This is a genomic window from Curtobacterium flaccumfaciens, from assembly GCF_018598405.1.
GTDB lineage: Bacteria > Actinomycetota > Actinomycetes > Actinomycetales > Microbacteriaceae > Curtobacterium > Curtobacterium aurantiacum.
Genome location: NZ_JAHEWS010000010.1, coordinates 1 through 113,113 on the forward strand (window position 1 = coordinate 1; position 113,113 = coordinate 113,113).

General features: G+C 71.8%; 109 protein-coding genes and 5 tRNA genes (1 of these 114 cut by a window edge). 50 read left to right on the plus strand and 64 right to left on the minus strand.

The annotated features are described in order from the left end of the window. Positions 1-220: 220 nt before the first annotated feature. Positions 221-1,276 (minus strand): anthranilate phosphoribosyltransferase, encoded by a 1,056-nt coding sequence (trpD, locus tag KK097_RS08020; RefSeq protein ID WP_214544288.1) that lies wholly within the window; start codon positions 1,274-1,276, stop codon positions 221-223. 70 nt (positions 1,277-1,346) lie between these two features. Between trpD and ctaE the strand changes: the two genes are divergently transcribed. The 5 genes from ctaE (at position 1,347) to KK097_RS08045 (ending at position 6,746) form a co-directional block, all read left to right on the plus strand. After that, the gene (gene ctaE / locus KK097_RS08025) at positions 1,347-1,985 is read left to right on the plus strand and encodes an aa3-type cytochrome oxidase subunit III (protein WP_214530312.1); all 639 of its coding nucleotides are present in this window, start codon (positions 1,347-1,349) and stop codon (positions 1,983-1,985) included. Between the two features lie 21 nt (positions 1,986-2,006). Beyond that, entirely contained in the window at positions 2,007-2,816 is an 810-nt protein-coding gene (gene qcrC / locus KK097_RS08030; protein WP_214530313.1) for a cytochrome bc1 complex diheme cytochrome c subunit, read from the plus strand. A gap of 33 nt (positions 2,817-2,849) precedes the next feature. After that, entirely contained in the window at positions 2,850-3,914 is a 1,065-nt protein-coding gene (gene qcrA, locus KK097_RS08035) for a cytochrome bc1 complex Rieske iron-sulfur subunit (protein ID WP_214530314.1), read from the plus strand. Next, on the plus strand, positions 3,914-5,602 hold the full coding sequence (gene qcrB, locus KK097_RS08040) for a cytochrome bc1 complex cytochrome b subunit (RefSeq protein ID WP_214544289.1): 1,689 nt from the start codon (positions 3,914-3,916) through the stop codon (positions 5,600-5,602). The genes qcrA and qcrB overlap by 1 nt, the downstream gene beginning before the upstream one ends. Before the next feature lie 184 nt (positions 5,603-5,786). Then, positions 5,787-6,746: a phosphodiesterase gene (locus KK097_RS08045; RefSeq protein WP_214530316.1), complete on the plus strand. Its 960-nt coding sequence runs from the start codon at positions 5,787-5,789 to the stop codon at positions 6,744-6,746. A gap of 424 nt (positions 6,747-7,170) precedes the next feature. Here KK097_RS08045 and KK097_RS08050 read toward each other — a convergent pair whose 3' ends face one another. The 4 genes from KK097_RS08050 to KK097_RS08065 form a co-directional block, all read right to left on the minus strand. After that, positions 7,171-8,724: a stealth family protein gene (locus tag KK097_RS08050; protein ID WP_214530317.1), complete on the minus strand. Its 1,554-nt coding sequence runs from the start codon at positions 8,722-8,724 to the stop codon at positions 7,171-7,173. A 118-nt stretch (positions 8,725-8,842) separates the two neighbouring features. Beyond that, positions 8,843-9,283, minus strand: a complete 441-nt coding sequence (locus tag KK097_RS08055) for a DUF6804 family protein (protein ID WP_214544290.1) — start codon at positions 9,281-9,283, stop codon at positions 8,843-8,845. Then, complete coding sequence (locus tag KK097_RS08060; RefSeq protein ID WP_214530319.1) at positions 9,283-9,867, minus strand: GDSL-type esterase/lipase family protein; 585 nt, start codon at positions 9,865-9,867, stop codon at positions 9,283-9,285. The genes KK097_RS08055 and KK097_RS08060 overlap by 1 nt, the downstream gene beginning before the upstream one ends. Next, the gene (locus KK097_RS08065) at positions 9,864-11,396 is read right to left on the minus strand and encodes an SDR family oxidoreductase (protein ID WP_250896567.1); all 1,533 of its coding nucleotides are present in this window, start codon (positions 11,394-11,396) and stop codon (positions 9,864-9,866) included. The genes KK097_RS08060 and KK097_RS08065 overlap by 4 nt, the downstream gene beginning before the upstream one ends. Positions 11,397-11,439: 43 nt before the next feature. Here KK097_RS08065 and deoC point away from each other — a divergent pair, with 43 nt between their 5' ends. From deoC to KK097_RS08080, 3 genes are all read left to right on the plus strand, one after another. Then, positions 11,440-12,171 (plus strand): deoxyribose-phosphate aldolase, encoded by a 732-nt coding sequence (deoC, locus tag KK097_RS08070; RefSeq protein WP_214530320.1) that lies wholly within the window; start codon positions 11,440-11,442, stop codon positions 12,169-12,171. Positions 12,172-12,368: 197 nt separating this feature from the next. Then, a complete protein-coding gene (locus KK097_RS08075; protein ID WP_214544291.1) occupies positions 12,369-13,322 on the plus strand; it encodes an ROK family protein in 954 nt (317 codons plus the stop codon). A 202-nt stretch (positions 13,323-13,524) separates the two neighbouring features. Further along, a complete protein-coding gene (locus tag KK097_RS08080; RefSeq protein WP_214544292.1) occupies positions 13,525-14,115 on the plus strand; it encodes a type IV toxin-antitoxin system AbiEi family antitoxin in 591 nt (196 codons plus the stop codon). A 479-nt stretch (positions 14,116-14,594) separates the two neighbouring features. Here the strand turns inward: KK097_RS08080 and KK097_RS08085 are convergent, their stop codons facing one another. The 17 genes from KK097_RS08085 to ybaK all read right to left on the minus strand — a co-directional run bounded on the left by KK097_RS08085 (position 14,595) and on the right by ybaK (position 33,306). Next, positions 14,595-16,919 (minus strand): RelA/SpoT family protein, encoded by a 2,325-nt coding sequence (locus KK097_RS08085; protein ID WP_228513657.1) that lies wholly within the window; start codon positions 16,917-16,919, stop codon positions 14,595-14,597. A gap of 69 nt (positions 16,920-16,988) precedes the next feature. After that, positions 16,989-17,336: a rhodanese-like domain-containing protein gene (locus KK097_RS08090; protein WP_214544293.1), complete on the minus strand. Its 348-nt coding sequence runs from the start codon at positions 17,334-17,336 to the stop codon at positions 16,989-16,991. After that, complete coding sequence (gene secF / locus KK097_RS08095; RefSeq protein WP_214530324.1) at positions 17,336-18,340, minus strand: protein translocase subunit SecF; 1,005 nt, start codon at positions 18,338-18,340, stop codon at positions 17,336-17,338. Before secF ends, KK097_RS08090 begins: the two co-directional genes overlap by 1 nt. Then, positions 18,340-20,091, minus strand: coding sequence for a protein translocase subunit SecD (gene secD, locus KK097_RS08100; RefSeq protein ID WP_214544294.1), 1,752 nt, complete (start codon positions 20,089-20,091; stop codon positions 18,340-18,342). Before secD ends, secF begins: the two co-directional genes overlap by 1 nt. Before the next feature lie 91 nt (positions 20,092-20,182). Next, a complete protein-coding gene (locus KK097_RS08105) occupies positions 20,183-20,584 on the minus strand; it encodes a preprotein translocase subunit YajC (RefSeq protein ID WP_051596726.1) in 402 nt (133 codons plus the stop codon). 89 nt (positions 20,585-20,673) lie between these two features. Continuing rightward, entirely contained in the window at positions 20,674-21,717 is a 1,044-nt protein-coding gene (ruvB, locus tag KK097_RS08110) for a Holliday junction branch migration DNA helicase RuvB (protein ID WP_214530326.1), read from the minus strand. Continuing rightward, positions 21,714-22,334 carry a Holliday junction branch migration protein RuvA gene (gene ruvA / locus KK097_RS08115; protein ID WP_214530327.1) on the minus strand — a complete coding sequence of 207 codons (621 nt, stop codon included), beginning with the start codon at positions 22,332-22,334 and terminating at the stop codon, positions 21,714-21,716. Before ruvA ends, ruvB begins: the two co-directional genes overlap by 4 nt. Beyond that, positions 22,331-22,978, minus strand: coding sequence for a crossover junction endodeoxyribonuclease RuvC (gene ruvC / locus KK097_RS08120; protein WP_214544295.1), 648 nt, complete (start codon positions 22,976-22,978; stop codon positions 22,331-22,333). Before ruvC ends, ruvA begins: the two co-directional genes overlap by 4 nt. 2 nt (positions 22,979-22,980) lie before the next feature. After that, complete coding sequence (locus KK097_RS08125) at positions 22,981-23,748, minus strand: YebC/PmpR family DNA-binding transcriptional regulator (RefSeq protein ID WP_214544296.1); 768 nt, start codon at positions 23,746-23,748, stop codon at positions 22,981-22,983. A 119-nt stretch (positions 23,749-23,867) separates the two neighbouring features. After that, positions 23,868-24,479, minus strand: coding sequence for a pyridoxal 5'-phosphate synthase glutaminase subunit PdxT (pdxT, locus tag KK097_RS08130; RefSeq protein ID WP_214544297.1), 612 nt, complete (start codon positions 24,477-24,479; stop codon positions 23,868-23,870). Beyond that, positions 24,469-25,389 (minus strand): pyridoxal 5'-phosphate synthase lyase subunit PdxS, encoded by a 921-nt coding sequence (gene pdxS / locus KK097_RS08135; protein ID WP_214530331.1) that lies wholly within the window; start codon positions 25,387-25,389, stop codon positions 24,469-24,471. The genes pdxT and pdxS overlap by 11 nt, the downstream gene beginning before the upstream one ends. 13 nt (positions 25,390-25,402) lie before the next feature. Further along, a complete protein-coding gene (locus KK097_RS08140; protein ID WP_250896568.1) occupies positions 25,403-26,098 on the minus strand; it encodes an HIT family protein in 696 nt (231 codons plus the stop codon). A 17-nt stretch (positions 26,099-26,115) separates the two neighbouring features. After that, complete coding sequence (thrS, locus tag KK097_RS08145; RefSeq protein WP_214544298.1) at positions 26,116-28,137, minus strand: threonine--tRNA ligase; 2,022 nt, start codon at positions 28,135-28,137, stop codon at positions 26,116-26,118. Positions 28,138-28,261: 124 nt separating this feature from the next. Beyond that, positions 28,262-28,804, minus strand: a complete 543-nt coding sequence (locus KK097_RS08150) for an adenine phosphoribosyltransferase (protein ID WP_017887364.1) — start codon at positions 28,802-28,804, stop codon at positions 28,262-28,264. Between the two features lie 253 nt (positions 28,805-29,057). Further along, positions 29,058-29,291: a hypothetical protein gene (locus KK097_RS08155; protein WP_214530332.1), complete on the minus strand. Its 234-nt coding sequence runs from the start codon at positions 29,289-29,291 to the stop codon at positions 29,058-29,060. An 823-nt stretch (positions 29,292-30,114) separates the two neighbouring features. Then, on the minus strand, positions 30,115-32,724 hold the full coding sequence (locus KK097_RS08160; RefSeq protein ID WP_214544299.1) for an ATP-dependent Clp protease ATP-binding subunit: 2,610 nt from the start codon (positions 32,722-32,724) through the stop codon (positions 30,115-30,117). 96 nt (positions 32,725-32,820) lie between these two features. Continuing rightward, the gene (gene ybaK / locus KK097_RS08165) at positions 32,821-33,306 is read right to left on the minus strand and encodes a Cys-tRNA(Pro) deacylase (protein WP_214544300.1); all 486 of its coding nucleotides are present in this window, start codon (positions 33,304-33,306) and stop codon (positions 32,821-32,823) included. Between the two features lie 66 nt (positions 33,307-33,372). Here ybaK and KK097_RS08170 point away from each other — a divergent pair, with 66 nt between their 5' ends. Together KK097_RS08170 and KK097_RS08175 are read left to right on the plus strand one after the other, a co-directional pair. Continuing rightward, positions 33,373-33,666 carry a DUF6412 domain-containing protein gene (locus tag KK097_RS08170; protein ID WP_214544301.1) on the plus strand — a complete coding sequence of 98 codons (294 nt, stop codon included), beginning with the start codon at positions 33,373-33,375 and terminating at the stop codon, positions 33,664-33,666. 61 nt (positions 33,667-33,727) lie between these two features. Then, positions 33,728-34,465, plus strand: a complete 738-nt coding sequence (locus tag KK097_RS08175) for a YidC/Oxa1 family membrane protein insertase (RefSeq protein ID WP_214544302.1) — start codon at positions 33,728-33,730, stop codon at positions 34,463-34,465. On the opposite strand, the gene KK097_RS08180 is transcribed toward KK097_RS08175, so the two are convergent. Continuing rightward, complete coding sequence (locus KK097_RS08180; protein WP_214530337.1) at positions 34,462-34,677, minus strand: hypothetical protein; 216 nt, start codon at positions 34,675-34,677, stop codon at positions 34,462-34,464. The genes KK097_RS08175 and KK097_RS08180 overlap by 4 nt on opposite strands. A gap of 93 nt (positions 34,678-34,770) precedes the next feature. Here KK097_RS08180 and KK097_RS08185 point away from each other — a divergent pair, with 93 nt between their 5' ends. After that, positions 34,771-35,694 carry a hypothetical protein gene (locus KK097_RS08185; RefSeq protein WP_214544303.1) on the plus strand — a complete coding sequence of 308 codons (924 nt, stop codon included), beginning with the start codon at positions 34,771-34,773 and terminating at the stop codon, positions 35,692-35,694. Positions 35,695-35,924: 230 nt separating this feature from the next. After that, positions 35,925-37,286, plus strand: a complete 1,362-nt coding sequence (locus KK097_RS08190) for an MFS transporter (RefSeq protein WP_214544304.1) — start codon at positions 35,925-35,927, stop codon at positions 37,284-37,286. Between the two features lie 151 nt (positions 37,287-37,437). On the opposite strand, the gene KK097_RS08195 is transcribed toward KK097_RS08190, so the two are convergent. After that, the gene (locus KK097_RS08195) at positions 37,438-37,917 is read right to left on the minus strand and encodes an NUDIX hydrolase (protein WP_307858355.1); all 480 of its coding nucleotides are present in this window, start codon (positions 37,915-37,917) and stop codon (positions 37,438-37,440) included. 176 nt (positions 37,918-38,093) lie between these two features. Between KK097_RS08195 and KK097_RS08200 the strand changes: the two genes are divergently transcribed. After that, on the plus strand, positions 38,094-38,963 hold the full coding sequence (locus KK097_RS08200) for a universal stress protein (protein ID WP_214544305.1): 870 nt from the start codon (positions 38,094-38,096) through the stop codon (positions 38,961-38,963). On the opposite strand, the gene KK097_RS08205 is transcribed toward KK097_RS08200, so the two are convergent. The 3 genes from KK097_RS08205 to KK097_RS08215 form a co-directional block, all read right to left on the minus strand. Continuing rightward, positions 38,920-39,876, minus strand: a complete 957-nt coding sequence (locus KK097_RS08205) for an SGNH/GDSL hydrolase family protein (protein WP_214544306.1) — start codon at positions 39,874-39,876, stop codon at positions 38,920-38,922. The two genes, KK097_RS08200 and KK097_RS08205, sit on opposite strands and share 44 nt — an antisense overlap. Positions 39,877-40,051: 175 nt before the next feature. Then, on the minus strand, positions 40,052-40,408 hold the full coding sequence (locus KK097_RS08210; RefSeq protein ID WP_214544307.1) for a PRC-barrel domain-containing protein: 357 nt from the start codon (positions 40,406-40,408) through the stop codon (positions 40,052-40,054). A 50-nt stretch (positions 40,409-40,458) separates the two neighbouring features. After that, positions 40,459-41,442: a glycosyltransferase family 9 protein gene (locus tag KK097_RS08215; RefSeq protein ID WP_214544308.1), complete on the minus strand. Its 984-nt coding sequence runs from the start codon at positions 41,440-41,442 to the stop codon at positions 40,459-40,461. A 100-nt stretch (positions 41,443-41,542) separates the two neighbouring features. Between KK097_RS08215 and KK097_RS08220 the strand changes: the two genes are divergently transcribed. From KK097_RS08220 to KK097_RS08250, 7 genes are all read left to right on the plus strand, one after another. After that, the gene (locus tag KK097_RS08220) at positions 41,543-42,100 is read left to right on the plus strand and encodes a D-glycero-alpha-D-manno-heptose-1,7-bisphosphate 7-phosphatase (RefSeq protein WP_214544309.1); all 558 of its coding nucleotides are present in this window, start codon (positions 41,543-41,545) and stop codon (positions 42,098-42,100) included. Continuing rightward, on the plus strand, positions 42,097-43,176 hold the full coding sequence (locus tag KK097_RS08225; protein WP_214544310.1) for a glycosyltransferase family 9 protein: 1,080 nt from the start codon (positions 42,097-42,099) through the stop codon (positions 43,174-43,176). The genes KK097_RS08220 and KK097_RS08225 overlap by 4 nt, the downstream gene beginning before the upstream one ends. A gap of 87 nt (positions 43,177-43,263) precedes the next feature. Then, entirely contained in the window at positions 43,264-44,265 is a 1,002-nt protein-coding gene (locus tag KK097_RS08230) for a glycosyltransferase (protein ID WP_214544311.1), read from the plus strand. After that, a complete protein-coding gene (locus KK097_RS08235; RefSeq protein ID WP_214544312.1) occupies positions 44,262-45,590 on the plus strand; it encodes a glycosyltransferase in 1,329 nt (442 codons plus the stop codon). Before KK097_RS08230 ends, KK097_RS08235 begins: the two co-directional genes overlap by 4 nt. Further along, positions 45,587-46,210, plus strand: coding sequence for a D-sedoheptulose-7-phosphate isomerase (locus tag KK097_RS08240; RefSeq protein WP_214544313.1), 624 nt, complete (start codon positions 45,587-45,589; stop codon positions 46,208-46,210). Before KK097_RS08235 ends, KK097_RS08240 begins: the two co-directional genes overlap by 4 nt. Then, a complete protein-coding gene (locus tag KK097_RS08245; protein ID WP_250896569.1) occupies positions 46,207-47,661 on the plus strand; it encodes a PfkB family carbohydrate kinase in 1,455 nt (484 codons plus the stop codon). Before KK097_RS08240 ends, KK097_RS08245 begins: the two co-directional genes overlap by 4 nt. 62 nt (positions 47,662-47,723) lie before the next feature. Beyond that, a complete protein-coding gene (locus KK097_RS08250) occupies positions 47,724-48,428 on the plus strand; it encodes an SDR family oxidoreductase (protein ID WP_214544314.1) in 705 nt (234 codons plus the stop codon). 373 nt (positions 48,429-48,801) lie between these two features. Here KK097_RS08250 and KK097_RS08255 read toward each other — a convergent pair whose 3' ends face one another. Next, entirely contained in the window at positions 48,802-49,890 is a 1,089-nt protein-coding gene (locus KK097_RS08255; RefSeq protein ID WP_214544315.1) for a glycosyltransferase family 9 protein, read from the minus strand. Positions 49,891-50,024: 134 nt separating this feature from the next. On the opposite strand from KK097_RS08255, the gene KK097_RS08260 reads away from it, so the two are divergent. The 6 genes from KK097_RS08260 to KK097_RS08285 all read left to right on the plus strand — a co-directional run bounded on the left by KK097_RS08260 (position 50,025) and on the right by KK097_RS08285 (position 56,638). Continuing rightward, on the plus strand, positions 50,025-51,554 hold the full coding sequence (locus KK097_RS08260) for an aldehyde dehydrogenase family protein (RefSeq protein ID WP_214544316.1): 1,530 nt from the start codon (positions 50,025-50,027) through the stop codon (positions 51,552-51,554). Then, on the plus strand, positions 51,551-53,044 hold the full coding sequence (rfaE2, locus tag KK097_RS08265; protein WP_214530351.1) for a D-glycero-beta-D-manno-heptose 1-phosphate adenylyltransferase: 1,494 nt from the start codon (positions 51,551-51,553) through the stop codon (positions 53,042-53,044). Before KK097_RS08260 ends, rfaE2 begins: the two co-directional genes overlap by 4 nt. Continuing rightward, positions 53,041-53,925 (plus strand): glycosyltransferase family 2 protein, encoded by an 885-nt coding sequence (locus KK097_RS08270; protein WP_214544317.1) that lies wholly within the window; start codon positions 53,041-53,043, stop codon positions 53,923-53,925. The genes rfaE2 and KK097_RS08270 overlap by 4 nt, the downstream gene beginning before the upstream one ends. Before the next feature lie 93 nt (positions 53,926-54,018). After that, on the plus strand, positions 54,019-54,735 hold the full coding sequence (locus KK097_RS08275; protein ID WP_214544318.1) for a DedA family protein: 717 nt from the start codon (positions 54,019-54,021) through the stop codon (positions 54,733-54,735). Further along, complete coding sequence (locus tag KK097_RS18425) at positions 54,732-55,979, plus strand: sensor histidine kinase (protein WP_214544319.1); 1,248 nt, start codon at positions 54,732-54,734, stop codon at positions 55,977-55,979. The genes KK097_RS08275 and KK097_RS18425 overlap by 4 nt, the downstream gene beginning before the upstream one ends. Continuing rightward, positions 55,976-56,638 (plus strand): response regulator, encoded by a 663-nt coding sequence (locus KK097_RS08285; protein ID WP_214530355.1) that lies wholly within the window; start codon positions 55,976-55,978, stop codon positions 56,636-56,638. The genes KK097_RS18425 and KK097_RS08285 overlap by 4 nt, the downstream gene beginning before the upstream one ends. Before the next feature lie 89 nt (positions 56,639-56,727). On the opposite strand, the gene KK097_RS08290 is transcribed toward KK097_RS08285, so the two are convergent. From KK097_RS08290 to KK097_RS08325, 8 genes are all read right to left on the minus strand, one after another. Beyond that, positions 56,728-57,228 (minus strand): Dps family protein, encoded by a 501-nt coding sequence (locus tag KK097_RS08290; protein WP_214530356.1) that lies wholly within the window; start codon positions 57,226-57,228, stop codon positions 56,728-56,730. 121 nt (positions 57,229-57,349) lie between these two features. Next, positions 57,350-57,772 (minus strand): SIP domain-containing protein, encoded by a 423-nt coding sequence (locus KK097_RS08295; RefSeq protein WP_214530357.1) that lies wholly within the window; start codon positions 57,770-57,772, stop codon positions 57,350-57,352. Positions 57,773-57,801: 29 nt separating this feature from the next. Next, entirely contained in the window at positions 57,802-58,449 is a 648-nt protein-coding gene (locus KK097_RS08300) for a TetR/AcrR family transcriptional regulator (protein WP_214530358.1), read from the minus strand. Next, complete coding sequence (locus tag KK097_RS08305) at positions 58,446-60,542, minus strand: CocE/NonD family hydrolase (protein ID WP_214544320.1); 2,097 nt, start codon at positions 60,540-60,542, stop codon at positions 58,446-58,448. The genes KK097_RS08300 and KK097_RS08305 overlap by 4 nt, the downstream gene beginning before the upstream one ends. Further along, complete coding sequence (locus tag KK097_RS08310) at positions 60,539-62,326, minus strand: dipeptide ABC transporter ATP-binding protein (RefSeq protein WP_214544321.1); 1,788 nt, start codon at positions 62,324-62,326, stop codon at positions 60,539-60,541. Before KK097_RS08310 ends, KK097_RS08305 begins: the two co-directional genes overlap by 4 nt. Then, entirely contained in the window at positions 62,323-63,207 is an 885-nt protein-coding gene (locus tag KK097_RS08315; protein WP_214530361.1) for an ABC transporter permease, read from the minus strand. Before KK097_RS08315 ends, KK097_RS08310 begins: the two co-directional genes overlap by 4 nt. Continuing rightward, positions 63,204-64,232 carry an ABC transporter permease gene (locus KK097_RS08320; protein WP_214544322.1) on the minus strand — a complete coding sequence of 343 codons (1,029 nt, stop codon included), beginning with the start codon at positions 64,230-64,232 and terminating at the stop codon, positions 63,204-63,206. Before KK097_RS08320 ends, KK097_RS08315 begins: the two co-directional genes overlap by 4 nt. Continuing rightward, a complete protein-coding gene (locus KK097_RS08325; RefSeq protein WP_214544323.1) occupies positions 64,229-65,830 on the minus strand; it encodes an ABC transporter substrate-binding protein in 1,602 nt (533 codons plus the stop codon). Before KK097_RS08325 ends, KK097_RS08320 begins: the two co-directional genes overlap by 4 nt. A 235-nt stretch (positions 65,831-66,065) precedes the next feature. On the opposite strand from KK097_RS08325, the gene KK097_RS08330 reads away from it, so the two are divergent. From KK097_RS08330 to KK097_RS08340, 3 genes are read left to right on the plus strand one after another with little or no spacing between them, the layout of a single operon-like run. Continuing rightward, positions 66,066-66,659, plus strand: coding sequence for a molybdopterin-dependent oxidoreductase (locus KK097_RS08330; protein WP_214544324.1), 594 nt, complete (start codon positions 66,066-66,068; stop codon positions 66,657-66,659). Beyond that, complete coding sequence (locus KK097_RS08335) at positions 66,656-67,447, plus strand: ferredoxin reductase (protein WP_214544325.1); 792 nt, start codon at positions 66,656-66,658, stop codon at positions 67,445-67,447. The genes KK097_RS08330 and KK097_RS08335 overlap by 4 nt, the downstream gene beginning before the upstream one ends. After that, positions 67,447-67,716, plus strand: coding sequence for a DUF6510 family protein (locus tag KK097_RS08340; protein WP_214544326.1), 270 nt, complete (start codon positions 67,447-67,449; stop codon positions 67,714-67,716). Before KK097_RS08335 ends, KK097_RS08340 begins: the two co-directional genes overlap by 1 nt. A 285-nt stretch (positions 67,717-68,001) precedes the next feature. Here the strand turns inward: KK097_RS08340 and KK097_RS08345 are convergent. Beyond that, positions 68,002-68,073 (minus strand) — tRNA-Gly (locus tag KK097_RS08345). Positions 68,074-68,206: 133 nt separating this feature from the next. Here KK097_RS08345 and KK097_RS08350 point away from each other — a divergent pair. Further along, positions 68,207-68,413, plus strand: coding sequence for a hypothetical protein (locus KK097_RS08350; RefSeq protein ID WP_027465565.1), 207 nt, complete (start codon positions 68,207-68,209; stop codon positions 68,411-68,413). 21 nt (positions 68,414-68,434) lie between these two features. Here KK097_RS08350 and KK097_RS08355 read toward each other — a convergent pair whose 3' ends face one another. Continuing rightward, on the minus strand, positions 68,435-69,814 hold the full coding sequence (locus KK097_RS08355; RefSeq protein ID WP_214544327.1) for a hypothetical protein: 1,380 nt from the start codon (positions 69,812-69,814) through the stop codon (positions 68,435-68,437). A gap of 137 nt (positions 69,815-69,951) precedes the next feature. Between KK097_RS08355 and KK097_RS08360 the strand changes: the two genes are divergently transcribed. Continuing rightward, the gene (locus KK097_RS08360) at positions 69,952-70,356 is read left to right on the plus strand and encodes a hypothetical protein (protein WP_214530368.1); all 405 of its coding nucleotides are present in this window, start codon (positions 69,952-69,954) and stop codon (positions 70,354-70,356) included. A 52-nt stretch (positions 70,357-70,408) separates the two neighbouring features. On the opposite strand, the gene KK097_RS08365 is transcribed toward KK097_RS08360, so the two are convergent. Beyond that, positions 70,409-70,699, minus strand: coding sequence for a hypothetical protein (locus KK097_RS08365; RefSeq protein ID WP_214530369.1), 291 nt, complete (start codon positions 70,697-70,699; stop codon positions 70,409-70,411). A 284-nt stretch (positions 70,700-70,983) separates the two neighbouring features. Between KK097_RS08365 and KK097_RS08370 the strand changes: the two genes are divergently transcribed. The 3 genes from KK097_RS08370 (at position 70,984) to KK097_RS08380 (ending at position 74,245) form a co-directional block, all read left to right on the plus strand. Further along, on the plus strand, positions 70,984-71,736 hold the full coding sequence (locus KK097_RS08370) for an HpcH/HpaI aldolase family protein (protein WP_214544328.1): 753 nt from the start codon (positions 70,984-70,986) through the stop codon (positions 71,734-71,736). 161 nt (positions 71,737-71,897) lie between these two features. Then, positions 71,898-73,553 (plus strand): catalase, encoded by a 1,656-nt coding sequence (locus KK097_RS08375; RefSeq protein WP_214544329.1) that lies wholly within the window; start codon positions 71,898-71,900, stop codon positions 73,551-73,553. A 230-nt stretch (positions 73,554-73,783) separates the two neighbouring features. Next, the gene (locus KK097_RS08380) at positions 73,784-74,245 is read left to right on the plus strand and encodes a hypothetical protein (protein WP_307858354.1); all 462 of its coding nucleotides are present in this window, start codon (positions 73,784-73,786) and stop codon (positions 74,243-74,245) included. Positions 74,246-74,283: 38 nt separating this feature from the next. Here KK097_RS08380 and KK097_RS08385 read toward each other — a convergent pair whose 3' ends face one another. Then, entirely contained in the window at positions 74,284-75,426 is a 1,143-nt protein-coding gene (locus tag KK097_RS08385; protein ID WP_214544330.1) for an epoxide hydrolase family protein, read from the minus strand. Positions 75,427-75,577: 151 nt separating this feature from the next. Between KK097_RS08385 and KK097_RS08390 the strand changes: the two genes are divergently transcribed. Continuing rightward, a complete protein-coding gene (locus tag KK097_RS08390; RefSeq protein WP_214544331.1) occupies positions 75,578-75,868 on the plus strand; it encodes a DUF4190 domain-containing protein in 291 nt (96 codons plus the stop codon). Between the two features lie 90 nt (positions 75,869-75,958). Here the strand turns inward: KK097_RS08390 and KK097_RS08395 are convergent, their stop codons facing one another. The 8 genes from KK097_RS08395 to KK097_RS08430 form a co-directional block, all read right to left on the minus strand. Continuing rightward, complete coding sequence (locus tag KK097_RS08395) at positions 75,959-77,011, minus strand: BLUF domain-containing protein (protein ID WP_214544332.1); 1,053 nt, start codon at positions 77,009-77,011, stop codon at positions 75,959-75,961. A gap of 256 nt (positions 77,012-77,267) precedes the next feature. After that, the gene (locus KK097_RS08400; RefSeq protein ID WP_214544333.1) at positions 77,268-77,762 is read right to left on the minus strand and encodes a hypothetical protein; all 495 of its coding nucleotides are present in this window, start codon (positions 77,760-77,762) and stop codon (positions 77,268-77,270) included. 41 nt (positions 77,763-77,803) lie between these two features. Then, positions 77,804-78,067, minus strand: coding sequence for a hypothetical protein (locus KK097_RS08405; protein ID WP_214530378.1), 264 nt, complete (start codon positions 78,065-78,067; stop codon positions 77,804-77,806). Positions 78,068-78,327: 260 nt separating this feature from the next. Next, entirely contained in the window at positions 78,328-79,512 is a 1,185-nt protein-coding gene (locus KK097_RS08410; protein ID WP_214544334.1) for an MFS transporter, read from the minus strand. Between the two features lie 41 nt (positions 79,513-79,553). Then, positions 79,554-80,036: a hypothetical protein gene (locus KK097_RS08415; RefSeq protein WP_214544335.1), complete on the minus strand. Its 483-nt coding sequence runs from the start codon at positions 80,034-80,036 to the stop codon at positions 79,554-79,556. Between the two features lie 173 nt (positions 80,037-80,209). Further along, positions 80,210-80,284, minus strand: a tRNA-Val gene (locus KK097_RS08420). 47 nt (positions 80,285-80,331) lie between these two features. Next, positions 80,332-80,405 (minus strand) — tRNA-Cys (locus tag KK097_RS08425). 82 nt (positions 80,406-80,487) lie between these two features. Next, positions 80,488-80,559: transfer RNA gene (locus KK097_RS08430), tRNA-Gly, on the minus strand. Between the two features lie 215 nt (positions 80,560-80,774). Between KK097_RS08430 and KK097_RS08435 the strand changes: the two genes are divergently transcribed. The 5 genes from KK097_RS08435 (at position 80,775) to KK097_RS08455 (ending at position 87,325) form a co-directional block, all read left to right on the plus strand. Then, a tRNA-Val gene (locus KK097_RS08435) sits at positions 80,775-80,847 on the plus strand. Positions 80,848-80,962: 115 nt separating this feature from the next. Next, positions 80,963-82,489, plus strand: a complete 1,527-nt coding sequence (locus KK097_RS08440) for a DUF3375 family protein (protein ID WP_214544336.1) — start codon at positions 80,963-80,965, stop codon at positions 82,487-82,489. Then, on the plus strand, positions 82,486-83,265 hold the full coding sequence (locus KK097_RS08445) for a DUF4194 domain-containing protein (RefSeq protein ID WP_214544337.1): 780 nt from the start codon (positions 82,486-82,488) through the stop codon (positions 83,263-83,265). Before KK097_RS08440 ends, KK097_RS08445 begins: the two co-directional genes overlap by 4 nt. Then, positions 83,262-86,633 carry an ATP-binding protein gene (locus KK097_RS08450; protein WP_214544338.1) on the plus strand — a complete coding sequence of 1,124 codons (3,372 nt, stop codon included), beginning with the start codon at positions 83,262-83,264 and terminating at the stop codon, positions 86,631-86,633. Before KK097_RS08445 ends, KK097_RS08450 begins: the two co-directional genes overlap by 4 nt. Positions 86,634-87,010: 377 nt before the next feature. Continuing rightward, a complete protein-coding gene (locus tag KK097_RS08455; protein WP_214544339.1) occupies positions 87,011-87,325 on the plus strand; it encodes a hypothetical protein in 315 nt (104 codons plus the stop codon). Between the two features lie 167 nt (positions 87,326-87,492). Here the strand turns inward: KK097_RS08455 and KK097_RS08460 are convergent, their stop codons facing one another. After that, a complete protein-coding gene (locus tag KK097_RS08460) occupies positions 87,493-88,959 on the minus strand; it encodes a peptide MFS transporter (protein WP_214544340.1) in 1,467 nt (488 codons plus the stop codon). 198 nt (positions 88,960-89,157) lie between these two features. Here KK097_RS08460 and KK097_RS08465 point away from each other — a divergent pair, with 198 nt between their 5' ends. Next, entirely contained in the window at positions 89,158-91,284 is a 2,127-nt protein-coding gene (locus KK097_RS08465; RefSeq protein WP_214544341.1) for an acyl-CoA dehydrogenase family protein, read from the plus strand. Positions 91,285-91,352: 68 nt separating this feature from the next. On the opposite strand, the gene csrA is transcribed toward KK097_RS08465, so the two are convergent. From csrA to KK097_RS08530, 13 genes are all read right to left on the minus strand, one after another. After that, positions 91,353-91,628 carry a carbon storage regulator CsrA gene (gene csrA / locus KK097_RS08470; protein WP_214531331.1) on the minus strand — a complete coding sequence of 92 codons (276 nt, stop codon included), beginning with the start codon at positions 91,626-91,628 and terminating at the stop codon, positions 91,353-91,355. Positions 91,629-91,632: 4 nt separating this feature from the next. After that, positions 91,633-92,580 carry a hypothetical protein gene (locus KK097_RS08475; RefSeq protein WP_214544342.1) on the minus strand — a complete coding sequence of 316 codons (948 nt, stop codon included), beginning with the start codon at positions 92,578-92,580 and terminating at the stop codon, positions 91,633-91,635. Then, entirely contained in the window at positions 92,555-94,609 is a 2,055-nt protein-coding gene (locus tag KK097_RS08480) for a flagellar biosynthesis protein FlhA (RefSeq protein ID WP_214531333.1), read from the minus strand. Before KK097_RS08480 ends, KK097_RS08475 begins: the two co-directional genes overlap by 26 nt. Then, complete coding sequence (locus tag KK097_RS08485; protein WP_214531334.1) at positions 94,606-95,799, minus strand: EscU/YscU/HrcU family type III secretion system export apparatus switch protein; 1,194 nt, start codon at positions 95,797-95,799, stop codon at positions 94,606-94,608. The genes KK097_RS08480 and KK097_RS08485 overlap by 4 nt, the downstream gene beginning before the upstream one ends. A gap of 4 nt (positions 95,800-95,803) precedes the next feature. Then, on the minus strand, positions 95,804-96,562 hold the full coding sequence (locus tag KK097_RS08490; protein ID WP_214531335.1) for a flagellar biosynthetic protein FliR: 759 nt from the start codon (positions 96,560-96,562) through the stop codon (positions 95,804-95,806). After that, positions 96,562-96,837 carry a flagellar biosynthesis protein FliQ gene (fliQ, locus tag KK097_RS08495; protein ID WP_214531336.1) on the minus strand — a complete coding sequence of 92 codons (276 nt, stop codon included), beginning with the start codon at positions 96,835-96,837 and terminating at the stop codon, positions 96,562-96,564. The genes KK097_RS08490 and fliQ overlap by 1 nt, the downstream gene beginning before the upstream one ends. 9 nt (positions 96,838-96,846) lie before the next feature. Next, on the minus strand, positions 96,847-97,683 hold the full coding sequence (gene fliP, locus KK097_RS08500; RefSeq protein ID WP_214544343.1) for a flagellar type III secretion system pore protein FliP: 837 nt from the start codon (positions 97,681-97,683) through the stop codon (positions 96,847-96,849). Then, entirely contained in the window at positions 97,680-98,231 is a 552-nt protein-coding gene (locus KK097_RS08505; protein WP_214531338.1) for a FliO/MopB family protein, read from the minus strand. The genes fliP and KK097_RS08505 overlap by 4 nt, the downstream gene beginning before the upstream one ends. Positions 98,232-98,238: 7 nt before the next feature. Then, a complete protein-coding gene (gene fliN / locus KK097_RS08510; protein ID WP_214531339.1) occupies positions 98,239-98,943 on the minus strand; it encodes a flagellar motor switch protein FliN in 705 nt (234 codons plus the stop codon). Then, complete coding sequence (locus KK097_RS08515; RefSeq protein ID WP_214531340.1) at positions 98,943-99,821, minus strand: flagellar motor switch protein FliM; 879 nt, start codon at positions 99,819-99,821, stop codon at positions 98,943-98,945. Before KK097_RS08515 ends, fliN begins: the two co-directional genes overlap by 1 nt. 141 nt (positions 99,822-99,962) lie before the next feature. After that, positions 99,963-100,892 carry an OmpA/MotB family protein gene (locus tag KK097_RS08520; protein ID WP_214531341.1) on the minus strand — a complete coding sequence of 310 codons (930 nt, stop codon included), beginning with the start codon at positions 100,890-100,892 and terminating at the stop codon, positions 99,963-99,965. Between the two features lie 2 nt (positions 100,893-100,894). Next, on the minus strand, positions 100,895-101,740 hold the full coding sequence (locus KK097_RS08525) for a motility protein A (protein ID WP_214544344.1): 846 nt from the start codon (positions 101,738-101,740) through the stop codon (positions 100,895-100,897). A gap of 1 nt (position 101,741) precedes the next feature. Then, positions 101,742-102,005, minus strand: a complete 264-nt coding sequence (locus KK097_RS08530) for a flagellar FlbD family protein (RefSeq protein ID WP_439647649.1) — start codon at positions 102,003-102,005, stop codon at positions 101,742-101,744. A gap of 167 nt (positions 102,006-102,172) precedes the next feature. On the opposite strand from KK097_RS08530, the gene KK097_RS08535 reads away from it, so the two are divergent. The 8 genes from KK097_RS08535 to KK097_RS08570 all read left to right on the plus strand — a co-directional run bounded on the left by KK097_RS08535 (position 102,173) and on the right by KK097_RS08570 (position 111,017). Continuing rightward, positions 102,173-103,252 (plus strand): hypothetical protein, encoded by a 1,080-nt coding sequence (locus tag KK097_RS08535; RefSeq protein WP_214544346.1) that lies wholly within the window; start codon positions 102,173-102,175, stop codon positions 103,250-103,252. A gap of 109 nt (positions 103,253-103,361) precedes the next feature. Continuing rightward, positions 103,362-104,201, plus strand: coding sequence for a DUF4397 domain-containing protein (locus KK097_RS08540; protein WP_214531345.1), 840 nt, complete (start codon positions 103,362-103,364; stop codon positions 104,199-104,201). Between the two features lie 14 nt (positions 104,202-104,215). Continuing rightward, positions 104,216-104,854 (plus strand): class F sortase, encoded by a 639-nt coding sequence (locus tag KK097_RS08545; RefSeq protein WP_214544347.1) that lies wholly within the window; start codon positions 104,216-104,218, stop codon positions 104,852-104,854. A gap of 68 nt (positions 104,855-104,922) precedes the next feature. Beyond that, on the plus strand, positions 104,923-105,468 hold the full coding sequence (locus KK097_RS08550) for an RNA polymerase sigma factor (RefSeq protein ID WP_214544348.1): 546 nt from the start codon (positions 104,923-104,925) through the stop codon (positions 105,466-105,468). Next, complete coding sequence (locus KK097_RS08555; RefSeq protein WP_214544349.1) at positions 105,465-106,304, plus strand: anti-sigma factor; 840 nt, start codon at positions 105,465-105,467, stop codon at positions 106,302-106,304. The genes KK097_RS08550 and KK097_RS08555 overlap by 4 nt, the downstream gene beginning before the upstream one ends. Before the next feature lie 110 nt (positions 106,305-106,414). Next, positions 106,415-107,983, plus strand: coding sequence for a type II toxin-antitoxin system RelB family anti-toxin (locus KK097_RS08560; protein WP_214531349.1), 1,569 nt, complete (start codon positions 106,415-106,417; stop codon positions 107,981-107,983). A gap of 204 nt (positions 107,984-108,187) precedes the next feature. Further along, positions 108,188-109,321 carry a DUF475 domain-containing protein gene (locus KK097_RS08565; RefSeq protein ID WP_214531350.1) on the plus strand — a complete coding sequence of 378 codons (1,134 nt, stop codon included), beginning with the start codon at positions 108,188-108,190 and terminating at the stop codon, positions 109,319-109,321. Positions 109,322-109,415: 94 nt separating this feature from the next. Then, complete coding sequence (locus KK097_RS08570; RefSeq protein ID WP_307858353.1) at positions 109,416-111,017, plus strand: Na+/H+ antiporter; 1,602 nt, start codon at positions 109,416-109,418, stop codon at positions 111,015-111,017. Between the two features lie 168 nt (positions 111,018-111,185). On the opposite strand, the gene KK097_RS08575 is transcribed toward KK097_RS08570, so the two are convergent. Next, a complete protein-coding gene (locus KK097_RS08575; protein ID WP_214544351.1) occupies positions 111,186-111,647 on the minus strand; it encodes a hypothetical protein in 462 nt (153 codons plus the stop codon). 192 nt (positions 111,648-111,839) lie between these two features. Between KK097_RS08575 and KK097_RS08580 the strand changes: the two genes are divergently transcribed. Further along, entirely contained in the window at positions 111,840-112,706 is an 867-nt protein-coding gene (locus KK097_RS08580; RefSeq protein WP_214544352.1) for a pentapeptide repeat-containing protein, read from the plus strand. Between the two features lie 17 nt (positions 112,707-112,723). Here KK097_RS08580 and KK097_RS18430 read toward each other — a convergent pair whose 3' ends face one another. Continuing rightward, positions 112,724-113,113, minus strand: the 3' portion of a protein-coding gene (locus KK097_RS18430) for a GlxA family transcriptional regulator (RefSeq protein ID WP_307858352.1). 132 nt of this gene lie beyond the right edge of the window; only the last 390 of its 522 coding nucleotides appear in the window; its start codon lies beyond the right edge, outside the window; the stop codon is at positions 112,724-112,726.

Genomic DNA, 113,113 nt, shown 5'->3' on the forward strand with positions numbered 1-113,113 from the left:
GAAGGCGGCGCGGGATCGCAGACCGCGCACGGTGCGGACTGGAGGCACGGGGCGGGGCCTGCCACGGGCCTCCAGTCCGGCACAGGGTTGCGGGCACGGCACGGTGCGGTGTTGGTCACCGGGTGCAGCGGTGACCGCCTGGGGTGCGCTGGCAGCGCAGCACCGGGCCGTGAGGCTCGCACCGAGTGGCGCACCGCGCGCGGTGCGCGGGCCGCGTGGACTACGCGGCGGGAGCTGCGCCGACCCAATCAGCCAGTTTGCGCGCACCGGCGCCGGAGTCGATCGCCTCGGCGGCGACGGCGAGCTGTTCGCGGAAGCGCTGCAGGATCGGCCGGTCGGACTCGTTCGGGTCCTGCGCGAGCCGGAACGAGACGAGGCCGGCCGCGGCGTTCAGCAGGACGATGTCGCGGACGGGTCCGGTCTCCCCCGCGAGCACCCGGTGCACGACGGCGGCGTTGTGCTCGGGGTCGCCGCCGAGCAGGTCCTCGGTCCGCGCTCGGGCGATGCCGAGGTCCCGCGGGTCGAGGTCGTGTTCGGTCACGCTACCCCCGGTGACCTCCCAGATGTGGCTGTGCCCGGTGGTGGTCAGCTCGTCCAGGCCGTCGTCCCCGCGGAACACGAGCGCCGTCGCGCCGCGCGTCTGGAACACGCCCGTGATGATCGGCACGAGGTCGAGCTGGGCGACGCCGACGGCGTTGGCCTCGCACCGTGCGGGGTTGACCAGCGGCCCGAGGAAGTTGAACACCGTCGGCACCCCGATCTCCCGGCGGACCGGGCCTGCGTGGGCGAAACCGGGGTGGAACGCGTTGGCGAACGCGAAGGTCAGCCCGACACGCCGGAAGGTGTCCGCGACACGCGCGGCGTCCATCGTGAGATCGAGTCCGAGGGCGGCGAGCACGTCGCTCGACCCGGACTTCGACGAGCTGGCCTTGTTGCCGTGCTTGACGACGGGGACCCCGGCTGCGGCGATCACGATGGCCGCCATCGTGGAGACGTTCACCGTGCCGACGACGTCACCACCCGTCCCGACGATGTCGAGCGCCATCGGGTCGACGTCGAGCGGGACGGCGGCGTCCAGGATCGCGTCGCGGAATCCGACGACCTCGTCGACGGTCTCGCCCTTCGCGCGGAGGGTCACGGCGAAGGCGGCGATCTGCGCCTGGGTGGCTCGCCCGTGGACGATCTCCTCCATGGCCCATGTGGATTGCCTGATCGTCAGGTCCTCGCGCGCCATGAGCGCGCTGATCACCGCTGGCCAAGAAAGTGCATCAGGCATGGCTCGATCGTAGTGAATTCGAGAGACCCGCCAGTCTCCTGCGAAAACACTGTCGGGGGTTTCGGCCATAATGGTGGACGTGACTAGCACCTCTCTCTCCAGATCAGCCAGCGGTCCGGCCCTCAACAGGCCGAACGCCGTGGCCGTGGGGACGATCGTGTGGCTGGGCAGCGAGGTCATGTTCTTCGCCGGCCTGTTCGCGATCTACTTCACGCTCCGCAGCACGTCCCCTGAGCTCTGGGCGACCGAGACCGCGAAGCTCGAGGTGCCCTTCGCCTCCGTGAACACGATCATCCTGGTGCTGTCCAGCTTCGCCTGCCAGTTCGCGGTGTTCGCAGCGGAGCGCTTCCAGGTGCACCGGACGAGCTGGAACCCGCGCCACTGGGGCATGACGGAGTGGTTCTTCGTCACCTACGCGATGGGCGCGATCTTCGTGTGCGGCCAGATCTTCGAGTACGCCAACCTCTGGCACGAGGGCGTGACGCTCTCCTCCAGCGCGTACGGCTCGGCGTTCTACATGACCACCGGGTTCCACGGCCTGCACGTGACCGGCGGCCTCATCGCCTTCCTGCTGACGCTCGGCCGCGGTTTCGCCGCCAAGAACTTCGGCCACAAGGAAGCGACCACCGCCATCGTGGTGTCGTACTACTGGCACTTCGTCGACGTCGTGTGGATCTTCCTCTTCGCCGTCATCTACCTTCTCAAGTAGGAACTGGACACCCCCCAGCACATGTTCAACAGAACCAAGTCCAAGAAGGGCCGCCGTTCACCGATGGCGACCGTGTCGCTCATCGTCGTGGGTCTCATGACCACCGGTGGCGCGTACGCACTGTTCAGCTCCACGGCGAACGCCGACGACAGCACGAGCACCGTCGCCGCCTCGAGCCAGTCGCAGGTGAACGAGGGCGAGAAACTCTTCGCATCGAACTGCGCCACCTGCCACGGTCTCTCCGCGCAGGGCACGAGCGAGGGCCCGTCCCTCATCGGTGTCGGCGCCGCGTCGGTCGACTTCCAGGTCGGCACCGGCCGCATGCCGATGGCGGCGCAGGGCCCGCAGGCCGAAGAGAAGCCCGCGCAGTTCACGGACGAGCAGGTCGACGCCCTGGCCCAGTACGTCGCCTCCCTCGGCCCCGGCCCGTCGGTCCCGTCCGCCGAGCTCACCAACGGTGAAGAAGGCGACGCCGCCGAAGGCGCCGAGCTGTTCCGCATCAACTGCGCCATGTGCCACAACGTGGCCGGCGCCGGCGGTGCGCTGACGGAGGGCAAGTACGCCCCGAACCTCGAGACGGTCTCCGGCAAGCACATCTACGAGGCCATGCTCACCGGCCCGCAGAACATGCCGGTCTTCAACGACCTGAACCTGACGCCGGAGCAGAAGGCCGACATCATCACGTACCTGAAGTACGTGCAGGACAACAAGTCCCCCGGCGGCTTCGCACTCGGCTCCCTGGGGCCGGTCGCCGAGGGTCTGTTCATCTGGATCTTCGGACTCGGCGCGGTCGTCGCGATGACCGTCTGGCTGACCGCGAAGTCCAACTGATCGTCCGTGTCGAACGACACTGAAGGGAACACCATGGCAGAGCACGACGACGAGACGCTGAACTCGTCCTCGGCTGTCGAGAAGCACGGCACGACCACCTCCCCCGGGATCGCGGTCCTCCCCGCCGACCCGTTCGAGAACCCGGGCGAGCCGCCGCACCGCCCGCGTCGCACCGACGTCGACCCCAAGAAGCAGCGTCTGGCCGAGCGCCAGGTCGCCGCCTACTTCTACCTGTCGATCGTCGGCAGCGTCCTGTCGATCGCGGCGTACGTCGCCTTCCCGATCGACCCGAGCGACTTCGGGACGGTCCGCACCGCGAACCTCTTCCTGGGCCTGTCGATCGCCCTCGCGCTCCTCGCCCTCGGCCTCGGCGCCGTCTACTGGTCGAAGTCGCTCGTCGTCGATCGTGAGATCACCGAGCTCCGTCACGGCACCCGCGGCACCGACGAGACCCGCGCCAAGGCGGTCGAGGCGTTCCAGCTCGCCGACAAGGAGTCCGGCTTCAGCCGTCGCAAGCTGATCCGCAACTCGATGATCGGTGCCCTGGCCGCGTTCCCGCTCCCCGGCATCGTCCTGGTCCGTGACCTCGCTCCGGCCGAGGACCCCAACGAGCTGCTCCGTCACACCTTCTGGAAGCAGGGCCTGCGCCTGACGAAGGACCCGACGGGTCTGCCGATCAAGGCCTCCGACGTCACCATCGGGTCGGTGTTCCACGTCATCCCCGAGGGCATGCTCGAGTCCGAGCACATGCTGGAAGAGAAGGCGAAGGCCTCCGTCCTCCTGATGCGCCTGGACCCGAAGGACCTCAACCCGTCCAAGGGCCACGAGAACTGGGGCTACGACGGCATCGTCGCGTACTCCAAGATCTGCACCCACGTCGGCTGCCCCGTCGCGCTCTACGAACAGCAGACGCACCACCTGCTGTGCCCGTGCCACCAGTCCACCTTCGATGTCTCGAACAACTGCGAGGTCATCTTCGGTCCGGCAGCACGCCCCCTCCCCCAACTTCCGATCGCGATCGACGACGACGGCTACCTGGTTGCCCAGAGCGACTTCCACGAGCCGGTCGGACCGTCCTTCTGGGAGCGTGAACGCTGATGAGCAGCACCACCACCACCGCACCGAACACGTCGACGAACAAGCCGGCGCCGGAGCGCGGATCCCGCATCATAGGCGGGGTTGCCAACTACATCGACGAGCGCACCAGCATCTCGGGTCTCGTCAAGGAAGTCGGCCGCAAGATCTTCCCGGACCACTGGAGCTTCATGCTCGGCGAGGTGGCGCTGTACAGCTTCGTCGTCGTGCTGCTCTCCGGGACCTTCCTGACGTTCTTCTTCCAGGCGTCGATGACCGAGGTCGTCTACAACGGCTCGTACGTGCCACTCAAGGGCGTCGCGATGTCGACGGCCCTGCAGTCCACGCTCGACATCTCGTTCGACATCCGTGGCGGGCTCTTCGTCCGACAGATCCACCACTGGGCAGCCCTGCTGTTCGTGGCGTCGGTGATGCTGCACATGGCCCGCGTGTTCTTCACCGGTGCCTTCCGCAAGCCGCGTGAGCTCAACTGGGTCTTCGGATTCCTGCTCTGGGTCCTCGCCATGGCCGAGGGCTTCACCGGCTACTCGCTCCCCGACGACCTGCTCTCCGGCAACGGTCTCCGGATCATCGTCGGCATGATCGAGGGCGTCCCGGTCATCGGCGTCTGGATCGCCTACCTGCTCTTCGGTGGCGAGTTCCCCGGTACCGACATCGTCGGCCGCCTGTACACGCTGCACATCCTGCTGCTGCCGGCGATCCTCGTCGCTGTCCTGGGTGTCCACCTCGTCCTCGTCGTGATCAACAAGCACACGCAGTTCGCGGGTCCGGGCAAGACGAACGAGAACGTGGTCGGTGTCCCGATCCTCCCGGCGTTCGCCGCGAAGGCCGGTGGCTTCTTCTTCATCGTCGCGGGCATCCTCGCCCTCATCGCGTCGCTGTTCACGATCAACCCGATCTGGAACTACGGCCCGTACGACCCGTCCCCGGTGTCCGCCGGTACCCAGCCCGACTGGTACATCGGCTTCGCCGACGGTGCGCTCCGTCTGGTGCCGCCGCACTGGGAGGTCGTGTGGTTCGGCTACACGGTGTCGTTCAACATCCTCGTGCCGATCGCCGTCCTGGTCGGTCTCATCGTCGCCATCCTCATGTACCCGTTCCTCGAGTCGTGGGTGACCGGAGACAAGCGTGAGCACCACATCCTCGACCGCCCGCGCAACGCTCCGACGCGCACCGCGATCGGCGCCGCCGGCATCACGCTCTACCTGAGCCTGATGTTCGCCGCCTCGTCCGACATCATCGCGACGCACTTCATGGTGTCGATCGAACACGTGATCCACGTGATCCAGGCGACGACGGTCCTCGGCCCGTTCATCGCCTTCTGGATCACGAAGCGTGTCTGCCTCGCCCTCCAGAAGAAGGACCGCGAGATCGTCCTGCACGGCTACGAGTCGGGCCGTATCGTCCGACTCCCCCACGGCGAGTACATCGAGGTGCACGAGCAGCTCGACGAGTACGAGCGGTGGAAGCTGCTGCAGTTCAACGAGTACAAGCCGCTGATGATCCGCCCGAACGCCAAGGGCAAGATCACCGGTCTGCAGAAGGTCCGCGCCGGCGTCTCCCGCTTCTTCTTCGAGGACCGCATCGAGCCGGTCTCGAAGGCCGAGCTCGAGGCAGCGCACGCGGCGCACCACGGCCCGGACCTCGAGGGTGGCCACCAGGCACCCCAGGTCGGCCCTGGCGATCACTGACACTGCGACATTCCTCGGCAAGAAACAGGGAAACCCCTCGTCCACTTCGTGAGCGGGGGGTTTCCCCGTTTCGCCTCAACACGCCGCCCCCAGTTCACGGCTGGTTCACTCCGGCGTGCTGGACTCGTCCAGGACGGTGTGGCAACGTGTTGCACCACGCATCCGCCAACGGAATGAGACCCCGATGGACAGCCGGACGGCCGAACACCCCAGGCCGAACCACTTCCTCCTCCACCTCAGCGACACGCACCTCGTCTCCGGGGACCGCAACCTGTACGGCGACGTCGACTCCGCCGCTCGGCTGACGGAGATCGTCGCCGACATCGAAGCCTCGGGCACGCGCCCGGAAGCGATCGTCGTCACCGGCGACGTCGCCGACAAGGGCGAGCCGGGTGCGTACGCCCGGGTGCGCGAGATCCTCGAGCCGGCCGCCGAGCGCATCGGTGCACAGGTGATCTGGGCGATGGGCAACCACGACGAGCGCGGCGCCTTCCGCCAGGAGCTCTTCGGCCTGCAGCCCACCGATCGCCCGGTGGACTTCGTCTACGACGTCAACGGCCTGCGCGTGATCACCCTGGACACCAGCGTGCCCGGCCACCACCACGGTGAGGTCTCCCCCGAGCAGCTCGACTGGCTCGCCGAGGTCCTGTCCGAGGCTGCCCCGCACGGCACGATCCTCGCGATGCACCACCCGCCCGTGCCGAGCGTGCAGGACCTCACCGTCCTCGTCGAACTGCGCGACCAGCAGGCCCTGGCCGAGGTCGTCGAGGGCAGCGACGTCCTCGCCATCATCGCCGGGCACCTGCACTACTCGACCAGTGCGGTGTTCGCCGGCGTCCCGGTGTCCGTCGCCAGCGCCACCTGCTATACCCAGGACCTCACGGAGTACCAGGGCGGAACGCGTGGGCGGGACGGCGCGCAGTCGTTCAACCTCGTGCACGTCTACGGCCGCAACGTCGTCCACTCGGTGGTGCCGATCGGGCACTACGCCACCGTCGGGCAGCCGGTCTCGGCCGCCGAGACCGAGGCGAAGCTCGCGGCGCACGGTGTGACGATCCCCGCGGCGGTCGAGCCTGCTCCGGTCACCTCGAGCATCCCCGTGTTCACGCTCGACTCGGTGCCCGTCTCCCCCATCCACCGCTAGCGCCGCGCACTTCGAGTGCAGAAGAGGTCGGGTCCGTCATCCGGACCCGACCTCTTCTGCGCACCAAGCGGGACGGGTGTGTCCGGGGCGCGCACCGGGGCGGTGGACTACCCGCCGGACGGTCGGGAGGCCCGTGGTAGGGCCGACTCGCGCCGCCCGGCCGTCGAGGTGGTCGCGACACACCGCGGGTGCTGCGTCGCGTGGTCACGTTGTGTCTCTTGCGGGCAGTGGGGCCGACGGTCTGCGACCGCTCGGCGTACGGGCCGCGGGGGTCGTGACCGGTCGTCAGCGGTCGAGGCCGGCGGAGCGTCCGAACCTCGTGGCTGGGTTCCGGCGCCGGGCTCGCAAGCTCGCCCGGAGCGCCCCAGCAGGCCGCTGGCGCGTCCTGAGCGCTGGGACGCTCCCAGCAGGCCGCTGGCGCGTCCTAGACGCTGGGGCGCTCCCACGGCGCGGGGAACGGGAAGTAGCGCTCGAGAAAGTCGGTGACGCGCTGCGTGCGTTCCTCGTCGCTGACCTCCGGGAAGCTGCCGTCGTTGAGGCAGAAGAAGTCGGCGTTCCGTTTCTTCAGCAGCTCGTCGAGGGAGCGGAGCCCGGACTGCATCGTGGTGTCGATGTAGCGGACGTCGGCGGTCTCCTGCACGATCGCCCGACCGGTGAGGAGCGAGTAGTAGTGGTACAGCGAGTTCGTCACGGAGATGTTGTCCGCAGCACGGAAGCGCGAGGCTGCCGTCGACGCGAACTCGGCGGCGAACTCGTGCTCCATCTCGGTCATGATCGAGGCACGCAGTGGGGTCGGAGCGTGCTCGAGGTGCCGCGTCGTCACCGCGCCGAACCGCTGCTGCAGCAGGCGACGGTTGACCCGGGCGGAGTTCTCGAAACCGCTGCGCGCCGGGTTGTTCGAACCGAGCCCGATGCGGGTGGTGGCGAGGATGAACTTCGTCACCGACCCCGGGCTGAAGAACATCGACGGGTCGGTCAGGCGCCCGAAGAACATGTCGTCGTTCGAGTAGATGAAGTGCTCGCTGATGCCCGGGATGTGGTGCAGCTGCGACTCGACGGCCTGCGAGTTGTGCGTCGGCAGGACGGACGGGTCGGCGAAGAACTCTTCGCTGCGGACGATCCGGACCTTCGGGTGCTCGGCGAGCCAGTGCGGCGCCGGGGAGTCCGTTGCGATGTAGATCTGACGGATCCACGGCGCGAAGGTGTGCACCGAACGGAGCGCGTACTTCAGTTCGTCGATCTGCCGGAACCGGGCGGGAGCGTCGTCGCCCTCACCCAGGACGGCGTTCGACTGCGCAGCCTGACGGGCCCGCTGGTACTCGACGGCGTTGCCGTCGACCCACGAGAATACGATGTCGATCGGGAAGCGGATGTCCGAGACGTGGTCGTCGAACATGTGCTCGACGGTGCGCCAGGTTCGGCCGTACCGTTCGATGTCGACGAGCACGAACTCGTCGATCGGGAGGCTGCGGCGCATGAGGGCGTTCTCGACGGGAGCGAGGACCTCGGTGTCGGTGACCCGCCAGAACTCGAGCTGGACGCTCGTCTCAGCGCCGTAGCGCAGGCGTCCGAGGGGCTCGAGGCGGGGACGGAACACGCGCAGCACGGGTTCTTCGACGGAGCCGAGCCCGTCGTCCTGCACGAGCACGGCCGGCTTGCCCGGCGGCTTCGCGTAGAACGGCTCGTTGACGGCCGCGGACATCACGGCGCTCTCCGCACGCTGGCGGTCCCGCTCGTCGAGGGCGATCACCGGACGCTGGTCGTTGCCCCGGATGAGCAGGTGGTCGACATCAGCCGCGGTGAGCGCGTCGTCGAGGAACAGCAGGTCCTCGATCATCGACTGCTGCGGCGTGAGGTGTCCGTTGATCAAGGTCAGCCGCCCCTTGCGGACGACGACGTCGGATCGGTCGAGACCGCCGGAGGACGGTCGAGGGTTCAGCAGAGGACTCTCGGTCACCGGCTCGGTCTCGTCGTTCATCCATGCCCTTCGGGTCGTGCGGCCGGGTCCTGTACCCGACCTCCCGATCCTACCGTCCGCCCGCGCCCGACGGTGCTCGCAGGCGCGACGGCCGTGCGGGAGCGCTGCAGCAGGCCGCTCAGGAGGCCCGGGGTGCGTCCGTCTCGCGGGGCACCTTCACGACGATGCCCACCACGATGAACAGCGCGGCGGCCACCAGCTGCAGTCCCGCCCACACCTGGCCCGGGATCGGGACGGTGACGAGGGGATTCCAGCAGACCGCCACGGCCGCCATCAGGAGTGCGGCCCACCAGGTCCGGCCGCGGATCGCGAACACGAGCACGATCAGCGCGAGCACGGTGACACCCCAGCGCGCGAAGACGAAGCCCGATGAGTCGACGATGGCGACGCACGACAGCAGCACGATCGCCGCGATCAGCGACGGCGCCAGTGCCGGACGGGTGAACGGCGGTGTCTCGCGGGCACGGTCGGCCGGTGCGGCGGCGGCCGGTCGTGGCGACCCCGCGGGCACGCCGTGCTGGGACGACCCCACCGGGGGCCGTCCCTTGCGTGCGGCCATCAGTCTGCGGAGCCGTCGAGGTCGATCGCCTGGATCGACCGCGACATCGGCGGCAGGTCGCGGACACGCTCGAGCGCCGGGACCAGTTCACCGACCAGTGCGCGGTAGCCCTCTTCGGTCAGGTGCAGGCCGTCCTCGGTGAAGCGGTCGTCCAGGTGGTCGCCGTCGGCCAGGGCGGGCCAGGCGTCGAGGTACTGCGCGTGGCAGGTGGCGACGAACTGGCGGAGGTGCCGGTTGGCCTGCTCGATCTTCGCGGCGTACTCGGCCTGCCGCGGCAGGATCGAGACGAGCAGCAGGCGGACGCCCGGCAGCTCACGGCGGAGCGTCACCAGGATGGTCTCCACGTTCCGGACGACGTGCTCGGCGCTCGCCCGGTGGTTGCCGAAGTCGTTCGTGCCGATGAGCAACACGATCACCTCGGGCTGCTCGGCGACCACGGCGTCGAGGCGCGTCAGCACACCGTCGGTCGTGTCGCCGCCGATGCCCTGGTTCAGGGTCTGCTCGTCGGGGAGCCAGGTGTCCCAGTCGCCCTGTTCGGTGATGCTGTCCCCCAGGAAGAGGACGGGGCTGCGGTCGTCGGTCATGCTGCCTCCTCGTGCGCCGGCTGGGGGGTCCCGGTCTGTTGCGTGCGGTTGCGCTGCGTGGACTCGGTGTGGTCGGACTCCCGCTCGGCGGCGGCGGTGATGCGCTCGACCATACCGGGGAAGATGATCCCGTGGAACGGCAGGATGCCGTACCAGTACAGCCGACCGGCGAGTCCCTGCGGGAAGTAGATCGCCCGCTGGTGGTAGTCGCTGCCGCCGTCGGGGTTCGGTGTGACCGTCATCTCGAGCCAGGCGCGACCGGGTGACTTGAACTCGGCGCGGAGCCGCAGGTAGCGACCGCGCTCCAGGCGTTCGACGCGCCACCAGTCGAGGGCGTCGCCCTGCTCGAGCCGCTGCTGGTCACGGCGACCGCGGTTCAGGCCGACACCGCCGGCGATCTTGTCCATCCAGCCGCGGGCGACCCAGGCGAGCGGGAACGAGTACCAGCCGTTCTCGCCGCCGATCGACTCGACGACACGCCAGACGTCCTCGGCGGAGGCGTTGGAGTGCCGCTTCCGGTCGTCGACGTAGACGGTGTGGCCCGCCCAGTCCGGATCGTTCGGCATCGGGTCCGCCGAGGCGCTCGAGAGCGTCGCGCTGCGCCAGCTCGTCTGCACCTGCCCGCTCCGCATCTTGTTCAGGGCGAGCCGGACGGCCCGGCGGTACGAGGTGAGCCCGCCCTCGGGCTGCGGTACCACGTCGTCGATGTCGTGCTCGCGCTGGACGCACTCGAACTGCAGCGACTCGATGATCGGGGTCGCGAGCTTGCGCGGGATCGGCGTGACGGCGTTGAACCAGTGCGCGGCGAGGCGCGGGGTGAGCACGGGCAGGACCGTGATCGGGCGCTGCGGGAGCTTCGCCTCGACCGCGTACCCGTTCAGCATCTGGCCGTAGCGCAGGACGTCGGGGCCGCCGATGTCGAAGGTGCGGTTGACGTCGGCGGGGACGTCGAGCGCGGCCACCAGGTAGTACAGGACGTCGCGGACCGCGATCGGCTGGATGCGGTTGCGGACCCAGCGGGGAGCGGGCATCCACGGCAGGACGTCGGTGAGGTGCCGGATCATCTCGAAGGACGTGCTGCCCGAGCCGATGACGACCCCGGCCTGGTACGCCACGGTCGGCACACCGGAACCGATCAGGATGTCCCCCACCTCCTTGCGGCTGCGGAGGTGCTTGGAGAGGTCGCCGTCCGGGTGCAGCCCGCCCAGGTAGACGAACCGGCTCACACCCGCCGCCTTCGCCTCCCGTGCGATGGTCTGCGCGGCCTCGCGCTCGGCCGACTCGAAGTCGCCGTCGGCGCCCATCGCGTGCGCCAGGTAGTAGACCGCCTCGACCCCGTCGACGGCGGCGCGCACCGCGTCGGCGTCCTGGAGGTCGCCTTCCGCGACGTCGACGTCGCTGCTCCAGGGGACGTCCTGGAGCTTCCGGGGGTTGCGGACCAACACGCGCACTGAGTGGCCGGCTTCGAGGAGACGAGGGACGAGACGACCACCGATGTAGCCGGTGGCGCCGGTGACGAGGACCTGCATGCCCTGCACGCTACGCGGCACGCCTGACGGGTAGGCTTGCCGGGTGGACAACGCAGCCTTCCCCGTCACCGCCGATGCCGTCCGCGGCCTCATCGACCACGCGATCCTGAAGCCCGAACTCACCCGCGCGGACGTCGACGCCCAGCTCGACGAAGCCGCCGCGTACCGCGTCTTCAGCGTCTGCGTCCGTCCGAGTGACGTCGCCCACGCCGTCGAGCGTCTCCACGGCACCGGCGTCGGCGTCGGGACCGTGATCGGCTTCCCGCACGGCACCACCTCGACCGCGGCCAAGGTCGCCGAGTCGCTGCAGGCCCTGGCCGACGGTGCGTTCGAGCTCGACATGGTGCAGAACATCGGCGCCGCGAAGTCCGGCGACTGGGAGCGCGTCGAGCAGGACGTCCGTGCGGTCGTCGACGCCGCCGGCGACACGGTGGTCAAGGTGATCCTCGAGACCGCGTTCCTGACCGACGACGAGATCGTCGCCGCATCGCGCGCGGCACAGACCGCCGGTGCCGCGTTCGTGAAGACGTCGACCGGGTTCGCCGGCGGCGGTGCGACGGCCGAGCACATCGCCCTGATGCGTCGCACGGTCGGCGCCGACACCGGCGTGAAGGCCTCCGGCGGCGTCCGCGGCCTCGACACCCTGCTCGAGATGGTCGAGGCGGGCGCGGACCGCATCGGCACGAGTGCCTCGGCTCGCATCCTCGACGACGTCGCGCACCGCGCCGAGACCGGCGCCGCGTCGACGCTCGGTGACGACACCTCGTCCTACTGAACCGCCGCGACCGGGTCGACCCGGCCGGTCGAGACGACCGGACGACCGGGCCGACCCGGTCCGGCGAACCCGACCCGGCTGCACCACAGCCACCAGCCCACCCAGCAGCACCCACCACGACCAGGCCGGCGCCCACCGGACGCGACGACGCGTCGGTGACCCGCACCGGGCCTCCAGACCGCCGCATCGGAGCGCGCATGTCCAGCACCGCACCCCAGTCCCCCGCCCTCGCCCTGGCCGTCGACCTCGGCGGCACCAAGGTCGAGGCCGCACTCGTCACCGACCAGGGTGTCGTGCTCCCCGCGACCCGCTTCCGCAGTCCCACCGGACCGCAGCGCACGTCCGACGAGCTGCAGGCAGCCGTCGACGAGGTCGTGACGGCCGCGCTCGGCGCGCTGCCGGCCGACGCGACGCTCGTCGGTGTGGGGGTCGGCTCGGCCGGACCGGTCGACGAGGAGCACGGCCTGGTCTCCCCGCTCAACATGCCGGTGTGGCGCGGCCACCCGCTGCGCGATCGGGTCGCGGCACTCGTGCCCGAGGGTGTCCCGGTGACGCTCCGCATGGACGGCCTGGCGATCACGCTCGCCGAGCACTGGGTCGGCGCGGCCCAGGGGTACGACCACGTGATGGGCATGATCGTCTCGACCGGTGTCGGTGGCGGGCTCATCCTGCACGGCCGCACCGTCAGCGGACCGACGGGCAACGCCGGGCACATCGGCCACGTCGAGTGCGGTGGCTACGACGACCCCTGCGCCTGCGGCGGCACCGGTTGCCTCGAGGCGATCGCCAGCGGCCCGAAGACCGTCGCCTGGGCGCGTCGCCAGGGCTTCGCCGGTACGACCGGCGAGGAGCTCTCGGCTGCGTACGCCGCCGGCGACGAGATCGCGGTCGCCGCTGTCCAGCGGAGCGGCCGTGCCCTCGGGCAGGCCATCGCCGCCGCCACGAGCCTGGTCGACCTCGAGATCGTCGCCATCGGCGGCGGGTTCTCGCACGTCACGCCGGACCTGTTCGAGTACGCCCGGCAGGCCGTGGCGGAGCGGGTCGAGTTCGGGTTCGTCACGAAGGTGCAGATCGTCCCGACCGGGCTGTCGCAGGACGGTCCGCTCATCGGTGCCGCGGCGCTCGTGCACCGCGCTGACGTCCTGCGCTGAGCTTCCTGCGCTGAGCGCGCTGCGCTCCGTCTGGTCATCCGCCCCGCCCGCGGGTCCGTGCGTTGTCGACGCGGCCCATGCCGTGGTGGCGACCGGTGGACGGCCTGGAGGCGCGGTGCGGGCCCGCCACGAGCCTCCCGGCCCGTCCGTGGCTTGTCCACAGGCCTGTCGATGGCGTCCGCAGGTCGGGCAGGATGTGCGGGTGCCCCGCCCGCGACTGCTGACCAGTGACGACTGGCCGGAGCCCGAGTTGCGTGCGGCGGCCCTGGCCGGCGAGCTGGTCGCGGTCGGTCCCTGCTGGGCCTCCCCTGCCGAACCGCAGACGCCGTCGTTGCGCGCCGCCGCCGCAGCGTGGGTCCTCCGGGACGCGCGCCTGATCGCCTGCACGCTGACCGCCGCGTGGATCTGGGGTGCGGTGTCCCGGCCGCCTGCGCCGCTCGAGGCGTGCATCCCGCCGCAGGTCCGGGTCCACGTCGGGCTGGACGTCCGCCTGCGGGAGGTCCGGATCGACGCCGACGACGCCGTCGAGCTCTCGCGGCTGCGGGTCACACTGCCGGCGCGGACCGCGGTCGACCTGCTGCGGACGCCGGGCCCCTCGGCCGGTGCGTTCGGGGAGGCCGAGGCGACGGCCGTACACGGGCTGCTCGCGATCGGGGCGGTCACGGCTGCCGAGCTGCAGGCGCGCCTGACGTCCCTCGGGACGATCCCCATGGTGCGGCAGGCCGAGCGGCGGTTGTGGGGGCTGTCGGGGCTGCAGGGGCTGCAGAACGCGGCTGGGGGCGCTGCCCGCTAGTGCGTCGCGCGGGCGTTCGCCGAGTGGTCACAACACCTCGCTCGCGTTCACCGAGTGGTCGCGGACCGTCGGTTCGCAGGGCCGCAGCCGACGGTCCGTGACCGGTCGACGGTGCCCGTGCGACGTGTCGTGACCGGTCGACGGGCGGGAGGCGCGGGGCGGGGCTGCCACGGGCCTCCGGTCCGGCACGTGCGCGCGGTCAGGACATCCCGCTCGCGTCCGCCGAGTGGTCACGGACTGTCGGTTGGCAGGGCCGCGGCCGACGGTTCGTGACAGGTCGACGGCGCCCGTGCGACAAGTTGTGACCGGTCGACGGGCGGGAGGCGCGGGGCGGGGCCGCCGCGGGCCTCCGGTCCGGCGCGTGCGCGCGGTCAGGACATCCCGCTCGCGTCCGCCGAGTGGTCACGGACTGTCGGTTGCCAGGGCCGCGGCCGACGGTTCCTGACCGGTCGACGGACGGGCCGCGCGGGGCCCTGCCGCTAGCCGGCGCTGACGCGGTAGACGTCGTAGACGGCGTCGATGCGTCGCACCGCGTTCAGCACGCGGTCGAGGTGGATGGTGTCGCCCATCTCGAACACGAACCGGCTGAGCGCGAGACGGTCGGACGAGGTCGACACCGTCGCGGACAGGATGTTGACGTGGTGATCGGTCAGCACCCGGGTGACGTCGCTGAGCAGACCCGACCGATCGAGCGCCTCGATCTGGATCTGCACCAGGAACACCGACTTCGACGACGGGGCCCACTCGACCTCGATCATCCGGTCGGGCTCGTTCATGAGCGACTTCACGTTGGTGCACGACGATTGGTGCACCGACACGCCCTGGCCGCGGGTGATGAAGCCCACGATCTGGTCGCCAGGCACCGGCGTGCAGCACTTCGCGAGCTTCACGAGGATGTCGGGCGCACCGCGGACCAGCACGCCGCTGTCGCTCGTGCGCAGCTGACGACTGGTGACCTGGCGCGGGAACGCGAGCTCGGGCTCGTCCGTCTCGGTCTCGGTCTGGACGTTGCCGAGGACCTTCTCGATCACGGACTGCGTCGAGACGTGGCCCTCGCCGATCGCGGCGTACAGGGCGGAGACGTCCTCGTACCGCATCGAGGAGGCGACCTCGGCGATGCTGTCCTGGCTCATGATGCGCTGGAGCGGCAGGTTCTGCTTGCGCATCGCGCGGGCGATGGCGTCACGGCCCTGCTCGATCGCCTCTTCGCGGCGCTCCTTGGTGAACCACTGCTTGATCTTGTTGCGCGCACGAGGACTGCGGACGAACTGCAGCCAGTCCTGCGAGGGGCCGGAGTCGGGGTTCTTCGACGTGAAGATCTCGACGACGTCGCCGCTGGACAGCTGGCTCTCGAGCGGGACCAGGCGACCGTTGACCTTCGCACCCATCGTGCGGTGCCCGATCTCGGTGTGCACGGCGTAGGCGAAGTCGACCGGGGTGGCGCCGGCGGGGAGACCGATGACCTTGCCCTGCGGCGTGAAGACGTAGGTCTCCTTGGCGCCGATCTCGTAGCGCAGGGAGTCGAGGAACTCACCAGGGTCGCTGGTCTCGGCCTGCCAGTCGGTGATGTGGGCGAGCCACGCCATGTCCTGGTCGTCCGTGGTCGACGAGGTGCCGGCGTCACGACCGGCAGCGCGCTGCTTGTACTTCCAGTGCGCCGCGACACCGAACTCGGCGCGCTGGTGCATCTCGTGCGTGCGGATCTGGATCTCGACCGCACGGCCCTGCGGCCCGAGCACGGTGGTGTGCAGCGACTGGTACAGGTTGAACTTCGGGGTCGCGATGTAGTCCTTGAAGCGACCGGGCAGCGGCGTCCACCGGGCGTGCACCGAGCCGAGCATGGCGTAGCAGTCGCGAACGGTCGGCACGAGCACGCGGATGCCGACGAGGTCGTAGATCTCGTCGAACTCGCGGCCCCGCACGATCATCTTCTGGTAGATCGAGTAGTACTGCTTCGGCCGCCCCATGACGTCGCCCCGGACCTTGGCGGCCTTGAGGTCCTTCTTCAGGGTGCCGATGACGTTCTGCACGAACTGCTCGCGCTTCGGCTGCCGTTCCTTGACGAGACTGTCGATCTCGACGTAGAGCTTCGGGTGCAGGACCGCGAAGGACAGGTCCTCGAGCTCGAGCTTGATCATCTGGATGCCGAGCCGGTGCGCGAGGGGCGCGTAGATCTCGAGCGTCTCCTTCGCCTTGCGCGTGGCGGAGGTGGACTCCACAAAGCCCCAGGTGCGGGCGTTGTGCAGACGGTCGGCGAGCTTGATGACGAGGACGCGGATGTCCTTCGACATCGCGATGACCATCTTGCGGACCGTCTCGGCCTGCGCGCTGTCGCCGTACTTGACCTTGTCGAGCTTGGTGACGCCGTCGACGAGCATCGCGATCTCGTCGCCGAAGTCGGCCCGCAGCTGGTCGAGCTGGTAGTCGGTGTCCTCCACCGTGTCGTGCAGCAGCGCCGCCGCGATGGTGATCGTGCCGATGCCGAGGTCGGCGAGGATCTGTGCGACCGCCACCGGGTGCGTGATGTACGGCTCACCGGACTTGCGCTTCTGGCCGTCGTGCGCCCGCTCGGCGACCGAGTACGCGCGCTCGATGAGCGTCACGTCGGCCTTGGGGTGGTGCGAACGGACCGTGCGGATCAGCGTGTCCACCGCGCCGGCCGGCTGTGCGCGCGAGAACAACCGCGGCAGCAGGGACCGGAGGGAACCGAGGTTGCCGGTGGTGTTCGGACCGATCGGGCTCGAGGGCCGCGGGGCGGAGCCCGGGCGGCTCGGCGCGGACGGCTCTTCGCGGGTGTCCGTCATCGTGCGCCTCCCAGGACTCGGTCCGAGAGCTCGATCCGAGCTCGATCCGACAAGACTACGCGTCCCCGGTCAGTGCCCGGGACGCGGTTCGCCCTGGGCGTCGCGCTCCACCGGTGCCCCCGCCTGCTCCCAGGCGAGCATCCCGCCGGAGAGGTTGACGGCCGGGACACCCGACTGCTCGAGGGCTGCGACGATGCGCGAGGACCGGCCGCCGGAGTGGCAGACGATGATGGCCGGCTGGTCGCCGCCGTCGATCTCCTGCCAGCGGTCGACGAACTCGGACATCGGCACGAGCGTGGCCTGCGGAGCGTGGACCTCGTCCCACTCCCCCTGCTCGCGGACGTCGAACAGGCGGGCTCCGGCGTCGATGCGGCGGCGGGCCTCGGCGACGTCGATCTCCTGGATCTCGATGGGCATCAGACGCTCGCCTCTGCTGCGTCGACCTCACGCCGGCGCTTCTCGGCCGCCTGGGTCTTCTTGGCGTCCGACTCCTTGATCTTCGGCTCGCTCTCGCGCAGGTGTGCGTACATCGGCGATGCGATGAAGATCGTCGAGTAGGTGCCGACGATGATGCCGATGAACAGGGCGAGGGAGATGTCGCGCAGCGTGCCGGCACCGAGCACGTACGACCCGATGAAGAGGATCGCCGCGACCGGCAGCAGGGCGACGACCGAGGTGTTGATCGAACGGACGAGCGTCTGGTTCACCGCGAGGTTGACCGACTGCTTGAACGTGCGGATGGATTCCTGCGCGGTGTTCTCACGCACCTTGTCGAAGACCACCACGGTGTCGTAGAGCGAGTACCCGAGGATCGTCAGGAAGCCGATGACCGCCGCCGGCGTGACCTCGAGCCCGACGATGCCGTACACACCGGCGGTGATGAGCAGGTCGTGCAGCAGCGCCGCCATCGCGGACAGCGACATCTTCCAGGTGCGGAAGTACAGCGTCATGAACACCGCGGCGAGGGCGAGGAAGATCACGAGGCCCCGGATGGCCTGCGCGAGGACGTCGGCGCCCCACGTGGCCCCGATGAAGGTGCCGGCGACCTGGCTCTCGGGGACGTCGTAGGCCTTCGCCAGGGCGTCCTGCACCTCGCTCGTCTGCCGGTCGGTCAGCTGGCCGGTCTGCACCCGGATGCCGTGCGTGCCGAGCTGCGAGACGCGCGGGAACGACTCCGGGACGACGCCCTCGACGGTCTCGGTCGCGATGTTCTGGTCGAGCGTCTTGACGTCGGAGATCGTGAACTCCGAGCCGCCGGTGAACTCGATGCCGAGCTGGTACCCGCCCCGTAGCCACGGCGTGACGAGCGAGATGACGATCATCACGAGCGCGATGAGGTACCAGGTCTTCCGGCGCCCGATGATGTCGTACGACCGCTTCCCCGTGTAGAGGTCGCTGCCGAACTGGCTGAAGCTGGCCATCAGTCGTCCTTCCCGTCCGGCGTCGAGCCGTTGTCGCCGGAGGCCTGCTGGGCCTTCCGCTCAGCGATCGTCTGTCGGCGCTGCGCCTCGCCGGCACTGCGCTGGCGCTTGCCGTCCACGACGGGTGCGCGGAACTGCGCACGCCCCCGGTAGACGGCGCCGAGTGCTGCCGGGTCGAGACCGCTGAACCGGTGCCCCTCGCCGAAGAACCGGCTGCGGGCGATGAGCTGCATCATCGGGTGGGTGAAGAGTGCGACCACCACGATGTCGATGAGGGTCGTGAGGAGCAGCGTGAACGCGAAGCCCTTCACGTCGGCGACCGCGAGCACGTAGAGCGTCACTGCGGCGAGGAAGTTCACCGCGTCGGACGCCAGGATCGTGCGGAGGGCACGCTTCCAGCCGGACTCGACCGCGCTCTCGAGGGCACGGCCGTCACGGAGTTCGTCACGGATGCGCTCGAAGTAGACGATGAACGAGTCCGCCGTGATGCCGATGGCGACGATCAGACCCGCCACACCGGCCAACGAGAGACGGTAGTCGACGCGCCACGACATGATCGCGATCACCAGGTAGGTCAGGATCGCGGCGATCCCGAGCGACAGCACCGTGACGAACGCCAGGGCCCGGTACTGGATGACCGAGTAGATGATCACCAGGATCAGCCCGATCAGACCGGCGACGAGGCCGCCGATGAGCTGCGCGGTGCCGAGCGTCGCCGAGATGTTCTCGTTCGACTGCACCTGGAAGTTGATCGGCAGCGCACCGTACTTGAGCTGGTCCGCCAGGGTCTTCGACGACTCGGCCGTGAACGACCCGGTGATCTGCGCCTTGCCGTTCGTGATCGCGGAGTTCGTCGTCGGTGCGGTGATGACCGAACCGTCGAGCACGATGGCGAACTGGTTCTGCGGCTGCTGGAGCGAGACGAGACGGTTCGTGACGGAGCGGAAGTCCTTCGAGCCCTCGCCGTTGAACGTCAGGTTGACGGCCCACTGACCGGTCGAGGTGCCCTGCGAGTCGGTGGCGAGACCCGAGGTGGCGTTGCTGATGTCGGCACCGGAGACCTCCACGGGGCCGAGGATGTACTTCCCCGCGCCGTCCTGGTCACAGGTGACCAGGGGCTCGTCGTCCGGCGCCGTCGTGACGTCGTCCGGAGCCGCGCAGTTGTAGTTGGTGTACAGGTCCTGCAGCTTCGGCGTCACCCAGTTCAGGTCGCTCGCGTTCGAGGGCTTCGCGCTGGGCGTCGCCGCGAGCGAGGCCGGCGGCGAGTACGGCGTGGCCGATGCGGTTCCCTTGCCGTCGTCACCGACGGCGGAGTTCGTCGCGGCCTCGGTGAAGAGCACCGGCCGGAAGGTCAGCTTGGCCGCGGCCTCGATGCGGTCGATCGTGGCCTTGTCGGGGCGGCCCGGGATCGAGACGACGATGTTGTTCGCGCCCTGCGTGTTGATCTCCGACTCGGAGACACCGGTGGCGTCGATGCGCTGGCGGATGATGTTCACCGCCTGCTGCAGCTGCTGCGAGGTGACCGAGTCACCCTCGGTGTTCTGCGCCGCGAGGGTCAGCTGCGTGCCGCCCTGCAGGTCCAGAGCCAGCTCCGGCACCCAGCTCGCGCCCTGGTACCACTTGTCGGTGTCGTCCTTCGAAGAGCCGGCGAGGATCGACGCGGCGGTGTTCAGGCCGGCGAGGATCGCCATCAGGATCACCAACCAGGTGAGCGAGCGCAGCGCCTTCTTGACGGGTGTCGATCGTGCCACCGGTCGTCTCGTCTTTCTGTTCAGGACCGTCGGCACACCGTGCGACGGCAGAGGGAAGCCGCCGGGTCAGACGACCCGGCGGCCGAGGGCGTCAGTCGTCGGACTTGCGCTTCGTGGCGTCGGTCTCGTCGACGCGGTCGGTGTCGACCCGCTCGCCGTAGACCGGCTCGCCGTTGAGCTCGGCCACCGGCTTCGGCTCGTCCTCGGTGGTCGTGGTGGTCTCGACGTCGGACGCGTTGTCGTCGACGACTCGCGAGAGGGTCTGACGGTGCACGGTGACGATGGTCCCCGGTGCGATCTCGACGTCAGCGGTGACCTTCTCCTCGTTCACGGAGAGGAGTGTGCCGTAGAGGCCGAAGGACAGCATGACCTTGGCGCCCGGGACCATCTTGTCCACGAGTTCGGCCTGCTGCTTCTTGCGCTTGCGGCTGTTGTAGAACATGAAGGCCGCGAACGCCACGACGATGACGATGAGGATGACTTCTTGACCCATGATGCGTTGCCTTCTCTGGTTGCTCGGTTTCGGGCCGTAGCAGTCTAGGGCACGCCGGTGTCCGTGGCATGTCACCCGACTGATCGGCTTCAGTCTGTGGTCTCGGTGTCGTCGAAGAGCCCGGGCTGCCCGCCGTCGCCCTGCCCCGGGGTGAGGCCGAGGTGCCGCCAGGCCCGTGGTGTCGCGATGCGCCCGCGCGGGGTGCGGGTGACGAGCCCGACGCGGACGAGGAAGGGTTCGACGACGGACTCGATCGTCTCGGACTCTTCGCCGACGGACACCGCGAGGGTGTTCAGGCCCACCGGTCCGCCGTCGAAGCGGGTCAGCATGGTCTCGACGACGGCGCGGTCGAGTCGGTCGAGCCCGAGTTCGTCGACGTCGTACAGGTCGAGGGCACCCTGGACCGCCGCCATGCCGTCGGTGGTGCGGTGCACGAGCGCGTAGTCGCGCACCCGGCGCAGCAGACGGTTCGCGATGCGCGGGGTTCCCCGCGAGCGACCGGCGATCTCGCGCAGCGCGGTCCGATCGATGTCGAGTTCGAGCAGGTGCGCCGCACGGATCAGGACCTGCTCGAGCTCGTCCTTCTCGTAGAACTCGAGGTGGGCGGTGAACCCGAAGCGGTCGCGCAGCGGGTTCGGCAGCAGCCCGGCCCGAGTGGTGGCACCGACGAGCGTGAACGGCGCGAGGTCGAGCGGGATGCTCGTGGCACCGGCGCCCTTGCCCACCATCACGTCGATGCGGAAGTCCTCCATCGCCAGGTAGAGCATCTCTTCCGCCGAGCGGGCCATCCGGTGGATCTCGTCGATGAACAGGACCTCACCGGGGACCAGGGACGAGAGCACGGCGGCGAGGTCGCCGGCGTGCTGGATCGCCGGACCGCTCGACATGCGCAGCGGTCGACCGGTCTCGTGCGCGACGATCATCGCGAGCGTGGTCTTGCCGAGGCCGGGAGGACCCGCCATCAGGATGTGGTCGGGCGTCCGGTCCTGCATGCCGGCGGCCTTGAGGAGCAGGTCCAGCTGCCCGCGCACCTTGCGCTGGCCGACGAACTCGTCGAGCGAGCGGGGACGGAGCGCGCCTTCGAACGCGAGTTCCTCCGGCGACTCGGCGCCGGCGGACGTGATCCCGCTCACCGGCCGGCAGCCGCGGGTCGGAGCGCGCCGAGGGCAGCGCGCAGCAGGGCCTGGGTGCCCATCGCCGCAGCGCCCGGCTCGTTCGCGACGGCGTCGTCGACGGCGGTCTGTGCCGCATCCTCACGCCAACCGAGGCCGATGAGTGCCGAAACGACGTCGACCGCAGCGGGGTGCGCTGCGGTCCCCCGTGCGGCGGCGACCACGGCGGCCTGTTCGAATGCCACGAGCTTGCCGGAGAGCGCGACGATGATGAGCTTGGCGGTCTTCGGGCCGATGCCGGAGACCTTGCGGAAGGCGCCGTCGTCCTCGTGCGCGACGGCGTTCGCGATCTGGGCCGGGTCCATGTGGGCGAGCACGCCCATCGCGGACTTCGGGCCGACGCCGGAGACCCCGCGGAGCAGGTCGAACACCTGCAGCGCGTCGGTCGACTCGAAGCCGAAGAGCAGGTGCTCGTCCTCGCGCACGATCATGGCCGTCCGCACGAACACCTCGGACCCGTGACGCATCGTCAGCGCGTGCGCGGGTGTGACGGTGACGGCGTAGCCGACTCCCCCGACCTCGATCACCACGGCCGAGCCGGCGATGTCGATGCAGGTGCCCCGGAGACTCGCGATCATGCTCCGAGCCTAGGGCCGGCCACCGACGGCGCCGACCTGCCACGCTGCGGGCGGGCCGCCGCGGCGGCCGCGCGCGCCAGCGGCGAGTCGACGGTGCCGCCCTGGGCGTCCCGCCATGCGCGCTGTGCCGGGGTGAGGTTCGTGGCACGTGAGCCGGCGGCGTCGGGTGATCCGAGCCTCCAGGCATGGCACACGGCCAACGCGAGCGCGTCGGCGGCGTCGGCCGGTTTCGGGGCCTCGTCGAGACCGAGCACGCGCGCGATCATCGTCTGCACCTGGCGCTTGTCGGCGTTGCCGTAGCCGGTGACGGCGGCCTTGACCTCGGACGGGGTGTGCAGCCCGACGGGCAGGCCGCGCGCCGCCGCCGCGTGCAACGCCAGGCCGGCCGCCTGGGCCGTGCCCATCACGGTGCGGACGTTCGCCTGCGCGAACACGCGCTCGACGGCGACCGCGTCCGGGTGGTGCTCGTCGATCTCGGCGGCGATGCCGTCGGCGATGCGGAGCAGCCGCTGTTCGAGCGGCATGTCCGGCGGGGTGCGCACGACCGTCACGTGGACGAGCCGTGCGCGCCGGTTCGGTGCGACCTCGACGACGCCGACGCCGCACCGGGTGAGCCCGGGGTCCACCCCGAGCACACGGAGCACGGCTACTCGCCCTCGTCCTCGTCGAGCTCGGCCTGGACGTCCGCGGGGACCTCGAAGTTCGAGTAGACGTTCTGCACGTCGTCCGAGTCCTCGAGCGCGTCGATCAGGCGGAACACCTTGCGCGCGGTCTCGGCGTCGACCGGGACCTTGAGGCCGGGGACGAACTCGGCGTCGGCCGAGTCGTAGTCAATGCCGGCCTCCTGCAGGGCCGTGCGGGCGGCGACCAGGTCGCTCGCCTCGGTGATGATCTCGAAGCCGCCGCCCTGGTCGATGACGTCCTCGACGCCGGCGTCCAGTACCGCGGTCATCACGGTGTCCTCGTCGAGGCCGTCGGTCTTCGTGACCGAGATGACGCCCTTGCGCGAGAAGTTGTAGGCGACGCTGCCCGGGTCGGCCATGGTGCCGCCGTTGCGCGACATCGCGGTCCGGACCTCGGCCGCCGCACGGTTCTTGTTGTCCGTGAGGCACTCGATGAGCATCGCGACGCCGTTGGGGCCGTAGCCCTCGTACATGATCGTCGTGTACTCGATGGTCTCGCCCGTGAGACCCGCACCGCGCTTGACGGCGCGGTCGATGTTGTCGTTGGGGACCGAGGTCTTCTTCGCCTTCTGCACGGCGTCGACCAGGGTCGGGTTGCCGGACATGTCGGCACCGCCCATCTTCGCGGCGACCTCGATGTTCTTGATCAGCTTGGCGAACGACTTGGCACGGCGCTGGTCGATGACCGCCTTCTTGTGCTTGGTCGTTGCCCACTTGGAATGCCCGGACACGGTTCTCCTTGCGTATTGCGGAAAGTCCCGCTCAGTTTAGCGGCCCCGTGGGCCGAACACCGGCCTGGAGGCGCGGCGCGGCTTCCGTCCCGCCGGTGCGGCGGGTGGGCGGTCACGCCTCAGGCGTTGCGCACCAGGTCGAGGAACCGGCGGTGGAAGCGGTCCTCCCCCGCGACCTCGGGGTGGAACGCGCTGGCGATGACGTTGCCCTGCTGCACCGCCACGACCTGGCCGTCGGGCAGGGCGCCGAGGACGTGGACGTCGTCGCCTCGCTGCTCCACGACGGGGGCGCGGATGAACACCGCGTGCACCGGGGCCTCGCCGAGGTCGGGCATCGGGATGTCGATCTCGAACGAGTCGTTCTGCGCGCCGAACGCGTTGCGGCGCACGGTGGTGTCGAGCACGTCGAGGGTCTGCTGGCCGCTGATGCCGTCGGTGATGCGCGACGACAGCATGATCATCCCGGCGCACGTGCCGTAGGTGGGCAGGCCACCGCGGATCGCGTCGGCGAGGGGCTCGGCGACGCCGAACGCGCGGGACAGCTTGTCCATCACGCTCGACTCTCCGCCCGGGATCACGACACCGTCGACGGTCTCGATCTCCTCCGGGCGACGGAGCGGCACCACGTCCGCGCCGAGCTCGGTCAGCGAGGCGATGTGCTCGCGGAAGTCTCCCTGCAGCGCCAGGACCCCGATGCGGGGCCGGGCGCCGATCGTCGGACTACCAGCCACGCTCGGCGAGGCGGTGCGGTGCGGGGACGTCGGCGACGTTGATGCCGACCATCGCCTCGCCCAGACCACGCGAGACCTCGGCGATGACCTTGGGGTCGTCGTGGAAGGTCGTCGCCTTGACGATCGCGGCGGCGCGCTTGGCCGGGTCGCCGGACTTGAAGATGCCGGAACCGACGAAGACACCGTCGGCGCCGAGCTGCATCATCATCGCGGCGTCGGCCGGGGTGGCCACTCCACCGGCGGTGAAGAGGACGACCGGGAGCTTGCCGGTGCGGGCGACTTCCTGCACGACGTCGATCGGGGCCTGGAGCTCCTTGGCGGCGACGTAGAGCTCGTCGTCGCGCAGGTTCCGGAGTGCCGCGATCTCCTGGCTGATGGTGCGGATGTGCTTGGTGGCCTCGGACACGTCACCCGTACCGGCTTCACCCTTGGAACGGATCATCGCCGCGCCCTCGGTGATGCGACGGAGCGCCTCGCCCAGGTTCGTGGCACCGCAGACGAATGGGGTGGTGAACTTCCACTTGTCGATGTGGTTGACGTAGTCGGCGGGCGACAGCACTTCGGACTCGTCGATGTAGTCGACGCCGAGCTCCTGCAGCACCTGCGCCTCGACGAAGTGGCCGATGCGGGCCTTCGCCATGACGGGGATCGACACCGCGGCGATGATCTCCTCGATCATCGAGGGGTCGGACATGCGGGCGACGCCGCCCTGGGCACGGATGTCGGCGGGGACGCGCTCGAGGGCCATGACGGCGGTCGCGCCGGCTTCTTCCGCGATGCGGGCCTGCTCGGCGTCGACGACGTCCATGATCACGCCGCCCTTGAGCATCTCGGCGAGGCCGCGCTTGACGCGGTCGGAGCCGGTGATCGAGGTGCCAGGGGTGCCGGAGGTGCTGGTGCTGTCGCTCATGATGCCGACCAGTCTAGTCCGCCTGGGGCCACCCGTCGGCGACGAGTCGACGCGTCTCGCCGAGCAGCTGCGACATCGACTTCGTCCGCGCGATGATCGGGAAGAAGTTCGCGTCGGACTGCCACCGCGGCACGATGTGCTGGTGCAGGTGCGCTGCCACCCCGGCGCCGGCGACCTCGCCCTGGTTCATGCCGATGTTGAACCCGTCGCAGTGCGAGACCTCGCGGAGCACCCGCATCGCCGTCTGGGTCAGCTCACCGATCTCACGCAGTTCGTCCGCTGTGGCCTCGTCGTAGAGCGGGACGTGCCGGTACGGGCAGACGAGCAGGTGCCCGTTGTTGTACGGGAACAGGTTGAGCAGCACGTAGGCGTGCTCACCCCGGGCCACGATCAGACCGTCCTCGTCGGACATCCCGGGTGCCGCGCAGAACGGGCAGTCGTCGTCGTGCCCGCGACCCCGGCCTTCGCGGCCGGCGTCGATGTAGGCCATCCGGTGCGGGTTCCAGAGTCGCTGGAACGCGTCCGGGACGGCTGCGCCCGTGGCCGCGTCGCGGATCACCAGCGGGTCGGTGTCCGCGCCTTCGGAGCCCGCGGCGGCGGTGGGACCGGCCACGTCGTCGACGTCACCGGTCCCCGGGGCCTGCTCCGGGCCTCTCCCCACCGGCACGGCCGTCCCGCCGCTGGCGCGTCGGCCCGGAACCGGCGGCATGGGCCCAGACTGTGCCATCAGACCTGCGCGCGCTCGCGGATCGCGGTGAGGATGCGGTCCACGGCCTCGTCGACGGGCACCGCATTGTCCTGGCGGCCGTCGCGGAAGCGGAAGCTGACCGCACCGGCGTCGCGGTCGTCGCCACCGGCGATGAGCTGGAACGGCACCTTCGCCTTGGTGTGCGTGCGGATCTTCTTCTGCATGCGGTCGTCGGAGTGGTCGACCTCGGCGCGGACGCCGTGGGTGCGGAGCTTCGCGATGACCTCGTCGAGGTAGTCGCCGTACTCGGCCGCGACCGGGATGCCGACGACCTGCACCGGCGACAGCCACGCCGGGAAGGCACCCGCGTAGTGCTCGGTGAGGACACCGAAGAAGCGCTCGATCGAGCCGAACAGCGCGCGGTGGATCATCACCGGACGCTGGCGCGAGCCGTCGGCCGCGGTGTAGTCGATGCCGAAGCGCTCGGGCAGGTTGAAGTCGAGCTGCACGGTCGACATCTGCCAGGTGCGGCCGATCGCGTCGCGGGCCTGCACCGAGATCTTCGGGCCGTAGAACGCCGCACCGGCCGGGTCCGGCACCAGCTCGAGACCCGATTCCTCGGCGACCTGGCGCAGGGTCTCCGTCGCGACGTCCCAGATCTCGTCGTCGCCGACGTACTTCTCCGGGTCCTTCGTCGACAGCTCGAGGTAGAAGTCGTCGAGGCCGTAGTCGCGCAGGAGCGAGAGCACGAACGCGAGGGTCGTGGTCAGCTCCTCCTTCATCTTCTCCTGGGTGGTGAAGATGTGCGCGTCGTCCTGGGTCAGGCCGCGCACGCGGGTCAGGCCGTGGATGACTCCGGACTTCTCGTTGCGGTACACGGTGCCGAACTCGAACATCCGGAGCGGCAGGTCGCGGTAGGAGCGGGGCTGCGATCGGTACGCCAGGATGTGCATCGGGCAGTTCATCGGCTTGAGGTAGTAGTCGGCACCCTGCCGCGTGACGTTGCCGTCCTCGTCCTTCGCCTCGTCCATGTGCATGGCCGGGAACATGCCGTCCTTGTACCAGCCGAGGTGCCCGGAGGTCTCGAACAGGTCGCCCTTGGTGATGTGGGGCGTGTAGACGAACGAGTAGCCGTTCTCCTCGTGCCGACGGCGGGAGTAGTCCTCCATCTCACGGCGGATGATGCCGCCCTTCGGGTGGAAGATCGCCAGACCGGAACCGATCTCGTCGGGGAACGAGAACAGGTCGAGTTCGGCGCCGAGCTTGCGGTGGTCGCGCTTGGCGGCTTCCTCGAGGCGCACCAGGTACGCCTTGAGCTGGTCCTTGTCGGCCCAGGCGGTGCCGTAGATGCGCTGCAGCTGCGGGTTCTTCTCGGAGCCGCGCCAGTACGCAGCGGCGACGCGCATGAGCTTCGCGGCGTTGCCGATCCAGCGGGTGTGCGGGACGTGCGGGCCCCGGCAGAGGTCCTGCCAGAGCACCTCGCCCGACTTCGGGTCGACGTTCTCGTAGACGGTCAGTTCGCCGGCGCCGACCTCGACGCTCTCGCCGGAGTCGCCGTCGGTCGCGGCACCCTTCAGGCCGATGAGCTCCTGCTTGTAGGGCTCCCCCGCCATCAGCTCGCGTGCCTGCTCGTCGGTGACGACCACGCGACGGAAGCGCTGGGCCTGCTTGACGATGCGGTCCATGCCCTTCTCGATCGCCTTGAGGTCTTCGGGGGTGAAGGGCTCGGCGACGTCGAAGTCGTAGTAGAAGCCGTCGGTGACGGGCGGCCCGATGCCGAGCTTGGCGTCCGGGTTGATCTGCTGCACGGCCTGCGCCAGCACGTGGGCGGCCGAGTGGCGGAGGATGTCGAGCCCGTCCTGCTCCTGCAGGGTGACGGCCTCGGCGGTCTCGCCGGCCTGCACGTCCGCCGCGAGGTCCTTCAGGACACCGTCGACACGGATCGCGACGACGCCGCGCTCACCGTCGAAGAGCTCGGTGCCGGTCGTGGTCGTCGTCGCGGTCCGGGGCTCGGGTGCCTGGGGAAGCTCGGCGGGCGCGGGTGCGACTGACTCGGTCACGATGATGGGACTCCTCGATCGAAATGGTGCGTCAAGACTAGTGCGAGACGTGCTCGCGCGCGGACGCCGGGAAGGCGCCTGTGGAGAGAACGGATGCGCGGCGCGACAGCGCGGTTGCCCGCGCTCAGGCCGGGACGGCGCCGAGCGTCGCGACGGGCAGCCGCGGCTCGAGACGCTCGCGCCCGTTCAGACCGTCGAGCTCGAGCAGGGCGGCGAAGCCGATGGCCTGGTACCCGGCACGTTCGAGCAGCGTGATGGTCGCAGCGCCGGTCCCCCCGGTGGCCAGGACGTCGTCGACGACGAGGACACGGGTCCCGGCGGGCAGCTGGCCCGGGCGGAGCTCGAGCTCGGCCTCGCCGTACTCGAGCGCGTACTGCTCGCTGAGCACCTCGCCGGGGAGCTTGCCGGCCTTGCGGACGGTGAGCACGCCGACCTGGTGCTGCGCGGCGATGCCCCCGGCCAGCGCGAAGCCCCGGGCTTCGATGCCGGCGACGGCGTCGAACCCGGCCCCGACCGCGAACGGCGCGGCGAGTGCTTCGCACACGCGGCCGAACGCGACGGCGTCGGAGAACACCGGCGTCACGTCACGGAACAGCACCCCCGGCTTCGGGAAGTCCGGCACGAGGGCGGTGAGGCGTTCGACGAGTGCAGCTGCGGTTTCGGTCACCCGCCAACGGTACGGGAGGCCCGGGGTGCGTCCGACACGTCGGCGCACGGTGCGAGGGTGGTCGCCTCGTGCGGGGTCGGCCGTTCGCTGCACGGTGCGGGTTACGTCGGCCGGTCTGCCGAAGGTGGCTCGGTGCGAGGTTGTTTCCTCGCACCGAGCCGTTCAGGGCGCACGGGCTTCTGAACGACGCACCGTGCGTGCGCCGCCGACGCGCAGTGCCGACGCGCAGTGCCGGAGCGCCGGAGCGTGCGGATCAGCGCCACATCCGCATGGCGGCCCCCTGGGTGATCCAGTCGAGCTCGCGCTGTTGGCGCTCCCGCTCGAGGCGGGCCAGGGTGGCGAGGTCGATCTCGGGCCGCTCCTTGCGGGTGCGTCGGCTCCAGATGATGAGCGACATCCCGACACGGAGTGCGATGCGGTCGGCGAGGGAGACCCGGCGGCGCACCGCGCGGGTATCGGGTGGACGGGTGGTGGTCTTCGTGGACACGGTGTTCCCCTTCAGGGCATGGCGGAACTGCCCGGGTGTCGGGCAGGGCGAATCCGCCCGGGTTGCGGGCAGCAGGAATTGAATGCGTGAGAATGCACTCCGGGACGGTCCGGAAATGTTCGGACAACGATCGCGGAATGCTCGTCGACACCGAGAACGTCGCACTGTCCACCGACATTCTTCCGGCGTCGTCCGCGCAGATCGGACGGCACGCATCAACGAGCCGTCGAGTCGTTCAGCAGACGAACGAACCGGTGCTGCGCGAGCCTGGTCGGCTCAGCGCACGGTGCCCGGAGGCACAGGTGTCAGGAGAGTGGGACGCCCCGGGTCAGCGGACGCGGAACGGGGTACCGACGAGTCCACGGATTCCACGGAACGGAGTGGTTGCGGAGATGATCATGGTCGGCCCCCTTTCGGTCTCGAGCTGGCGGAGTCGTCCGGGCCGATTGTTCGACCGTTCGCGACGAGTGAACACTATCGGCACCGCAATTCGGAGCGCAACCCCTTTCTCGCAAAAGGTTCGGAATTGCATTCCCGAACAGGGTGATCACGGTGCGACGTTCGTGGTCTCGCGTCGACGTGCCGGCTGCGTGCCGAGTTCCCGTCGTGCACCGGCGTCGGGCTTCCCGGCCGCACCGTGCGCCGTTGGCGAACCGGTGGCAGCTTGCGCGCTCGGTGCGGGGCGGCAGGCGTGCACGGTGCGGGCAACCTCGCACCGTGTGACGGAACACGCACCGGGTGACGGAACACGCACCGTGCGCCGCGCACGGCGAAGGCCCGGTACCGAATCGGTACCGGGCCTTCGTGTGTGCGTGCGACCGGACTAGACCGCCGCGTGCTCCGCGACGGTCGCCGTCAGGGAGTCACCCTCGACGTCGATCCGCACGGTGTCCCCCGCGCCGACGCCGCCCTCGACCACCAGGGTCGCGATGCGGTCGTCGACCTCGCGCTGGATGAGCCGGCGCAGCGGGCGTGCGCCGTACTCCGGCTCGTACCCGTGCTCGGCGAGCCAGTCGACCGCCGCGTCGGACACCGACAGGAGCATGTCCTGCGCGACGAGCCGGAGCGCCGTGTCCTGCAGCAGCAGCGAGACGATCGCGTGCAGCTGCGCGGGCTCGAGCTTGCGGAACAGCACGATCTCGTCGATGCGGTTGATGAACTCAGGCCGCATCGCCTCGCGCAGCTTGCCCATCACGCGGGCCCGCAGGTCGTCCTCGGCGTACCCACCGGCGGCACCGACGGGCGCGAACCCGAGCGCTCCCGAGCGGGAGGCCAGGAACTCCGAGCCGATGTTCGACGTCATGATGACGACCGTGTTCCGGAAGTCGACCGTGCGTCCCTGCCCATCGGTGAGCCGGCCGTCGTCGAGCACCTGCAGCAGCAGGTTGAAGACGTCCGGGTGGGCCTTCTCGACCTCGTCGAGCAGGATCACCGAGTACGGGTTGCGACGGACACGCTCGGTGAGCTGGCCGGCCTCGTCGTAGCCGACGTACCCGGGAGGGGCACCGACCAGGCGGGACACGGTGTGGCGTTCGCCGAACTCGCTCATGTCGAAGCGGAGCATGGCGGACTCGTCACCGAACAGCGACGACGCCAGGGCCTTCGCGAGTTCGGTCTTGCCGACGCCCGTCGGGCCGAGGAACAGGAAGCTGCCCACCGGACGACGCGGGTCGCCCATGCCGGTCCGGCTGCGCCGAACCGCCTTGGCGATCGCCCGAACCGCGTCGTCCTGGCCGACGACGCGGTCGTGCAGCTCGGACTCGAGCGCGGCGAGCCGCGTCTTGTCGGCCGAGCCGAGGCGCGTCACCGGGATCCCGGTGGCGCGTGACACCACCGCGGCGATGTCGGCTTCCGTGATCGACGTGTCCGCGGATTCCGGACGGGAGGCGCGGGTCTCGTCCGCCGACGAGGCGGCGGTGATCCGGGCCTCCAGCCCGACGATCTCGTCGCGCAGGTCGGACGCTTCCTCGTAGTGCTCCTCGGCGACCGCTCGGTCCTTGCGGGCCGTCAGGTCGGTGACCTGGGCACGCAGTGCCTCGACGTCGACGTCGCCCGAGAGGGCGAGACGACGGCGTGCACCGGCCTGGTCGATGAGGTCGATGGCCTTGTCCGGCAGGTGCCGGTCGGTCACGTAGCGGTGCGAGAGTTCGACGGCGGCGCGGAGTGCCTCGGGCGTGTAGTCGACGCCGTGGTGCTCGGCGTAGCGCGGGGCAAGGCCGGTCAGGATCGCGACGGCGTCCTCGACGTTGGGCTCCCCCACCGTGACGGGCTGGAAACGGCGCTCGAGCGCGGCGTCCTTCTCGATCCGGCGGTACTCGTTGAGCGTCGTCGCGCCGACCAGGTGCAGGTCGCCGCGGGCCAGTCGGGGCTTGAGGATGTTGCCGGCGTCCATCGAGCCGCCCTCGCCGCCGCCACCGGCGCCGACGACGGTGTGGAGCTCGTCGACGAAGACGATGAGCTCGTCGGCGTGCGCCGCGATCTCGTCCATCGCCTTGGTGAGGCGCTCCTCGAAGTCGCCGCGGTAGCGGGTGCCGGAGAGCATGCCGGGCAGGTCGAGCGCGACGACCCGCTTGCCCTGCAACTGGGCGGGGACGTCACCGTCGACGATGCGCTGGGCGAGGCCCTCGACGATCGCGGTCTTGCCGACGCCGGGCTCACCGATCAGCACCGGGTTGTTCTTGGTGCGGCGGAGCAGGATCTCGACGGTCTGCTCGATCTCGTCGGCGCGGCCGATCACCGGGTCGACGTGCCCGTCACGGGCGCGCTCGGTCAGGTCGGTGCCGAACTGGTCGAGCGTCGGCGTGTCGCTGTCGGAACCGGACTCGGCCGTTCCGGTCGTCGCACCGGTTCCTGGCATGGGGCGTCCCTCTCGTGCTGCTGCCGCGGCCTGCTGGGCGTAGTCCTGCATGACCTGCGGGGTGATGCCGGCGCTGGCGAGCAGCTGGCCGGTCACGGTCTCCTGGTCCATCACGAGCGCGAAGAAGACGTGCTCGGGGTCGGTGTAGGTGCTGCCGAAGCCCCGCGCGGCCTCCGTCGCCTCGACGAGGATGCGCTGAGCGGTGCCGGTCAGTGCCGGGCGGCCGGTCTGCTCGGTCTGCGGCTCGTGCGCCATCGGCAGGCGCTGCTCGATCTCCTCGGCGAGGCGCTCGGGGTCGACCCCCGCGGATCGCACGACGGCGTCGAACGGTTCGGTGCGGACGAGCACGTGCAGGATGTGCAGTGCGTCGATCTCGCGCTGCCCCTGCGCGACCGCGTACTCGGCGGTGTGCTGGAGCAGCTCGTGGGTCCGGCGGCTGAGCAGCCGGGTGATGTCGACCGGTCGACCGAACGCGCGGACGCGCTGCTGGTCACCGGTGCGCTGTGCCGCGAGCAGGCGGGCGAGGAACTCGTCGAACGAGTCGTTGCTGCCGGTCGGGCCGAACGTCTCTGGCAAAGGGACCTCCTGGGGAACTTGAGTGCCTTCGACTCAATGCAACGCAGGAGGGCCCGGGTCATTCCCGGGTGCCGAAAAAACTTGCGGCGACTCGACTCAGGTCCGCGCGATCGGCGCCGCGACCGCCTCGGTGATCCGGGCCAGGTCCGTCGGCGCCACCTCGACGTCGAAGCCGCGACGCCCGCCGGACACGAAGATGCTCGCGTACGACAGTGCCGACTCGTCGAGCACGGTGCGGATCCGCGTCTTCTGACCGACCGGGCTGATGCCGCCGACGACGTAGCCGGTCCGCTTCTCGGCGAGGGTCGGGTCCGCCAGGGTCGCCTTCTTGCCCCCGACCGCGGCGGCGATGGCCTTGAGGTCGAGCCGGTTCGCCACCGGCACGATGGCCACGGCGAGGGCACCGTCCACGGACACGACGAGGGTCTTGAAGACCTGCTCCTCGCGCAGCCCGAGGGCGGCGGCGGCCTCTTCTCCGAAGTTGGTGGCGCTCTCGTGGTGCTCGTACACGTGCGGCGTGTACGCAACCCCGGCCGCCTCGAGCGCGACGGTCGCTGGGGTGCTCGGCGAACCTGCGGTCATGCGGCGATCCTCCCCCGTCGCACCTTCCGGTCCTCGACGGCACGCGGGCGTTACGCTGAACGGACCATGACCGCCGTCCTGCTCGTGCTCCGCGCCACCGCCGCGCTGGTGCTCGGCGACCCCGGCGCCGGCGTGCTGCCCCTGCTGGCCATGGCGGCGGTCGGGCTGACCGCGGTCGCCGTGACCGTCGTCGTCGCCCGGCTGCTCGTCGCCGTGCTGGCGGCCGTCCTCGGGGTCGGATCGGCATCGGTGTCGGAGCGGTCGGCGGTGCCCGACCTGGTCACCCGGATCGGGTGGAGCCACCCCGACGCCGACGGACACGTCCGCTCACGGGCACCGGGGGTCGCGACCTCGGCCTGACCACCGTCCGGTGGCCGGGCCGCTCGCGCACCCCGCTGACCCACCACCGATCGGAACCGTCATGGACCTGTCCACCCTGCCCCTCGTCGGCCCGCTGCTGCACGGCGGCGCGGACCTCGTCGCCGCCCTCACCGCGGCGCTCTCCCCCGTCGCCGGCTCGTTCGCCGCGGCGATCGCCGTCGTGTTCCTCACCCTGGCTGTCCGCCTGGTGCTCGTCCCGCTGTCCGTGCTGCAGGTGCGGGCCGAGCGCGACCGTCGGCGCCTCGCACCACAGCTCGCGGCGCTGCGGAAGCGGTACGGCCGCGACACCCAGCGCCTGCAGCGGGCGATGCAGCAGCTCTACACCGACGAGAAGGTCTCGCCGCTGGCCGGCTGCCTGCCCGTCCTGGCGCAGGCACCCGTCGTGTCGCTCGTCTACGCCCTGTTCACGCAGGCCTCGATCGGCGGCGCCGCGAACGCGCTGCTCGAGGCGACGCTCGTCGGCGTGCCGCTCGGCCACTCGCTGTTCGTCACGCTCACGTCACCGCTGTGGGTCCACGCCTGGGTGGTGCTGCTCCTGCTGGCGGTGCTCGCCGTCGTCGTCGAGCTCAGCCGCCGGTCGAACGCACGCTGGAACCCGGTGCCGCCCCCGGGGCCGGACGTTCCCGGGGCCGCAGCGACCGCAGCCGTCGGTCGGTACGTGCCGTTCGTCACGGTCGTGTTCGCGGCGATCGCGCCGCTCGCCGCCGCACTGTACGTCGTGACGAGTGCGGCCTGGACGTACGGCGAACGCGCCGTGCTGCGCCGCGTGGTCCGCTAGCCGCCCTGGCCCTCCTGCTGCGGGCCCTGGTCGACCGGGTCGTACTCGGTACCGCGACCCTGCTCTTCGTCGGCGGTCGGCACGTGGCGTTCGGTCCCGGCGCCGCCGGGGCTCGTCGCGACGTAGTCGGCCTCGCCGGACTGGGTGTCGTGGCTCAGCGGCTCGAGGGTGTCGGCGTCGGGGTCGTGCTGCGGCATGGGGTCGGTGCTCATGCACCACGCCTACTCCCCCGTTCTGGGTGCGCGCGCACGGGTGCGCCGGTGCACGATGGACGGGTCCACGCGACCGGCAGAGCGGGAGTGCGCATGGCCCACGACGACGTGGCAGCGGAACGGGCGCGGCTCGAGGCCGTCGCCTGGGGAGCAGGATCGAGCCCGGCGGACGCGGCGCGCGCCCGGATCGCGCTGCAGGACCTGGAACGCGGGCGGCGGTCGCGCGTGCGTGCGGTCGCGACGGCGCGGGATCCACTGCCGGGAGGCCCGGGTCCGGTCCGCACGTCCGTCCCGTCCGCGACGCGATCGGGTCCACGGCCGGTGTCGGTGTCGGTGCCCGTGTCCTCGCCGGCTGACGCGGCGGTCGTGTCCTTGCCCGCCAGCGCGGCGGCGGTGCCTGCCGGAGCCGACGTGCCGGAGGGGACCGACGGCGGTGGGGGCGACCACGTGGACGACGCGCGCGGCGACGGCGGGGATGCGCCGGGCCTCCAGGCCGTGCCGACCGGACGGTCCCGGTGGCGACAGTGGCTGTGGACGGAGCGGCCACGCGCCTGGATCGCCGGCGGTGCCGCCGCAGCGGTGGGTGTGGCGTTCGCGGCCGGGACGCTCGTCGGCACCGCGCAGCCCGACGTCGCCGCAGCGCCGAGTGTCACGCCGACGGCGGGGACCGTGACGCTCGAGCAGCTGCTCGACGTCCCGCAGACGTACGCCGACCAGCTGCCGGGGCCGGTCGCGGCACCGGTGAGCCTGCACACGACGCGATTGGTCTTCACGAACCGGGCACTCGACGGTGGGACCGCCGAGACGCCGTGGAACGTCTGGGCCGGCGTCGGGACGGACCGGTCGACGATCTGCCTGGTGGCGACGGCGGACCGGATCGAGTCGTCGACGGCGTGCTTCCCGCGGCAGGACGCCCTGCACGGATCGGTGTCGATGTCGGCGCAGTCCAGGAGCGGCACGCTCACGATCGAGCTGCGCGGCGGCGGGGTACAGGGCCGGGTGACGAACGAGTACTGAGTGGCGGTCCAGCACCTGAGTGTTTCGTTGGAGCGCTCCGATGATTTCGCTCGATGCCCTCGCGGTCGGCGTTCCATCGTGCAACACTGGAGGAGCGCACTCGTCGTGGAGTCGTGTCCCACATCATCCACATCCGCCAGCGAGCGCGCCCCGCAGACCCTCCCGGTCACCGCCGTCAGAACGATCGGCATCGTCGCGCGCTCCACCGTGCCTCGGAGGAGGTCAGCAGCGTGTCCACCAACACCACCACCTCGGCCGTGTCGACCCACACGCGGCCGATCACCGTCACCACCCAGTCGATCGTCGGCATCGCCGTGCTCGGACTGGCCACGTTCTTCGCCATCACCACCGAGCTCATGCCCGTCGGGCTGCTCGGCACGATGAGCGCCGACCTCGGCGTGACCGAGGCCACCATGGGCATCGTCATCACCGTGTACGCGGCGGCCGTCGCGCTCCTCGCGCTGCCGCTCACCGCGTTCACCGCGAAGCTGCCGCGCAAGACCGTGCTCGTCGCCACGCTCGTCGGGTACACCGTGTCGAACCTGATGGTCGCGCTCGCACCGTCCTTCGCCGTCGTCTGCGCGGGCCGTGTCGTCGGTGGCATCGCGCACGCACTCTTCTTCTCGGTCGCCTCGGCGTACGCCACCCGGATCGTGCCGCCGCGGCTCGCCGGCCGGGCGATCGCGTTCGTGTACTCGGGCAGCTCGCTCGGGTTCGTGCTCGGCGTGCCCGTCGCGACCTGGGTGGCGCAGCACATCGGCTGGCGCCAGGCGGTCTTCTCGGTCGGTGTCGCCGCAGCCGCACTCGCGGTCGTCGCCCTGGTGTTCCTGCCCGCCGTCCGCGGAGCGTCGTCGCCGCACATCGGGTCGCCCAAGGCCTGGGCGCGCACCGGACTGCTGTCCGTCGTGATCGCCGACATGCTGCTGTTCGGCGGCCACTACGTCGTCTACACCTACATCGGGCCGTACGCGATCGACGCGGGGCTCGACGCCGGCATGGTGAGCGGGGCGCTGCTCGTGCTCGGTGGCACCGGTGTCGTCGGGCTCTGGCTCGCCGGCATGTTCGTCGACCGTGCGCCCCGGCAGACACTGATCGCCTCGGTCGCCGTGATGGCCGTGGCCTTCGCGACGATGCCGTTCGTGCACGGCTCCCTGATGGGGACGATGGTGGTCGCGGGGGTCTGGATGGCCGCCAACGGCACGACCGGCACGCTCTTCATGGCCGCGGCGATCCGAGCCGGAGGCGTCTCCCCCGACATCGCCGGCGCGCTCGTCAACGGGGCGTCGAACATCGGCATCGCCGGTGGTGCGGCATTCGGCGGGCAGGCCCTCGGGATCGTCGGACTGCAGTACCTGCCGTTCGCCGGAGCCGCGGTGCTGGTCGGGGCACTCGGGGTCGTCGTGCTGGCGCGTCGTGGGTTCCCGGTGCACTCGCACACGCAGGAGCACCTGTCGACGTCGTCCATCGAGGCGATCACGTCGTCGCTCGCCGTCGTCACCACGTCGGTGCCGGTGGTCGGGCGGGCGATCCAGACGATGACCGGGTCGATCGGCGTCGTGACCGGTTCGGTGCGGCGGTCGCGGACGCGGTAGGGGCGGGCGCGGGCGGGGGCGCGCTTCGGCCTGGGCTCGGTCGCCGGGCGGTCACGACATGCCGTTGGCGTGGTGTCGGGGTCGCACGAAGTGTCGACTGGAGGCCCGTCGGACGACAGTTCGTGCCCCCTCGACGAACACGAGCGGCGCGTCAGGACCCGCCAGCACCGCAGCCGAGCGCGACGAGGGCGTCGATCGCCGCGACCTGCCCGGCCACCACGAGCTCCCGCGCCTCGTCGAGGCCGAACCACCGTGCGTCGTCCACCTCGGGCACCTCGACGAACCGCGCCGACCCACGCGGCAGCTCGAGGCGAACGGTGTTGCTCCGCACCGTGTCGACCGAGAACCCCGACGCCTCGGCCGCGAAGACCCGCACGCGCTTGCCTGACGCCTGACGGAACTCCCCCAGGTCGGTCAGGTCCGCGGCGGTCACCGGGGCGGGCACGCCGATCTCCTCGGCGAACTCGCGCAGCGCGGTGCCGAGCGGCTCCTCGCCCGCCTCGACCAGCCCCTTCGGGATCGACCAGGCACGCGGTCTGTTCCGCCAGAACGGTCCGCCCATGTGCGCGAGGAAGACCTCCGGCCCGGACGGACCGGCCCGGTGCAGCAACAGTCCGGCGCTCACGACCACGCCCCGAGACTACGCAGGACCGGCCGGGAGGCCCGGATCACCACAGACGCACCGCGCACCACCCGACGTGCCCGGTTCCACCGCCGGTTCCCCACACCCACCCCGGGAGTACCGTGTGGCGCACGGAGCGCCGTGTGACGCCCCCGGAGGACCTGCGATGGAGGAGGCCGATCGGGATGGACGAACGATGGACGACGGTGACGCTTGCCGCGGACGCCGCGATGCCGCACGACGAGGCGCTGCGATGGATCGCCGCCCGCGCGGGCAGCGGGATCGAGCGGATCCGGATCATCGGTGCCGACCCGGCGATCGAGGGTCCCGGGCCGGTGGCCGACCGCCTGGCCGAAGCCGCTCGCGCCGCCCTGCCCGCAGCCACCATCGAGGTGTACCGGCATGCCGGGCCGTTCGCCAGCGCCCTGGTCGAGGAGTCGGACGGCGGCGACGTCCTGGTCATCGGGACCTTCCGCAGCCGACGGGGCTCCACCGCCGGTGGGGATCCCGCACGGGTGGCGGTCCGCGCCGCCGTGCCGACCGTGATCGTGCCGGAGGGACCGCACCCGATCGACGGCGACGTCGTGCTGGCCGTCGAGGAGCCGGTCGACGAACGGGCCGTGTCGATCGCCGTCGCCGAGGCTGTCCGGATGCGCCGACGTCTCACGCTCCTCCGGGCGTGGGAGATGCCGGTGCTGACCCGGACCGGGCTCACCGACTTCGCCGAGGACCCCCTGCGGTGGCGTACCCGGAACGCCGAGCTGCTGCAGCGCGTCACCGACGACTTGACGGCGCGGTACCCGACGCTGCGGATCCGGCCGCTGCTCGTCGAGGGGCACCCCGGGCACGCCATCGCGTCGCGCACCCGTCGGGCCTCGCTCGTCGTGCTCGGGCGCGGGCACGTGCGGGTGCTGTCCGGCGCACTGCTGCACGACGTCGTGCGGGAGACCGCGGCGCCGGTCTGCGTCGTCCCGCCGGCGGCCCACACGGACAGCGCGGGGTCCGAACGGGTCAGCCGGCGAGTTCCCGGATCGCGTCGGCCATCTGGTCGGTGAGGTACGCGACGCCGCGGCCGTTCGGGTGCAGGGCGCCGGCCTCCAGGTCGATGCGTCGCAGGTCGCTCGAGCCGGAGAGACTCACCCCGGCGACGTAGCGCTCGTCGGCATCGGCGCAGGCGGAGTGGGCCTCGGTGCGTTCGAGCACGTCGACGAACCGCACCCCGGCGGCGTCCGCGGCGGAGGCGGACACGGCGTCGAGCTCCTCCTGCACACCGTGCAGGTACTCGACGTCGTCGTCGGTGAAGGGGAAGGTGTCCTTCGGGAACGAGCCGGCGAGCGTGCCGAGGTCGAGCGCCGAGCGGAAGCAGCCCTCCGCCGGCGTGTGGTCGGCGTCCGGGAAGATCGCCGGGTACCCGAGGAACACCACGACGGCGTTCGGTGCGGCGCGCTGCACGGCTGCGAGGGTGTCGGCGATCCCGAGCGCGACCCGCGACTGGATCTTCGCGCTGAGCTGATCTTCACCGTCCTGCACGAGTGTGCTCTCGCACGACGGCGCGTCACGGCCCGAGAACACCGGACCGTCCGCCGAGATCGCGAGGCACGAGGCGGCCGTGCCGAACAGGTCCGCGTCGTTGCCACCGATCGTCAGGGTCACGAGCCGGGTGCGCGAGGACAGCGACTGGATCTGCGGTGGGACACCCGTGAACTGGTGTCCGGTCGTGACGTCCGCGCTGGTGGCGCCCGCGCACGTGACGTCGGTCAGGTCGAGGCCGAACCGGGCGGCGAGGCGGTGCGGGTAGTCGCGGGCCGACTGCACGCACGCGCTCGTGGGCAGCCGGGTCCGGTCGCCGAGGCCGTAGCCGGCGGAGTAGGAGTCGCCGAGGGCGACGTACTCGCTGCCCGGCGGGACGTCGGCGAGTGACTCGATCGGGTCGTCCGGCACCGGGTAGGGCTGCGGGACGGGCCACATCGGAGCAGCCGAAGCGGACGGCACCGGACCGGGGACCGCGACACCCGCCACCATCAGCCCGGCGACGGCGACCGCTGCCAGGGCGGCGAGCAGCGTCGTACGTGCGGTGCGGAGCAGTTGCGGCCTCCGGGCTGGTGTGGCGGGTCTGTCGGGTCGTTCGATGTGTCGGACGGGCTCAGCGGCGCCCGAGTCGGCGTTCGCCGCCGCTGCCGGTGCGGTACTCCAGGCCGTAGTGCTGGAACAGCACCGGCTCGGTGGCGGCGTCGAGCTCGCCGTCGGTCGGGATCGAGGGGGCGTCCTTCACGAGCTTCTTCGGGAACGCCACACGGAGGTGCTTCGGGGCCACGGTCGCGCCGAACAGCGGCACGAAGACGAGCTTCTGGAACCCGACCATCCCGGTCGTGAGGGCACCGAAGGCGGGCTCGGACGTGGCGGTGTCGTAGTAGATGCTCTCGAGCGTGCCGACCTTGTCGTCGGCCTCGTCGACGACCGGCAGACCGATCCAGTCACGGATGTTCGCGGCTTCGAACACGAAGGACTCCCTCCGAGCGTCCGGCAGGTCCGGGTGGCTCTCGGTCGACGCTACCGCCCGGCCGCCTGAGCGGTCACCCGGAGCTGGTCCACCGCGCCGAGCACGTCGTCCGCGGTCACGGCCAGGATCGCCGGGTCCGGGTCCTCGGCGAACACGTCGCCGCGACGGACCGAGGCGTCGGTGAGCACGATGTGCGGGCCGGTCGCCGGCGGGCCCCACGCCTCGGGCGGTGCCGGGCCGAACAGCACGACCGAGGGCACCCCGTAGGCGGTCGCCAGGTGCGCAGCGCCGGTGTCGACCGTGACGACGAGCCGCGCCGCGGCGATCACCGCGGCGAAGGCCTGCAGGTCCAGGGTGCCGGCCAGGACCGCCTCCGGCGCAAGACCGGCCGCGTCGGCGACGGCACGGGCGCGCACGACGTCGTCCGAGCCTCCTGTCAGGACCACGTCGGCGCCGCGCGCCCGGAGCCCGCGCACCACGTCGGCGAAGCGGTCCGTCGGCCAGTGCCGCGCACCGTGGAAGGCACCCACGTGCACGACGGCCGCGTCGGCGACCACCGGGGGCGCGGCGGGGCGGTCGATGTGGACCTCGGTCGCATCCGCCGGGATGCCGTGCCACGTCAGCAGGTCCGCCCAGCGATCGCGCTCGTGCACGTCGTCCGGCCACTCCGGGCCCTCGTAGCCGTGGGTCGGGTCGGCGTGGCCGATGACCCGGCGCGGGGCGAGCGCGGCGACGAGGTCCGAGGACTCCGGGCCCGCGCCGTGCAGGTTGACGGCGACGTCGACGGCACCGTGCGGCACCGCGATCGGGTGGTCGAGACCGTGCTGGGCCAGGTGGACGTCCACCGACGGCACGAGTTCGACGACCGGCGCCAGCCACGCCGTGGTGGCCAGGGTGATGCGGTGGTCGGGGAACGCGCGGCGCAGCGCGTGCAGTGCGGGGACGGCGACGAGCAGGTCACCGAGCTTGATGGCACGGAGGACGAGCAGTTCCGGGCGTCCGTCGGAGTCGGGCAGGTTCTCGAGGGCGGTCACCGCCGCGACGGTAGACCCGACACGCTGGTGGCCCTGTCGGGACCGCGCTCCGCGGCTCTTCCTGGGGCGGTGCCCGGCGGCCGACCGGTAGTCACGGAGCATGGCCCTCGCTCCGGACCGCGTCATCCGCGGCCTGCTCCTCGACCGCGACGACACCCTCGTGGTGGACGTCCCCTACAACGCCGACCCGCACCTGGTCGTCCCCGTCCCCGGCGCCCGCCGCGCCGTGGAGCGTGCCCGGGCCGCCGGGCTCCGGCTCGGCGTCGTGACGAACCAGTCGGTGATCGCGAAGGGCATGGCCACACGGGAGCAGGTCGACGCCACGAACGCCCGGGTCGACGAACTCGTCGGCCCGTTCGACGTCTGGTGCGTCTGCCCGCACGACGCGGGCGACGACTGCGCCTGCCGGAAGCCGCGGCCCGGGATGGTGCTCGACGCCGCCGAGCGGCTCGGCATCCCGCCGGAGTCGATCGTCGTCGTCGGCGACATCGGGGCCGACGTGCAGGCCGCACGGAACGCCGGCGCCCAGGGCATCCTGGTGCCCACACCCCGCACGCGCACCGAGGAGGTCGACGCCGCGGAGACCGTCGCCGCCGACCTCGACGAGGCCGTCGCCCTCGTGCTCGAGCACGTCGGCAGCGTGGCGGGCCGGGCGTGAGCGCCGGACGCCGCGTCCTCGTCGCCCGGCTCGACTCGTTCGGCGACGTCCTGGTCGCCGGACCCGCCGTGCGCGCGGTCGCCGCCGGCGCCGCGCACGTCACGATGCTGTGCGGGCCGCAGGGCGCGCCGGCTGCCGACCTGCTGCCCGGCATCGACCGGGTCCGGGTGTGGGCGGCGCCCTGGGTCACCGAGACCGCTCGCCCGATCGACGACGCCCTGCTCGCCGAGTTCCGTGCCCTGGTCGCCGAGGAGCGCCCCGACGAGGCCGTCGTCCTGACCTCCTTCCACCAGTCCCCCCTGCCCCTCGCGCTGCTCCTGCGCCTGGCCGGCGTCGCCCGCGTCTCCGGTGCCTCCGTCGACCACCCCGGGTCCCTGCTCGACGTGCGCCTACGCCCCGGCGAGGACCTGCCGGAGGACCTCCCCGAGCCCGAGCGGGCGCTGCGGATCGCCGAGGCGGCCGGGTTCCGGCTGCCGCCGGACGACGACGGGAGGCTCGTGGTGCGCCACGACGCCGCCCTGCCCCCGTCCGTGGCCGCGCTCGACCGCTACGTGGTCGTGCACCCCGGAGCCAGCGTCCCGGCACGCTCGTGGCCGGAGTCGCTCCACCGCGCGCTCGTCGCCGCCTACGCCGGACGCGGCGTCCCCGTCGTCGTCACGGGCTCCCCTGGCGAACGCACGCTCACCGCCGCCGTCGCCGGCGACACCGGCATCGACCTCGGCGGCCGGACCAGCCCCGCCGAGCTCGCCGCGGTGCTCGCCGGGGCCGAGGTCGTCGTGGTCGGCAACACCGGCCCGGCACACCTCGCCGCCGCCGTCGGGGCACCCGTCGTCAGCCTGTTCTCGCCCGTCGTCCCCGCCGTCAAGTGGGCGCCGTACGCTCCGCTCGTCGAACTGCTCGGCGACCAGTCCGCCCCGTGCCGTCTGAGCCGCGCCAGGGAGTGCCCCGTGCCCGGCCACCCGTGCCTGTCCGGAGTGCGCATCGAGGACGTCCTGGCCGCCCACGAACGGCTCCTCGACCGCGTTTCGCGGATGGACCGGAGAAGTCTGCGGGGAGGCCCAGAAGGCGCTGCGTAGCGTGCGCCACTGCTTCTCCTGCTCCTTCTCCTGCTGCTCCGGCAGCGGCGGGGAGCGACCCCATCGACACCGACCGGAAGGCCCTGCATGCGGATCCTCGTGTGGCACGTGCACGGCGGCTGGATGGACGCCTTCGTCCGCGGCCCGCACGAGTACCTCATCCCGACCACCCCGGCGCGCGACGCCTGGGGACTCGGCCGCGGCGGGCGCGACTGGCCCGACCGAGCGATCGAGATCGACCCGGCGGACGTCGCCGAGGCCGAGGTCGACGTGGTCGTCCTGCAGCGCACCGAGGAGCTCGAGGAAGCCCGCAGACTGCTCGGCGGCCGCGACGTCCCGATCGTCTTCGTCGAGCACAACGCACCCCGGGTCGACGTACCGAACAGCCTGCACCCGATGCGCGACCGCGACGACCTGACGATCGCGCACGTGACGCACTGGAACGCCCTCATGTGGGACTGCGGCACCACCCGCACCACCGTCGTCGAACACGGCGTCGTCGACCCCGGCCCGCTGTACACGGGTGCGCTCGAGCGCCTCGGCGTCGTCATCAACGAACCCGTCCGACGGAACCGCGTCGTCGGCACCGACCTGCTCCCCCGCTTCGCCGAGGTCGCCCCGGTCGACGTCTGGGGCATCGGCACCGAACGCCTGCCGGAGCTCGGGTTCGGCGACCGCGTCGTCGCCCAGGGTGACGTCAAGGCCGACCCGATGCACGCGGCGCTCGCCGAACGGCGGGCCTACGTGCACCCGAACCGCTGGACCTCGCTCGGGCTGTCGCTCATCGAGTCGATGCACATGGCCATGCCGGTGCTCGTGCTCGCGACGACGGACGCGGCCCGCACGGTGCCCGGTGAGGCCGGCGCCATCGCGACCGACGTCGAGGACCTGGTCCGGGCCTCCAGGACCCTGATCGAGGACCCGGAGGAGGCGCGCCGACGGGGCCTCGTGGCACGCGAAGCCGTGCTCGCACGGCACGCGCTCGGCCGGTTCCTCGCCGACTGGGACGACCTGCTCGACGACGCCGTCGCGCGCGGTGCGCGACGGAACCGTGCGGCGGGAGCCGCGCTCGAAGGGAGCCTGCGATGAAGATCGCCATGGTGTCCGAACACGCGAGCCCGCTCGCGGTGCTCGGCGGGGTCGACGCCGGTGGACAGAACGTCCACGTCGCCGAACTGTCCGGTGCGTTGGCCGACCGCGGCCACCACGTGACCGTCTACACGCGGCGCGACGACGCGTCGCAGCCGGTGCGGGTGCCCCTGCGACCCGGTGTGGACGTCGTGCACGTCGACGCCGGTCCCGCACGCTCCGTGCCGAAGGACGAACTGTTCCCGTTCATGGGGACGTTCGCCTCGGTGCTCGCCGCCGAGTGGTTCCTCGACCGCCCCGACGTGGTGCACGCGCACTTCTGGATGTCCGGCCACGCCGCGCTCGACGCCGTGAGCCAGGTGCAGGCCCGGACCGGCGGCGTCCGGATCCCGGTCGTGCAGACCTTCCACGCCCTCGGCGTCGTGAAGCGCCGGCACCAGGGGGCCGCGGACACCAGCCCGGCCGAGCGCGAGTGGGTCGAACCCGCCGTCGGTCGGAGCGTCGACCAGGTCGTCGCCACGTGCTCCGACGAGGCGTTCGAGCTCAAGGCGCTGGGCGTCCCGCTGCACCGCATCTCCGTGGTGCCGTGCGGTGTCGACGTCTCGCTCTTCCGACCGGACGGCCCCGTCGAACAGCGCGACCGCCCGCTCCGGGTGCTCACCGCGTCACGACTCGTGCAGCGGAAGGGCGTCGGGACGACGATCGCCGCACTCGCCGCGCTGGTCGAACAGGGCCGAGACGTCGAGCTCGTCGTCGTGGGCGGTGCCGGTGTCGCCGGTGCCGACCTGGTGGACGACCCCGAGTACCAGCGGCTCGACGCCCTGGCGCGGTCCCTCGGGGTGCGCGACCACGTGACCTTCCGCGGGCAGCTCGGCCAGCACGACATGCCGGCGGTCTACCGCAGCGCCGACGTCGTCGTCTGCGCCCCCTGGTACGAGCCGTTCGGCATCGTGCCGCTCGAGGCGATGGCGTGCGGTCGACCGGTGGTCGCGTCGAGTGTCGGCGGGCTCATCGACACCGTCGTCGAGGACGCCACCGGCCTGCACGTGCCGCCGCGCGACGAGACCGCGGTCGCCGATGCCGTCGGCGCCCTGCTCGACGACCCGGAGCGCCGCGAGGCGTACGGCCGGGCCGGGCGGAAGCGCGCCGAGTCCCGCTACACGTGGCAGAAGGTCGCCGCCGACAGCGAGCGCGTCTACGAGCGGCTGCTCGCCGGCGCGACGTCGTCCGCCAGCACGACCGGGCCCGCCGCCGGCCGCTCGCGCACCACCCACGCCGGCCGGGTCGCCCGCGCCGCACAGTCGACGGAGAGGACCGCACGATGACCATCGACCAGCACACCGGACTCGAGGAACGCGCCGTCACCGACAGTGCCCGCGTCGTCGTCGACCACGTCGCGGCGTCGGTCCCCGTGATCGCCTCCCTCGTCGACCACCGGGACCACATCGCCGCGTGGGCGGACGACATCGCGGCGCGGCTCGTCGCGGGGCGTCGTCTGCTCGCCGCGGGCAACGGCGGATCGGCTGCCGAGGCCCAGCACCTGACGTCGGAGCTCACCGGGCGCTTCGAGGGCGACCGCCCCGCGTACTCGGCGATCGCGCTGCACGCGGAGACCTCGGCCGTGACCGCGATCGGGAACGACTACGGCTACGACCAGGTGTTCGCGCGCCAGGTCTCGGCACACGCCCGCGCCGGGGACGTCGTCGTGCTGCTGTCGACGAGCGGCAAGAGCCCGAACCTGCTCCGTGCAGCCGAGGCCGCGCGGGCCGTCGGTGCCCGTTCGCTCGCCTTGACCGGATCCGGCCCGAACCCGCTCGCCGACCTGGTCGACGACGCGATCTGCATCGAGGGGCCGTCCGCCAACGTGCAGGAGGCGCAGCTCGTCCTGGTGCACGCCCTGTGCAAGGCGATGGAGCCGACGCTGCGTCGCGGAGGGCGTCGATGAGCGGGGCCGCCGCGGGTCCGCGTCCCGGCGCCGCTACCGCTCCGCGTTCCGGTGCTGCCGCCGGCCGCGTCACTGCTCCGCGCTTCCGCATCGCCGTCGTCGGGGACACCCTGCTCGACGTCGACGTGTCCGGGACGAGCGAGCGCCTGAGCCCGGACGCACCCGTGCCCGTGGTCGACGTGGCCACCGACGACCGCCGTGCCGGCGGTGCCGGTCTCGTCGCGACGATGCTCTCCCGTGACGGTCACGACGTCACCCTGGTCACCGTCCTGAGCGACGACGGCCGTGCGCAGGAGATCCGCGACCTGCTCCCCGGCGTCACGGTCGTCGCCGGGCCCTCGGGCGTGCCCACCCCCGTGAAGACCCGGGTGCGCGTCGTCGACCACGCCCTCGTCCGCATCGACGAGGGCTGCGCGACCCCACCCGTGCCCGATGCCACCGAGGCGATGACCGCTGCTCTCGACGAGGTCGACGCGATCGTCGTCGCCGACTACGGCCGCGGGGTCGCCGCAGCCCCCGCCCTCCGCGACGCGATCGCGCGCGCTGCCGAGCGCCTGCCGGTCGTGTGGGACCCGCACCCCAAGGGCGCCGCCCCGGTGCCGGGCATCACCGTCGCCACCCCGAACGCGGCCGAGGCCCGGCGCTTCACCGACGTCGAGGGCCACGGTGTGCCCTTCGCCACCGTCGCCGCAGCACAGCTCGTCGAGCAGTGGCAGGCCGGCGCGGTCGCCGTGACCATGGGTGACCGCGGAGCGCTCCTCGCCGACGCGCAGGGCGACAGCCGCTTCGTGCCGGCACCGTCCGTCAGCGCCGGGGACCCCTGCGGAGCCGGCGACCGGCTCGCAGCCGGAGTCGCCGTGGCGCTGGCCTCGGGGGCGGACGTCCCGGATGCCGTCTCCGCCGGGGTGGTCGCCGCGTCCGAGTACCTGGCCGCCGGTGGCGTCACCGCGCTCTTCGCCGACGACGGTCCCGCGCCGCTCGCCGTGCCCGGGGCCGACCGCGACGCCATGCGCCTGGTGCACGACGTCCGGAGCGCCGGCGGCACCGTCGTCGCGACCGGAGGCTGCTTCGACCTGCTGCACGCCGGGCACGCCCGCACCCTGTCCGCCGCCCGTGCGCTCGGCGACTGCCTGGTCGTTTGCCTCAACTCGGACTCGTCCGTCCGCGGGCTCAAGGGCCCCGACCGGCCGATCATGACCCAGGACGACCGGATCGAGCTGCTGCTCGCCCTGGACTGCGTCGACGCCGTCGTGGTGTTCGACGAGTCCACCCCCGACGAGGCCCTGCGCCGCTTCCGCCCGGACGTCTGGGCCAAGGGCGGCGACTACACCGCGAGCGAGCTGCCCGAGACGGCGACGCTCGCCGAGTGGGGTGGCCGCGTCGTCACCGTGCCGTTCCACCCGGGTCGGTCCACCACCCGGCTCGCCGCCGCGATCGCACGCGTCGGCTGAGCGTCCGCTCGCCTGCCCACACCTGCTCGACCACTTCCCGCACCACTACGCAAAGGACATCCATGCCCGTCCCCACCACCCCCATCGGCCGCGTCCTCGTCACCGGCGGCGCCTCCGGACTCGGCGCAGCCGTCGTCGCTGCCGTCACCGAGGCAGGCGGTACCCCGATCGTCCTCGACCTGCGGATCGACGCCGTCCCCGAGGGCGTCGACGCCGTCGCCGTGGACGTCTCGGACACCGACGCCGTCGAGCAGGCTGTCCGTGACGCCGCCGAGCGTCACGGTGGCCTCGACGCCGTCGTCACCGCCGCGGGCATCGACACCCCCGCCCCCATCGACGCGATCTCCTCCGGCAAGTGGGAGCAGATCGTCGGCGTCAACCTGATCGGCACCGCCTCGACCGTGCGCGCCGCCCTGCCCGCCCTCGAGGCCGCGCACGGCCGCGTGGTCACCATCTCCTCGTCGCTCGCGCTGCGCGGCGTCGGCGACGGCACCGCGTACTCGGCGTCGAAGTTCGGCGTCCGCGGGTTCTCGCAGGCACTGGCCGCCGAGACCGCCGGTCGCATCGGCGTGACCAACATCATCCCCGCCGGCATGCGCACCAACTTCTTCGCGGACCGCACCGAGCAGTACAAGCCGGGCCCGGACGCCCAGCTGATCGAGCCGGAGTACGTCGCGAACTCGATCATCTTCGCGCTCTCGCAGCCGTCCGGCTGCGAGATCCGCGAGCTGTCGATCATGCCGGCGACGGAGCCGAGCTGGCCGTAGCCGCTCGCCGCTGACGGACGGGAGGCGCGGTGCCGGCTGGCACCGCGCCTCCCGTGTGTGCGTGTGCCGTGCACGGTGCGAGGTGCGTCGCCTGGTGCAGCGTTGACGGCTGGGTGCGCGCTTGCAGCGCCGCACGCAGCGGTGAACCGCGCACGGGGCGACGGCGTGCGCACGGGGCGGCCGGGAGGCGCGTTGCGGGCTGGCAGCGGGCCTCCCGTCCGGCGTCCGGTCGCGTTCCGTGCACGGTGCGCGGTGCGTCGCCTGGTGCAGCGTCGACTGCTGGGTGCGCGCTTGCAGCGCCGCACGCAGCAGGCAACCGCGCACGGGGTGACGGCGCGCGCACGAGACCGAAGCTCGCACGGTGCGAGGCTCGTCAGGTCGTGCGGAGCAGGTCCTCGACGTCGGCGAGGACGGCCTCGGGCTCGACCTGGTCCACGTAGGAGGGGTCGTGCTCGCAGCGCTCCGCGGTCCAGCCGACCTGGGTGACGTCCGCACCGCAGACCGGGCACCGCGTCACGAAGGACAGGTGCACCCGGTGCCGGCCGCGGTCGAAGGGGCCGGCGTTGATGACGTTGCCGAACCAGAACACGCCCACGGTCGGGGTGCCGACGGCCACGGCGAGGTGCCGCGGGCCGGAGTCGTCGCCGACCATGACGTCGGCCGCGGCGAGGACCTCGGGGAGTTCACGGAGCGGCAGCGCCGCGGTCAGGTCGTGGACCCGGTCGCGCAGCGCCGTCGGCAGCGCCGCGACGATGGCGGACGATGCCGGGACGTCCGTCGCGTCCCCCACGAGCACGACGTCGTCGCCGGCCTCGAGCCGGGCACGGGCGACCGAGGCGAAGCGCGAGGGGCTCCAGCGTCGACGGGGGTCGGTGGCGCCGGGGTGGATCGCGACGAGTCGACCCTCGACACCGAGGCGCTGTCGGACCCCGGCCCGAGCGGCCTCGGAGACGTGCAGTCGCGGGTCGAGGGTGACCGGTTCGGCGCCGGCGAGCGAGGCCACCTCGAGCGCCCGGACGACCTCGTGCTGGTAGTAGACGTAGCGGACCCAGCGCTCCAGGACCTCGGCGTCCTCGGTCGCGGTCCCGACGGTGTGGCGGGCGCCGAGCCGGAGCAGGAAGGGGTTGGAGTTCCGGCCGCCGCCGTGCACCTGCACCGCGAGGTCGAAGCGGCCGTGCAGCCGCTCGAAGAAGTCGTGTTCGCTCGGTGCACCGTCGCCCGACTCCCGAACGCCGGGCACGACGGGGAGCTCCTCGAAGGCGTGGACGGCATCGGTCCGGCCCTCGAGCACCGGGCGTGCCGACGGTGGGCCGAGCAGCGTGATCCGGGCGTCGGGGTACGCGGCGGCGAGGGCCTCGAACGCCGGGAGGGCGAACATCAGGTCGCCCAGTCCTCCGCCGCGGAGCACCGCGATCTCTCGGACATCGTCGAACCGTTCTCCGCCCACACCGATCTGTTGCACAGCTCCACGTCTACCGGTCGTACCCGGTCGGACGCCCAGCAGCGGCCCCGGATGGACGAGAAGCGCGATGCCGTGACCGCACACAGCGAAGGTCGAGCAACGTGTGAGGCCCCGCCCGCCTCCGGAAGGACCCCATGACGATCGCACCCCCCGCCGCCGACGACCTCGTGGTGACCGACCCGGTCAACGGATCGATCGCGTCGACCGTGCAGCGCTCGACCGAGGACGACGTGCGCAACGCCGTCGCCCGTGCTCGTGCCGCTGCCGGAGCCTGGGCCCGGACGGCACCCGCCGAGCGCGGCGCCCTGCTGCACGCCGCGGCCGAGCACCTCCGTGCACACGCGCAGGAGCTGGCGGACCTGAACACCCGCGAGACCGGCAAGGTGCCCGGCGACGCGCTCGGTGGGGTCGAAGCCGGCATCGGGACGCTCGTGCAGTACGCCGAGCTCGGCCCGGTGCACCGCGGTGAGGCGCTCCGTGGGCAGTTCGGTGCCGCCGACTGGTCGGTGCCGCACCCCCGCGGCGTGGTGCTCGCCCTGACGCCGTGGAACGACCCGGTCGCCGTGGCCTGCGGGATCCTCGGTGCCGCGATCGTCACCGGCAACACCGTCGTGCACAAGGGCAGCGAGCGGTGCCCCGCGACGTTCGCCCGACTGAACGCCCTGCTCGCCGAGGTCCTGCCCGACGGCGTCCTGATCGGCGTCGACGGCGACGCGACCACGGGCGAGCAGCTCCTGGCCCAGGAGGGCATCGACGTCTACGCCCACGTCGGCTCCACCGCGACCGGTGACCGGCTGAGCGAGGTGGCCGCGACCACCCGTGCCCACGTCATCCGCGAGAACGGCGGCAACGACCCCGTCATCGTCGACGCCGACGTCGACCCCGAGTGGGCCGCCGCACAGGTCGCCCTCGGTGCCTTCGCCAACACCGGCCAGATCTGCACCAGCGTGGAGCGGGTCTACGTGCACCAGGACGTCGCCGAGTCCTTCGTCGCCGCGCTCGTCGCCGAGGCGGAGCGCCGCACCGCAGCACCCGCCGCCGAGTTCGGCCCGCTGGTCGACGACCGTCTGCGCGACCTCGTGCAGGCCCACGTCGACGACGCGATCGCCCGCGGTGCCTCCGCCCGGACCGGCGGCGTCACGCCGGGCGGTCTCGGGTCGTTCTACCCCGCCACCGTCCTGACCGGCTGCACCGACGACATGCTCGTGCTGACCGAGGAGACCTTCGGCCCCGTCGCCCCGGTCCGCGTCGTGTCGGACTTCGAGGAGGGCCTCCGGCTCGCCGCTGCCGACCGCTACGGCCTCGCCGCCACCGTGTTGACGAACGACACCGCACACGCCCTGCGTGCGGCGGCCGAGCTGCCCGTCGGCACCGTCAAGGTGAACGCGGTGTTCGGCGGTGCCCCGGGTGGCAGCGCCCAGCCCCGCGGTGCCTCGGGCGCCGGCTTCGGGTACGGCCCGCACCTGCTCGACGAGATGACGACGACGACCGTGGTGCACCTCGAGGCAGCCCCGCCGCGCCGCACCGTCGAGCCGTCGACCGCAGCAGCCAGCAGCCCCGCAGCAGCCAGCAGCACCGCGGCAGCCAGCAGCCCCGCCACCAGTCCCGCTGCCGCTGCCGGTGCCACCGCTGGCAGCGCCGACACCGTGGGAGGCACCCGATGACCGCCGACGTCCGACTGGTCCGCGACCTCGTCGCGACCGTCGACGACCGCGAGCCGCTCGTCGTCGTCATCGGCGACTGCATCCTCGACCGCTGGACGGTCGGCGAGGCCGAGCGGGTCTCCCGCGAGGCCCCGGCCCCCGTCGTCCGCGTCACCGAGACGATCGCGGTGCCCGGCGGCGCCGCCAACACCGCCGTGAACGCCCGTGCTCTCGGCGCCCGGGTCCGCATGGTCGGGCTCATCGGCGACGACGAGGCCGGCGACGTGCTGCGCCAGCGACTCGAGGCAGCCGGCGTCGACACGTCGTTCCTGGTCGAGATCCCCGGCGCCCGCACCACCACGAAGTCCCGTGTGGTCGGCGGTGACCGCGTCGTCGTCCGGGTCGACGAGCTCGCCGCGACCCCGACCGCTGAGCACGGCGAACGCCTCGCCCGCTCGGTCGCCCGCGCCGTCCGGTGCGCCGACGCCGCCGTCGTGTGCGACTACGGCCTGGGTGTCCGCGCCGAGGACGTCGTGCCCATGCTCGACCGTGACCGCCCCGGCGCCGTCGTGGTCGACGCCCACGACCTGACCCGCTGGGCAGCACTGCACCCCGACCTCGTCACGCCGAACGCCGGTGAGACCGCCGCGCTGCTCGGCACGGAACTCGGCACCGGTTCGGACCGTGTCACCACCGTCGTCGCTGCCCGTGCCGAGGTGCTCGCCCGCAGCGGTGCCCGCGCCGCGGTGGTCACACTCGACCGCGACGGCACGGTGCTGCTCGAGCCCGGTTCCGACCAGGGCTACCGCACGCGTGCGACGCCCGCCTCGGAGCAGCAGGCCTCCGGTGCCGGTGACACCTTCTGCGCCGCGGCGACCGTCGCCCTCGCCGTGCAGGCGCCCCTGCGCGACGCCGTCTCGGTCGCCCAGGCGGCCGCCGACGTCGTCGTCCGCGAGGCCGGCACCTCGGTCTGCACCGCCGCTGCCCTGCTCGACTCGGTCACCGCACCGGCCGCCACCGTGGTCGACCACGACGAACTCGCCACCGCGGTCGAGGCCGCACGCCAGGCCGGTCGTCGCGTGGTCTTCACGAACGGCTGCTTCGACGTCGTGCACCGCGGCCACACCACGTACCTGCGGCAGGCCCGCGACCTCGGTGACCTGCTCGTCGTCGCCCTGAACGACGACGACTCGGTGCGCCGGTTGAAGGGTCCGGAACGGCCGATCAACCCCGCCGAGGACCGCGCTGGCGTGCTCGCGGCGCTCGCCTGTGTCGACCTGGTCACGGTGTTCGCCACGGACACCCCGATCCCGCTCATCGAACGGCTGCGGCCCGAGGTCTACGTCAAGGGCGGCGACTACTCCCCCGAGATGCTGACCGAGACCGAGGTCGTCCGCGGCTACGGCGGCGAGGTCGTCATGGTCGACTACGTGCCCGAGCACTCCACGAGCGCCGTCGTCCGCCGCATCCGCGAGGCCGCCGCCCGCACCGAACCGGACCCGGCACCATGACCGCCCGCTGGTCCGGGTCCTGGGCGAAGGCCCCCGATCCAGCGGACACGAGCACGGTCGACGTCGACGTGCTCATCCCCACCGTCGGCAGGCCGGCGGAGCTCGCCACGACGCTCGCCGGCCTCGCCGCCCAGACCGAGGTCGACCTGCGCGTCGTGCTGAGCGACCAGTCGGCGGACGGAGACGCCGCCAGCGCGCCGGCGGTCGCCGCCATGCTCCGCGTCCTGGAGGCCCAGGGCCGCCCCGTCGTGCTCCTCACGCACCCGGAACGGCGTGGCCTGGCAGAGCACCGGCAGTTCCTGCTCGACCACGCCGAGGCAGCCGCGGTGCTGTTCCTCGACGACGACGTCTGGCTCGAGCCGGGGTCGATCGCGCGGATGCTCGACGCGCTGCGCACCCTGGGCTGCGGGTTCGTCGGCAGCGCGGTGCAGGGGTTGTCGTACCTGCAGGACCGCCGCCCCCACGAGACCTCGGTGTTCGAGCGGTGGGACGGTCCCGTCGTGCCCGAGGTGGTGCGCCGCGGCACCCCCGGCTTCGACCGCTGGTCGCTGCACAACGCCGCGAACCCGACGCACGTCGCCGCCGACCTCGACCTGCGCCCCGGCGAGTGGGTGCCCTACCGCGTCGCGTGGGTCGGTGCCTGCGCGCTGTACGACCGTCGTGCGCTCGAGGAGGTCGGGGGCTTCCGGTTCTGGGACACCCTGCCGCCCGAGCACGCCGGTGAGGACGTCGTCGCGCAGTGGCGGGTGATGGAACGGTTCGGCGGTGCGGGCATCATGCCCTCGGGTGCCGTGCACCTGGAGGCCCCGACCACCGTCGTCGACCGCCGGGTGGACGCACCCGACGTGGTGTTCGCGGACGGGAACGTCATACCGCGGTAGGGGGTGGTCGAGACCGCCGCGGGATGGCCAGCGCGCGCCGGCTCCGTAGCGTCGTCCTCGTCGACGAGTTCCGTCGGCGGGAGGGAGCACCCCGTGTTCGACCAGATCACCCCGCTCGTCGTCGAGCTGGCCGCGAGTCCGCTCGTCTACGTCGTCCTCTTCGCCCTGTGCCTGGTGGACGGCTTCTTCCCGCCGGTGCCGAGCGAGTCCGCCCTCGTCGCGATCGCCGCCATCGCCGCGACGTCCGGACAACCCGTCCTCGCCATGGTGCTCGTCGCCGCCGCCCTCGGAGCGATCGCCGGCGACTCGATCGCGTACTGGATCGGGCGCCGGATCGGGTTCGCCCGGCTGGCCCGGTCGAAGCGACCACGGATCGCGGCGGCCTTCGCGTTCGCGGAGCGGCAGATGCAGCGCCGCTCCGCCAGCCTCATCCTGACCGGGCGCTTCATCCCGGTCGGCCGGGTCGCGGTCAACATGACCGCCGGCGCGACCGGCCTGCCCTACCGCCGGTTCCTCGCGATCAGTGCGATCGCGGGGCTGGCGTGGTCGGCGGTGTCGATCGGCATCGCCCTGGCCGCGTCGAGCGTGCTGCACGAACCGATCGTCGCGGCCCTGGTGTCGATGGTGGTCGCCGCCGGGCTCGGGATCGCGGTCGACCGGGTGCTCGGTACCATCAGCCGCAGGCGCGAAGCCCGTGAAGCCCGCGCTGCAGCCGCAGCCACAGCCGGGGCCGCAGCCACACACGCCCACGCCCTCGCCCCCACCCCCGAACCCTGCCTCGCCCGAACCGGAGAGACCGCCCGCCCGTGACCGTCGTCCCGAAGCCCCGACCCACCTGGGTCCGGCCTGCCGTGCAGATCGGCTTCGTCGTCGTCGCGGTGTCCCTGTTCGCCGTCGCCGCACCCGTGACCGCGGTGTTCTACGGCGTCCCCGTGCCGCTCGCGATGCTCGCGACCGCCGTGCTGTCGGCGAGCATCGGGCTCGCACCGCTCGTCCCCCGCACGGCGTCGGTCGCGCACCTCGTCGCCCTCGCCGGCCTCGGCATCCTGACGGCACCCGGCACCGTCGGGCCCTGGCCGGTCTCGGTCACGAGCATCATCGGCCTGAGCGTGCTGCTCGTGGTCTTGGGCGTCCGCACCACCTGGCGGCTCACCGCGGTGGTCTGGGTCGCGGCGACGCTGCTCACCCTGCTGCTCATCGGCGTGACCCCCGACCGGTGGGGGCAGGTCGACGTCTGGGCGACGAGCTTCGTGGTGAGCGCCGGCGACACCCTCGTCGTGGCCGCCGCTGCGGTCGTGATCGGGCAGCGCCGGAGCGTGCGCGAGGAGCTCGCCGCCGCCCGCCGCGACACCGAGCTCGAGCAGGCCCGACGCCGGACGGTCGAGGAGCGCTCCCGGATCGCCCGTGAGCTCCACGACGTCGTCGCCCACAGCATGTCCGTCGTGCACATGCAGGCCGAGTCCGCCCCGTACCGCGTCTCGGACCTGCCGCCGGAGGCCCGCACCGAGTTCGCCGCGATCGCCGAGACCTCGCGCACGGCCCTGCGGGAGATGCGGCAGCTGCTCGGCACCCTGCGTGGCGACGCCGACGCCGAGCGCGCACCGCAGCCGCGGCTCGCCGACCTGCACGCGCTCGTGCAGGCCACCCGCGCGGCCGGGATCCCCGTCGAGCTCCGGCTCGACGAGGGGCTCGACCCAGACCTCGACGACGTCGACCGGCTCGCACAGCTCACCGTGTACCGGGTCGTGCAGGAAGCGCTCGGCAACGTGGTCCGGCACGCGCCCGGTGCGACCACCGTCGTGACGGTCGGGAGGCACGGGCCGGCCCTCACGGTCGAGGTCGCGAACACAGCGCCACCGGTCGGCAGCGTGCCCGGTGCGCCGCCGGACGACGGCGGCTTCGGCCTGGCGGGGATGCGCGAGCGCGTCGCCGCGCTCCGCGGCACGATCGACCACGGGCCGGACCCGGACGGCGGCTTCCGCGTCGCCGTGCGCCTGCCCACCCGGCCCGCCGCGACCACGTCGCAGCCGACGGCCGACGGGGCAAGCCGATGACGCGGGTGATGGTGGTCGACGACCAGCAGATGTTCCGTGTCGGACTGCGGGCGATCCTCCAGGCCCAGGACGACGTCGAGGTCGTCGGGGAGGCCGTGAACGGGGCCGAGGCGGTCGTGATGGCGATCCGGCTCCGGCCGGACGTGATCCTGATGGACGTCCGGATGCCGGAGCTCGACGGGATCGAGGCGACCCGGCGGATCACCGCGGCGCCCGCGGAGTCGCCCGTCCGCGTGGTGATGCTCACGACGTTCGACATCGACGACTACGTGTTCGACGCGCTCCGTGCCGGGGCGAGCGGGTTCCTGCTCAAGGACGCGAGCGCCGAGGAGCTCGTGCAGGCCGTGCGGACCGTCGCAGCCGGCGACTCCCTGCTCGCACCGAGGGTGACCCGGCACCTCGTCGAGGCCTTCGTCGCCGGTCCGCAGCCGACGGCCCCGCGGACCGAGGTGCTCGACGTGCTGACCGACCGGGAGCGTGACGTATTCCTGCTGATGGCGCGGGGCCGGTCGAACGGCGAGATCGCGGCGGAGCTGTTCATCGCCGAGCAGACCGTGAAGACCCACGTCGGCCGGGTCCTGGCGAAGCTGCAGCTGCGGGACCGGGTGCACGCCGTCGTGCTCGCCTACGAGAGCGGGCTGGTCACGCCCTCCGGGTGAGGTGCGGGCCCGAGACGTGACCCCAGACGGACGGGAGGCCCGGTGCCAGCTGGCACCGGGCCTCCGTCCGTCTGCGGGGTGGTCGCGACTCAGGCGGCGAGGTGCGCCTGCAGGAACCAGCGGTCCTTCGTCAGCGCGCGCTCGATCTCGATCGCGACGTCCTGGCTGTTGAGGTCGACCTCGTCGAGGCCGTCGACCGCGCGGCGGACCTGCAGCAGGACGGCGTCGATCTGGGCGATCACCTCGGTGATGGTGACGTCGGAGTTCTGGAAGCCCTGCGACAGCGGCGGCAGCGTGGTGTTCGCGGCGACCGTTGCGATGCGGGAGTCGACGGGCAGCCCGAGGGCGACGATGCGCTCCGCGGCGTTGTCCGCGTAGTCCTGCGCGTGCTCGACGATCTCGTCGAGGAGCTCGTGCACGCCGACGAAGTTGCGGCCACGGACGTGCCAGTGCGCCTGCTTGCCGTTGACGACGAGCGCCTCGAGGTCGATGACGACGGGGGCGAGGAACTGGGCGACCCCGGCTGCGAGCTCCGGCGTGGTCGAGAACGGGGACGTGGTGCTGGTGGTGGTGGTGCTCTGCGTGGTCATGGCGTTTCCTCCTCCTTCGTGGCTCCTCCGCGTCCTGGCCCGGTCCGGACCGGCGCGGTGCTGCCGTTGGTCACAACCATGCCCGCTGCTCGTGTATGCCACAAGGAAGAGCAGGCTCCCCTTACCCGCCGTACTCGACCTGGACCTGCTGGCCGGCGTCGGTGAGTTCGAGCTGCACCATCGACCGCGCGCGCTCGATCCAGGGGCTGTCGGCACACCCGATCCAGACCGAGGTGCGGGGTTCGCAGTCCGTCACACACCACTCGGCGGCCCACCCGGTCAGGGCGTGCGCCAGGGCCTCACCGTGGTCGGCGAAGACGAGCGGTGCGACGGCCGAGCTGCGGGCGCTCCGGACCAGCCAGGTCACGGTGACGCGTGGCGGTGCGGGGAGGACGCGGATCTGCTCGTCGAGGGCGATCTCGACGAAGACCTGCCCGTAGGCGTTCTCCGGGAGGTCCTCGAGCTGGCGGTGGATCTCGACGAGGTCCTCGGCACCGCCCGCGATGAGGATGCGTTCGCTGGGCTGTCGCCGGGTCCGTGCCATGTGCCCACGGTAAGGGAAGCCTTACCTCATCACAAGGGGGAACGACCGGTTCCGGCGATGTCCACAGCGGGCACGCCGAGTTCGTGCGACAGGAAGCGCCACATCCACGACAGGGCGACCGTGTTCGTCAGACCCGGGACGCCCTGGGCGATCTGGGTGGCCACGCCGTCGCTGTACGCGGCGAGCTGCAGCGCGACGGTGTCGGGCTCGACCGCGTGGCGGAACACCCCGCTGTGCACCCCGCGCCGGATGACCCGCACCAGGCAGGCCTCCCACACGCGGATCCGTTCCGCGTACTCGGCCGCGACCTCCGGCCGCCGCACCACGGCCGTCCAGTAGTCCGACCAGATCCGCCAGTGCTGCCGGACCTGCTCGGTGTCGCCGAACAGCGGGGCCACGAGCATCCGGAGCCCCGCCAGCACGTCCGGCTCGGCATCGACGGCAGCCACGATCGCGCCGTAGAACCGCTCCGTCTCGAGCACCACGACCTCGTTGAGGATCTCCGCGACGCTGCCGAAGTGGTACGTCACGGTGCCGACGGAGACGCCGGCCTCGGCCGCGATGTCCCGCAGTCCGGTGGCGCCGACGCCGTTCCGGACGATCACCGCGCGGGCCGCCTCGACGATCATCGCGCGTCGGACCTCCGGCCGCTGCCGGACCCGAGCCGCCGCGGTCACGCCGAGGTCCTCGGCACGTCGTCGACGAAGGTCCGCTCGGTGACGAGCACCTCGGGTTCGTCGGGTCCGCCGTCGCGGGCCCAGGCACGCACGGTGTTGACGACGTGGAAGGCCTCGGCGTCGGCGGTGATGTCGGACGCGGTCTCCAGACGAGCGGCCCACTCCGGCTTGGTCAGACCGATCGACCATCGGGACGTGGCCCGCGCGCTCGTCGGGTCGTCGGAACGGATCCGGTACGTCTCGCGGGCGTCCTCGGTGAACACCAGGCCGTCCGGGTAGACCCGCCCGCCGCCGTACCCGGGGTCGACGTCGAGCGTCCACTCCCCCGTCTCGACGTCGTGCGTCACGGTGCGCTGCGGCAGCGGCTCGGCCGGGGCGACGCGCTCGATCACGAGGGGCTCGGACCGCTCGGGCTCGCCGAAGGCCACCCCGTCGTCGGTCGACCGGGTCCAGGTGGGCAGGGTCACGCTCGACCCCGCCGGGTCGATCGTCACCGTGGCCTCGGTGCCGTGCGGCCACACCCACGGCCAGTACGACGACGAGACCGCGATGCGCAGGCGGTGTCCGGCCTCGAACCGGTGGCCCGTCGACACGAGACGCACGGGCAGCTCGGCCGGTGTGCCCGGGACCAGCGGCTCGTCGCGGTCCATGCCGTCGCGCTTCGCCGCGTTGAGCACCCCGCGGGTCACGAGCGTCGACGCCCCGTCCGGCGCGACGTCGCACAGGCGGACGGTCAGCGTGGCGCGGGGCTGGTCGCTCGTGACCGACAACCGGACGAGCACGTTGCCGAGCAGGTCGAACGCCTTGCCGACGGGCAGGTCGAACGTGACCGACCGGCCGTCCTCGGCGCGCTGGTCCGGCGGCAGGTCGGTCGCGTTGCCGAACGGGAAGAACCTGCCGGCGTCCACGCCGGTGTGCTGCGGCGACCGCACGACGACCGGCCCGAGGTCGCCGCCGCGCAGTGCGGCGAGTGGCAGCACGCGCTCGTGGGTCGCGGCGGACGGCCACGCCTCGGCACCGACCCAGCGGCCACGGCGGCCGGCGTAGTACGGCGCGGGGGCTTCGCCCTCGTTGATCCAGGCGCGCAGTGCGGGGTCGTCCTCGACGCCCGTGTCGACCCCGCGCAGCCAGCGGTCCCACCACCGCAGGGTCTCCTGCAGGAACCCGATCGACGGTCCCGGCGCGAGCCCCCGGTCCGGGTACTGGTGCGACCACGGCCCGACGATGCCCTTCACCGGGGCGTCGACGTTGGCCACGAGGCGGAGCACGGCGTCACGGTAGGGGTCCGCCCAGCCGCCGACCGCGAGCACCGCCGCGCGGATGCCGTCGTAGTCCTCGGCGGCACTGCCGTGCCGCCAGTAGTCGTCGCGCTCCTGGTGTGCCAACCAGACCGGCGTCATCGGGCGGTTCGCCTCGAGGCGCTCCCGCCACCGGTCGACCCAGTCCGCACCGACGACCTCGGGCCGGGGCGGGCGGGAGTTGAAGGCGAACATCGTCGCGCCCCACGCGGCCATGTCGATGCCGAGCACCGCGCCGCCGACGTAGTGCACGTCGTTGTCGTACCGGTCGTCCGTCGAGCAGACCGTCACGATCGCCTTGAGCGCAGCGGGTGCCCGGGCCGCGAGCTGCAGTGCGTTGAAGCCGCCCCAGGAGATGCCGAACATGCCGACGGCGCCCGTCGACCAGGGCTGCTCGGCGAGCCAGGCGATCACGGCCTCACCGTCGCGGAGCTCCTGCTCGCTGTACTCGTCGTCGAAGAACCCGTCGGACGAACCGGTGCCGCGGATGTCGACCCGCACCGAGGCGTACCCGTGCTGGGCGTACCAGGGGTGCCGCTCCGAGTCACGCGGCGCCGTCCAGTCGTCGAGCCGGTACGGCAGGTACTCGAGCAGCACCGGCGTCGGACCGATCGGCTCACCCGGCTGCGTCGGCGACTGCGACGGCGCCCAGATCCGGGCGTGCAGCCGGACGCCGTCGGGCATCGGGATCCACTCGTCGCGGACGGTCACGCCCGCCGGCACCGAACCGGGGTCACCGATTGCGGTGAAGGTTGCGGCGGCGGTGCCGTGGTCGGTGCCGTCGTCGGTCGTCATGCGTCCTCCCAGTTGCGGGTGCGGTGTCCGTCGCCGTGGTCCGTCCAGCCGTCGGTGTGCCGCCAGCGCGGCACCCCGTCGCCGACGTCGGGCAGGGTCGTGCTGCCGGGTTCGAGCGTCGCGGCGAGCAGCGTCGAGGTGTACGGGTGGTTCGGGCCGGTGAACACGCGCTCGGTCGGCCCGATCTCGACGATCCGGCCGCCGGTCATCACCGCCACCCGGTCGGCCACGCCCCGCACCACGGCGAGGTCGTGGCTGATGAACAGGCAGGCGAGCCCCCGCTCGCGCTGCAGGTCGGCCAGCAGCGCGAGGATCCCGGCCTGCACCTGCACGTCGAGCGCCGTGGTGATCTCGTCCGCGATGACGAGCGATGGTTTGGCCGCCAGCGCCCGTGCGATCCCGACGCGCTGCCGCTGCCCACCGGACAGCTGCGCGGGCAGTCGGTCGGCGAACTCCGGGCCGAGCCCGACCTGCGTCAGGAGGGCCGCGACGCGTTCTCGGGAGGACGAGCCGCTGAACAGCCGGAGCGGCCGTGCGATCGCGGCTCCGACGGTGCGCCGCGGGTTGAGCGAGGTGTCCGCGTTCTGGAACACGAGCTGCACGGCGCGGCGCAGGTCCGCCGACCGCGCGGCGATCGGCTCGCGCAGGTCGCCGCGGGTCGCGCCGTCGTCGTAGGTGAACGTCCCCGACTCGGCCGGCACCAGGCCGGCCAGCGCCGTGGCGAGCGTCGACTTGCCGCTGCCGGACTCGCCGACGACGGCGAGCGTCTCGTGCGCGGCGATCGTGAACGAGACGCCGTCGACGGCGGCCGGCAGGCCGCGGCCGTACCGGATCACCAGGTCGTCCGCGGTCACCACGGGGCGGGCTGCGCGCTCGGGAGGCACGGTGCGGGTGGCCGTGGAGGCGACCGTCCCGGGGACGGTCGGGTCCAGGACGACGTGATCCGCGCCTCCGATCCGTCGCCCGTCCGGCACCGCGGCCAGCAGGGCACGCGTGTACTCGTGCTGCGGAGCGGCGAAGAGCGCCGCCGTGGCGGCATGCTCGACGACCTCGCCGTCGCGCATCACGGCGATCTCGTCCGCCATGGCGGACACCACCCCGAGGTCGTGGCTGACGAGCAGGACGGCCATGCCGAGCTGTCGGCCGAGGTCGGCGACGAGGTCGAGGACCGCGGCCTGCGTGACGACGTCGAGGGCGGTGGTCGGTTCGTCGAGGACGAGCACCCGCGGCCGGGCGGCGACGGCCATCGCGATGGCGATGCGCTGCTGCTGTCCGCCGGACAGCTGGTGCGGGTACCGGCGGACGATCGCGTCGGGGTCCGGCAGCCGGACCAACCGGACCAGCTCGGCGACGCGTTCGGGGCCGTCGGGCTCGCCGTGGGCGCGGAGGGCCTCGCGGATCTGCTCGCCCACGCGCATCGACGGGGTCAGGGCCTGCCCGGCGTTCTGGGCGACGACCGAGGCGGTACCGCCACGGAGTTCCCGACGGCCGGCCGGTGACAGCGCGAAGACGTCGGCGCCGTCGACCCGGACCGTGCCGTTGTCGATCGACGATCCGGCGCGGAGGTGCGCGAGCAGGGTCCGCGCGACGGTGGACTTGCCGCTGCCGGACTCGCCGACCAGGCCGAGCGTGCGACCGGCCTCGATCGCGAACGAGACACCCCGGACGACAGGGACGCGCCGTTTGCCGGCGGCGTACGAGATGGACAGGTCGTCGACGCGCACGATCGCGTCGGGCGTGGTCGTCGTCGCTGCGGACGTGGTGGCGGTGTCGGTGCGGGTCATGCGCTGACTCCCTGCTTGGCACGGTCGACGCCGAGCGACTTGCTCAGGCCGTCGGCCGCGAGGTTCAGTCCGATCACCAGCGTGGCGAGCGCCACGATCGGGGCGAGCGTGCCGAGCGGCACCACGGTGAGCGCGGTGCGGTTCTCCTGCACCATGAGGCCCCAGTCCGGCGTCGGCGGGTTCGCGCCGAAGCCCAGGAAGGACAGCGACGCGACGAGCAGGACGATCCACGAGGCCCGCATCGCGTACTCGACGAGCACGACGTCGAGCACGTTCGGCAGGATCTCGCGGAACACGATCGACAGCGGCCGCTCGCCCCGGGCGCGGGCGGCGGTGACGTAGTCCTGGGTGATCACGGTGCGGGCGGCACCCCGGACGACCCGGGTCACCGCGGGCGCGTAGACGACCGTGACGGCGAGGACGATGACCCAGAGGCCGGCGTCGAAGACCGTCACGACGACCAGGAGCGCCAGGATCGAGGGCACGCTGAGCAGGGCGTCGACGACGCGCATGACGACCTCGTCGAACCAGTTGTCGGCGTAGGCCGTGACGCAGCCGAGCACGGTGCCGACCGCGACCGCGATCGTGGTCGCGAGGAACGTCACGGACAGGGCGTACCGGCCGCCGTTCAGCGTGCGGGAGAGCACGTCACGCCCGTACTGGTCGGTGCCGAGCCAGTGCGTCCACGTCGGACCGGCGAGCACGTCACCGGCGTTCGTGGCCACCGGGTCGTGCCCGGCGATGACGGGCGCGAGCAGGGCGAGGACGACGTGCACGGCGATGAGGCCGAGGCCGATGCTCAGTGCCGTCGATCCGCGGAGCGGTGCGAGGGCTCCGGCGAGCACGGCGCGTCCCCGGCGGCTGGGTGCGGTGGCGGTCATGCTGCGGCCTTCCTGGTGCTGCGCGTGCTGCGGATGCGCGTGCGGGGTCGTCGCTGACGGGTCCGGAGCTTCGGGTCGAGTGCGAGCGCGACGAGGTCGGCGGCGAGGTTGCACACGACGTAGATCAGTGCGCTCAGCAGCGCGATCGCCTCGATCGTGGGCAGGTCGCGGTTGAACACCGACTCGAGCATGAGCTTGCCCATGCCCGGGTAGTTGAAGACGTTCTCGACCACCACGACGCCGCCGAGCAGCCACGCGACGTTGAGCGCGACGACGTTGAGCGTCGGCAGCAGGGCGCTCGGCACCGCGTGCTTCCAGACCACCCGGCGCATCGTCAGGCCCTTGAGCTCGGCCGTCGTGACGAACTCCGACGCCATCACGTCGATCGTCGAGGAGCGGGCCGTCCGCACGATGTAGGCGGCCATCGCGAGGGTCAGCACGATGATCGGCAGCCAGATGGTGGGCAGCAGCTCGGCGACGGTGGCGTCGCTCCCCCGCAGCACGACGGCGGGGAAGACCGGCAGGCCGATGGCGAACAGCAGGACCAGGACGGTGGCGACCATGAACTCCGGCACGCTCATCACGACGAGGCTGACGATCGAGATGACCTTGTCGGTCGGGTGGCCGCGGCGGACACCGGCGACCACGCCGAGCGTCAGGGACACGGTGACGCCGACGAGCATCGCGGGCACGGCGATGAGCATGCTGTTCCGGAAGGCCGTGAACAGCGTCGGGGCGACCGGTTCGCCGCTGACGAGCGAGGTGCCGAAGTCACCGTGCACCGCTCCGCCGAGCCACTGCAGGTAGCGGAGCCAGACGTTCTGGTCGAGACCGAGGGTCTCGCGCAGCTGCTTGACGGCGTCGGGGGTGGCGTTCTGCCCGAGCAGCTGCTGGGCGACGTCGCCGGGGAGCGCCTGCACCGCGAGGAACACGAAGAGCGAGACGAGCACCACCGTGAGCACGGCGATGCCGACCCGGCGGAGGACGGGGACGAGGACGTCCGACGGTGTGTTCGTGGTCGTCATCGGCGCAGTCCGATCCGCAGGTAGTCGAACTCGAAGCCGTACTCCGAGTAGTTCACGACGTCGCGGGACAGTCCCACGAGCCGGTCGCCGAACATGGGCGTCATGTCTGCGCCGTCCTCGACGACGAGCCGCTGCGCGTCCTGGTACAGGGTCAGGCGCTTGGCGTCGTCCATCTCGGCACGGGCGTCGTCGAGCAGCCCGTCGAAGGTCTCGTTCGACCACGCGCTCTCGTTGTACGACGACCCGGAGCGGAAGATCTGGTTGAGCAGCTGGTCGATCGGCCGTCCGGTGAACCAGTAGCTCACCATGAGCGGCTTCTGCATCCAGATCTGCGTGTAGTACGAGTCGGAGCTCGCGTTGCGGACGGTCAGCCGGATGCCCGCGTCGGCGACGGCGTCCCGGTAGGCCACGGCCATCGGGGTGAACACCGACTCGTAGGACGACGTGTAGATCGCGGCGCGGCAGTCCTCGCGCCCGGCCTGCTTGAGCAGCGCCCGGGCCTTGTCCGGGTCGTACTCGCGGTGGTCGTCCACGAAGGCGGCGAGCTGCGGCGGCACGGGGTTGTCCCACCCGGCCGACCCGGTGCCCTGCAGCGCGGTGTCGACGATCTTCCGTGGGTCGTAGGCGAGCTTCATCGCCTGACGGACCCGTGGGTCGCTGAACTCGTCGCTCGTGGCGAGCATCGGGATCGTGTACCACTGGGCGTTCTTCGAGCGGGCGACGGTGGCGCGGTCGGAGGCCGACACCACCCGGGCCGTCGCGAAGTCGAGGTTCGTCTGCGAGATGAGGTCGATCTGCCCGGCGAGCAGGGCGTTCACCCGCGCGGTGGTGTCCTGGATCGAGTAGAAGTCGATGCCGTCGAGCGCGGGGCGTCCGGCGAAGTGGTCGGGGAAGGCCTCGACGCTCCCGGTGCCCGCCGGGGTGAACGACGACAGCCGGAACGGCCCCGTCCCGATCCCGGTGCGGCCGATGTCCGCGATGGCGTCCGCCGGCACGATGTAGCACTGGTACGCGGTGAGCAGCGACGGGAACTCGGCGTTCGGCTTCGTCAGCGAGAAGCGGAGCGTGTACGGGTCGACCGCCCGCATCGAGCTCGCGTCCATGACCTCGCCGAGCACCCCGGCCTGCGGGCTGCCGGTCTTCTCGTCGAGGATGTGCCGGATGCTCGCGATGGCGTCGTCGGCGGTGAACCGGGAGCCGTCGTGGAAGACCACACCTCGACGGAGCGAGAAGGTCCACTCGGTGCCGTCGGCGTTCGCGGACCAGTCCTCGGCCAGGTCCGGCACCGGGGTGCCCTGCTGGTCGAGCTTGACGAGCCGGTTGTAGAGCGCGCCGAGGTACTCGTAGGCCGACAGTGAGCTGGCGGAGTCGAGGGTCTCGGCGGCCGACGCCGCGGGTCGGGCGATGCGGAGGCGTCCGCCACGACGGGCGACGCCGGTGGCCGCGGCCTCGGGGATGGTGGGGGTGCCTGCGGAGGATCCGGAGCTGCACCCGGCCAGCGTGAGCAGGCCGAGACCGGCGAGACCGGCGGCACCGGTGATGAGCGCGCGACGGCTCGGACCGTGCGTGTTCCGGGGTTCGGGGACGATGGGCTGCATTCGGGGTGACCCCTCCTGTAATCGTTCCGGTGAACGATAGAGGTCCGGAGCCGATCCCCCAAGCCCGACCCCCGCGCCCGGATCGGCACCGAGAGCGACGGAATCCCCGACCCCGTGCCGATCCGTCGCCGCGCACGAGGGTTCCGTCCCCGGGTGGAACGTTTACCAACCCGTTACACGACACCACCCGGTACACGGCATGATCGGGAACGCACCGACGTCCACGAGGAGGACCATGGCCACGTTCACCCGCGGGTTCGGCGGCCGCCGCGACGACCGCGACGACACCCGCATCCCGCCCGGCCAGACCCTGGTCCGCGACTGGCCCGTGCTGTCCGCCGGGGCGACGCCGGACATCGAGCCGACGGACTGGGCCTTCTCGATCCGCACCGAGTCCGGCCTGCACCAGTGGACCTGGGACGAGGTGCACGCGCTCGGCGTCGAGGACGTCACGGTCGACATCCACTGCGTGACGCACTGGACCAAGCTCGACATGCCGTGGCGGGGCGTCCCGCTCGACCGCCTGTTCGAGGACGTCGAGACCTCGCTCGACTACTGCATGGTGCACAGCTACGGCGGGTACACGACGAACGTCCCGCTCGACGAGCTGCTCGACGGCAAGTCCTGGATAGCCTTCGAAGCGGACGGTGAGCCCCTCACGCCCGAGCACGGCGGACCGGCCCGCCTCCTGGTCCCCCACCTCTACTTCTGGAAGAGCGCCAAGTGGGTGCGCGGCATCGTCATGCAGTCCGACGACGAGCCCGGCTTCTGGGAGAACGCGGGCTACAGCCTGCACGGCGACCCGTGGAAGGAAGAGCGGTACTGGTGACGCTCCCCGACACCGGCCTGGAGGCACGGATCACCCCCGTCGTTCGTCCCGCTCCGCGCCGGCGGCCGGCCTGGCACCCCGCGACCGTCGCCTCCGTCGGCCGCGAGACGACGAACGCGCGCCGGATCGTCCTCGACGTCCCGACCTGGCCGGGCAACGACCCCGGGCAGCACCTGGACCTGCGGCTGACCGCCGAGGACGGCTACCAAGCGCAGCGCTCGTACTCCATCGCGTCGGCCGGCGACGCGACCGACGTCGTGCTCGCCGTCGACCGGGTGGACGGCGGCGAGGTCTCCCCGTTCCTCGTCGACGCCGTCGAGGTCGGTGACGCGCTCGAGGTCCACGGGCCCCTCGGCGGCTGGTTCGTCTGGCGGCCGGGCGAGTCCGACCGCCCCGTGCAGCTCATCGCCGGCGGTTCCGGCATCGTGCCGCTCGTCGCGATGGTGACCGCCCACGCCGAGGCGGACGACCCGGCGCCCTTCCGGCTCCTCGCGGCCGTCCGCACGCCGGACGACGTGTTCTTCCGTGCGGAACTCGACCAGGCGCTCGCGAGCCGGGCACCGCTCGAGGTGACCCACGTGTACAGCCGCACCGCGCCTCCAGGGTCCACCGTGCCCGCAGGACGGCTGACGCGGGACGCGCTCGCTGCCGCGGTGTTCCCGCCGGACGCGGGCGCCCTGGTCTACGTGTGCGGGTCGACGCCGTTCGTCGAGCAGGTGCTGCGCTGGCTCACCGAGCTCGGACACGACACGAGTGACGTGCGCGCCGAACGGTTCGGGGGCAACTGATGGTCGTCGTGGACGGCAACGCGCTGGCGGGGACGCTGGCCGACAGTCTGGGACCCGAGCCGACCGTGGTCGCCCTGCGCTGCGCCGGGTGCGGTTCGCTCGGGGTGCTCGGGCAGACCACCGTCTACCGCACCGCGATGGGGTCGGTGGCGCGCTGCCGCGGGTGCGACACGGTGCTCGTCACGGTCGTCGAGTCCGGAGCCCTGCGCTGGGTCGGGCTGCCGGGAGCACGCGCGATGGCGACCTCGATACCGGACGGAATCAATTAGCACAAGGCTCGATCGGCGGGTCGTTCGACATTCTTGCGGGTTCCCGCATCGTCGAATCCGAGGCCCACCCGAACCGGGGACGGCTCCGGATACATCCTCGGAACTGCGCCGGGCCACCCACCCGGCGCTTACCAGTGGGGGCACGGTCGCCCTCGCGCCGGTGGGCGCGGGAACCCGAACCCTGCGCCCGCCGGGTCCCCGAACGACGAAACCCCCGTCGCTCTGGTGAGCGATCGGGGGTTCCGGTGGTGCTTCGTTCGTGTGTGCTCGGTCGTGATCGACCCGAGCGGATGACGAGATTCGAACTCGCGACCCTCACCTTGGCAAGGTGATGCGCTACCACTGCGCCACATCCGCATTCCACACGCCGTGCTGGCCGTGCGGACATGACTCTACCTGATCACGGACGTCCGGACCGGTTCCGCGCTGGTTCCGGGCGTGTCCGGCGCGGCGCGGGCCGTCCGCCAGGCGGACGGAGTTCGATCAGTCCATGAGCTACGTGCACGACAATCCCGGCGGGACCGAGGCCCACGGCGTCGACCTGGTCGACGGCGACGCCCCCGCGATCCGGATCCTGGTGCACGGCGACCTGCCGACCACCATCGAGCACGAGGGCCGCACCTGGCTCGCGACGGGCGACGCACACGACGCGGGCGACGACGACACCCCGCCGATCGCGATCTACCGCCCGGTCTGAACCGGCCCCGGGGCGACCCGGTCAGTGTCCGCGGACGTCACCCGTCAGGATCGCGTGCTCGACGCCCGCCGACAGCTCGTCGTGCAGGGCGTCCGCGAAGAACTCCCCCGCACCCAGGCTGATGAGGTGCGCGACCGCGGCCTCCGCGGCCGGGAACCCGGGCTCCCACTCGTCGTGCAGGAACGCGCGGACGTGTCCGGACTCGTGCACGACGACCACGCCGATGTGCTCGTGCCGGGTGCCGTCCTCGAGCACGGCGTCGAAGACGATGGGCTCGGTGTCCTCGCCGAGTTCCTCGAGCAGGACGGTGCCGGTGCCCGGCCACTCCGTCCGGTACGGCGGCAGGTCGGGTGCGTGCAGGTGCCCGGCGAGCTCGTCCGACGCCGACTCGATGTGTCCGGTGGACAGGTACTCGTCGACGACGTCGTGGATGCGGGCGTGCAGGTCCGGCTCGTACTGCCACCAGCGCTGGTGCACGGTGCGGAGCCACTCCTGGGTCGCCGCGTCGGCCGAGGCCGAGATCCCCACGAGCTGCGGGGCGGTCCCCGGCGAGCCGACGACCTCGAGCTGTTCGTCGTGCGTCTCGACCGTGATCGACCCGGTCGTCTCGTCCGGGTGCACGCCGTGGACGTCCTCGGGCGCCGCGGCCCAGATGCTGGCGGGGAGCTTCGGCGGCAGGTCGAACGGCACCGCGATCGCGGGCTGCGTCATCGCGTGGTCGATCGCGTCGCCGAGGTGCACCTCGTCCGAGCGCGACCCCATCACGATGCCACCGGCCGGCGGCACGAGGGACAGGCGTTCCAGGTCGTCGGGTGCAGCGTTCATCGAGGTGACGACCGCGGTGTCGGCCCACTGCACGAAGCCACCGGCTGACCGGTCGTCCTCGCCGAACGGCACGTCCCACACCGTCGGGTCGGCGAGGACCCACGATGCGGTGCGCCCGGCCGGTCCGTGGCGGACGGCATCGACGAGCGCCGGCACCAGGCCGGGCAGCCCCCGGTACGCCGGACGGACCGTGAGCCGGTCGACCGCGAGCAGGTCGGGCTTGCCGAGCATCTCGGCGGCGTGGGACTGCAACGAGAAGAACGTCTCCCCCGTCGCGTCCTGCGCGGCGACGGCGGACGCGAAGGACCCGGCGACGTCGGACACCTGGTACCCGAGCACCAGGGCCTCGAGCGACTCGGGCGCACGGCTCGTGAACGCCGTGACCTCGGCCACGGAGACCGCTTCGGTCTCGTCGTCGGTGATGGGGACGCGCACGTCGATCACCCACCGGTCGACGTCCTGCCCGGGGTAGGCGTCCCCGTCCTCGTCCGAGATGGTGATGTGGACGAGGCGCAGGGAACCGTCCCAGGCGTCGTGGACGTGCTGGGCGATGGCGGCATCGGAGTCGTCGGTCACGGACGCAACGGTACCGGTGCGCGCACCGGGACACCGCGCCACCGGGAGGCGCAGTACCCCCGGACGTGCTGGACTGTCCCTGACGGGGTTCCCCACGCCGGGCGGCGTGTCGCCCAGCTCATCGAGAGGACGTTGACGTGGACACGGACGCAGGGCGCGTTGCGGTGGTCGGCGGCGTGGTCGCGGCGATCGCGTTCGGCACGTCCCTGGCGCTCTACGGCTTCGGCCCGTTCGGGAACCTCCTGCTGGCGGCGTTCGCTGGCGCCCTCCTGGCGCTCATCGCCTTCATCGCCGCGCTCGTCGCCGGGGTGCTCACCCTCGCCGGTCTGCGGTGGGGACGACGGCCCGCCCGGTGGTGGGCCTCCCTGCTCGGAGCCGCGGGAGCCGGGGCGGTGACGGCGGTGCTCGCCGACGCAGCAGCCCTGGTCGACCCGTGGCTGATCAGCCTCATCGCGACGCTGGTGATCGGCGTGCCGAACTGGTTCGTCGTGGCCCGCCGTGCACGCCGTCAGCCGTCCGGAGCCAGCCCGTCAGGACGCTGAGGAACTGAGCACGAACAGCGCGCCGGTGCGCCTTCCGGCGGACGATCGCCGCTCAGATCAGGGCGCGGGCGGCGAGCACGACGGCCGCTCCCCCGACGGTCAGTGCCGCGAGCACCGACAGCACCACCGCGACGGTGTCCCGACGGGCCGGGGCACTCGAGCGGACGGCACCGGCGACGAGCTGCTGAGCCGCCGCCAGGGACGCTGCGCTCCCGAGCGGCCGGTCGTCCTGGTCGAACGCCAGGAACCGCTCACGGACGTGCAGCACGAGCCCGACGCAGGACCCGTGGTCGCGCGCCACCCACGACTTCGGCCCCTGCTGCTCCCAGCGGACGGCGAGCATCAGGGGCCCGTGACCGGGACGCCGACCACCCGGACCGTCCTGAACCGGCTGACGTCACCTTCGTCACGCATGTCCGCCCGACCTTCCTGCAGGTCTCGACTGGTGCTGTGGTGCTGGCTGGTGCTGGCGGCCCGTGACCGCCCGTGCAGTGCGTCCTCGGCACAGGACTACACCCGAAGGTGAGCACTTGTCCATGTCCGATGCATGCGCATGAGGACGGTAGCGTGACCCGCCGGACGCCGAACCATCGGCGCTCGCGATCGCAGACCAGACGGAGGACCACGGTGCCAGCACTCGGAGACGGCCCCGCCGACGGTGTGTGGTGCACCCTCGGCGAATGCCGCACCACCGCGCAGATTGCGCAGAACGGGTTCGCCTGGCTCGGCCTCGACGCCCAGCACGGCGCCTTCGGCGACGCCACGCTCCTGGCGACGATGCCGGCCCTCGCCGCGGTCGCACCGCAGGTCCCCGTCGCCATCCGGGTCGCCGAGGGCTCGGACGCCGCGATCGGCAGGGCGCTCGACCTCGGCGCCGACATCGTGATCGTCCCGATGATCGAGACCGTCGAGCAGGCCGAGCACGCCGTCCGCGCCGCGCACTACCCACCGCGGGGTCGACGGAGCTGGGGGCCGATGGCGGGACTCTGGGGCGGCGCGGCACCGTCCGCCGCCGCTGCCGACCCCGAGGTGTGGGTGATGCTCGAGACACTCGAGGGGCTCCGTGCCGCCGAGCAGATCCTGGCGGTCCCGGGCGTCTCGGCGGTGTTCGTCGGTCCCTTCGACCTGTCGATCGGGCTCGGCATGGAACTGCCCGAGCTGCTCGAGGCCGACCGCGCCACGGACCCCCTCCCCGCGATCGTCGCCGCAGCCCGCCGCGCCGGCAAACACACCGGTGCCTTCGCCGGCGACCTGGCCCGCGCCGAACGGCTCCGCGCACTCGGGTTCGACCGCGTCGCCGTCGTCACCGACGGGACCCTGCTCGCCCACGGTGCGGCCGCGGTGCTCGGTGCCGCAGCCACGGGTCGCACCTCGTACTGACCGGTCGTCAGCGGCGAAGTACTGACGGGCCGTCAGCGGCGATCGCACCGGCGAGCGGTCGACGTCCGCGTCCTCGACGCCGCTGAGAGGGCGTGCCCGCGCCCCGGTCCAGACTCGGTCGGGAACCCCAGCCGACCGCGACCGCAGAGAGGACGAGACACATGACCGACGTCTCCAGCCAACCGCCCGCCGAGGGCGACGACCGCCGCATCCTGACGAACCGCCAGGGCCACCCCGTCTACGACAACCAGAACCAGCGCACCGTCGGGGCGCGTGGCCCGGCGACGCTCGAGAACTACCAGTTCCTCGAGAAGATCAGCCACTTCGACCGCGAGCGCATCCCGGAACGGGTCGTGCACGCCCGCGGTGCCGTCGCCTTCGGGTACTTCGAGGCCACCGGCACGTGGGGTGACGAGCCCATCGCGCAGTACACCCGCGCGAAGCTGTTCCAGGAGCCTGGCAAGCGCACCGACCTGGCGATCCGGTTCTCCACCGTGATCGGCGGCCGTGATTCCTCGGAGGCTGCCCGCGACCCGCGCGGCTTCGCCGTGAAGTTCTACACCGAGGACGGCAACTGGGACCTCGTCGGCAACAACCTCGGCGTCTTCTTCATCCGCGACGCCATCAAGTTCCCCGACGTCATCCACTCCCTCAAGCCCGACCCCGTGACCTTCCGACAGGAACCGGCGCGCATCTTCGACTTCATGTCGCAGACCCCCGAGTCGATGCACATGCTGATGAACCTCTTCAGCCCTCGCGGGATCCCGGCGAACTACCGGACACAGCAGGGCTTCGGCGTGAACACCTACAAGTGGGTGAACGCCGACGGGGACACCAAGCTCGTCAAGTACCACTGGATCCCGTCGGTGGGCGTGTCCTCGATGACGGAGGCCGACGCCGCCGCGGTGCAGGCCGGTGACCTCGGGCACGCGTCGAAGGACCTGTACGAGGCGATCGAGCGCGGCGAGTACCCCGAGTGGGAGCTCCGCGTGCAGCTCATGGACGACCACGACCACCCGGAGCTCGACTTCGACCCGCTCGACGACACGAAGGTCTGGCCGGAGAACGAGTTCCCGCCGAAGCCCGTCGGCAAGATGGTCCTGAACCGCAACGTCACGAACCACTTCGCCGAGAACGAGCAGCTCTCGTTCGGCACCGGCGTGCTCGTCGACGGACTGGACTTCTCCGACGACAAGATGCTCGTCGGCCGCACGTTCTCGTACTCGGACACGCAGCGGTACCGCGTCGGGCCGAACTACCTGCAGCTGCCGGTGAACGCCCCGAAGAACGGCAACGTCGCGACGAACCAGCGCGACGGGCAGATGGCGTACCACCAGGACCACGGCGGCGAGAACCCGCACGTCAACTACGAGCCGTCGATCACCGGCGGCCTGCGCGAGGCGGAGTACCCCACCCACGACGACCAGGGGCCGGAGATCGTCGGACGCCTCACCCGCAAGCGCATCCCCCGGACGAACGACTACACGCAAGCGGGTCAGCGGTACCTGCTGCTGGAGGACTGGGAGCGCGACGACCTGGTCGCGAACTTCGTCGACCTCATCTCGCAGGCCGCCCGCCCCGTGCAGGAGCGCATGCTCTGGCACTTCTACATGGTCGAGGACGACCTGGGTCGTCGCGTCGGCGAGGGCCTCGGCATCACCCTCGACGAGGTCAAGGACCTGCCTCCGCTGCAGTCCCAGACACTCAGTGACGACGAACTCGCCCGCCTGGCGAACCTCGGGAACAACGGTCCCCGCGACGTCGAGGGGCTGATGATGACGCACTGTGTCCCCGACGAGCGCGCCGTGCGCGTCTGAGACGCGACCCCGTGACGGACGGGAGGCCCGGTGCCAGCTGGCACCGGGCCTCCCGTCCGTCTCCTCCGCACACCCGAGCGCCGGGCACGACGCGTGGATCAGGCCGGCTCGGGCGCGTCGAGGTCGCGCACGTCGAGCACGAAGCGGTAGCGCACGTCTCCGCGCGCGAGGCGCGCGAGTGCCGTGTCGGCCTGGGTTGCGGGCAGGACCTCGACGTCGGCGACGATGCCGTGCTCGCCGCAGAAGTCGAGCAGGTCCTGCGTCCAGCGGTGGCCGCCGCTGCCTGCCGACGCGAGGCGCTTGCGCCCGATCGGGGACCGGTGCCGTTCGACGCCGCCGACCTGCCCGGGTACGCGGCACGGCTGTACGACGGCGACCTGGCCGATCCGGCGCTCGTCCGCCTGCTCATGTGGAAGCGTCTCGAGCAGGACGGAGCGGGGTACCTGTACCCGGGGTTCGAAGAGCACGACGAGCAGCACCTCCGCGACATAGCAGCGGAGCAGGGCGCAGGACGGGTGCGCGACGACCTCGAGCCCGCGGACGTCTGGGCGCTGCTCGTCGCCAGCGCGGCGACCTGGGCCCAGGGGTCCATCACCGTGGTCGCGACGGCGGAGGACTCCCCCGTCGAGCACGACCGTCGGCGGCACGCGCTCGTGCGGTACGTCGAGGGCGCGCTGCGGCCACCCGGCTGAGCAGGGGCGATCTGATGCGTCGGAGTCGATCCGGACCGTCAGAGCTCGGTCGGCGCGTCCGCGTCGATCACGACGGCGAAGGCGGCGATCTCGTCGGCGACCGTGCCGGGTGCCTGCCACGCGGTGAAGTGCCCGCCGCGGTCGAGGTCGTGCCAGCTCCGGATGTCCCGGTACGTCCGTGCGCCGTACGACCGGGGCAGCCCGCGTTCACCGGTCTGCACGGCGACCGCGACCGGCACGTCGACGACCGGGAGCTCCGGTTGCCGGGGATGGTCGAGGTACGGGCGGAACGACGAGCCGATGCTCCGCGTGAACCAGTAGAGCGACACCGTGCGCAGGAGCTCGTCGTCGGTCCACCACGACCCTTCGCCCGTCCAGGCCAGCAGCTTCTCGGTGATCCACGCGGCCAGCCCGAGCGGCGAGTCCGTGAGGGCCGCCGCCAGGATCTCGGGGCGGGTCGCCTGCACCTTCGCGTAGCCGAGGCCACGCGCCCACTCGGCGTCGTGCTGACGGAGCCAAGCGGCCTCCTCGTCCGTGAGGTCCTGCGCGCGGGAGGGCGGCGGGAACGCGGCGTGCGTGGCGAACAACCCGAGGGTCGACTCCGGGTGCAGCGCCGCGAGCCAGTCGCTCGTCGTCGAGCCGACGTCCTCGCCGTACGTCAGGAAACGGTCGTAGCCGAGGGCCTCGGTCATGAGCCCGTGCATCAACTCGGCGACCACGGGCCCCGTGAACGGACGGTCAGCCAGCGGTGCCGAGGCGCCGAAACCGGGCAGTGACGGGACGACGACGTCGAACCCCGCGGTCCGGCCTTCGGCGAGGTCGACCGTGCGTCCGGCGAGCTCACGGGCGAACGGGAGCATCTCGACGAAGGAGTACGGCCACCCGTGGATCGCGATGACGGGGATGCGCACCGTCGGACTCCCCGTCGCGGTCAGCCGGGCGAAGTGCAGTCGTTGGCCGTCGACCTCGGCCTGGAACTGCGGCACCGCGCCGAGCTCGTCCTCGACGCGGCGCCAGTCGAACGCGGACCGCCAGTGGTCGAGCAGGCCGTCCAGCCGTTCCATCGACAGCGCGCTGCCGGCGGCCGCGTCGCCGATGGGTTCGGGGACGCGCGCCCGCCGCAGACGGGACCGCAGGTCGGCGAGGTCGTCGTCGGACACCTGGAGGCGGATCGAACGCATGCGTCGGACGCTAGCGGTGTCGACCGACACTGCCGGGAACGCCACCAGAACGCGGGTGCTGCCCGTCGGTTGTTCGCCCCTACGCTGGGCTGCGGCCACCCAGCCACCCCGGCCTCTGGCCTTCCTCGTTTCTGGCGAACGGACGATCGACGTGACCGACACCGCACCAGCCGCAGCGCCCGTGATCGCACCGGCGGCCCCTGCACCCGTCCCGCCCCTGAGCCTGCTCGCGGTGGTGGCGATCGTCCTCGCGTTCCTCGCGCCGATCGGCGGCGTCGTCGTCGGGTTCATCGCCCGGCGCGACGTGCGGCTGACCGGCGACAGGGGCGACGGCATCGCGTTCGCAGCGATCCTGATCGGGGCGACGCTGACCGTGTTCGGGATCATCGTGCCGCTGTTCCTCGGCGGCGCCGGCCTCCTCGACCTGGACCTCCAGCTCTGAGGTCGAGCGGAGCGACCCCGGAGTCGATCGGGCTCGGCCGCCCCGCAGGCATCGGTCGAGCCGTGGTCATCGGGCTGGTGCGCTGACGCGTCAGTCCGCCACGGGCGCGGAGATGTCCCAGACCGTGGTCTCCTCGTACTGCTCGGACCAGCCGCGGCGCATCCGGGCGACCGCACGGTCGAACGCGTCGACGACGTCGGTGTCCGGGGTCAGGAGCGCCTGCAGACGGATGCCGTCGTAGAGGGCGAGGAGCTGCTGCGCCCCGCGGATCGGGTCCATCGTCGCGGGCTCCCGGCCGGCCCGGACGTCCTCCTGCAGCGCGGTGCGGACGGTCTCGCGGAACTGCAGGTACGCCGACCGGTAGTAGTCGGCACCGTTCGTCGACGGGTCGGTCGAGATCGCGAGCGTCGCGGCGATCAGCCGCATGAGGGACGGGTCCTCGGCGTGGGCAGAGAGCAGCGCGTGCAGGAACGCCACCGTGCCCTTCTCGCCGGCGAGCGGCAGCAGCGGTGCCGACACCGCGCGGGTCCACCGCATCACGGCGGCGGCCAGCAGCGCGTGTTCGGAGGGGAACAGCTCGAGGATCTCGGCAGGGCGCATCCCCGACCGCGACGCGACACCGTCGAGTGAGAAGCGCGACAGGCCCCCGTCGTGGATGACCGCGATCGCACCGTTGATCGCCCGGGTGCGCGGGACCTCCTCGTCCGCGGCGTTCTGGTTCGTCAGCGGGGCCAGCGGGTGTTTCCGGAACCAGTCCAGCAGTGCGCGGGCCCGGGATGCGCCGAACGCCGGATCGGTCGGGCGACCTGCGCTGAACAGGTCGCTGAACCCCGGCACGTCGTGCATCAGCGGGTCGAGCGACTGGAACGCCATCGACCAGTCCGGGAACGAGCGCTGAGTGATCGGTTCGTCGAGCAACACCCGCACGTTCGTGTGCCGCGGATCGGCGCGGACCTGCTCGAAGCGCTGCCGGACGACGTCGTCCTCACCCTCGATGATCCCGATGCAGTTGTCGTCACGGTGCGCGAGCATGCCCGTGACGCCGAGCCGTGTGTTCTTCTCGCGGCCGACCGCCAGGATCTGGGCGAGCTCGGAATCCGTGATCGGACGGGTCTGGGTACTGGTGTAGACGAGCGATCGCATCGTTCTGCTTCCTGGTCGGACGGTCCACCGGTGGGAGGGAGGCGCCGCCGTGTCGAACCCGAATCGACGCGACGGCACCTCGTGATCACCGTAACCAGCGGCGACCACCTTCACTGCGACGCGAGACGGTCCGTGGCTGCTCGGCACCCGGAGGATGCCGATCACTGAATGCAACCATCCCGGGCATGATGTGCGGTACCCCCACAACGGGGAACGATCGTTCTCCGACGGTTGAGCGCGACGCGGGATCGGTACGTCAGCTCGTGCGATCGCCCGTCGACGGCATCTCGACGATGCGCTCACCCGTCGTCGGGTCCCAACCGACCGTGCGCGGTTCCGCCGCCCGTGCCCGTCGCTCCTCGCGCGGGAAGAACGGTCGAGCGCTCGGCAGGTAGCTGAGCACCGCCGCGACGATGACGCACACGGCGGGGAGGAGACGCCAGTCCACCCCGACGGCAGGGACGTCGACCCCCGAGTTGCAGGCGGCGATGCCGGCCACGATCGCGAGCCACAGTCGTGCCGTCCCGGATCCACGGCCCATCCGCGACGCCAGCCACACGAGCAGGGCCGACCAGGCGAGGACGACGACGAGTCCGACGGACGCCCCGAGGATCGCGCCGCCGGCACTGCGCACGGACTCGACGATGCCGGGGGCGGCGACCACGAGACTGACGGCCACGGACACCCACCAGAGCGTGACGGCGATCGTGACGACCCTCGGACGTGTGCGCTGCGTCGTGTCGTGTTCCATCCGTGTTCCCCCGTCGTCCCGCCGGTTGCGGCCCGACGATCCTACGGTGACCGACGCGGTGCTCCGGTGCCGCGGGACCGACGGAGGATCACCAGTCCGACGGTCAGCCCGACTGCCGCCAGCGCAGGGGTTGCGAACCACCCGAGGAGGATCGGGATCACGCGGTCGGTCGGAGCCTCGATGCCGAGGAGCAGGCGGAGCACCAGGAGCGGGAGCACGACGGTCGCCACCCAGGAGACGGTCACCAGGACGGTGAGCAGGATGACGGCTCCCCGATGCGGAGCCGTCCCGGGAGCGTTGACCATGCAGCCATCCAACCAGTGGGCCGGTGCCGACGGACTACGGCCGGTAGTCCTCGGGGCGGGGCCGGTGCTCCGCTGCGTGGGAGTCGGTGAACGGCCTCGCGCCCCGCATCCCGCCGATCGTCCACGCGACCGTCGTGAGCAACGCGCCCAGCCCTCGTGCCACTGCGCCCAGGATCCTCATGGTGCCCCCTCGTGGAACGGACCCGGTGGTCCGTCCCGTAGCGGAGAGCGTACGCGTTCTGGCCGGTCGGCCCCACGGGCTACTCGTCCTGGTGGTCGGCAGCCTTCGACGGCAGCCGCGACGCCACGAGCGTCCCGACCAGCGCCACCACCGCGAACGCCGCGAACCCGAACGGCAGCCCGATCGCGCTGCCGACACCGCCGACGACGAGCGGCCCGACGGCGTCCCCGGTCTCACGGCCGAGCTCCGCTGAGCCCATCGTGCGTCCGAGCCGTTCCGGCGGTGTCGTCCCGGCGAGGTGGGCGAACGCGACCGGCGTCAACGTGGCGACGCCAGCACCGGCCAGCAGCGCCGCGATGAAGACCGCGACCGCGGACGGTGCCACGGCGACGACCAGGAACGCTGTGGCGACCGCGGCCGTCCCGGCGACACCGGCCACCCCGGTGCCGAGGCGCCCGGCGTCGTGCAGTCGACCGGCGACGGGCTGCACGAGCGACGACGTCACCGCGAGGACCGCGACGGCGAGCGTCGACACGAGGAGCGGGATGCCGACCTCGCTGCCGAGCGCCGGGAGCATGCCGGTCAGGGCACCGATCGCCGCGCTGCCCACGGCCAGGACCACGACCGGGATGAGGAACTGCCGGTCGGTGGCTGCCCGGACCATCACCGCGAACGTGGCCCGCTGACGAGGCAGCGGCACGATCGGCTCGACGGCGACCAGCACCGCGACCGCCGTCACGAGGGCCATCACCACCAGGATCCCGAACAGCCACTGGGTGCTGCCGACCTGCACCACGAGGGCCCCGATCACCGGTCCACCGGCGTATCCGAGTCCCTTCCAGGAGCCGTACCGGCCGAAGTACGTCCCCCGGCGGTGCACCGGCACGAGCCGAGCGACCGCTGCGGACGACGCCGGCGAGAACGCGGAGGCACCGGCACCCTGCAGCAGACGCGCGAGCCCGAGCCAGAACGGTCCCGCGCCGAAGACCCCGATGAGCGAGGCCGCGGCGAAGACGACCAGACCGCCGACGATCACCGGACGCGGCCCGATCCGGTCGGACAGTGCGCCGAAGACCGGCTTCAGGACGAGTTCGGCGACGTCGTACAGCGCGAGGAACGCCCCGAGCCAGGCCAGCGTCAGACCGAGCTCGAGGTGCTCGCCACCGACGGCCGCGGCGATGCCGTTCGCCCCGAAGGCCGTCACGAACCCGGCGGCGTACAGGGGCGCGAGGCGCGGGGTCGAGGTCGTCGTCTCGGCGGTCACGTGACAACCCTGGCCGACCGCCCGCCGGACCACCAGCGACCTCAGTGCGTGTCGGTCACCCCGCCGCGCACGAAGGTCGAGTGCACCGTGTCGTCCGTGAGCGTGCACGTGTAGATCGCCCACTCGTCAGTGTGCCCGTCGACGAACCGTGCGATCGGGTAGACCAGCTGGTAGTCATCGGCGGCCGCGTACCCCGAGGGCTCCGCCGTGAACTCCAGGACGACTCCGGCATCGGCGGCCCCCTTGTTGCACTCGTCGAAGATGTGCTGCGCGAGCGCGGAACGTGTCGGCGTGGCAGTCGGCCGCTCGGTCGGCTCGGTCGCCGCGGTCGTCGGTGCGGTCGTGGGTGCCGGCGCGCTGGTCGTCGTCGGGGCCGTCGTCGGCGCAGCGGCGGTGGTGGTCGCCGCCTGCGTCGGGCTCGGCGATCCCGACCCTTCCGCCGGGGAGGCCGTGCATCCGGCGAGGGCCGCGAGGACGGTGCCGGCCGCGGCGGCAGCGATGACGAAACGGGTGCTGTTGCGCATGATGGGACTCCTTCGGGGTGGTGGTGCTCTCCCTGAGGAGTGTCGTGAACAGCCCCGATCCTGACGGCCCGGGTACTCATCGCCGAACCGGACGGCCGACCCGGGACGACGGAAGCCCCGGGAACGACGAAAGCCCCCGACCGGACCGTGTGGTCCTGCCGGGGGCTTCGTGGTGGTGGGCGATACTGGGATCGAACCAGTGACCTCTTCCGTGTCAGGGAAGCGCGCTACCGCTGCGCCAATCGCCCAAGTCCCTGCGTGGACCGGAGTCCATCAAGGTCTTGGAGGGTGGATCTGGAGGTGGGGACGGGATTCGAACCCGCGTGGACGGCTTTGCAGGCCGCTGCCTAGCCTCTCGGCCACCCCACCATCGAGGTTCACGTCTCCGTGAGTACCCGAACGGTGGGATACCCTCTGGTGAGTCGCGGGCCTTCGAGAAGACCCACACTCGAGCGGATGACGAGATTCGAACTCGCGACCCTCACCTTGGCAAGGTGATGCGCTACCACTGCGCCACATCCGCACTTGTCGTTCCGCTGTCGCGGCGACGACGTAAACTCTATACGCACCGGGGTGCTTCCACCAAAATCCTCCCCGTTCACCGGGCGTGTCCCCCGAGTTCATGCGGATCGGGGCGGTTCGACACCCCCTGCGGACAGCTCGCCACACCCGGGCAGCGCGACGTGTTCGATGCACCGCCGGACTTCCGCTAGTATCGATCCGCACGAACAGTGCAGGGGGCGATTGGCGCAGTTGGTAGCGCGCTTCGTTCACACCGAAGAGGTCATCAGTTCGAGTCTGGTATCGCCCACACAGCAACACGCACACCACCGACAAGAGCCCGACGCAGCAGCGTCGGGCTCTTGTCATCTCATCAGGCCGCAGCACGCGGGCCACACCACCAGCACGATCGGACGAAGGGGCGCATGACCGACGTCGACCTCGAGTTCGCCCGGGTCCGAGCGGTCCTCGACCGTCCGACCCTGCGGCTCATGTCCCGGCCGACCAGCGCCACGGTCCTCGCCGTGTTCCGCACGGTCTTCGACCGCGACGTGCAGTACGTCCCCGCCGACCGCATGCACCTGCAGGTCGAGGAGCACGTCGCGCGCCTGCAGGCCGCCGGCGCACGCGTCCCCGCGAGTGAGCAGACCGACGGCGACCAGGACGCCCGACCGAACGGCCGCGCCCTGTGCCGCGAGTGGGTCGGCGCCCAGTGGCTCGTCCGCTCGAACTCCCCCGACGGCGACGAACAGTACTCCCTGACCAGCCACGCCCTCGAGGCCCTGAGCCTCGTCGACGCCCTGTCGGCCGACCGCGCCCTGATCAGCGAGAGCCGGCTGGCGATGATCGTGGACGCCGTGCACCGGTGGGCGGCCCGCGCCGAGCCCGACCCCGACGTGCAGATCCGCCGGATCGACGCCCAGATCGCCGAGCTGCAGGCCGAGCGGGACCGCCTGGAGCACGGCGACGACGTCGTGGCCGTCGACGACGACCGGATGCGCGACGGGTACACGAACATCTCCGACCTGATCCGACAGCTGCCGAGCGACTTCAAGCGGGTGGAAGAAGCGGTCGCGACGATGCACCGCTCGATCGTCGAGGACTTCCGGCAGGAGGTCCGCCCCATCGGCGAGATCCTCGACGACTACCTCGCGCGCACGGACAACCTGATGGAGGCGACGCCCGAGGGCCGTGCCTTCGAGGGCGCCTTCGAGCTCCTCCGTGACGACGCCCTGCTCCTCCGGCTCCGTGACGACATCGCCACGATCCTGGCGCACCCGTTCGCACAGGGCCTCGGGGCCGGCGAACGTCGGGCGTTCCGCAACACCGTGACGATCCTGCGCCAGGGCATCGAGGACGTCCTCGCCCAGCGCCGCCAGCTCACCGCCACGCTCCGCGACCAGATCGTCGCGCACGACGTCGTCCGCGACCGCGAGCTCGATGCCGTGCTCCGGTCGATCAACCGTGGCCTCGCCACCCTGATGGACCAGGGCGGTGCACGCGACCGGATCCCGCTGCCGCTCCTGCCGGCGGCGGCCGAGGTCGGCACCCTGCGCGAGCGCTTCTACGACCCGGACGCCGAGTCCGTGCCGCCGCCCATCGAAGAACCCGACGACGACGTCTTCGAGGACCTCGACGTCGAGATGCTCCGCAAGCACGGCGGACCGCTCCTGACCGAGCTGCGGGCGGCGCTCCGGTTCGCCGAGGCCGACTCCAGCGTCGACGCGTTCCACGGGCTGCCGCCCGAGCAGCGCCGACCGGTCGAGCTCTTCGGGCTCGCGCACCTGTTGACCGGACGCGACGACTTCGAGTCCGCCGCCCGCGTCGCCGAGCACCGCACGGTCCGGCCCGACGGCACCCCCATCACCTTCCACATGCCCACCGCTGCGCTCGACGACGAGCGCGCACCGGTCGGCGACGCACACGACGAGAACGCACAGGAGGCACGGTGAGCGACACGACGCCGGCACCGGTCGACGAGACGGTCCCCTACGACGACCCCGCATCCGTGATGCAGGACGACGAGCGCGACGAGTCCAGTTTCGCCCTCTTCGAGGGCGACGAGGGCCGGCTGGACGAGCACCAGCGACGCGCCCTGGTGGCGCTGCTGCGGCACTCGTACGTCAGCTCCCGCACGCACCCCGACGAGTGGCGTGCCGTCCTCGACGCCGAGCACCAGCTGCGCTCGCGTCTGAACGACCTGTTCCTCGAGCTGCACGTCGACCGCGACCGCGAGGTCGCCTGGAAGCGCCAGGCCCGTTCGGAGAGCCAGCGCCGCACGTTCCCGACGCTGCTCCGCGACCTCCCGTACACCCGCGAGGAGACGATCGTGCTCGTCTACCTGCGGATGCGCCTGCGCGCCGACGCCCGACCGGGCCCGGACCAGGTCGTCGTCGACCGCTCCGAGATCCTCGGGCACGTGGCGGGCTTCCGTCCGGCGACCGCGACCGACCGCACCCGCGACGAGGGCCGGGTCGCGAAGGCCATCGAGCGCCTCGTGACGGCACGCATCCTGATCCGGACCTCCGACCCGGACCGCTTCCGGGTGGCGAGCGTCGTCGAGGTGCTGCTCCCCCTGGAGCGCCTGCTCGAACTGGACGCCTGGTTGCGGACCACCACCGCGCAGGGTGACGCGACCGCCCCGGGCGGCGAGCCGTCCGACGGAGACGACCCGGGCCTCCCGACTGACGACACCGACACCGACGACGAAGGCGAGACGGAAGCGTGACCGACACGTTCGAGATCCCGGCGCTCTTCGACACGGTCGCGCAGTGGCGCGCCGAGTCGATGCAGGTCGTCAACTGGGGCGGGTTCCACGGCCACCGGCAGGTCGAGCTCTCCGGCACGGCGACCCTCATCTCGGGCGCATCGGGCACGGGCAAGTCCACGCTGATGGACGCCTACCTGGCCGTGATGATGCCGTCCGACGTGCCGTTCAACGGCGCCTCGAACGACGCCACCACCGGCCGTGCCCGCAGCGCCGACCAGCGCAACCTGCTCACGTACCTGCGCGGCAAGGTCGACACCCGGCGCGACCCCGAGACCGGCAGCCTGCGCGACGTGAACCTGCGCGGCGACGACCAGACCACCTGGGGCGCTGCGGCGGTCACGTTCCGGAACGACGACGAACGGCGCTTCACGGTGCTGCGGGCGTACATCGTGCCGAAGCGCGCCCGCGGGGTCGGCGACATCCAGATGACCATGGCGACGGTCGACGACACCTTCGACCTGCGCCGGCTCGAGGAGTTCGTCCCCGCGCGGTTCCACCATCTCGAGCTGACCGGCCGCGTTCCGGGGCTCGTCATCCGCGACACCTACCAGGAGCTCGCGTACACGCTGCAGACCCGGCTCGGGATCGGTGACTCCGGCGGCGGCAACCGGGCGATGCGCCTGCTCGCCCGGATCCAGGCCGGCCAGCACCTGCCCACCGTCGACGCGCTCTACAAGTCGCTCGTGCTCGAGACCCCGGGCACGTACGAGGCGGCCGACCGGGCGCTCGCGCACTTCTCCGCCCTCGACGAGGCGTACGAGGCGATGGACACCGAGGAGCGCAAGGTCCGCATCCTCTCCCCCATCACCGACCTGCACACCGAGATCGCGCGCGCCACCGAGGCCGCAGCGGCCCTGGACGGCATCGCGACCGGCGCCGAGGTCTCCCCGTTCGCGCACTGGACGGCCTCGCGGAAGCGTGACCTGCTCGACGCCGAGGTGTCCCGCAACGCCCGGGAGCGCACGGCATCGCGCGCCGAGGTCGCCGCGGCCGAGGCCCGGCACGCCGCCGTCGAGATCGAGCTGCGGGACGCCGAGGCCCGGCTCCGCGACCAGGGCGGCAACGCGCTCGCCCAGCTCGAGGACCGCATCGAGCGGCTGACCCGCGAGCGCGACGGGGTCGTCCGCACCCGCGCCACGTTCGACGAGCGCACCGCGGTGCTCGGGACGTCCGTCACGACCGAGGCCGACTTCACCGCGGCGCAGCGCAGCTCGCACGAGTTCCTCGGGTCGTACGCCGACGCGCGCACCGCCCTCGACGAGCGCCGCGACGCCCTGACCCGCGAGGAGTACCCGCTCCTGGACCGCGAACGGTCCCTGCGCCAGGAGCGCCAGTCGCTCGAGCACCGGCAGGGCGCCATGCCGCTACCGATGCACGAGGCCCGGCTCGCGATGGCCCGCGCCGCCGGCATCGACCCGGCCGAACTGCCCTTCGTGGCGGAACTGCTCGACGTGCTGCCCGGTGAGGAGCGCTGGCGCACGGCGATCGAGTCGGTCCTGGCACCCGTCGCCCGCACGCTGCTCGTCGACCAGGACCGCCTGGCCGACTTCAGCGAGGCGATCGACGCACTCCGCCTGCCGGTCCGCGTGCAGTTCGAGGGTGTGCCGACCGGCCCGCACCTGGACCTCGACGGCGACCCGGCGATGGTGTCCGGCAAGCTCGCGATCAAGCCGTCGCCCTTCAGCACCTGGGTGCGCGAGCGGATCGAGTCCGACCGCACCGACGCACGCTGTGTCGCCTCGGCATCGGACCTCGGCGGTGGTGGCCGCCGGGTCACCGAGTCCGGGCAGCTGCGCGACGGTCGTCGTGGCGCGCACGGCGACCGCCGCCAGTCGAACGTCATCGGCTTCACGAACGAGGCCCGGGTCGCCGCGGTCGAGCAGGAGCTCGCCTCGATCGCGCAGGACCTCGCCACGCTCGAGGCCCGCCGCACCGACGTCGCGCAGGACCTCACCGCACTCGACGTCCTCCGCGCCGCGCACCAGCACGTGGTCGACGTCACGTGGGCCGCGATCGACGTCGACGGGCTGGGGACGTCCCTCGCCCGGCTCGACGAGGAACGGCAGGCACTGCTCGCCGCCGACGACGGCCTCCGGACGCTGCGGGCCTCGGTCGCCCGGCTGCGGAAGTCCCTCGACGAGGCCGCCGACCGCCGGTCCGCCGCACGGCTCTCCGTCCAGCGGCTCGAGGAACGCCACGCGGTGCTCGTCGACGGCCAGGACGCCGCCGCCGAGATCCTGGAGCGCTTCGAGTCCTCGCCCGGTTCGCTGCCGGACGACCAGCAGGCCCGCCTGCTCGAGGAGACCTTCGAGGAGATCGGTGCCCCGGACGGCGTCGACGGGTTCGAGGATGCCACCCGACGGCTCAAGCGCCGGCTCGAAGAACGCCTCTCGCAGGCGCTCGACGGCGCGGCCGCAGCCTCGACCTCGTTGACGCTGACGTTCCAGCGGTACCAGGACGCCTGGCCCGACCCGAACCTCGGCACCGGGGTCGCCTCCTACCCCGATTACCACGCCATCCTCGACCAGATCGTGGCGACGGGCCTGCACGCGCGCCGCACCGAGTGGCGTCGACGGCTGTCCCAGTGGAGCGGCGAGGACCTCGTGCCGCTCGCGGGGGCCTTCGACCGTGCCGTCGTCGAGATCGAGGAGCGCCTCGAACCGGTCAACGAGATCCTGCGTGAGCTGCCCTTCGGCGCGAACCGGGACCGCCTGAAGATCCAGATCCGCCGGGTCACCCGCGAGGACGTCACCGCGTTCCGCCGCGAACTCCGCGCCCTGTCCGCCTCGGTCGACACCGAGCTGACCGACGACGTGCTCGAGACCCGGTTCCGTCGACTCCGACGGTTCATGGCGGTCATCCGGCCCGACCCTTCCGTTCCGCGTGGCGGCCGCACGACCCAGCGCGACGCCGTGCTGGACGTCCGCCGGCACATGGAGATCACGGCCGTGCGGTACGACACCGACGGCAACGACCTCGGCGTGTACTCGTCGCTCGGCGACAAGTCCGGCGGTGAGACGCAGGAGCTCGTGGCGTTCATCGTCGGCGCCGCACTGCGCTACCAGCTCGGAGACGAGACCCGTCCGCGGCCCCGGTTCGCGCCGGTGTTCCTCGACGAGGCGTTCATCAAGGCGGACTCGGAGTTCGCCGGCCGTGCCGTGACCGCGTGGCTCCGGCTCGGGTTCCAGCTCGTCGTGAGTGCGCCGCTCGACAAGGTCACGGCGCTCGAACCCTCGATGGAGCGGCTGCTCTCGATGCGCAAGCACCCCGAGACCGGGCACTCGTCGATCACCGAGATCGCCCGGGTCGAGCCGGCGGCCGTCTGACGCGGGCGGGGTGGCGGTCACGAGGTGGTCGCAACACCCCGCTCAGGTTCGCCGAGCGGTCCCGACCCGTCGGATGGCGGCCGCGCCGCCGACAGTTCGGGACCACTCGACGCGCTGGCAGCGAGGTGTCCTGACCACCCGGCCCGCGCTCTGGACGCGACCGACAGCGGCCTGGAGGCGCGGTGCGGGCCCGCCACGGGCCTCCCGGCCGTCGTCCCGCCGGTCGCAACACCCCGCTCACCTCCGCGCGCTGGTCACGAACCGTCGGCGGCGCCGCCGCCGACAGTTCGGGACCACTCGACGCGCTGCAGGTGGGGTGTCCCGACCACCCGGCGGCCGGGCCGTCAGCGTGTCGGCAGGTGCCGCACAGACGATCCATGGCAACGCGCCGCTACGGTGAGGGCGTGTTCGGACGCCGCCGCTCCCCCAGCCCCCGCCCCGACGTCGCCCCCGGTCTCGGCATCGGCGCCCTCGTGCAGGTCGTCGACACCGATCGGGGTGGCGAGCAGTGGGCCGACGAGCCGATCGGGGTGATCGTGGCTCCCGGCGGGAGTCAGATCGGCGGGACACAGCGCACGTGGACCGTCGCGTTCGAGGAGCCCGTGTACACGAAGGACGGCCGCGGCCCCTTCGAGCGCGCGACCGTCCTGAGTCGTCAGCTGGTGCCGGTCACGACCGACAGCGGCGAGTAGTCCGGGTCAGGGACTCAGTACTCTTCGGAGCCGCTCTTCATCATGGCGGCCACGGCCATGCAGCACCCCACGCCACCGAGGACGCCGACGCCGATGATGATACCTGCGATGAGTTCGAGCATGGGTGGTGACTCCTTGGTTGCGTCGGCCGTGTGGCTGCGCTCAGGTTACCGGATGCCGCGCATGAGCCGCAGCACCGGCTTGGCCAGGAACAGCAGGACCACGCCCACCGCGACGGCGACCAGGCCGAGGATCGTGAAGTACGGGGCCTCGTCCGCCGGGTCGTAGTAGCGGGACAGCACCCCGGTGACGGCGGTGCCGAGCGACACCGACAGGAAGAACAGCGCGACCATCTGCGTCTGGAACTTCGGCGGTGCGAGCTTCGTGGCGACGGACTGCCCGACCGGCGAGAGCAGCAGCTCGGCGAGCGTGAACACCAGCAGGATGGCGACGAGGGCGAGCAACGGTGTGCCGTTCTCGCCCGAGCCGGTGAACGGCAGGAAGAGCAGGAACGCGAGCCCCATGATCCCGGTGCCGAGGGCGAACTTCGTCGGGGTGGACGGCTGACGGTCGCCGAGCTTGGTCCACAGGGCCGCGAAGACGCCGGACAGCACGATGATGAAGACCGGGTTGATCGACTGCACCCACGACACCGGCATCTCCCAGCCGAACAGGGAGCGGTCGAGCCGTTCGTCGGAGTAGACGGTCACGACGGTGAACTGCTGCTGGTACAACGACCAGAACACGGCGCTGCCGATGAACAGCGGGATGAACGCGAACACCCGCGACCGTTCGTCACGGGTGAGGCCGCTCGACAGGATGACGACGAAGTACCCGATGGTGGCCAGCACGACGACCGCGACCACGACGGTGGGCAGGTTGCCCACGTTGAGCAGACCGGTCAGCACGGCGACGACGATGACGACCAGTGCGACGACCACGCCGGCGCCGATGAGCGGCAGGCGGCGGCGGTCGACGGGGTTGGCGACGTGGCGGACCACCTCGGGCAGCTTCTTCCGACGGATCGCGTACTGCACGAGGCCGGCGGCCATGCCCACGGCGGCCAGGCCGAAGCCCCAGTGGAAGCCGAGCGAGCTCTGCAGCAGCCCGGTGAGCAGCGGCCCGAAGAACGCCCCGAGGTTCACGCCGAGGTAGTAGAGCGAGAAGCCGGCGTCGCGGCGCGGGTCCTCGCGGCTGTAGAGGCCGCCGACGATCGTGGTGGCGGTGGCCTTGAGCCCACCGGAGCCGAGCGCGATGAGCACGAGGCCGACCCCGACGCCGACCACACCGGGGATGAGCGCGAGGGCGATGTGCCCGAGCATCACGACGATCGCGCTGCCGAACAGGGTCCGGTCCGCACCGATCAGCCGGTCGGCGATCCACGCCCCGATGATCGTGAACAGGTAGACGGCACCGCCGTACGCGCCCATGATGCCGGCGGCGATGCCCTTGTCGATCCCCAGGCCGCCCTGCGAGAGGGTGTAGTACATGTAGATGAGGACGATGCCCTGCATCCCGTAGAACGAGAACCGCTCCCAGAGCTCCACCGCGAACGGGGTCGAGAGCTCGAACGGTTGCCCGAAGAAGGTGCGTCCGGGACGGGCTTCGCGGTCCGCGGGGGTGGTACGTGACATGGCGGCAAGTCTGCCCCGGGCCGGGTGGACGCGCCCAATCGTCGAACGTCGCTCATCTCTTTGGAGGGTTCCCACGACCTCGTGACGGTACCGGCGACACGGGGTTGTGCGGCCCGCACGGCGTTCCCGCCACTGTCGGCACCGGTGTCTAGCGTGGACCGTGCAACACGGACACCGCAGTTCAGGAGGACTCCGCCCATGGTCGACACCGCACCCGCCCAGCGCACCACCCCCGCCGGCGGCACCAGGCCCGCCCCGGACGTCGACGCGCCGAACGCCGACGCCACCGGCGACCCGGCAGCGGGTACACCGACCGCCGGCACGGACACCGACGTCCGGATCGACGTCGAGCTGGTGCAGGAGCTCCTGCTCGGACGCTGGGCCGAGGACCGCCGGATCTCCCGCCGGCTCGCACTCGACCCCGCGATGCAGAAGATCGAGGGCCAGCCGATCCCCGAGCACCGGGCACGGGTGCTCGAGCAGCTCCGGGTCCTCGTCGACGCCGGGGCCATCCAGCGCCCCTACCCCACGGAGTTCGGCGGCCAGGACAACCACGGCGGCAACCTCGCGGCGTTCGAGGAACTCGTCACCGCCGACCCGTCGATGCAGATCAAGGCCGGCGTGCAGTGGGGCCTGTTCGGGTCCGCCGTGCACCACCTGGGCACCGAGGCCAACCACCGCGAGTTCCTGCCGGGCATCGTCTCGTTCGAGGTCCCCGGCTGCTTCGCGATGACCGAGACCGGCCACGGCTCGGACGTGCAGAGCATCGCCACGACGGCCACGTACGACCCCGCGACCGAGGAGTTCGAGATCCACACACCCTTCCGCGGTGCGTGGAAGGACTACATCGGCAACGCTGCCCTGCACGGACACGCCGCCGTCGTGTTCGCGAAGCTCGTGACCGCCGGCGTCGACCACGGCGTGCACGCCTTCTACGTGCCACTGCGGAACGCCGAGGGGGCCTTCCTGCCCGGCGTCAGCGGCGAGGACGACGGCCCCAAGGGCGGCCTGAACGGCATCGACAACGGTCGGCTCGCGTTCGACCACGTCCGGGTCCCCCGCACCAACCTGCTGAACCGCTACGGCGACGTCGCCGCGGACGGTACCTACTCGTCGCCGATCGCCTCGCCCGGTCGCCGGTTCTTCACGATGCTCGGCACCCTGGTGCAGGGGCGGGTGTCGCTCGACGGCGCCGCGGTCGTCGCGCAGAAGATCGCGCTGCAGATCGCGCTGACCTACGCGATGCAGCGCCGCCAGTTCCCCACCGGCGACGGCACCGAGGGTGTGCTGCTCGACTACGGCCGGCACCAGCGCCGTCTCATCCCGCGCCTGGCGACGGTGTTCGCCCAGTCGTTCGCGCACGAGAAGCTCCTACGCACCTTCGACGACGTCTTCAGCGGGCGCGAGGACACCCCGGAGCGCCGGGAGGACCTGGAGACCCAGGCCGCTGCCTTCAAGTCGATGTCGACCTGGTCGGCGCTCGACACCCTGCAGGAGGCCCGTGAGGCCTGCGGCGGTGCCGGGTTCCTCGCCGAGAACCGTCTGACGGGGCTCCGTGCCGACCTCGACGTCTACGTGACGTTCGAGGGCGACAACACCGTGCTGCTGCAGCTCGTCGGCAAGCGCCTGCTCACCGAGTTCCGCGCGAAGGCCCCGAAGGATGCTGCCGCCACCGCGAAGTTCGTCGCGGCCGTCGCGGCGTCGAAGCTCGCCGACGCGTCCGGCATCCGTCGCCTCGGCCAGACCGTGGCCGACCGGGGCTCCCTGACCGCCAGCGTCGCCGACCTGCAGGACCCCCGGACGCAGCGTGACCTGCTCGCCGGTCGGGTGGACACCATGGTCGCCGAGATCGGCATGCGCCTGGCATCGGCCGGCAAGGACCGCGCCCGCGCCGCCCGCCTGCTGAACCGCTCGCAGCACGAGCTCATCGAGGCGTCGAAGGCGCACGCCGAACTCATGCAGTGGGACGCCTTCACCGAGGCGCTCGACGAGGTCACCGAGGGCGACACCCGCCGCGTGCTCGTCTGGCTGCGCGACCTGTTCGCACTCGGCCTGCTCGAGCAGCACCTGGACTGGTACCTGCTGCACGGCCGGCTGTCGGCGCAGCGTGCCCGCGCCGTGTCGGCGTACATCGACCGGCTCGTCGCCCGCGTCCGGCCGATCGTTCCTCAGCTGATCGAGACCTTCGGGTACGAACCCGGTCACGTCCGGGCGCCGATCGCGCTCGGTGCCGAGCAGGCCCGACAGGACGAGGCACGCGCCTGGTTCGCCGCCGAGGCCGCTGCCGGCCGCCTGCCCGAGCAGGAGAAGAAACCCCGTCCCTGACGGACGGGGAACCACGTTCGCGACGGACGAGCAGCCGTGCCCCCGACGGGCGTGGCTGCTCCGGGCCGCTAGGAGTCGGTCGGCTCGGGCGCCGCGCGGCCAGCGGCAGCCCCGCCCCGCGCACCGAGCGCCGCGCGCAACTGCGCCTCGGCGTCGTCGCCGGCCGCAGCGGCCTCGGCGTTCGCCTCGGCGACCGCACGCACGACCTCTTCGCGCTGGATCTTCACGCCCCGGGGGGCGTCGATGCCGATCCGGACGCCGTCGCCCCGGGAGTCGAGCACCGTGATGACGATGTCGTCGCCGACGAGGATCCGCTCGCCGACCTTCCGCGTGAGTACCAGCACCCGTTCAGCCTAGCGACACGACGGGAAGCCCCAGCAGGTCCACCGACCCGGGCGTGGCGGTCTCCCCCGCGCCGATCGCGACGACGCCGGCCACCGGCAGGCGGGACCCCACCGCCGACACCATCGCCGCCGAGTCCTCGGGCTTCCGTCCGACGTCGACGACGACCCACACCTGGTCGGCCTGCAGCGCGTCCCCCGTCACCCGGTCGTCCCACGCGGCCACCGCGAGCACGGCGTGACCGTCGCGGACGCCGTCCGCCCGCGCCAGGATCGCGGCCCGCCGGTCGGCGGCATCGGTCGGTCGGAGGGCGTGCCGGACCGCGAACAGTCCGGCCGCCGCGTCGACGTCGTTCGGCCGACCGACCAGGAGCACCAGGTCGCCGTCCGCGGACCGCACGGCCGGGGCGGTGGGCAGGGGAACCGGTTCGGGCGAGGGCGCGTCGAGGACGCGGGACGGGCCTCCCGACCGGGTTTCGACGACCGTCTGCGCGTCGACCACGGTCTGCGCGTCGACGGCGGCCTGGAGGCGCGGGTCGACCCCCGCGGGCACGTCCCGCTCGGTCGGCGCGCGCGTCGGGCGCGGGGCGCTCTCGGTGATCCCGTCCGCCTGGAAGCCGTCGAGCACCGACGCGAACGCGTCCGCCCGCGTGGACGCGGTGCCGTCGGTGCCGGCGATGCGCGCCTCGGCCGCCTCGGCGTCGGCCAGCAGTGCCGCGATCCCGACGCGTTGCACGGGCGAGTCGGCGATGACGACCCGGGCGGTGGGCTGGTCCCCCGGTTCCGGCACCTCGACGGTGGCCTCGACGTGCGCCTTGCGGAACAGCCCGCCGAAGCCCGGCGTGGTCACGCGCTCGGCGGCGACGATCCGGGCGCCCGCGCCGAACTCGGTCCGGACGGCGTCGCGGACCGACTCGAGCGTCGCGCCGCTACGCTGCAATCGGGTCGGCGGCACGGACCACTCCCACGGTCTCGATGGTGGATCCAGCGGCGGTGGCCTCCTGGTACGACAGCACCGGGAGCCCGTTCGACTGGGCGGCGACCATGCGGTGCACGGCCGGGCGGAGCTGCGGGGCGCACACCAGGACGGCGGAGAGCCCCTGGTCCTCCACGGAGCGGACCGCGTCGCGGACGGAGCCGAGGACCTGCTCGATCCGGTGTGCGTCGAGCACGATCTGGCTGCCCTGCTCGGACGGCCGGAGTCCCTCGAGCATCGACTGCTCGAGCATCGGGTCGATCATGATGACCCGCAGCGTGCCGGCCTCGGTGTACCGGGCGGCGAGGGCCGGACCGAGCGCGGCGCGGGCGGACTCGACGAGCCCCTCGGGGTCGGTCGACACCTTCGCCCGCAGGGTGAGGGCCTCGCAGATGCGGCCGAGGTCGTTGATCGGCACGCGCTCGGCGAGCAGGCCCTGCAGCACGCGCTGCAGCTCCGCCATCGAGAGCATGCCGGGGACGAGTTCCTCGACGGCGGCGGGGTTGACCTGCTTGACGCCCTCGGTCAGGACCTTGACGTCCTCGCGGGTGAGCAGGCGCGCGGCGTTGTCGCCGATCACTGCCTGCAGGTGGGTGACGAGCACGGAGACGCGGTCGATCACGGTCGCGCCGGTCATCTCGGCGGCGTGCCGGAGTTCGGCGGGCACCCACTTGCCGGTCAGGCCGAACACCGGTTCGACGGTCGACGTGCCCGGCAGGCCGTCCAGGTGGTCGCCCAGCGCCAGGACGCTCCGGGCGGGCGCGGTGCCCCGACCGGCCTCGACGCCGGCGATCCGGATGGCGTAGGTCGACGGCGGCAGGTCGATCGAGTCGCGGGTGCGGACCGGGGGCACGACGATGCCCATGTCGATCGCGATCTTGCGGCGGAGCGCCCGCACCCGGCCGAGCAGGTCGTCCGAAGCGCCGGACACCATGTCGACGAGGTCGGGGGCCAGCTGGATCTCGAGGGCGTGCACGCGCATCTGCTCGAGCAGGTCCTCCGGGGTGTCACCGACCGGTGCGGCGGCCTCGAGTGCCTGCTGGCGGGCGGCGTCCGCCTCGGCGCGGGCGGCGTTCCGACCGATGCGCCAGCCGGTGAACAGCAGGGTGGCGCCGACGAGCAGGAACGGCAGGATCGGCATGCCGGGGATGAACCCCATCGCGATCGCGGCGACGCCGGCGATCATCAGGGCGTTCCGCGACTGCGACAGCTGCGTGGCGGCCGAGGAACCCATCTCCGACTCCGCGCCGGACCGGGTGACGATCATGCCCGTCGACACCGCCATCAGCAGCGCGGGGATCTGCGTGACCAGGCCGTCACCGATGGTCAGGATGCCGTACTTCGACAGCGCGTCGGTCGCGGAGAGGCCGTTCTGCAGCATGCCGATCGCGATGCCGCCGATCAGGTTGATGATGATGATCAGGATGCCGGCGATCGCGTCGCCCTTGACGAACTTCGACGCACCGTCCATCGCGCCGTAGAAGTCGGCCTCGGCGGACACCGCGGCCCGGCGCTCCTTCGCTTCCTGGTCGGTGATGAGCCCGGCGTTCAGGTCGGCGTCGATCGCCATCTGCTTGCCCGGCATCGCGTCGAGCGTGAAGCGGGCACCGACCTCGGCGACGCGCTCGGCACCCTTCGTCACCACGACGAACTGGATGACGATGAGGATCAGGAAGATGACCGCGCCGATGATGATCGACCCGGAGACGGCGACGTGGCCGAACGCCTGGATGACGTCACCCGCGAACCCCTCGCCGAGCACCAGACGTGTGGACGCCACGTTGAGGCCGAGCCGGAACAGCGTCGCGACGAGGAGCAGCGACGGGAACACCGAGAAGTCGAGCGGCTTCTTCACGAACAGCGTCGTGAGCAGGATCACCAGCGCCAGCAGGATGTTGATGATGATCAGGAAGTCGAGCAGGAACGACGGCACCGGCAGGATCAGCAGCAGGATGATGCCGACGATGAACACCGGGACGACGAGCTTCGGCAGGTCCTTGCGGTTCATGCGGGGAGTCCTTCGGTCTGGTTCTCTGCGAGTCGCGGTGGACGGAGCTTGCGGGGGCGGAGGTCCCCGGTCAGGGTGGCCGGGTCGATGACGCTCGCGACCTCGTCCGGGGTGGTCGGCCGCGGCGGCGCGTGCGTGCCGGCCGCCGTGCCGCGGGCCTTCAGCGCCATCACGAAGGACAGGACGCGGGCCACCGGCGTGTACAGGTCGACGGGGATCTCGTGGCCGAGCTCGCACGCGGCGTGCAGGGCACGGGTGAGCGGGACGTCGCGGACGATCGGCACGCGCTCGTCTTCGGCACGGGCACGGATGACGTCGGCGACCGGGCCGGCGCCCTTCGCGACCACCCGGGGCGCGGACTTGCCGGGCTCGTACTTGATCGCGACGGCGTAGTGGGTCGGGTTCGTCATCACGACGTCCGCGGTGCCGATGGCCTGGATCATCCGGTTGCGGCTCATCGCGAGCTGGCGGGACCGGCGCTGCGACTTCACCAGCGGGTCGCCGTCGCTCCGCTTGTTCTCGTCCTTGACCTCGCGCTTGGTCATCATCGTGCGCTTCCGGTTGCGGCGGATGACCACGAACACGTCGAGGGCGGCCAGGACGAGCCCGGCGACGATCGCGGCGCGCAGCAGCGTGCCCGACCCGGCGGCTGCCGCCTCGAGCACGGCGGACAGCGGCAGCGAACCGCTCGTCATCAGGACCGGCATGAGTCCCTGCACCGCGAACCAGAGCACGAGCCCGACGACGGCGGTCTTCAGCAGCGCCTTCGCGCCGTTCCAGAGCGCCTGGGTGCCGAACACCCGCTTCAGGCCGGCGATCGGATCGAAGTGCTCGGGCTGCGGCGCCATCTTGCGGAAGTGCACCCCGCCCTGGGTCACTGCGGCGGCGAGCACGGCGACGGCGACCACCGCGAGCATCGGACCGAGGGTCGCACCCATCGAGCCCAGCGCGTCGGCGAGCAGCGCCTGCACGGCACCGAGTTCGGGGTCCTCGATGACGCGCTGCACGGCGAGCAGCTGGTCCTGCCCGGCCGCTGCGGCGTTGCCGATGGCGGCCGGGATCATGAGCGCCGCGACGGCGATGCCGATCCACGCGCCGAGGTCCTGGGAGCGGCCGACCTGGCCCTTCTCGTGGACCTCGCGCATCCGCTGCTGCGTCGCCTGTTCGGAGCGTTCTCCGCTGTCGGACACGTCGTCACCCCCGTCCCGTGATCGCCTCGACGGCGTCGCCGGTCAGCGACGACACCACCGAGGGCAGGGCCATGAAGAGCGCGCCGGCGAACAGGACGGTCAGGCCGATCTTGATCGGGAAGCCCATCTGGAACGCGTTGAGCGCCGGGGCCACACGGGTGAGCAGGCCGAGGCCGACGTCCGCCAGGAACAGCACCACCACGAGCGGTCCGGCGATCTGCAGCGTCGCGAGGAACATCTGCGACATCGCCGTCACGAGCATCGACGCGAGCCCGTCGACCGCGAACGTGCCGGTGAGCGGCACGGCGTCGAACGACCGCACGAGGCCGCCGACGATGAGCTGGTACCCGCCGGAGGTGAAGAGCAGCGCGAGCGCGGTCATCTGGAACAGGCGGGTGAACTGCGCGCCGTTGACCTGGGACTGCGGGTCGAAGGCCTGCGCCAGCGTGAACCCGCCGAACAGGTCGATGAGCGCGCCGGCGGACTGCACGGCCGCGAACACCAGGAACACCAGGAACCCGAGGGACAGCCCGACGACGAGCTGGGTGAGCAGGGCGAGCAGGAACGGCCCCGTCTCGAGCGACTCGTAGCCGACGGCGACGCGCGGGGCGACGCCGATGGCGAGACCCAGCCCGAGGATCACCTTCACGGTGCCCGGGAACGCACGGTACGAGAACGGCGGCGCGATCACGAAGAACGCGACGAGCCGGACGCCGGCGAGCATCGTGGCCTCGAGCCGGTCGGCGTTGACGGCGAGCTCCATCAGCCGTGCCCGAGCAGCTTCGGGATCATGTCGAAGGCGACGTGCGTGAACGCGATCATCTCCGAGATCATCCAGTTGCCGCAGATCACCAGGGCGATCGCGACGGCGACGGCCTTCGGCACGAACGAGAGCGTGACCTCCTGGATCTGCGTGACCGACTGGAACAGCGAGATCGCGAAGCCGACGACGAGCGAGGTCACCAGGACCGGCGCGGCGAGCTTTCCCGACACCAGGAGTGCCTGCAGCACGAGGTCGATGACGGCCTGCTGGTTCATGCGCGCCCCCTAGACAACGTGGTAGCTCTCGATGAGCGACGTGATGATGAGGCCCCAGCCGTCGACCAGCACGAAGAGCAGGATCTTGAACGGCAGCGAGATCATGACCGGCGGGAGCATCATCATGCCCATCGACATGAGCGCCGCGGAGACGACGAGGTCGATCACCAGGAACGGGATGAAGATGACGAACCCGATGATGAACGCGCTGCGGAGCTCGGAGATGATGAACGCCGGGATGACCGTCGTCATCGGCACGTCGGCCATCGACCCGGGGTTGTCGAGCCCGGCGGCGCGGGTGATCAGGGCGACGTCCTCGTCGCGGGTCTGGTGGAGCATGAACGTCCGCAGCGGCTTCGTGCCGATCTCGACGGCCTGGTTGAAGTCGCGCTTCCCCGCCAGGTAGGGCTGCAGGGCGTCGTCGTTGATGTGCCCGAGCACCGGCGCCATCACGAACAACGACAGGAACAGCGCGAGCCCGGCGATCACCTGGTTCGGCGGGATCGACTGCAGCCCGAGTGCGTTCCGGGTCATGGCGAGCACGACGAAGATCTTCGTGAACGACGTCATCATGAGCATCAGCGCCGGTGCCACGCTCAGCAGCGTGATGCCGATGAGCGTCACGACGGCGGACGACGGCGTGCCGTCCGGGCCGTTCACGCTGACGCTGAAGTCGCCGGTCGCGGGTGCGGTCGGCGTGGCCGGAGCCGTGGGCTCGACGACACCGGCGGCGTGCGCACCGGTCGTGGTGAGCATGAGGAACCCGGCGACGACCGCCAGCCCGAGCAGGACGAGGGCGACGAGTCGACCCGACCGTGCCAGCCGGTGCGGCCCTGCCGCCCTCACCCGGCCCGCCGGTTCCGGAGCGCCGCGGCGGCCTGCCGCCAGGTGTCGACCGACAGGATCGAGCCCTGCAGCTGCTGGACGCTCGGCACGGTGCGCTGCGGACGGCGGTTGCGCGGGCGCATCGGCAACGGCGCGGCGACACCGGGTGCGTCGGTCACGTTCGGCGCGTCGTCCTGGAGGCCCGTGGTGTCGTCCGTCTGCTGCGCGAGTTCCCGACCGAACGCGTCGGCCGACGGGGCGGGACGCACCGGCAGCGCCACCGGTCCGGTCACGATGGTGAGTTCGGGCGCGGGCGCCTGCCCGCTGGTGAGCAGCGTGACCCCGTGCTCGGACACGCCGAGCACGAGCCGCTCCCCCTCGACGTCGACCACGACGACGCTTGCCTTGCCGCCGATGCCCTGCCGTCCGACGACCTCGACGGTCGCGGCCCGACGGCCGGACGGCTTGCCCGAGAAGCGCTTGCGGCTCGCGCGGTGCAGCACCCACATGAGGGCGAGCACGACGCCGAGCGAGAGCGCGACGCGGAGGGTGACGACGAGGGTGTCCACGTGCGGGTCAGACGATCTCGGCGACGTCGAGGATGCGCGTGATCCGGACCGCGTAGTCCTGGTCGACGACCACGACCTCGCCGTGCGCGATGAGACGGCCGTTCAGCAGGACGTCGGCGGGGGCGCCGGCGCTGCGGTCGAGCTCCACGACGGCACCGGGCTCCATGCCGAGCACGTCGCGCACGGACATGCGGGTGCGACCGATCTCCACCGTGAGGGTCATCTCGACGTTGTTGATCCGGCCGAGGTTGCCGGCGGGCAGGTTCGCGACGACGGGGGCGGACACCGTGCCGTTCTCGCGGACACGGATACCGAACCAGCCTGCGGGCAGCCCGCCGGCGGTCAACTCGAACACGACCGTGTCGGGGTCCGCCAGGAGCGACGCCGCCGACGCGCGGCTCGCCTCGCCGAGCACCCCGACGCCGAGCACGCCGGCAGCCGCCTCGAGCGACGGACGCAGCACGTCGGTGACCGCGACGATGCCGTGGTCGGTGCCTCCGGCGGCCGTGATCGCCTCGAGGTCGGTGAGCACGAGCGCCAGGTCGGCCGACAGGCCGCCGACGAACGACGCGACCACGGCGTCGGTCGCCGCGTCGAGCACGACCGGTGTCGCGCCTCCAGGCAGGAGCACCGCGCGCAACGGGGCGGCCGTCGGGAGCTGCGCCGCGAGCGACTCGGCCGCTGCGGTGTGGAGGGTGGTCGTTTCGGTCATCAGTGCTGCTCCGTGCTCGTGGTGGTGACGACGATGCCGGCGAGGCGCGAGCCGTTCGCGCCGACCGCGGCGGTGCCGACGGGTTCCCCGTCGACCGCGATGGTGAGGGGGCGGTGCTGCGGGTGCGGCAGCGGCAGCACGTCGCCGACGGCGAGCCGGAGGACCTGCGTCGGGAGCACGGTCGCCGGGGCGAAGCGCAGGCTGACACCGACGGGGACACTCTCGAGCTGCGCGTCGAGCAGGGCGCGGGCGTCGGCGGTCGAAACGTGCGCGGCGGCCTCGCCGAGCTGCGGCAGGACGGCCTCGGCCGGCAGGGCCAGCGTGCCGGGGGCGATGCGGTCGCCCACCCGGATCGAGAACGAGGCGACGATCATCAGGTCACCCTTCTGGGCGGCCTGGGCGAACTGGCTGTTGAACTGGAACCCGCCGACCGTGACGTCCTGCGCGAGCAGGCCGCCGAACGAGTAGCGCAGGTCGTCGAGGGCGTCCTCGACGATCTTGCGGACCAGGGCCTGCTCGATGGGCGTGAAGGTGCGGTCCGGGGTCGGCAGCGGCTTCGAGGCGCCGAGCGCGTGCGACACCCAGGTCAGCGCGCCGTCGAGCGGGACCTGCAGCACGCCCTTCGGGGTCACGCCGGTGATCGGGAGCAGCACCATGCCGGTGAGGGCGGGCAGCGACGCGGCGTACTCGTCGTACGTCGTCATCTGCACCTGCTCGCAGGTGACCTGGCTGACCGCACGGACCTTCGCCGTCAGCTGCGTGCCCCACTGGCGCGCGAACGTCTCGAAGGCGAGCTCGAGGACACGGGCGTGCTCACGGGCCAGCGTCGACGGGCGCGCGAAGTCGTACACCTCGGGCGCTGGCAGGGTCTCGGTCACGGGTGCGTCTATCGGTCACCTGTGGGGCACCCGTCAGTGCTGTACCCCGTAGTGGGGCGGTGGCCTCGTTCTCGTGTGCCGCCCTGTCGCGCTCCGTCCTGCTCGTCTCTCGACCCTGTCGTGCTGCGTCCTGCTCGTCTCTCAGCCCGCTCGTGCTGTGTCCTGCGCCTTCGCCAGGGCCGGCATCAGGGCGCTGACGTCCTGGTCGGCGTTCGACAGGACCACGATGTCGACCCGGCGGTTCAGCGCGAGGTCCTGGTCGGTGCCACCCTTCGCCAGCGGCCGGCTCGACCCGAAGCCGACGCTCTGCACGTGGTCGCCGGGCATCCCGCCCCGCTCGACCAGGTCACGCAGCACCCCGGTGGCCCGCGCCGCGCTGAGTTCCCAGTTCGTCGCGTACGGGGCGGTCGAGTTCCGCTGGTCGGCGTGGCCCTCGACGCTGACGTCGTGGTCGGACGTCCGCAGCACCGGGGCGATCGCGTCCATGATGGACCGCGCCTGGTCGGACAGGTCGGCGCTGTTCGTGCCGAAGTACGTCTCGCTGCCGATGAGCCGGACGATGAGGCCCCTGGCGTCGACGGTGAACTGGACGTTCTCGGTCTGTCCCGCCTTCGCCAGGTTGCGCTGGATCGCACGCTCCAGGCGCGTCAGGTCGTCGAGCTCGCGCTTCGCGGCAGCGAGGTCCTGCTTCGTCGCGCTGGTCGGCACCACGGTCGATGCCGGGTCGACGTCGGTGTCCGCCGTGCCCGACGACGCGGTGGAGTGGTCGGCCTGGGACTTGTCCGTCGAGTAGCCGGAGCCGTCCTCGACCTGGTCCTTCGTGACGACCGTGCCGCTCGCCGTGTCGACCTTCTGCGACGTCACCTCGCCGAAGCCGGTGGCGAGCGAGTTCTTGAGCTGGACGTACTTCTGCTGGTCGACGGTGGACATCGCGAAGAGCACGAGGAACATGCACATCAGCACCGTGATCATGTCCATGTAGGACGCCATCCAGCGCTCGTCAGGGTGCTCGGCCTCATCGTGCGACTTCTTGGCGCGACCGCGGCCTCGGCCCCGGGGGTTGGCGCTCATCGTCAGGCCGCCAGCTGCTGCTCGTCGGCGTCGCCGGCCGTGCTGCCCTTGCCCTTGCCGCTCTTCGCCTTGGCCTTGGCCTTGGCCGACGTGTCGGCGCGGGCCTCGGGCGGCACCATGGCCTTCAGGCGCTCGCCGAGCAGACGGGGCTGGCTGCCGGCCTGGACCGCGAGCAGGCCCTCCATCAGGAGCGTCTGCCGGTCCGACTCGAGCTGCGCGAGCTTGCGGAGCTTCCCGCCGATCGGCAGCCACATGAAGTTCGCGGTCAGCAGGCCCCACAGGGTGGCGACGAACGCACTCGCGATGAGCGGGCCGAGCTCGTCCGGCTTGCCGAGGTTCGCGAGTACGTGGGTGAGCGACACCACGGTGCCGATGATGCCGACGGTCGGGGCGAACCCGCCGAGGCCCATGAAGAACGCGCTCGCGCTCCGCATCGGTGCCGCGTTCGACTCGATCTCGTCCTCGAGCAGGATCCGCAGCTCGTCCCCGTCGGTGCCGTCGGCGATGTTCTGCAGCGCCTTCTTCATGAACGGGTCGTCGTGCTTGTCGGCCTCCTGCTCGAGGGCGAGCAGGCCGTTCGCCCGCGCGGTCTCGGCGAGCCCGACGACGTCATCGATGACCGACGCCGGCGGAGTGACCTTGCCGGTGAACGCCCTCGGAACGGCCTTGAAGCTGGCGATGGCGTCCTTGAGGGTCGTGCTGGCGATGCCGCAGCCGATGGTGGCCCCGAACACGAGCAGCATCGGGGCGGGCAGGAAGAGTCCGCCGAGCTCGACGTGCTCCATCTGGACCATGCCGAACAGTGCGCCGAAGGCGAGCAGGATGCCGACGATCGTTGCGATGTCCACGTCAACGACCCCCGTCCAGCGCGCGGCCGTGCAGCGGGGTGCGGAGGGCGGCGACCGGGGCGAGCGTTGGCTGCGGGCCGGTGTTCGTACCCGCGCGCGGGGCTGCGTCGGTGCCGTAGGCCATGCCGACGATGCGGGCGCGGTACGCGGCGATCAGGTCGATGACGTCGGCCATCGACTCCCGCACGATGTACTTCGCGCCGTCGACCATGATGAGCGTCGTGTCCGGCGTCTCCTGGATGCGCTCCACGAGATCGGGGTTCACAGCGAATCCGCTGCCGTTCAGTCGTGTGACGACGATCATGGCCCGTCCTGGTTCTCGATCGTCCCGCCGCCGTCCGTGGGGCGGGATGCGGGCCCGTCCGTGGGCCTGCACGGAGGACTATCGGCGGGTGCGGCGGGTGCGTTAGTGGCCGTCAGTAGCCTGGTGCGGTGATCGATGCCTCGGACCTGCTCGCCCACCCGCGTGGCCGGCGCTTCTGCCTGGAGCTCGTCCGCGTGGTGCAGGACCCCGACGATCCGGCCACGGCACACCTCGGCGCCCTGCTCTTCTGGGCTGAGCACCACCTCGGCGTCGAACTCGGCGACGGCCGCACGCTCTTCGGCATCGGCGGTGCGGTCGAACCGGAGCCGGCTCCGCACCTGGGAACCGTGGCGAACGCACTCGCGGCGGTGTCCCTGCCGTCCGTGGGCGAGGACGACGTGGTGGTCGCACTCGAGTCCACTGCGGAGAGCGCGCTGTGGTGGCAGCAGCCCGATGCGCTGGACGTGCTCCTCGGCCGACCGGAGTTGCTGCCCGCGCTCCGGCGGATCGCTCGGTGGGCTGCCGACAGCCCGGTCGTGCGCCGGCTCTTCGACCCGCAGGGCGGAGCATGGAGCGTCGAGTTCGACGAGGACGACCAGCCCCGACGTCCGGGAGCGGCAGAGGCGCTCGCCGCCTGGTCCCGGGAGCTGCGCCGCGAGGACGCCGAGGGGAACCCGGGGGTGGCCAGCGGGGTTTGGTGGACGACTCCGCCGTGGCCGCTCGCGCAGCACACGCGAGCGCCGTTCCGGTCCGCCGGGCCGCTGGCGCTGTGGGCGGTCGAGGACTCCTTCGGGCAGGAACGCGCCGTGGTCTCGGCCGTGCCCGCCGATGCCACGGCGCGCGTGTGCACCGTCGACGGTCCCGCCGACTGGGCTGCGCTGTGCCGACGCTGGCCGCTCGACGTGACGCAGACCACCCGACGGAACGACTGGGCCGTGGCGACCGGACGGCAGGGTGACTGGGTGCTGCCGGACTGGTCCGCGGTGGCCACCGAGTACGACGTCGTGCACCTGACCGTCGCGGGCTGGTTCCGCACCTCCGGACTCGCCGTGCCGGTCGACGGCAGCCGGGCGAGCGTCGTCGCAGGGTGGACGCCGGACTCCGCCTACCGGCTCACCGACTGGGGAGCCGAGGTCAGTGCAGTCCCTGCCGAGCCGGAGACGTGGTCGCGTCCCGGCAACTCCGGGGTCTGGCGTCGTCTCAGCTGATCCCCAGCAAACCGCTGCATCCGATCGGGGTGCTCCGGCGGTAGTGGGGGTACGACGTCGAGGACGACGCCGTCCGCACCGGCCCGGACAGGCCCGAAGGAGACACGTCATGCGCAAGACACTCGCCACCGGCCTGAGCGCCGGTGTCCTGTTCGCCGCCGCCGCGGCCGTACTGCCCGCGACCGCTGCGACCGCCGCCACCGGTGAGGCGACGCTCTCGGTCCTGCACGCCGTCCCGGACGTCACCGTCGACGTCTACCTCGACGGCGAACGTGCCATCGACGACTTCACCCCCGGCACCCTCGCCGGCCCGATGATGGTGCCGGCCGGTGCCCACCAGCTCGCCGTCACCGCCGCGGACGCCACCGACGCATCCGAGCCGATCATCGGCCCGGCGGACGTCTCGTTCGACGCGGGTGGCAACTACACCGCCGTCGCGCACGACGCCACCGACGGTTCGCCGACCGCCACGGTGTTCACCAACGACACTTCGGCCGTCGCGGCCGGGCAGGGACGCCTCGTCGTCCGGCACGTCGCCGCCGCCCCTGCTGTCGACGTCCTCGCCGGTGGTGAGGCTGTCGTCTCGAACCTGTCGAACCCCGACGAGCAGGCACTCGAACTGCCGGCCGGCACCGTCTCGGCGAGCGTCGCCGCGGCCGGGACCACCGACCCGGTCATCGGCCCGGCGGACGTCGAGATCGCCGCCGGCTCGTCCACCATCGTCTACGCCTGGGGCAGCCTGGACGACTCGAACCTCGCACTCGCCACGCAGACCATCTCGGACCTGGGTGGTGCGCCGAACGGTGTCCCTGCCGGGAACGCGGGCCTCGTGGCCACGAACGACCAGGGCCCCCTGCCCCTGGTCGGCGCAGCGGCGGCCGCCCTGGCCGCCGCTGCCGCAGTCGGGGCCGTCGTGCTCCGTCGCCGGAACGCAGCGACCCAGCGCTGACCGTGCAACGCCACGTGCGGTCCGCCACGGTGACGCTCGTCGTCGCCGTGGCGGCCGCCGCCCTGACCGGGTGCTCGTCGGCCGGGACCACCCCCGGCGGGCAGCCGTCCGTCCTGACGACCAGCGCACCGCGCCCGACCCCGGTCCCGTCGGCGTTCTCGACCGAGGTGCCGCAGCAGACCGCCACGATCCCCCCGGTCCGGCGGGCCGCCGCTCCGACCACCATCACCGTCGACCATGCCGGGATCACCGCGCCCGTCCGCCCCGAGGGGGTCGACGAGGGCGGCGCCATGGCGCTCCCGCCCGACCCGGCGACCGCCGGCTGGTACCGCTTCGGTGCCGCGCCGTCGTCCGACGAGGGCACCGTCGTCATCGCGGCGCACGTCGACGCCGTCGGGTACGGCGTCGGTCCGTTCGCTCGGCTCGGTGGCGCACCGTCCGGCACCCGGGTCACCCTCACCGACACGGCCGGCGCCGAGACCACGTGGCGGATCGACTCCGTCAGCATGCTCGAGAAGCAGGGCCTCGCCTGGGGCGAGGTCTTCCGTGCCGACGGACCTCGGCGGCTCGTCCTGATCACCTGCGGTGGGACGTTCGACGCAGCCACCGGACACTACGAGAGCAACCTCGTCGTCACCGCGGTCCCGGTCTGACCGTGGCGACGATCCGCCCCCTACGATCGGATCGTGGTCGACGACGACCGCACCAGCGACAGGAAGACGTGACGATCAGCCTCCCGGACGACGGCGAACTCGCGGACGCGTTCCGCGAGGGGAGCGAGCACGCCCTGCGCGCCGTCTACGAACGGTGGTCGTCGCTCGTGTACTCCCTGGCGCTCCGGGCACTGGCCGACCCGGCCGCCGCCGAGGACGTCACGCAGCAGGTGTTCGTGAAGGCCTGGCAGCGGAGCACGAGCTACGACCCGACCAGGGCACCACTCGGTGCCTGGTTGGTCGGCATCACCCGGAATTGCATCGCCGACGCGCGCAACGAGCGACGCCGGCACGCCAGCGCCGCGGACCCGGAGGTCGTGGAGGAGACCACGCCGGCGCCCGAACCGGCCTTCGACCTGGCCGAACGGGCACTCGTGTCGGGTGAACTCGACCGGCTCGACGAGGTCCCGCGTCGGGTGATGCGACTGGCGTTCTACGACGACCTCAGCCATCGTGAGATCGCCGAACGGCTCGAACTGCCGCTGGGCACCGTCAAGAGCCACATCCACCGAAGTCTGGCTCGGCTCCGAACACGTCTGGAGGTGATCGAATGAAGCACGTCGACGACGAGACACTGGCGATGCTCGCGGTCTCCGACGAGGTGGCCGAGGACGACGTCGCCGAGCACCTGGCGTCCTGCGCCCGGTGCCGCGACGAGGTGGCCGTGCTGCAGCGGGTCGCCGCGGTCACCCGGGCGTCCGAGGACGTCGAGCTGGCCGCGCCGCCGGAGCACGTGTGGGAGCGGATCGCGGCCGAGATCGCCCGGACGCCACAGCACGCTGCGGCACCGGCACCGGCACCGGCACCGGCACCGGCCACCGAACCCGAGCGTGCGCCCGGCCGCGAACCCGGACAGGCACCCGCACCCGCCGCCACGTCGTCCGAGCTGCGGCACCACGCCGCGTCCCGCCGACCCCGGTCGCGTCCGCGACGACGCCGTGCCCTCGCGGCGGCCATCGCCGGTGTCGGCGTCCTCGCCGTCGTCCTCGGCATCGGCGTCGCGTCCGGGATCGTGCCCGGACTCCCCCGCGGCGACACCGAGACCGTCCTCGCGAACACCGAGCTCGATGCCCTGCCCGGCTGGTCCGGCACCACCGGCACGGCCGAACTGGAACGCGACCAGGACGGTCGGGTCACGCTCGTGGTCGACCTGCACGGTGAGCGCGGTCGCTCCGGCACCGGTCCGCTGCGCGAGGTCTGGATGATGCGCGCGGACCTCGCGGGCCTGGTGAGCGTCGGGTACCTCGACGGCGACCGTGGCCGCTTCACGGTGCCGGCGGGTCTCGACACCGAGCGGTTCCCGGTCGTGGACGTCTCCGCCGAGGCCGACGACGGGGATCCGGCACACTCCGGCGACTCGATCGTCCGGGGCACCCTGACCGATCCCTGAACGTGTTCGTCCCCCGAAATTGCCAGCTGTGACGTATTCGAGACCTCCGGACACGCAACGGGGGTCGATCCTCCACCGCTTTATCTCATGAGCGTGTTAGCGTGGCGCGCATGTCCGACACCACCACCGTCGTTTCGCCGGCATCTCCGGCGACCGCAGCACCCCTCCGTGAGGTCGGCGCCCTGATCCGGGGCGCCCGCAAGGGCCGCAGCATGACCCAGGCCCAGCTCGCCGAACGCGTCGGCACCAGCCAGAGCGCGATCAACCGCATCGAGCAGGGCGGTCAGAACCTGTCCCTCGAGATGCTCACCCGCATCAGCGACGCCCTCGACCAGCAGATCGTCTCGATCGGCGGCGCCCCGCAGCGTGCCCACCTGCGCGTGCAGGGCGGCCGGAAGCTCAGCGGCTCCATCGCGGTGAACTCGAGCAAGAACGCCGCCGTGGCGCTGCTCTGCGCCTCGCTGCTCAACCGCGGTGTGACCCGTCTGCACAAGGTCGCCCGGATCGTCGAGGTCGACCGCATCATCGACGTGCTCCGCAGCCTCGGCGCGAGCGTCACGTGGTCCGAGGACGGCGAGACCCTCGAGATCGTCGCCCCCGACGACCTGCGCCTCGACGCGATCGACGCCGACGCCGCCCGCCGCACCCGCAGCGTGCTCATGTTCCTCGGCCCGCTCAGTGGCCGGTACGAGTCGTTCCGCCTGCCCTACGCCGGCGGCTGTGACCTCGGCACCCGCACGGTCGAGCCACACCTCATCGCACTGCGGCCGTTCGGCGTCGACGTCGAGGCGACCTCCGGCTGGTACGAGGTCGACGTCGCGAACCAGGCCGTCCCCACGAAGTCCGTCGTCCTCACCGAGCGCGGCGACACCGTGACCGAGAACGCGATCCTGGCCGCTGCCGCCCGCGACGGCGAGACCGTCATCCGGAACGCCAGCCCCAACTACATGGTGCAGGACCTCTGCTTCTTCCTCGAGCTGCTCGGCGTGCAGATCGAGGGCATCGGCACCACGACGCTCCGCATCACCGGCAAGAGCCGCATCGACGAGGTCGTGGACTACTGGCCCAGCGAGGACCCGGTCGAGGCGATGAGCCTGCTGACCGCGGGCATCGTCACCGCGTCCACCCTCACCGTGACCCGTGCGCCGATCGAGTTCCTCGAGATCGAGCTCGCCACCCTGGCCGAGATGGGCCTGCTGTTCGACGTCAGCGAGGAGTACGCCGCCGCCAACGGCCGCACCCGCCTCGTCGACATCACGGTGCACCCGTCCGACCTGCACGCCCCGATCGACAAGATCCACGCGATGCCGTTCCCCGGGCTGAACATCGACAACCTGCCGTTCTTCGTCGTCATCGCGGCCATGGCCGAGGGCACCACGCTCGTGCACGACTGGGTCTACGAGGGCCGGGCGATCCACCTGCTCGACCTCACCCGTCTCGGCGCGAGCGTCACCCTGCGCGACCCGCACCGCCTCGACGTCACCGGCCCGACGCACTTCTCCGGCGCCGAGATCAGCTGCCCGCCGGCACTCCGGCCCGCCGTGGTCATCCTGCTGGCGATGCTCGCGGCGAAGGGCGAGAGCGTCCTGCGCAACGTCGGCATCATCGCCCGTGGCTACGAGCAGCTGCAGGAGCGCCTCAACTCGCTCGGCGCGTCCATCGAGACGTTCCACGACTGACGCTGGTCCCCCGCTGGGCACCGGTGTTCGCCGGTTGAACACGCGCAAACCGCGGTTCAACACGCGAACACCGGTGTTTTGCGTCCCCCCGTCCCCGCAAGTGGGGACGGACCGTCACCCGTTCTGCGGGGTCCCCACGGGCCTCCAGGCCGATGCCCAGGAGCGCTCCATGCGCCGCCCAGCCCGACCGTGCTGGATGGGCAGATGGCCACGAGATCACTCCTGACCGTCCCCCTGCTCATCACGGTCGCCGCAGCGGCCGTGGCGTGGGCCGTGCTCGGCCCCGCCGCCGCGCTCGCCTTCGTCGCGCTCGCGTTCCTCGAGATCGCGATGGCCGCGGACTCGTCCGTGCCGATGGCCGGCATCGCCGGGCGCCTGCACTCACCCGCCCGGCGGCTGTTCCTGTCGCTCGGCATCGTCGCGGGCGTCCTCGCGATGCGCCTGCTGCTGCCGCCGGCGGCGGTCGCGGTCGGTGACGCGACCGACCCGGCGAGCTCCGTCGAACAGGCGGTCTTCGCACCCGGCTCGTTCTCCGCGCACCTGGCCGAGGTTCGCCCGGCCCTCGCCGCCTTCGGCGCCGCGTTCATCTGGCTCGTGTTCGCCGAGTACCTGTTCAACACCGACCGCGCGTCGCGCAGGTCGTGGCTCGGCCGCCTGGAGGCCCGACTCGCCTCCGTCGCGCGCCCGCGCGTCTGGTCGCTGGTCACCGCTCTGACGGGGGTCGTGGTCACCTCGGTCCTCATCGGGTCACGTTCCGGGTGGGCACCCGGCGCACTGCTGCCGATCGCCATCGGCGGGATCGCGGGCATCGCCGCCTACCTCGCGTCGAAGCGCATCGCCGGATGGGCGCTGCGCGGGGGCGGCGGTGCCGGAGGATCGGACACCGCGTCGATCGGGGTCGGCCGCGGTGCCTGGCGCATCCACCTCTACGCGTCGACCGTCGTGTTCGAGCGGGGGCTCGTGGTGTTCATGCTGTTCGAGATCCTCGACGGCGTGTACAGCCTGTCGGGGTCCGGGCCGCTCGGGTCGGACGGGCTCGGGGCGCTCGAGCAGGCCGCGGTCGCCATCGGTGCGATCGGCGTCGGGGCGGTGTTCCTGGCACGGCTGACCTCGCACGTCGACCAGGCTGCGGGACTCAAGCGGCTGCGGTACCTGAAGGCAGGGGCGGCGTACGTGCTCGGCGTGCTGGCGGTGCTGCTGTGGGCGAGCCTGCTCGTACCGATCCCGGGCATCGTCGTGGGGTGGTTCGGGACCGTCGTGATCGGGTCGGCGCTGGTGACGTCCCTGCCGTGGCGGGCGTGGTGGCGGCGGGTGGTGCGGCGGCCGCGGGCGGTGTGAGCCGGCGGGTGGTGTGGCGCGTCGTTCGGCTGTTCTGGAAGGATCCACCGTGGATCGGCGTTGACTGGCGGGTCGGACGACGATCGGAGTGCACGTGCTGGGACCGGAACTGGTGGTCGTGCTCGGCCTCGCCATCGCACTGACGGCCGCCGTCGCCGACCGCATCCGGGTCGCACCACCCGTGCTGCTCCTGGTGTTCGGCGCGCTGCTCGGGCTCGTGCCGGAGTTCGCGAACGTCGAGCTCCCGGCCGAGGCGGTCCTGCTCCTCTTCCTCCCGGCGCTGCTGTACTGGGAGAGCCTGACGACGTCGCTCCGCGAGATCCGCAAGAACCTGCGCGGCATCGTCCTGATGGGCACCCTGCTCGTCGTGGTCACCGCCGGCGCGGTCGCCGTCCTGCTGCACCTGCTCGGCATGCCGTGGGGCCCGGCCTGGGTGCTCGGTGCCGCGGTCGCCCCGACCGACGCGACCGCGGTCGGCGTGCTCACGAAGATGCTGCCCCGGCGGAACGTCACGGTGCTCCGCGCCGAGAGCCTCGTGAACGACGGCACCACCCTCGTGGTCTACGGCATCGCCGTCGCCGTGACCGTCGGCACGCAGGAACTCACGTTCTGGGGTGTGTCGGGCATGCTCGTGCTCTCCTACATCGGCGGGGTCGCCGCGGGACTCGCCGCCGCCTGGATCGGCACGATGGTGCTGCGGCGCGTCGACACCGTGGTGCTCGAGAACCTCGTCACCCTGCTCGTCCCGTTCGCCGCGTTCCTCGCCGCCGAGGCGATCGAGGCCTCCGGGGTGCTCGCGGTGGTGGCGGCCGGCATCGTCGTGAGCCAGGTCGGCCCGAAGCTCGACCGCGCCGAGACCCGGCAGCAGGTGCGCGCGTTCTGGTCGTTCCTGACCTTCCTGCTCAACGGCGCACTGTTCGTGCTGGTCGGCATCGAGGCGATGGTCGCCGCACGCGCACTCGACCCCGCCGACCTGCTGCGCGGGACCGGGATCGTCTTCGCGGTCGCCGTGCTGCTCGTCATCGTGCGGTTCGCGTTCCTGAACGCCGCGGGCGGGACCATCTGGCTCGTCACCCGGCGCACCGGCGGAGAACCGCGCGAGGGGCACCGCGACCGGCTCGTCAGCGGGTTCGCCGGGTTCCGGGGCGCGGTGTCGCTCGCCATGGCCGTCGCCGTGCCACGCACGCTGGAGTCCGGTGGCGACTTCCCCGAGCGCGACCTCATCGTCTTCGTCACCGCCGGGGTGGTCATCGTCACGATCGTCGGGCAGGCCCTCGTGCTGCCGGCCGTCCTGCGCCGCGCCGCGCTGCCCGAGGACGAGTCCGTCAGCGAGGAACGTCGCTACGCCGAACGCACCGCGATCGAGGAGGCGCTCGACGCGCTCCCCCGTCTCGCACGGTCGACCGGAGCCGATCGTGCCACGGTGGATCGACTGCGGAAGGACTACGAGGCGCACCTCGACGTGATCGAGGCCCGCGAAGGGGACGACGACGACCACCCCGCGCTGCAGCGGCACGACAACGCGGTCGCCCTCGAGCTCGCACTCGTGCAGCACAAGGCGAGAACCCTCTTGCGCTTGCGGGACGCCGACGAGATCGACGACCTGGTGCTGCGCCAGGTGCGTGCCGGGTACGACGCCGAAGAGGCACGGCTGGACGGCATGGAGTCGGTGGCTTCGCCGCCCACGTCGTCGTAGGGCGATCCGGGGCACACCTGGTCGAAGCGGGCGTACCCGGCCTGTTGTTCCGACCAGGTACGCCCGTTTCCCGTTCCCATCGCGGCCGTCATGGGAAGGAACGCGCTCGCTCATGTGCGCCGCAGCAGCGCGACGCCAGGGTGACGCCCCGTCCCGCTCGACGTGTGCTCAGCGCGAGAGTCCGACCGACACGGCCGCGGTCGACGGACCACCGCACCGCTCGTCCTGGTCGCCCTGCTCGTCGCGGACCCAGCGCAGCGCGACCGATCGACTGAGGAGTAGACGGTCCTCTCGGTCGTAGACAGCGACCCGGCCCACGGTGGGGAGGCCGGAGTCTGCCGTCGTCCGCCAGACGGCACCTCCGGGCACGGGCGTGGGCGACGGCTCCGGCGCGACCTCGGCGGGGACCAGCGGTGGGTCCGACGGAGTGGGCGGCGTGCAGCGTGCTCCCCCACACGTGCGGACGAGAGCGACGTCGCGCAGGTCCCCGGCATCTCCGGTGACCGTGACCTCGACCGTGTTCAACCACCCGCTGGCGGTGCACGACGTCACGCCGAAGCTGCACGCGGACACGACCGCAACGAGCACCAGGGTGCACCCGGCGCCGAGGATCGCTCGGACAGTCCACACGCGCCCATCCTGCACCGGGAACGCTACCCTGGCCGCAGTGATCCTCCGTCTCCCTCGGTGACCCACCGGGCACCCAGCACCACCGGTTCACCCCGCCGACGCGCGGGGGTGGTCTCGTGCGCCCGGACGGGGAACTCCACCAGGAGTTCCCCCGCCCGGCACACCATCCAGACCACCAGAGGAAGACACTCCATGACGACCACCGACCGGTCCGCCCTGCGCGCGGACTGCGGCAACTGCTTCGCGCTCTGCTGCACCGTCTTCGGGTTCCAGCGCTCCGCCGACTTCCCGATCGACAAACCCGCCGGTACCCCCTGCGACAACCTCGCAGACGACTTCTCCTGCACCATCCACCAGGCGCTGCGGCCGAGGGGGTTCCGGGGCTGCACCGTCTTCGACTGCTCGGGTGCGGGCCAGTACGTGTCCCAGACCCTCTACGACGGGGTCAGTTGGCGTGCGGACCCGGCCTCCCGCGCGGAGATGTTCCGGGTGTTCCCGATCGTCCGCAGACTGCACGAGATGCTCTGGCACCTCGCCGAGGCACGGGACCGTGCGGTGACCCCGGACTCGGCAGACGACGCTGCCCTCCTCGCGCAGGAGATCCGCCGAAGCCTCGACGCTGGCCGTCCGACGCTCCTCGCGCTGGACCTGGAACCACTGCACGCTCGAGTGCGCGATGTCCTGGTCGAGGTGAGCGCCGAGGTCCGGGGCAGGTACTGCGCCGGCGATGCCGACGCTCCGGACGGCCTGCTGCGACCGGGGGCGGACCTCGCAGGTCGCGACCTCCGGGCGCGGTCACTGCGGGGGGCCGACCTGCGGGGAGCCACGGTGATCGCGGCGGACCTGCGCGGTGTCGACCTGTCCGGTGTCGACCTGCTCGGCGCCGACCTGCGGGATGCACGGGTTGACGGAGCGGACCTGTCCACGGCGGTGTTCCTCACACAGGCGCAGGTGAACGCGGCACGCGGGGACTCCGCCACAACGCTGCCCGACGGGATCGACCGGCCGTCGCACTGGCCGGCAACGGTGGCACCAGTGTCGCCAGTGGCGCCGCGCTGAGACCACGGGGCGGCCGGTCAGGGCCGCGCGTCGAACCGTCGGCGGTAGCTCAAGGGTGTGCTGCCGAACGCCACGGCGAAGTTCTGCCGCAGCGTGACCGGGTTGCCGAATCCGCAGGCGGCGGCGATCTGGTCGACGGGGAGGTCGGTGGTCTCGAGCAGCCGGCGCGCCTCGTCCAGGCGTCGTGACCGCACCCAGGCCGCGGGGGTGGTGCCGGTCGACTGCTTGAAGGCCCGGACGAAGCTGCGGCGACTCATGTGGGCCGCCGCAGCGAGTCCGTCGACGCCGAGGTCCTCGTCCAGGTGTCCGACCGCCCACGCCGACGCCGCCGCCACCGGGTCGTCGTCGCCGCGCTGCACCACGGGGCGCTCGATGTACTGGGCCTGTCCGCCCTCGCGGTGGGGCGC

What these genes read in the sequence shown, in the direction of transcription:
- trpD (WP_214544288.1), bottom strand. Translation starts at nt 1,276, where the DNA reads ATGCCTGATGCACTTTCTTGGCCAGCGGTGATCAGCGCGCTCATGGCG.
- ctaE (WP_214530312.1), top strand. Translation starts at nt 1,347, where the DNA reads ATGGTGGACGTGACTAGCACCTCTCTCTCCAGATCAGCCAGCGGTCCG.
- qcrC (WP_214530313.1), top strand. Translation starts at nt 2,007, where the DNA reads ATGTTCAACAGAACCAAGTCCAAGAAGGGCCGCCGTTCACCGATGGCG.
- qcrA (WP_214530314.1), top strand. Translation starts at nt 2,850, where the DNA reads ATGGCAGAGCACGACGACGAGACGCTGAACTCGTCCTCGGCTGTCGAG.
- qcrB (WP_214544289.1), top strand. Translation starts at nt 3,914, where the DNA reads ATGAGCAGCACCACCACCACCGCACCGAACACGTCGACGAACAAGCCG.
- KK097_RS08045 (WP_214530316.1), top strand. Translation starts at nt 5,787, where the DNA reads ATGGACAGCCGGACGGCCGAACACCCCAGGCCGAACCACTTCCTCCTC.
- KK097_RS08050 (WP_214530317.1), bottom strand. Translation starts at nt 8,724, where the DNA reads ATGAACGACGAGACCGAGCCGGTGACCGAGAGTCCTCTGCTGAACCCT.
- KK097_RS08055 (WP_214544290.1), bottom strand. Translation starts at nt 9,283, where the DNA reads ATGGCCGCACGCAAGGGACGGCCCCCGGTGGGGTCGTCCCAGCACGGC.
- KK097_RS08060 (WP_214530319.1), bottom strand. Translation starts at nt 9,867, where the DNA reads ATGACCGACGACCGCAGCCCCGTCCTCTTCCTGGGGGACAGCATCACC.
- KK097_RS08065 (WP_250896567.1), bottom strand. Translation starts at nt 11,396, where the DNA reads ATGCAGGTCCTCGTCACCGGCGCCACCGGCTACATCGGTGGTCGTCTC.
- KK097_RS08075 (WP_214544291.1), top strand. Translation starts at nt 12,369, where the DNA reads ATGTCCAGCACCGCACCCCAGTCCCCCGCCCTCGCCCTGGCCGTCGAC.
- KK097_RS08085 (WP_228513657.1), bottom strand. Translation starts at nt 16,919, where the DNA reads ATGACGGACACCCGCGAAGAGCCGTCCGCGCCGAGCCGCCCGGGCTCC.
- KK097_RS08090 (WP_214544293.1), bottom strand. Translation starts at nt 17,336, where the DNA reads ATGCCCATCGAGATCCAGGAGATCGACGTCGCCGAGGCCCGCCGCCGC.
- secF (WP_214530324.1), bottom strand. Translation starts at nt 18,340, where the DNA reads ATGGCCAGCTTCAGCCAGTTCGGCAGCGACCTCTACACGGGGAAGCGG.
- KK097_RS08105 (WP_051596726.1), bottom strand. Translation starts at nt 20,584, where the DNA reads ATGGGTCAAGAAGTCATCCTCATCGTCATCGTCGTGGCGTTCGCGGCC.
- ruvA (WP_214530327.1), bottom strand. Translation starts at nt 22,334, where the DNA reads ATGATCGCGAGTCTCCGGGGCACCTGCATCGACATCGCCGGCTCGGCC.
- pdxS (WP_214530331.1), bottom strand. Translation starts at nt 25,389, where the DNA reads ATGAGCGACAGCACCAGCACCTCCGGCACCCCTGGCACCTCGATCACC.
- KK097_RS08140 (WP_250896568.1), bottom strand. Translation starts at nt 26,098, where the DNA reads ATGCCGCCGGTTCCGGGCCGACGCGCCAGCGGCGGGACGGCCGTGCCG.
- ybaK (WP_214544300.1), bottom strand. Translation starts at nt 33,306, where the DNA reads ATGACCGCAGGTTCGCCGAGCACCCCAGCGACCGTCGCGCTCGAGGCG.
- KK097_RS08170 (WP_214544301.1), top strand. Translation starts at nt 33,373, where the DNA reads ATGACCGCCGTCCTGCTCGTGCTCCGCGCCACCGCCGCGCTGGTGCTC.
- KK097_RS08175 (WP_214544302.1), top strand. Translation starts at nt 33,728, where the DNA reads ATGGACCTGTCCACCCTGCCCCTCGTCGGCCCGCTGCTGCACGGCGGC.
- KK097_RS08180 (WP_214530337.1), bottom strand. Translation starts at nt 34,677, where the DNA reads ATGAGCACCGACCCCATGCCGCAGCACGACCCCGACGCCGACACCCTC.
- KK097_RS08185 (WP_214544303.1), top strand. Translation starts at nt 34,771, where the DNA reads ATGGCCCACGACGACGTGGCAGCGGAACGGGCGCGGCTCGAGGCCGTC.
- KK097_RS08200 (WP_214544305.1), top strand. Translation starts at nt 38,094, where the DNA reads ATGGACGAACGATGGACGACGGTGACGCTTGCCGCGGACGCCGCGATG.
- KK097_RS08205 (WP_214544306.1), bottom strand. Translation starts at nt 39,876, where the DNA reads ATGTGGCCCGTCCCGCAGCCCTACCCGGTGCCGGACGACCCGATCGAG.
- KK097_RS08220 (WP_214544309.1), top strand. Translation starts at nt 41,543, where the DNA reads ATGGCCCTCGCTCCGGACCGCGTCATCCGCGGCCTGCTCCTCGACCGC.
- KK097_RS08230 (WP_214544311.1), top strand. Translation starts at nt 43,264, where the DNA reads ATGCGGATCCTCGTGTGGCACGTGCACGGCGGCTGGATGGACGCCTTC.
- KK097_RS08235 (WP_214544312.1), top strand. Translation starts at nt 44,262, where the DNA reads ATGAAGATCGCCATGGTGTCCGAACACGCGAGCCCGCTCGCGGTGCTC.
- KK097_RS08240 (WP_214544313.1), top strand. Translation starts at nt 45,587, where the DNA reads ATGACCATCGACCAGCACACCGGACTCGAGGAACGCGCCGTCACCGAC.
- KK097_RS08245 (WP_250896569.1), top strand. Translation starts at nt 46,207, where the DNA reads ATGAGCGGGGCCGCCGCGGGTCCGCGTCCCGGCGCCGCTACCGCTCCG.
- KK097_RS08250 (WP_214544314.1), top strand. Translation starts at nt 47,724, where the DNA reads ATGCCCGTCCCCACCACCCCCATCGGCCGCGTCCTCGTCACCGGCGGC.
- KK097_RS08260 (WP_214544316.1), top strand. Translation starts at nt 50,025, where the DNA reads ATGACGATCGCACCCCCCGCCGCCGACGACCTCGTGGTGACCGACCCG.
- rfaE2 (WP_214530351.1), top strand. Translation starts at nt 51,551, where the DNA reads ATGACCGCCGACGTCCGACTGGTCCGCGACCTCGTCGCGACCGTCGAC.
- KK097_RS08270 (WP_214544317.1), top strand. Translation starts at nt 53,041, where the DNA reads ATGACCGCCCGCTGGTCCGGGTCCTGGGCGAAGGCCCCCGATCCAGCG.
- KK097_RS08285 (WP_214530355.1), top strand. Translation starts at nt 55,976, where the DNA reads ATGACGCGGGTGATGGTGGTCGACGACCAGCAGATGTTCCGTGTCGGA.
- KK097_RS08290 (WP_214530356.1), bottom strand. Translation starts at nt 57,228, where the DNA reads ATGACCACGCAGAGCACCACCACCACCAGCACCACGTCCCCGTTCTCG.
- KK097_RS08295 (WP_214530357.1), bottom strand. Translation starts at nt 57,772, where the DNA reads ATGGCACGGACCCGGCGACAGCCCAGCGAACGCATCCTCATCGCGGGC.
- KK097_RS08305 (WP_214544320.1), bottom strand. Translation starts at nt 60,542, where the DNA reads ATGACGACCGACGACGGCACCGACCACGGCACCGCCGCCGCAACCTTC.
- KK097_RS08310 (WP_214544321.1), bottom strand. Translation starts at nt 62,326, where the DNA reads ATGACCCGCACCGACACCGCCACCACGTCCGCAGCGACGACGACCACG.
- KK097_RS08315 (WP_214530361.1), bottom strand. Translation starts at nt 63,207, where the DNA reads ATGACCGCCACCGCACCCAGCCGCCGGGGACGCGCCGTGCTCGCCGGA.
- KK097_RS08320 (WP_214544322.1), bottom strand. Translation starts at nt 64,232, where the DNA reads ATGACGACCACGAACACACCGTCGGACGTCCTCGTCCCCGTCCTCCGC.
- KK097_RS08325 (WP_214544323.1), bottom strand. Translation starts at nt 65,830, where the DNA reads ATGCAGCCCATCGTCCCCGAACCCCGGAACACGCACGGTCCGAGCCGT.
- KK097_RS08330 (WP_214544324.1), top strand. Translation starts at nt 66,066, where the DNA reads ATGGCCACGTTCACCCGCGGGTTCGGCGGCCGCCGCGACGACCGCGAC.
- KK097_RS08340 (WP_214544326.1), top strand. Translation starts at nt 67,447, where the DNA reads ATGGTCGTCGTGGACGGCAACGCGCTGGCGGGGACGCTGGCCGACAGT.
- KK097_RS08350 (WP_027465565.1), top strand. Translation starts at nt 68,207, where the DNA reads ATGAGCTACGTGCACGACAATCCCGGCGGGACCGAGGCCCACGGCGTC.
- KK097_RS08365 (WP_214530369.1), bottom strand. Translation starts at nt 70,699, where the DNA reads ATGCTCGCCGTCCGCTGGGAGCAGCAGGGGCCGAAGTCGTGGGTGGCG.
- KK097_RS08375 (WP_214544329.1), top strand. Translation starts at nt 71,898, where the DNA reads ATGACCGACGTCTCCAGCCAACCGCCCGCCGAGGGCGACGACCGCCGC.
- KK097_RS08385 (WP_214544330.1), bottom strand. Translation starts at nt 75,426, where the DNA reads ATGCGTTCGATCCGCCTCCAGGTGTCCGACGACGACCTCGCCGACCTG.
- KK097_RS08395 (WP_214544332.1), bottom strand. Translation starts at nt 77,011, where the DNA reads ATGCGATCGCTCGTCTACACCAGTACCCAGACCCGTCCGATCACGGAT.
- KK097_RS08400 (WP_214544333.1), bottom strand. Translation starts at nt 77,762, where the DNA reads ATGGAACACGACACGACGCAGCGCACACGTCCGAGGGTCGTCACGATC.
- KK097_RS08405 (WP_214530378.1), bottom strand. Translation starts at nt 78,067, where the DNA reads ATGGTCAACGCTCCCGGGACGGCTCCGCATCGGGGAGCCGTCATCCTG.
- KK097_RS08415 (WP_214544335.1), bottom strand. Translation starts at nt 80,036, where the DNA reads ATGCGCAACAGCACCCGTTTCGTCATCGCTGCCGCCGCGGCCGGCACC.
- KK097_RS08440 (WP_214544336.1), top strand. Translation starts at nt 80,963, where the DNA reads ATGACCGACGTCGACCTCGAGTTCGCCCGGGTCCGAGCGGTCCTCGAC.
- KK097_RS08455 (WP_214544339.1), top strand. Translation starts at nt 87,011, where the DNA reads ATGGCAACGCGCCGCTACGGTGAGGGCGTGTTCGGACGCCGCCGCTCC.
- KK097_RS08460 (WP_214544340.1), bottom strand. Translation starts at nt 88,959, where the DNA reads ATGTCACGTACCACCCCCGCGGACCGCGAAGCCCGTCCCGGACGCACC.
- KK097_RS08465 (WP_214544341.1), top strand. Translation starts at nt 89,158, where the DNA reads ATGGTCGACACCGCACCCGCCCAGCGCACCACCCCCGCCGGCGGCACC.
- KK097_RS08480 (WP_214531333.1), bottom strand. Translation starts at nt 94,609, where the DNA reads ATGAACCGCAAGGACCTGCCGAAGCTCGTCGTCCCGGTGTTCATCGTC.
- KK097_RS08490 (WP_214531335.1), bottom strand. Translation starts at nt 96,562, where the DNA reads ATGGAGCTCGCCGTCAACGCCGACCGGCTCGAGGCCACGATGCTCGCC.
- fliQ (WP_214531336.1), bottom strand. Translation starts at nt 96,837, where the DNA reads ATGAACCAGCAGGCCGTCATCGACCTCGTGCTGCAGGCACTCCTGGTG.
- fliN (WP_214531339.1), bottom strand. Translation starts at nt 98,943, where the DNA reads ATGACCGAAACGACCACCCTCCACACCGCAGCGGCCGAGTCGCTCGCG.
- KK097_RS08520 (WP_214531341.1), bottom strand. Translation starts at nt 100,892, where the DNA reads ATGAGCGCCAACCCCCGGGGCCGAGGCCGCGGTCGCGCCAAGAAGTCG.
- KK097_RS08540 (WP_214531345.1), top strand. Translation starts at nt 103,362, where the DNA reads ATGCGCAAGACACTCGCCACCGGCCTGAGCGCCGGTGTCCTGTTCGCC.
- KK097_RS08555 (WP_214544349.1), top strand. Translation starts at nt 105,465, where the DNA reads ATGAAGCACGTCGACGACGAGACACTGGCGATGCTCGCGGTCTCCGAC.
- KK097_RS08560 (WP_214531349.1), top strand. Translation starts at nt 106,415, where the DNA reads ATGTCCGACACCACCACCGTCGTTTCGCCGGCATCTCCGGCGACCGCA.
- KK097_RS08565 (WP_214531350.1), top strand. Translation starts at nt 108,188, where the DNA reads ATGGCCACGAGATCACTCCTGACCGTCCCCCTGCTCATCACGGTCGCC.
- KK097_RS08580 (WP_214544352.1), top strand. Translation starts at nt 111,840, where the DNA reads ATGACGACCACCGACCGGTCCGCCCTGCGCGCGGACTGCGGCAACTGC.